Here is a 112,101-nt window from a genome sequence, read left to right as displayed (position 1 = left end):
AGCGCCGTAGGCTGAGCGCATGACCGAGGACGCGACCGGTATCGCCGTGCGGCAGTGGGGCGAGCTGGCCCCCGGTGCCGTGCTGCTCGACGGATTCCACGCCATCAAGCACGCCCTGCGCTTCGGGGCCCGCGTCGGCCCGGCGCTCACCTGCGACAAGGCCGGCGTCCTGGCGCTCGCCGACCGGCTGGCCGACGACGTGACCGACGCGCTGCGCGGCCTCCTGGTCGAGGTGGACCGGGCGGTCCTGCGCGGGCTGGTCCCCCGGGGCCACACCACCGAGGTCGCCGCGCTGGCCGCCCGGCCGGCCCGGGAGGACAACCTCGCCGCGCTGGCCCGCCTGCCCCGGCGCGCGCCCGTCGTCCTCCTCGACAACCCGCGCAACCTCGGGAACGTCGGCGCCGTGATCCGGCTGGCGGCCGGGTTCGGCGCGACCGGCGTGGTGACCACCGGTGACCTCGACCCGTGGCACCAGAACGCCGTCCGGGCGGGCGCGGGACTGCACTACGCCACGGCCGTCGAGCGGGTGGAGCCCGACGGCCTGCCGCGGGGGCCGCTGTTCGCGCTGGACCCGGAGGGCGAGGACATCCGGTCGGTCGTCCTGCCCGACGACGCGGTGCTCGCCTTCGGCTCCGAACGACACGGCATCTCGGACGAGGTCCGGTCGCGGGCGGACCGGCTGATCGCGCTGCCGATGCGCCCGCAGGTGTCGAGCTACAACCTCGCGACGAGCGTGGCGATGACGCTGTTCCACTGGGGCGGTCCAAAGGCGGGCTGACGGCCTGGGGCGCGCCTCATAAGAAGGCACGCCCTACGGCCTGCAAGGAGGCACGGCCTACCGGAAAGCCTGCCCCACCGGAAGCGTCACGCCTGCCGCCGCACCTCCACCGTCCGGAACCGGCTCGCCACGAACGCCCCGTCGCACAGCGCCGCGTTCGCCGCCGGGTTGCCGCCCGAGCCGTGGTAGTCGGAGAACGCGGCCGTCTGGTTGACGTACACCCCACCGGTGAGGTTCAGCGACAGCTGGGCGCTCTCCTCCAGGCACGCCTGCTCGATCAGCTGCTCCGCCTCGGCCGAGGTCGTGTAGGCGCCGACGGTCATCGCGCCCTTCTCCCGCACGGTGCGGCGCAGCAACTCCACCGCTTCCGCCGTGGAGTCCACGGCCACGGCGAACGACACCGGGCCGAAGCACTCGGAGAAGTACGCCGCCTCGGCGTCCGGCTTGGCGCCGTCGAGCTTGACGATCACCGGGGTGCGGACGGTCGCGTCGGGGAAGTCCGGGTTGGCCACCGTCCGGGAGGCGAGCGCCATTTCGCCGAGCCGGCCGGCCGCCTCGATGCGCTCCTTGACCTGGTCGTTGACGATGGCGCCGAGCAGGGCGTTGGCCCGTGCGTCGTCGCCGAGCAGCTGCTGGACGGCGTCCGCCAGGTCGGCCACCACCGCGTCGTACGTCTTGTGGCCGGCGTCGGTGCCGATGCCGCCGCGCGGGATCAGCAGGTTCTGCGGGGTGGTGCACATCTGGCCGCTGTAGAGGGAGAGCGAGAAGGCCAGGTTGGAGAGCATGCCCCGGTAGTTGTCGGTGGAGTCGACGATCACCGTGTTGACGCCGGCCTTCTCCGTGAAGACCTGGGCCTGGCGGGCGTTGGCCTCCAGCCAGTCGCCGAAGGCGGTGGAGCCGGTGTAGTCGATGATCCGGACGTCCGGGTGCACGGCCAGCGGCCTGGCGATGCCCTCGCCGTCGCGCTCGGCGGCCAGGGCGACGAGGTCGGGGGAGAAGCCGGCCTCGCGCAGCACCTCGCGCGCGATGCGCACGGTCAGCGCGAGCGGCAGGACCGCGCGCGGGTGGGGCTTGACCAGGACGGGGTTTCCGGTGGCGAGCGAGGCGAACAGGCCCGGGTAGCCGTTCCAGGTGGGGAAGGTGTTGCAGCCGATGACGAGGGCGATGCCCCGCGGCACCGCGGTGAACTGCTTGTCCAGCTTCAGCGGGTCGCGTTTGCCCTGGGGCTTGACCCACTCGGTGGTCCGCTCCACCTCGGCCTGCGCGGCGTAGGCGTAGGCGACGGCCTCCAGCCCGCGGTCCTGGGCGTGCGGGCCGCCGGCCTGGAACGCCATCATGAACGCCTGGCCGCTGGTGTGCATGACCGCGTGCGCCATCTCGTGCGTCCGGGCGCCGATCCGCTTGAGGATCTCCAGACACACGAGCGCCCGGTGGCGGGGGCCGGCCTCGCGCCACGGGCGCATGGCGGACCGCATGGCCGGGAGCAGCACGGCGAGGTCGGCGTGCGGGTACTCGATGCCGAGCCGCGGGCCGTAGGGCGAGACCTCGGAGCCGGTCCAGCCGTCCGTGCCGGGCTGGTCGAGCTCGAAGCGCCCGTCGCGCAGGGCCTCGAAGGCCGCCTGCCCGGCGGCGGCGTCCAGGCCGCCCTCCTGGTCGGACCCGTACGCCTTGGGGTGCTCGGGATGCGGGGACCAGTAGGCGCGGGTGCGGATGACGTCGAGGGCCGTATCGAGAGTGGCGGCGTGCTTCTCGGTCAACTGGTCGATGGTGAGTCCGGCAGTCACGGCTGACCAACTCCTCGTCGGGCGGGGCTCGGATGCGGTGGCGGTGAACGCGATGAACGCAGGGAACGCAGTGAAAGCAGTGGAACCAGGTGAAGCGGTGGTGACGGATGCGCACGGGCGGGTGCCGTTGTCGTACCCGCCAGATACATTAACCGAACGATCGGTCGGGACAAGGGGGCCCGGCGAATCCGGGACCACCTCATCGGGGAGGATCACTGCCATGACCGCAATCGAGCCGGAGCGCACCGTGGCCGTCGTGGGCACGGGCACCATGGGCCAGGGCATCGCCCAGGTCGCCCTGGCCGCGGGCCATCCCGTACGGCTGTACGACGCCCTGCCGGGCCGCGCCGAGGCCGCCGCGCGGGCCGTCGCCGCCCGCCTGGACCGCCTCGTCGCCAAGGGCAGGCTGGAGGCGGGGGCCCGGGACGCGGCCGTCGCCCGGCTGCGCCCCGCCGCGGAGCTCGACGGACTCGCCGGCTCCGCGCTCGTCGTCGAGGCCGTCGTCGAACAACTGGACGTCAAGCAAAAGCTGTTCGGCGATCTGGAGGCGATCGTCGACGACGACTGTCTGCTCGCCACCAACACGTCGTCCCTCTCCGTGACGGCCGTCGCCGGACCGCTGCGCCGCCCCGGCCGCCTCGTCGGCCTGCACTTCTTCAACCCCGCGCCGCTGCTGCCGCTGGTCGAGGTCGTCCGGGGGCACGCCACCGAACCGGCCGCCGCCGACCGCGCGTACGCCACCGCCGCCGCCTGGGGGAAGACGCCCGTGCGCTGCGCGGACACCCCCGGCTTCATCGTCAACCGGGTGGCCCGGCCGTTCTACGCCGAGGCATTCCGGCTGCTGGAGGAGCGGGCAGCGGACCCCGCCACCATCGACGCCGTACTGCGCGGGAGCGGCGGGTTCGCCATGGGGCCGTTCGAGCTGACCGACCTCATCGGGCAGGACGTGAACGAAGCCGTCACCCGTTCGGTGTACGAGGCGTTCTTCCATCACCCGAAGTTCACGCCGTCCCTCGCCCAGCGGCGCCTGGTGGAGGCGGGGCTGCTGGGGCGCAAGAGCGGGCACGGCTGGTACGACCACGCGGAAGGCGCCGAACGGCCGGATCCGCACACCGCCGCTCCCGAGAAGGCGCCCGGGGCCGTCACTCTCCACGGCGAGCCGCCCCCCGCCGCGGCCGTTCTGCCGGAGCTGATCGAGGCGGCGGGCATCGCCCTGACACGGGAGGAGGCCCCTGGCGGGGGCGGCGGGTACTTCACGCTGCCCGGCGGGGCCCGGCTGGCCCTGACGGACGGCCGTTCCACCGTCTCCGGGGCCGGGGCGCCCGCCGTCCGCTTCGACCTCGCCCTCGACTACCGGTCCTGCGACCGCGTGGCCCTCGCCGGCTCCGCCTCCGCCTCCCCGGCCGACGTCCGGGCCGCCACCGGCCTGTTCCAGGCGCTCGGCAAGGAGGTCAGCGTCGTGGACGACGTGCCCGGCCTGATCGTCGCGCGGACGGTCGCCCTGCTCGTCGACCTCGCCGAGGACGCCGCCGGCCGCGGCGTCGCCACCCCGGAGGACATCGACACCGCCATGCGGCTCGGCGTGAACTACCCGCGCGGGCCCCTGGAGTGGGGCCGGGAGCTGGGCGCGGAGTGGGTCGGCCGCTTCCTGCGCAACATGGAGTCCGAGTACCCGGGCGGCCGCTACGCCCCGTCCCAGCCGCTCCGCCGCCGTGCGGCCGTCAAGGAGAGCCTGCTTCAATCATGACCATGGCCAAGCGTGACACCTACACGCCAGAATCGCTGCTCGCGGTCGCCGTCGCGGTGTTCAACGAGCGTGGCTACGACGGCACCTCCATGGAGCACCTGTCGCGGGCCGCGGGGATCTCCAAGTCCTCGATCTACCACCATGTGAGGAGCAAGGAGGAGCTGCTGCGGCGGGCCATAAGCCGTGCGCTCGACGGGCTCTTCGCCGTGCTGGACGAGCCCGGAGCCACCGCGGGCCCGGCGGTCGACCGGCTGGAATACGTCACCCGGCGCACCGTCGAGGTGCTGATCTCCGAACTGCCCTACGTGACGCTCCTGCTGCGTGTCCGCGGCAACACGGACACCGAGCGGTGGGCCATGGAACGCCGCCGCGAGTTCGACCACCGGGTCGCGGCCCTGCTCAAGCAGGCCGCGGCCGACGGCGACCTGCGGGCCGACGTGGACGTCCGGCTGGCCACCCGGCTGCTCTTCGGCATGATCAACTCGGTGGTGGAGTGGTACCGGCCGCAGCGGGGCAACGCCGCGACCAGCGAAGAGGTGGCAGACGCGGTGATCCGTACGGCGTTCGCGGGGCTGCGGGCCCACTGATCCCGGGCGGTCCGGACCGGTTCGGTTCGGTCCGGTCCGGTTCAGGCCGGTTCGGGCCGGGTCGGGCGGCCGCCCCTCACTCGCCCAGGCCCTCCTTGAGATCCTGCTCCTCGAAGACCAGCAGGGTGCGCGTGCTCAGCACCTCGTCGATGGCCTGGATCCGGGTGAGCACGAGCTCGCGCAGGGCCCGGTTGTCCTTGGTGTGGACGAGCAGCAGGACGTCGAAGTCCCCGCTGACCAGGGCGATATGGGCGGCCCCCGGCAGCACCCGGAGCTTTTCGCGGACAGCGCGCCAGGTGTTCTGGACGATCTTCAGCGTGATGTAGGCCGACGCGCCCTGCCCCGCCCGCTCCTGGTCGATGCGGGCCCCGAACCCCCGGATGACCCCGTCGTCGATGAGCCGGTTGATCCGCGCGTAGGCGTTGGCGCGCGAGACGTGCACCCGCTCGGCCACGGAGCGTATCGACGCCCTGCCGTCGGTCTGGAGCATGTACAGGATCGAGCGGTCGATCTCGTCGAGCGGTCGGGTGGGCGTTCTGGGGCCCGAATTGGCCATCTGTTCGTCCGGCATACCGCCATGCCTCCCCTTCATGGACGCGCTGTTCATATCTCAGGCTGTGGAGAACCGTTTGTCCACAGGCGCGGGCCGCCTGTAGCCAAAATGCACCGGCAACCGAACAATCGGTAGGGAGAGCGCAGGGCGCTTTCCGGTCACGCCTGCCCCCCGAGGAGGTGCTCGTCATGACGGTCCTGGAGCAGCCCGGTGCCTACCGGCCGACCCCGCCCCCCGCCTGGCAGCCCCGCACCGACCCCGCGCCACTGCTGCCCGACGCCGAGCCGTACCGGCTGCTGGGCACCCCCGCCGCGGACTCGCTCGACCCGGAGCTGCTCCGGCTGCTCCACGGCCACCTGGTGCGCGGCCGCCGCTACAACACCCAGGCCACCGCGCTGACCCGGCAGGGCCGGCTGGCGGTCTACCCCTCCTCCGCGGGCCAGGAGGCGTGCGAGGTCGCCGCCGCCCTCGCCCTGGAGGACCGCGACTGGCTCTTCCCCAGCTACCGCGACACCCTCGCCGCCGTCGCCCGCGGCCTCGACCCCGTTCAGGCCCTCACCCTGCTGCGCGGCGACTGGCACACGGGCTACGACCCGCACGAGCACCGCGTAGCCCCGCTGGCCACCCCGCTGGCGACCCAACTCCCGCACGCCGTCGGGCTGGCGCACGCCGCCCGGCTCAAGGGGGACGACGTCGTCGCGCTCGCCATGGTCGGCGACGGCGGCACCAGCGAGGGCGACTTCCACGAGGCGCTGAACTTCGCCGCCGTCTGGCGGGCGCCGGTCGTCTTCCTCGTGCAGAACAACGGCTTCGCCATCTCCGTCCCGCTCTCCAAACAGACCGCCGCGCCCTCCCTCGCCCACAAGGCCGTCGGCTACGGCGTGCCCGGCCGCCTGGTCGACGGCAACGACGCGCCCGCCGTGTACCAGGTGCTCACCGAGGCCGTCCGCAGAGCTCGCGCCGGCGGCGGGCCGACGCTCGTCGAGGCGATCACGTACCGCGTCGACGCCCACACCAACGCGGACGACGCCACCCGCTACCGCAGCGACGCCGAGGTCACCGCCTGGCGCTCGCACGACCCGGTCGAGCTGGTGGAACGGGAGCTGACCCGGCGCGGGCTGCTGGACGACGACGGGTTCGCCGCCGTCCGGGAGGCCGCCGAGCGGATGGCCGCCGACCTGCGGGAACAGATGAACCAGGACCCCGCCCTGGATCCGATGGAGCTCTTCGACCACGTCTACGTCCGGCGGACGGCCCAACTCCGCGAGCAGGCCGAGCAGCTGCGCGCCGAGCTCGTGGCGGCCGGTGCGGCCGGCGCGGCCCACGGCGGGGCCCACCACGGGGAAGGAACGGACCGATGACCACCGCGGTCGCCGCGACGGGCCGCAAGCCCGCGACGATGAGCCAGGCCCTCAACCGGGCGCTGCGCGACGCCATGGCCGACGACCCGACGGTGCACGTCCTCGGGGAGGACGTCGGCACCCTGGGCGGCGTCTTCCGGATCACCGACGGGCTGACGAAGGAGTTCGGCGAGGACCGCTGTACGGACACGCCGCTGGCCGAGGCGGGCATCCTGGGCACGGCGGTCGGCATGGCGATGTACGGTCTGCGGCCGGTCGTCGAGATGCAGTTCGACGCGTTCGCCTACCCGGCGCTGGAACAGCTCATCAGCCACGTCTCCCGGATGCGCAACCGCACCCGCGGCGCCCTGCCCATGCCGATCACCGTCCGCATCCCCTACGGGGGCGGCATCGGGGGCGTCGAGCACCACAGCGACTCCTCCGAGGCGCTGTACATGGCCACCCCCGGGCTGCACGTCGTCACCCCGGCCACCGTGGCCGACGCGTACGGGCTGCTGCGCGCGTCCATCGCCTCCGACGACCCGGTCATCTTCCTGGAGCCCAAGCGGCTGTACTGGTCCAAGGCCGACTGGGAGCCGGACCGGCCCGAGGAGGTGCCCGGCATCGGCACCGCCGTCGTCCGCCGGCGCGGCACCTCGGCGACGCTGGTCACCTACGGGCCGTCCCTGCCGGTCTGCCTGGAGGCGGCCGAGGCCGCCACGGCGGAGGGCTGGGACCTGGAGGTCGTCGACCTGCGCTCGCTGGTGCCGCTCGACGAGGAGACCGTCTGCGCGTCCGTCCGCCGCACCGGCCGTGCCGTGGTCGTCCACGAGGCGACCGGCTTCGGCGGCCCCGGCGGGGAGCTCGCCGCCCGGATCACCGAGCGCTGCTTCCACCACCTGGAGGCGCCCGTGCTGCGGGTGACCGGCTTCGACATCCCGTACCCGCCGCCGATGCTGGAGAAGCACCATCTGCCCGGGGTGGACCGGGTGCTGGACGCGGTCGCCCGGCTGCAGTGGGAGTCGGAGTGGACGCCGCAGGGGGCGTCGGGGACGCAGGGGGGTGCGCGCTGATGGCCGTCGTACGGGAATTCGCGCTGCCGGACCTCGGGGAAGGGCTCACCGAGGCGCAGGTGGTCCGCTGGCTCGTCGATGTCGGTGACGTGGTCGCCGTCGACCAGCCGGTCGTGGAGGTCGAGACGGCCAAGGCGATGGTGGAGGTGCCGTGCCCCTACGGGGGCGTCGTCACGGCGCGCTTCGGCGAGGAGGGTACGGAACTTCCCGTAGGGGCCCCGCTGTTGACGGTGGCGGTCGGGGAGCCGGCCCCTGCCGGTGCCCCGGAGGCGGATCAGGGGGACGACGGGGGATCGGGCAACGTCCTCGTCGGCTACGGCACCCAGGCGCCCGCCGCCCGCCGGGCGCGCGTCCGGCGGCCGGACGCCTTCTCGCCGGGCGGGACCACCGGAAAGGCCATGAGCGGGACCACCGGGACGGCCACGGGCGGGACGGTCGGACAGGCCGGCGTCGGGGCGGCCGACGGTGTCGAACGTCCGCGCCCGTCCACGGCCGTCGCCGTGATCTCCCCGCTCGTCCGGCGGCTGGCCAGGGAGCGCGGGGTGGACCTCGCGCGGCTGCGCGGTACCGGGCCCGACGGGCTCATCCTGCGCGCGGACGTCGAACGCGCCACCGCACCGGCGCCCGCGCCGGAGCGCGCGACGGGCGAGCGCGTCCCCCTGCGCGGGCTGCGCGGGACCGTCGCCGAGAAGCTCAGCCGCAGCCGGCGCGAGATCCCGGACGCCACCTGCTGGGTGGACGCCGACGCGACGGAGCTGCTGGCCGCCCGCCGGGCCATGAACGAGGGTCCGGGCCGCACGAAGGTCTCCCTGCTCGCACTCCTGGCCCGCATCTGCACCGCCGCGCTCGCCGAGTACCCCGAGCTCAACGCGACGGTCGACACCGAGGCGCGGGAGATCGTCCGGCTGCCCGCCGTCCACCTGGGATTCGCGGCCCAGACCGGGCGCGGCCTGGTCGTACCCGTCGTCCGGGACGCGCACACGCGCGGCGCGGCCTCCCTCTCGGCGGAGATCGCCCGGCTCACCGAGGCCGCCCGCGAGGGCCGGCTGAGCCCGGCCGAGCTGACCGGCGGCACATTCACCCTCAACAACTACGGGGTCTTCGGGGTGGACGGCTCCACGCCGATCATCAACCACCCCGAGGCGGCGATGCTCGGGGTCGGCCGGATCGTCCCCAAACCCTGGGTCCACCAAGGCGAGTTGGCCGTACGGCATGTCGTACAGCTGTCCTTCACCTTCGACCACCGCGTGTGCGACGGAGGAACGGCCGGCGGATTCCTCCGCTACGTGGCGGACTGCGTCGAGCAGCCGGCCGTACTGCTCAGGACGGTCTGAGGCGGGCCCGCCGGGGCCGGGCGGAACGTAGCCTTCCCGGCGGGCGCATACTTCGGGGGTGACGGACACGGATTTCGACGCGGTCGTACTCGCCGGAGGATCCGCCCGGCGGCTGGGCGGTGCGGACAAACCCGCGCTGCGGGTCGGCGGGCGCTCACTGCTCGACCGCGTGCTCGGCGCGTGCGCCGGCGCCCGCACCACCGTGGTCGTCGGACCGCGCAGGCCCACGGCCCGGCCCGTCACCTGGACATGTGAACAGCCGCCCGGCGGCGGCCCGCTGGCCGCCCTCTCGGCCGGGCTGCGCCACACCTCGGCGGAGGTCGTCCTCGCCCTCTCGGCGGACCTCCCCTTCCTCGACGCCGGGACGGTACGCGCCCTGCTGGACGCCGTCCGAGACGCCGAGGGCGCGGTCCTCACCGACCCCGACGGACGCGACCAGCCGCTCGTCGCCGCGTACCGCGCGGAGCCGGTCCGCCGTGAACTGGCCCTGCTCGCGACCGAACACGGCACCCTTACGGGTCTCCCCGTGCGCCTCCTCGCCCACGGGCTCTCCCTCGAACGCCTCCCCCACCACGAAGCATCGTTCGACTGCGACACCTGGGAGGACATCGGGGCGGCCCGCGCCCGTATCAGGGACGATAGGACGGTGCTGGATGAATGGATCGCCGCGGTCAAGGCCGAACTCGGCATGGAACTCGAGGTCGACAGAACAGCCCTTCTCGATCTGGCCCGTGACGCCGCCCACGGCGTGGCCCGCCCCGCCGCTCCCCTGACCACCTTCCTCGTCGGCTACGCCGCCGCCCAGCGCGGCGGCGGCCCGGAAGCGGTGGCCGAGGCGGCCCGTGAGGCGGCAGCGCTGGCCGCGCGGTGGGCGGCCGAGACGGGCGGGACGGGCCGGACGGGCCGGACGGGCGGCTCATCGCCGGACGCCCCCGCAGAGTCCCCGTCATGAGCGACCGCGACGCGGACGCCGCCGCGCTCGACCGCGCCACGGACGAGGCCCTGGCCATCCTCGCGGCGGACCAGGGCGGGCCCGAGCTGTCGGTGACCCCCGTAGGGGGCGGTTTTCTGCCGTTCGAGGATCCCCTCGGGGATCCGTTCGAGGACGGGGACGGGCGCCCGGGGAGGGGCCCCGAGTCCAGTGCCCGGACGCCCGCGGCGCCACCGGCGGCATCGCCGGGAGTGCCACCGTCGCGGACGGCGGGCCGCGCGGGCTCCGGGCCCGGTGCGTCCGTCAACGGTCCCGCCACTCTCGTCGGGTCCGTCGAGCTCCCGGAGCCGGTCGCCGGAGCGGCAGCCGGAGGTGGCAACACGACCAGTGGGAAAGGGTTCACCGGGATTTGGCGCACGGTCCGGGACGTCGCCGGTCGCAGCACCCCCGCGCCGTCCCCGGATGCGGAGGCGGATCCGGACGAGGCGGCTCCCGCCCGGGGGTTGCGCCGGGGCAGGGGCCGGAACAAGCGTCGGCAGGACGCGTCGCAGGAGAACGCCCCGTCCCGCGAGGCCACCGAGGCCACCGAGGCCGCTGAGGCAGTTGAGGGCATTGAGGGCGGCGGGGCTGCCAAGGTTTCCGGGGCTGCCGAGGCCGCATACCGTCCGGACGACCGTTCCGTGCATCGGCCCGACGTCGGGTACGGAATGTGGAACGGGGCGGCGGCCGACCCCGACCCCTGGGCCCGCGACGACGCGCTGAGCGCCGTGTGGCGGTCCGCCCGCGAGGTGGCCGGTGCCGGGGGCGGAGCCGTCCGGGCCGGAGGGGAGGGTTCTCCCACCGATGCGCGGCCCTCCGCGGGTGAAGTGGTGGCCACGGGCGACAGCGGCCGTTCCGGGACGCGGCGGGGCGGCGCGGCCGAAACCGGCGCACGGGGTGGTGATGACGCACTCACCGATGTGTGGCGGTCGGTCCGTGAGGTGGCCGAGGCCGGTGGGGCGTCCCGGGCCCGGGTGATCCGAACGAAAGCCGGCGGTTCCAAGCCGCCGGCGGCCACCGGGCGGGCCCCCAGGGACATGGCCGCCCCCGCCGGGCCGACCAGGAGCGGCCGGGGCGAGGCGCTGACGGACGCTTGGCGCTCCGCCCGTGACGTAGCGGCCTCCACTGCCGAGTCCCGGAACCGGGACGCCCGCCGCGGTGGCCGACCCCTGCCGACTGGCAGTCACCTGCCGCCCACCGGTAAGCGATCCGGTGATCGTGAACGCGAAGGCGAAGGCGCGGACGAGGCGTTGACGGGTATCTGGCAGTCGATCCGCGACGCGACGGATGATGCGGCAGCGGCCGATGCGGCAGCCGGTGTGACGGCCGGTGTCGTAGCCGACGCGACAACTGACGAGCACGGCGGGGAGCCCACCCCCGAGTCTTCCCCCGCCCGCGCGACACCAGGCGGCGCCCCGGACGCTCCGGGGAACCCCGACACGCCCCCCAGCCCACCCGGAGGCGGAAGCGCGGGCGCGGGCGGCGGCGCCCAGGGCCCGGACTCCGCCGGGCCCGTGCCGGAGGCGCCCCGCCGTCCCATGGCCTGGGCCACGGCGGGCGGCGTCGCGGCAGGGGCGGCCGAACCGCTGCCCGCGCTGGCCCGCCCCCTGGCGGAGGCGATCGGACAGACGCTCGCCGTGCCGCTGACGGCGCTCACGGACCTCCCGTCGTTCGACACCTCGGCCATGGACGGCTGGGCCGTCGCCGGACCCGGCCCCTGGCGGCTGCCGGAGGGACCGGGCGCGGAAGAAGGCATCGTGGCGGGCCGGACGGCCGACGAACCGCTGCGCGACGGGCACGCCGTGCCGATCGCGACGGGCGCCCGCATACCGGCGGGTGCCACGGCCGTGCTGCGTTCCGAGCACGGGAGGGCGACCGCGCAGGGCGAACTGCACGCGACCCGCAGGACCGCCCAGGGCCAGGACATCCGCCCCCGCGGCCAGGAGTGCGGCCGGGACGACGAACTGCTGCCCGCCGGAACGCTGATCACCCCCGCCGTCCTCGGTCTCGCCGCCGCCGCGGGGCACGACGAGCTGTCGGTGTCCGTACGCCCGCGCGTTCAAGTCGTCGTCCTCGGCGACGAGCTCGTCCACGAGGGCCTGCCGTACGACGGACGCATCCGGGACGCGCTCGGCCCGATGCTCGGCCCCTGGCTGCGGGCCCTCGGCGCGGAGGCGATGGCGACGCTGCGCCTGGGCGACGACGCCGAGGCGCTGCACGACGCGCTCGCCGCGTCCGACGCCGACCTGGTGATCACCACCGGCGGCACGGCGTCAGGCCCGCGCGACCACCTCCACCCCACCCTGCGCCGCCTGGGCGCGGAACTGCTCGTCGACGGTGTCGCCGTCCGCCCCGGGCACCCCATGCTGCTCGCCCGCCTCACGCCGGAACGCCACCTCGTCGGCCTCCCCGGCAATCCGCTCGCGGCGGTCGCGGGCCTGATCACGCTCGCCGAGCCCCTGCTGCGCACGCTCTCCGGCTGTACGGCCCCCTCCCTCCGCCGGGCCGTGCTCACCGGACCCGTCCCGAGCCACCCGTCCGACACCCGCCTGGTGCCGGTCGTGCTCCGCGGCGGCGACGGTGCGCGGCCGCTGCGCTTCCACGGTCCGGCGATGCTGCGCGGGCTGGCCTCCGCCGACGCGATCGCGGTGATCCCGCCGGGAGGCAGCACGGCCCGGGGCCGGGTGGCCCTCCTCGACCTGCCGTGGACGGCGACGGGGGGCGGCGTCGGGTAGGCGGACCCGGCCCCGCGCCCCGGCCCCGCGCGCCGGGGCGGTTACCGTGCGGTCGTGACAGGTTCCGCGCTGCCCCTCCTCTTCCTCGACGTCGACGGCCCCCTCATCCCCTTCGGGGCGACGCCCCAACAGCTCCCGAACGGCTACCCCACCTACCGCACCCCCCGGATCGGACGGGACCGGCAGGCAGCAGCGGACGGGAACCCGCTGATCACCCGGATCGACCCCGCCCTCGGGCCGCGACTCGCCGCCCTGCCGTGCACGTTGGTGTGGGCGACGACGTGGATGTCCGACGCGAACGAGTGCGTCGCGCCGTGGCTCGGCCTGCCGGACCTGCCCGTGGTGCCCTGGCCCGAACCGTCGGAGTCGGACGAGGTGGATGCCTACGAGCGGGGCGGGCTCCACTGGAAGACCCGCGTCCTCGTCGCGTGGGCGGACGGGCGTCCGTTCGCGTGGGTGGACGACGAGATCGGCGAGGCCGACCGGGCGTGGGTGGCGGCGCACCATTCGGGACGGGCGCTCCTGCACCGCGTCGATCCCCGACGGGGGCTCGGGGACGGGGACTTCGCCGTGCTCGGAGCGTGGCTGGGGGAGTGCGCGGGATAGGGGGCACCCCGGAGCTCGAACCCCGGGTTCCGAGGCCCGAGTCCCGAGCCTCGGGCTCCGAGCTCCATGTCAGGGGCAGGCGTTTACCCCTGGGGCTTGAGCTCCGGGATCCGAGGGCCGAGACCCGAGCGCTCTATCCAAGGAATGGTGGGTTAGTTAAATCCCACCCACCCACCCGTCGCGTGTGCGCGGCGCACGCCGCGTGGCGCGTGGCGCGTGGCGCGTGGCGCGTGGCGCGCTCAAGCGCGCGTATACCACGGTAAGTTCACTTTCCGTGTTCGGGTTGCGACGACCTGTCGCGGGGCTCTAGCGTGCGGAATGAAAACGACCCCGGTCGGTGCTGGAACACCGGATCCGGGGTCTGACCATCAAGATCGACAACCTAGAAAAGCGACCGCAATGGCTGATGCCTACCCTAGCGCCGCCCTGCGCTCCATGCAGGCGCATCCCATGGCCCGCCCCGGCTACGGCAAGCGCGTGGCGCCCGACCAAGCCCGGCGCCACAAGGACGACTTCACCCACCTCCCGCCCCGTGAGGCGTCGATCGCGACGTTCATCGACCGCCTGCCCGAAGGCGCCGCGATGGACGCCAAGACGCTGGCCGCCCGCCACCCCGGCTACGGCCAGGCCGCCTGCCTCACCGCACTCCGCCACCTCTCGGAAGCGGGTCACCTGCGCCGGGGCAGGGAACACCTCAAGGGTGACGACGGCGGCTCGCGCTGGGTGACGCGAACGTTCTTCTCCCGCACGCCTCGCGACGACGCCTGGTGGGACGCGGTGGAGGCGGCCGGCCTGCTGGGAACCACCACGGCCGCCGGGCAGGCGGGCGCGCCCCAGGAAACCCGTACGGACCCGCAGGAGCCCGAGCCCGACTTCGCACCGGAGCCCGCCCCGGAGTTCGCCCCTGAGCCGGACCCTGACCCGGAGCCAGACCCCGAGCCCGTGCCTGAGCGGGACCCCGAGCCCGTGCCTGAGCGGGACCCCGAGCCCGCGCTTGAGCGGGACCCCGAGCCCTCACCTGAGCCGGGCCCTGAGCCCGCCCCCGACCCCGAGCCCTCACCTGAGCCCGCCCCCGCACCCCGTCCCGCCCCCAGGCCCGGACAGCCCGCGCCCCTTCGCTCCCTCGCCCACCGCGCACTCGTGGCCGTCGGCCGCGCCGACCCCCGCATGACCCTGTCCGCCGCCGACTGCGCCGACCTCGCCCCGCTCGCCGAGCCATGGCTGGAACGCGGCGCCACCGAAGCGGACATCGTGCGGGCCGTGACGTCGGGACCGCCGCCCGAGGTCCACCATGCGGCAGGATTCGCCCGCCGCCGTCTCATCACCAAACTGCCGCCGGAAGAACAGAAACCGGAAAGGCGCCCACTGGTCCTCCTGGAGTGCACCGTCTGCCGCGCGCCCGGCCCCCCGGCCGCGCTCCCCGGCGGACTCTGCAAGACATGCAGGGGAGAGACACCGCGCCCCGACCCGTGCAGGCCCTCGGCGGACACGGTGCACGCCAAGGTCGAGCACCTGCGCGGGCTTCATCGTCGAAGTGAGAGGAATGCCCACACGTGACAGCCATACACGACGTGCAGCCCCCTGCCGGGGCACCATGGAGGCGAGGAGGCGATCACATGACCCCCAGCACCGCCGACCGGCCTCAAATGAGTGTCGAAGAGTTCGAGCAGTTGGCGCGAAATGCTCCCGAGGCAGTCCGCCTGGAGTTCATCAAGGGGAAGGTCGGGGTAAAGCCGGTGCCGAACGGTAACCACGGCGAGATCATCAGGTGGCTTCAGGAGCAGTGCATGCAGCACGTCCCGGAAGCGTGGCTCTACCCGGAGCAAGGCCTGAAGGTCGAGCAGTACCGCAAGGGCAGGGCACGGCCCGATGGATCGCTCGCCCCCAGGAAGTACTTCCTGGGGCAGGACGAGTGGGCAGAGGCCAAGGGCGTACTGATGACCGTGGAGGTCACGTCCAGCGATTCGGACGCCAACTCCCGGGACCGTGTCGACAAACCCGACGGCTACGCCGCCGCGGGAATCCCCGTGTACCTGCTCATCGACCGGGACGATCACACTGTGTACGTCCACTCGGAGCCGGAAGGCGGCAAGTACCGCAATGTCGTCAATCAGCCCTTCGGAGGCAGGGTCGAACTCCCTGCTCCCCTCGGGTTCACCTTGGAGACGGAGGAGCTGAAGGACTTCGCTGACTGAATCGCCCTACTCGCGCGCGCCCTCGCCGGGCGCCTGGCGGATGGTGATGACGCGGTCGGTGAGCTGGAGGGGCGTCGCCTCGGGGTCCGTGAAGTTCAGGAGGCGGTGGCCGCGGACGACGGCGACGACGAGGTCGGCGCACTCGCGGGGGGAGTGGCCCGCCTCCGCGCGGGTGACCGGGCGTTCGACCACGTCCAGGCCGGTGCCGTAGGTGAGCAGGTCCTCAAGGACGGTGCCGACGTAGGGGCTCACCATCGACATGCCGAGCATGCGACCGGCCGAACTGGAGCTGGTGACGACCGTGTTGGCGCCGCTCTGCCGTAGGAGCGGGACGTTCTCGTCCTCGCGGACCGCGACGACGATCGTGGCGTGCTTGTTGAGCTGACGGGCCGTCAGAGTGACGAGCGCGGCGGTGTCGTCGCGCTCGGTGGTGATCACGACCTGGGAGGCGTTCTGGAGCTCGGCGCGGAGGAGGGTGTCCGAGCGGGTTCCGTCGCCGACCACGCCCACGAGGCCGTCGCAGGCGGCGGCGTCCACCGCCTTCTTCTGTGGATCGACGACGACGATCTTTTCCTTGGGGCGGCCCTGGCCGACGAGGGTCTCGATCGTGTGCCTGCCCTTGGTGCCGTAGCCGATGACGACGGTGTGGTCCCGCATCCGTGATCTCCAACGGTGTATGCGGACTTGATGGCGCGTCCGCTCGGTCAGCACTTCCAGCGTCGTGCCGACCAGAATGATCAGGAAGAGCACGCGCAGCGGGGTGACGACGAAGATGTTCGTCAGCCGTGCCGCGTCGCTCACCGGCGTGATGTCGCCGTAGCCGGTGGTGGAGAGGGTGACGGTCGCGTAGTACGCGGCGTCGACGAAGCCGACGGAGTCGTCGGCGTTGTCGTGGTAGCCGTCGCCGTCCAGCCACACCACGAGCGTCGTCACCACCAGCACCAGCAGCGCCATCACCAGCCGCCGCAGGACCTGCTGGAGCGGTGCGGTGACCCGCTGGACCGGCATGACGATCGACCGCCCGGCCTCCGCGTCCTCGGCCTCCGCACGGGTGCGGCGCCAGAGCGACTGGAGGAGCAGCTTGCCGCCCCGGTGGTGGTCGGTCGGGTCGTCGCCGGCGGTCATCCGGTTCCGGGGGGCGGAAGGTGGTGATTTCGGCACCGGTCCATGATCCCTGATGTGACCTCGGGGGGTGACGCAGGCGCGGTCGCCGGGGCGTCGGACGGGCGCTCGGACGGTGGCCGGGGCAGCCCGTAGGAGGGGGCCCGTAGGGGGCCGGGGAGTAGCCTCGCGCCATGTATGCGATCACCGTTCCCACTCCCGGCGGACCCGACGCACTCGTCTGGACCGAGGTACCCGACCCCGTGCCCGGCGACGGAGAGGTGCTGGTCGAGGTCGTCGCGACCGCCGTCAACCGCGCGGACCTGATGCAGCGGCAGGGCCTCTACGACCCGCCGCCCGGCGCCTCCCCGTACCCCGGGCTGGAGTGCTCCGGCCGGATCGCGGCCCTCGGGCCCGGCGTGAGCGGCTGGGCGGTCGGTGACGAGGTCTGCGCCCTGCTGTCCGGCGGGGGGTACGCGGAGAAGGTGGCCGTGCCCGTCGGCCAGGTGCTGCCCGTGCCCGACGGCCTGGACGTCGTCACCGCCGCCGCCCTGCCCGAGGTCACCGCCACGGTCTGGTCGAACGTGTTCATGCTCGCGCACCTGCGGCCCGGCGAGACGCTGCTCGTGCACGGCGGCGGCAGCGGCATCGGCACCATGGCCGTCCAGCTGGCCAAGGCGGTCGGCGCGCGCGTCGCGGTGACGGCGGGGAGCCGGGACAAGCTGGAGCGCTGCCGCGAACTCGGTGCGGACATCCTCATCGACTACCGCGAACAGGACTTCGTCGAGGAGCTCCGCAAGGTGACCGGCGGTGCGGGAGCCGACGTCATCCTCGACATCATGGGCGCCAAGTATCTCGAACGGAACGTGAACGCCCTGGCCGTCAACGGCCGTCTCGCGATCATCGGCCTCCAGGGCGGCCGTAAGGCCGAACTCGACCTCGGCAAGCTGCTCACCAAGCGCGCGGCCGTCATGGGGACCACGCTGCGCGCACGTCCGCTGGCCGAGAAGGCGACGATCACGGCGGCGGTGCGCGAACACGTCTGGCCCCTCGTCTCGGGCGGCCGGGTCCGGCCCGTGGTGGACCGGACGATGCCGCTGCGCGACGCCGCCGAGGCGCACCGGGTCGTGGAGGGCAGCTCCCACGTGGGCAAGGTGCTGCTGACCACAGCCTGATCCGGGAGCTTTGCTTCGCCGTCACCCGTACGGCCGTCCGGCGTGCCCCGGTGTGGTGCCCGTGTGACGGTTGAGGGGTGTTCGCTGTGATCGCCCGAGCCCGCCCGGCGGCGCCGACACCGGCCGGTCCGTCCTCACGGCCCGCACGGGCCGGACGGACCGGAGAACCCGCCCCGCCCGGACGACCCGCATGGGCCGCACGGCCCGGACGACCCGCGCGGACCGGGCCGGCCGTGCCGACAGGGCTGGTCGCCCTGGCCCTGACGGTCGTCCTCGCCTGCGCACCGGGCGTGGCGCGGGCCGAGGCCGGACCGACCTCGTCGCCCGGGCCGTCCGCGCAGTCCGGGCCGGGCGCGCAGCCCTCGCCGCCCGGTCCTGCCAAGCCTCCCGCGAGCGCGCCCGCCACCGACGCCGGGCGCCTCGCGGGAACCGTGGCGGGTCAGGGGCGCACACACCCCGGACGCGCCCCCGAGCCCCCGGAGAACCCGGAGAACCCTTCCGGGGCGGAGGAGGCCGGAGCCGACGCAGGAGCCGACGCCGACGCCGACGTCCCCGTGACCGACCCGTACGGGTCCCCGGCCCCGGCCCCCGACGACAGCTCCGAACCGGAACCCGCCTGGACGCCGGCCCAGCTCGTCCCCGAGGAACCCCCGAAGCAGGCCCCGGCCCGGGCGGACGGCCGGAACGGGCGGTCCGCCCAGCCCCAGGAGCCCATGATGCGGGTCCTGCCGCTCGGCACGGGGATGACCCTCACCGGGCTCGGTCTGGGCTTCCTGGCCCTGCGCCTGCGGCGCCGGTGACGCCCGCCGGCGGTGCCCGCCGGTGACGAGCACCGGCGACGAGCACCGGCGGCCGGGGCGCGCCCCCGGCCGCCGGCCCGGTGAAGTCACGCCGGCGCACCCCGGTGGATCAGGCGTGTACGGGGGCATCACCAGGGGGAAATCATCTGTGCGAGAGAATGGCGGCATGGATATGCCGAGGAACGAACGGTCGCAGGAGAGCCCGCACATCCTGGTCGTAGGCCCGGATGGCATGGCTCTCGGCAGCACCAGCCCCGGCGGTGGGGCAGGTGACGACGAGTCGCGCGAGGTCCCCGTGACGGAGCAGGTCGAACAGCCCGCGAAGGTCATGCGCATCGGAAGCATGATCAAGCAGCTGCTGGAGGAAGTACGCGCCGCGCCTCTGGACGAGGCGAGCCGGGTGCGGCTCAAGGAGATCCACCACAGCTCCGTCAAGGAGCTGGAGGACGGGCTCGCCCCCGAGCTCGTGGAGGAACTGGAGCGCCTGTCGCTCCCGTTCACCGACGACACCATCCCCACCGAGGCCGAGCTGCGCATCGCGCAGGCGCAGCTGGTCGGCTGGCTTGAGGGGCTGTTCCACGGCATCCAGACGGCCCTGTTCGCCCAGCAGATGGCGGCCCGCGCCCAGCTGGAGCAGATGCGCCGCGCCCTCCCGGCCGGTGTGACCGACGACGAGGGTGAGGACGGACGCCCGCAGGGGGCGCGCTCGGGCCCGTACCTGTAGACCCGGAAGTTCCTGACGGGACGTCAGCTGCCCCGCCACCAGGGCCGGTTGCCGTACGGCGACCGGCCCTTCGCACGCCTCGGCGTCAGGGCGGCAGGGGCAGGGCTGCAGGGCAGGACGGCAGGGTCAGGACGGCAGGGTCAGGACGCGTCGGACACGTCAGGACGCGGGGTCGCCCGTCGAGACCGTGACGACGATCGTCGTGGTCTTCGGGTCGAACGGATCACCCTTCTGAGGGTTCTGCATCAGGACGATGCCCTTCCCCCAGATGTTCTCGTCCTGCTTGTCCTCGCGGTACTTCCAGTGGGCGGCCTGGAAGCACGCCTTCACCGAGTCGATGTGGACGTACTGGACCTCGGGCATGCTCGTCTTGGTCTTGTCCAAGTAGCTGGCTCGCGCGTCCGTGCACCGCGCGGGGTCGATCACCTTGGACTTCTCGCCGTCCCTGTGCTGGTTCCGGGTGCCCCCGGTGCCGCCGTTACCGCCGGTGGAGGCGCCGTTGTTCCCCCCTGCCGACCCGGCGGAGGACCCGCCCACCGGAGCCGCGGACCGGCTGGTCTGCACAGTCGGCTGGTCGGCCCGGGTCTGTTCGTCGTCCCCGTCGCCCTTGAGGGAGACGACGGTGACCACGGCGATGACCGCGAGGGCCGCGACGATCGCCGAGCCGATGATGACCGGCTTGTTGCTCCTGCCGCCCGACGCGGGCACCGGCGCGGGGGAGGGCGCCGGAGGAGCGTGGTACGGCGGGGGCGTCCGGTACGCGGGAGCGGGGGCCGGGGTCGGCGCCGGGGTCGGGTATCCGGAGTTGTACGCCCCGTAAGGGTTGGGCTGCCCGTGCTGGGCCGGCTGGTAGGGGGTCTGGACCGACTGGAGGCCGGGGCCCGGCACCGCCTGCTGGTCCACCGGCGGGAAGACCGCGGAGGAGACCCCCGCGCCGCTGCCGGGGGCGGGCGCGTTGCCGGCGATCACCGGGGAGCCCGCGGTGTGCGCCGTCCCGGCCACCCGCGCGCACTCGTCCCGCATGGCCGCGGCGCTCGGGAAGCGCTCGTTCGGGTTCTTCTTCAGCGCCCGGGCCACCAGCGCGTCCACCGCGGGCGGGATCGAGCGGTTGATCGTGGAGGGCGCGACCGGCTCCTCCTGGACGTGCGCGTAGGCGATCGCCAGCGGCGAGTCCGCGTCGAAGGGCAGGCGGCCGGTCAGCAGCTCGAAGAGCATGATGCCGACCGAATACAGGTCGGAGCGCGCGTCCACCCCGCGCCCCAGCGCCTGCTCGGGCGACAGGTACTGCGGGGTGCCGACGACCATGCCCGTCTGCGTCATCGAGGTGACCCCGGACTGCATGGCGCGGGCGATGCCGAAGTCCATGACCTTGACCACATCACGCTTGGTCATCATCACGTTGCCCGGCTTGATGTCCCGGTGGACCAGACCCATCTCATGGCTGACCTCAAGGGCCGCCAGTACATCGGCCGTGATCTTGAGCGCCTTGGCGGTGGGCATCGCGCCGTACTGCGCCACGTCCGCGTCGAGGACGGAACGCAACGGTTTGCCCTCGATGTACTCCATGACGATGTACGGCATCGTCGTGCCGTCCAGCGCGTCCTCGCCCGTGTCGAAGACCGAGACGATGTTGGTGTGCGTGAGCTTGGCCACGGCCTGGGCCTCGCGCCGGAACCGCTCGCGGAACGAGGACTCGCGCCCCAGCTCCGTATGGAGGGTCTTGACGGCGACCTGCCGGTCGAGCACCGAGTCGTACGCGAGGTGCACGGAGGCCATGCCGCCCTCGCCGAGCAGGTCGCGCAGCTGGTAGCGGCCGCCGCCGACGGCCCGTCCCGCGTAGCGGCCCTGTGCGCCGTCCTGGCTCATGCTCTTGCTTCCCCCTCGACGCCGGCCCGGCGCCGAGTCGGAGACGCGACACCGGTCCGAGTCCGGCTCATAGGTCTGATCCAGCCGAATCCCATCCGACCGGACACGTATCCCGGCCAAGTGTGCCGCAGGCCAGGGGCACGTCAAGCCGCGTGCCCGTTCCGTGACCGGATGCGCGACAAGCCGTCACGGAATTTGCCTTGCCCGGGCCGCTGAGGGTTTGATTGCCCGTCCATCCCCGACCGGCGCGCGTCGCGGAACCTGTAGCGTGCCTTATCGGAAGACTGCATTGCTCCGCGTACGGCTCAGCAGCGTGAGCACTGCCCCAAGGCTTGGCCCCCGCGAGCGGCCAGACACGACGGCGAGGACTGATGGCACAGACGCAGAGCGCCCAGGGTCCGTCCGACCCTGACGCCAACGGGGGCGGAATGCCCGATGTGCCGGAAATGTGGGGTAACGGCGGCATGGTCGGCGACGGCCGCTACCGCCTCACCCACCGGCTGGGCCGCGGCGGCATGGCCGAGGTCTTCGCCGCCGAGGACGTGCGCCTCGGCCGCACCGTGGCGGTCAAGCTGCTCCGCGCCGACCTGGCCGAGGACCCGGTCTCCAAGGCCCGCTTCACCCGCGAGGCACAGTCCGTCGCCGGGCTGAACCACCACGCCGTCGTGGCCGTGTACGACTCCGGCGAGGACATCGTCGGCCGCCAGACCGTGCCGTACATCGTCATGGAGTTGGTCGAAGGCCGCACCATCCGGGACCTGTTGCTCAACGCCGAGGCCCCGCCGCCCGAGCAGGCGCTGATCATCGTCTCCGGCGTGCTGGAAGCGCTGGCCTACAGCCACCAGCACGGCATCGTGCACCGCGACATCAAGCCCGCCAACGTCATCATCACCAACAACGGCGCCGTCAAGGTGATGGACTTCGGCATCGCCCGCGCCCTGCACGGCGCCGCGTCCACCATGACCCAGACCGGCATGGTCATGGGCACCCCGCAGTACCTGTCGCCCGAGCAGGCCCTCGGCAAGACCGTCGACGCCCGCTCCGACCTCTACGCCACCGGCTGTCTGCTGTACGAACTGCTCGCGCTGCGCCCGCCGTTCACCGGCGAGACCCCGCTTTCGGTCGTCTACCAGCACGTTCAGGACAATCCGATCCCGCCGTCCCAGGTGCTGGACGCCGTTCCGCCGGAGCTCGACGGGCTCGTCATGCGCTCCCTCGCCAAGGACCCGGACGACCGGTTCCAGAGCGCCGAGGAGATGCGCGGGCTGGTTCAGTACAGCCTCCAGATGCTCCACGAGGCCGGCGGCCACACCGGCGCCTGGGACACCGGCCAGGTGCCCGCCGCCGCGGCCACCCAGGTCATGGGCGGCGCCGGCCTGGGCCAGACCACCGCCATGCCGCACCCGCAGCACGGCAACACCTCGCCGCAGCGGATCCTGCCGCAGGGCATGGGCGGCGGCGGGGACGACGACTACGCGCCGGCCGGGCACGGGCGGGGCGGCGGGGGCAACCGCGGCAAGCTGGTGCTGATCGTCGCGCTGATCGCGGTGGTCCTGGTGAGCGTGGTCGCTTACCAAAAGATGAACGGCAAGGGTGACGCCAAGGAGGACAGCGACACCAAGAAGCCGACCCACAGCACGTCCCAGAGCTCCGACCCCTCGAAGTCCTCCTCGCCCAAGCAGAACGAGAAGAGCTCCTCCCCCGAGAAGAACACCTCGACGGGCGGCGTCTACGAGGACGACGACGACAGCAGCTCCACCTCCACCGGCGGGACGCGAGACCGCTACACGAAGCCGCCCACCGACGACAAGTCGAAGGAACCCACCACCGATCCGACGGACGACAAGACGCCGGACGATCCCAAGCCGGGCAACAACACGTCCACGGGCACGAACAGCAACGGCACCCCGGGTACGAGCAACAACTCGAACACCGCCACCAATGGCACGCCGGGGACCAGCAGCGACAACAACGCGGCCAACAACCCGGCTACTACGAACAACCCGAACGGGAGCGTCGCCGGGAACTCCAACACCACCGGCACGACCCCTTGAGGTCACGAGGCCATGAGGCGGGGCCCCGGCCCCGCCTCAGTCCGTGAACGCGTCCCGCACGTCCTCGTACGCCCTCGTCCACCACACCGCCAGCGCCGCCGACGCCGGGAAACCGGGGTCGGCGCGGTGGTCCCCGAGCTGGTAGCGCCAGCGGAGCATCCAGAAGTCGTTGAGGCGTTCCCACCACACCCGGTGCACGGCCGCCGCGAGTTCGGCCGGGCCCGCGCCCGTGGTGTGGCGGTAGGCACGGGCGTACGGCCGTATCTTCGCGAAGTCGAGGGTGCCGTCGGGGCGCAGGAAGAAGATCACGGCGGCCCGGACGGCCTCCTCGGCGCGCGGCCGGACGCCGAGCCGGTCCCAGTCGACGATCGCGGCGGGTTCGGCGTCCCGGTAGAGCAGGTTGAGCGGGTGGAAGTCGCCGTGCACCCAGCCCCTGGCCGGGGTGGCGGCCGGCGGCGGGCGGCGGTGGGCGTGCCGTTCCAGCAGGTCGCGGCGTTCGACGAGACGGTGTTCCGCCAGCTCGTCGAAGGAGTCGCGGGGGCGGCGGCGCACCAGGGCCAGGAGCTCCTCGATGAGGGCGTAGGTGTCCTCGGGGTCGGCCGCCGCGTCGAGGGCGTCAGGGGCGTGCGAGGTGCCCGTAAGGGTGCACCGAAGCCCTTCAGGGGCGCTCTCGGGGCTTCGCAGCGCCGTTCCGGCCCCGGCGCCCCTTCCGCCTGTGCCGACGCCCCTTCCGCCCATGGAAAGCGTCCCGAGGCCCGTAGCGCCCCCAAGGGCGCCGACAGCACCGATGGCCCCGGCGCCACCGACAGCACCGACGGCCCCACGGGCCCCGACAACTCCGACAGGCTCGAAGACCTCTCCCCTCCCCGCCACCTCCTTCATCACCGTCTCCAGGCTCACGTGCACGGTGCCGAGCAGCGCCCCCAGCCGCCGCGACTGGGCGGCCGTGAGCTCGCCGCCGTCCCGGTGCCGCCCCTCGACCCACGGGTGGAGGGCGTAGCAGCGGCCGCCCAGGACGGCGACGGTCGAGCCGTCGTCCGCCTCGACGGGCGGGGCGACCGGCAGACCGAGGGCGCCCAGCCGGAGGGTCGCGGCGTGCTGCCGGACGATGGCGGCGCGGTCGCCGTCGAGGTGGTGCTTGAGGAAGAAGCGCCCCCGGCTGGTGGAGAGCCGGTACCCGTGGTTGAGCAGGCCCTCGGTGAGGGGCTCGCAGGTGAGGGGTTCGCCGGCGTGCCGGTAGCGGCGTAGGAGGGTGCGCAGGGTGCCGCCGTCGGGAGGTGCGACAGGGGGGACAAGTGAGCGCGGCACGCCCCAAATGTTAGTTCACGACGAGTGCGCGGCCTGTCGCGCGGGTACGCCTTCGAGGTGGTGCAGGGTGATGAACTGCGGTTCTATGCACAGGTATTCGGGCAGGAAGGGCACGTTGTCCGCCACCCGGGGGGCCGGGCCGAAGCTCAGCAGCTCGGCGGGGCCGGGGGTGAACCGCCGTGCGGTGCCCACGAATTGCACGTGCCAGACGTCCTCGTCGCCCTCCTCCCGGCCGCCGAAGTTGTCGGCGTTGTAGGCGATCACGCTGCCGTCACAGGCCCTGCTGTACCCGTAGCCGCCGTGCAGCCGCACCAGCACCCGCCCGTCGGAGACGATGTGCCGGGTGGTGATGACGAACGGGAGCGCGCGCAGGGTCACCGAGAGGTGCCCGTAAGGGGCGTGCGCGAGCAGTTCGAGCGCTCGGTGGTCGTCCGAGGGCGCTCGGTGTTCGTCCGAGGGTGAGGCCGGAGGCTCCGGGATGGGCATGGGGAACACTCTGCACGGTCACGTCCGGTGCACGTAGAGCCACCCGCCCCCTCGCGGCCGGGACGTTGGTCCCTAAACGGGCAGCCCGGGCGGGTGACCCGTACGGCCTCGCCGGCCCGGCTCCCCTCAGCGCCTCTCCGCCTGGAGACGCGCGACGTAGGCCGCGGCCTGGGAACGTCGTTCCATGCCCAGCTTGGAAAGCAGACTGGAAACGTAATTCTTGATGGTCTTCTCCGCCAGGTGCAGCCGCTCGCCGATCACGCGATTCGTCAGCCCCTCCCCGATCAGGTCGAGGATGCGCCGTTCCTGTTCGGTCAGCGAGGCCAGCCGGTTGTCGCCCCGGGGGTTCTTGCCGTCGCGCAGCCGTTCCAGGACCCGGGCGGTCGCCACCGGGTCGAGCAGGGACTTCCCGGCCGCCACGTCGCGCACGGCGGAGAGCAGTTCATTGCCGCGGATCGCCTTCAGTACATATCCCGAGGCCCCGGCCATGATCGCGTCGAAAAGGGCCTCGTCGTCGGCGAACGAGGTGAGCATCAGGCATTGGATGCCGGCGTCGAGCGAACGGATCTCACGGCATACTTCGACCCCGCTGCCATCCGGGAGGCGGACGTCCAGAACAGCGACATCGGGCCGGGTGGCGGGAATGCGCACCAGTGCGTCGGCCGCGGTACCGGCCTCGCCCACGACCTCGATGTCGTCCTCGACGGAGAGCATCTCGTGAACGCCGCGCCGCACGACTTCATGGTCGTCGAGCAGAAATACCGTGATTTTTCCTTGTTCGCGCACAGTGTCAGTCTCACACATCGAGTCTTCCCCTGCTCTTGTCCTCCGGGATAACGTGCGGTCGTTCCGGCGGTAACCCTGCCTCGGCGGGGGCGGCTCGCAAGGCTGTGACCAGTACATTGGCGGCCCTTTCTCGATTTACTTGGAAATCCAAGCAAAATCGCAGGTCAGAGAGGGTTTCGCAGGAATGCGGAGTACTGGGTAACGTGCTTATTGCAGGCCATTCGGCGGGACACCTGTCACGCCCGGTTCGGCCTCGGCACACCCACCCCGTGTGCCGTCGGGAAGCGGGCGAGCATCCCCCAGCCCCACGGCGGGGGGACCCCCTACGGCCACCGGCGACCCCGGGGGCCGGACAGACGGAGGAGCACACGTGACCGTGGACAGCACCGCCGCGCGCAAGCCGCGGGGCGGCAAACGCGCCGGAGCGAAGAAGCCGGCCGCCGGGGCGGGCGAGCCGGAGCTCGTACAGCTGCTGACGCCCGAGGGCGAGCGGGTCGAACACCCCGACTACGCCATCGACGTGACGCCCGAGGAACTGCGCGGCCTGTACCGCGACATGGTCCTGACCCGCCGTTTCGACGGAGAGGCCACCACCCTCCAGCGCCAGGGCGAACTGGGCCTGTGGGCCTCCCTGCTCGGCCAGGAGGCCGCCCAGATCGGCTCCGGGCGTGCCACCCGCGACGACGACTACGTCTTCCCGACCTACCGCGAGCACGGCGTCGCCTGGTGCCGGGGCGTGGACCCGACCAACCTCCTCGGAATGTTCCGCGGCGTCAACAACGGTGGCTGGGACCCCAACGAGAACAACTTCCACCTGTACACGATCGTCATCGGCTCGCAGGCGCTGCACGCCACCGGCTATGCGATGGGCGTCGCCAAGGACGGCGCGGACTCCGCCGTCATCGCCTACTTCGGCGACGGCGCGACCAGCCAGGGCGACGTGGCCGAGTCGTTCACCTTCGCCGCCGTCTACAACGCCCCCGTGGTGTTCTTCTGCCAGAACAACCAGTGGGCCATCTCCGAGCCCACCGAGAAGCAGACCCGCGTCCCGCTGTACCGCCGCGCCCAGGGCTACGGCTTCCCGGGCGTCCGCGTGGACGGCAACGACGTCCTGGCCTGCCTCGCCGTCACCCGCGCCGCGCTGGAGCGCGCCCGCACCGGCCAGGGGCCCACCTTCGTCGAGGCGTTCACCTACCGGATGGGCGCCCACACCACCTCCGACGATCCCACCCGCTACCGGCGGGACGAGGAGCGGGAGCTGTGGGAGGCCAAGGACCCGATCCTGCGGCTCCGCCGCCACCTGGAGCGCGAGGGCCTGGCCGACGAGGCGTTCTTCGCCGGCCTGGAGACCGAGAGCGACGCCCTGGCCAAGCGGGTCCGCGACACCGTGCGCACCATGCCGGACCCGGAGAGCACCGCCATCTTCGAGAACATCTACGCGGACGGCCACGCGCTGGTCGACGAGGAACGCGAACAATTCATCGCCTACCAGGCTTCGTTCGCCGACGAGGAGAGCAAGTAATGGCCACCGAGAAGCTCTCGATCGTCAAGGCGATCAACGCCTCCCTCCGCACCGCCCTGGAGAGCGACCCGAAGGTCCTGGTCATGGGCGAGGACGTGGGCAAGCTCGGCGGCGTCTTCCGTGTCACCGACGGGCTCCAGAAGGACTTCGGCGAGGAGCGGGTCATCGACACCCCGCTGGCCGAGTCCGGCATCGTCGGCACCGCCATCGGCCTGGCCCTGCGCGGCTACCGGCCGGTCGTGGAGATCCAGTTCGACGGGTTCGTCTTCCCGGCGTACGACCAGATCGTCACCCAGCTCGCCAAGATGCACGCCCGCGCGCTCGGCAAGATCAAGCTGCCGGTCGTCGTACGGATCCCCTACGGGGGCGCCATCGGGGCCGTCGAGCACCACAGCGAGTCGCCCGAGTCGCTGTTCGCGCACGTCGCGGGCCTGAAGATCGTGTCGCCGTCGAACGCGTCCGACGCGTACTGGATGCTCCAGCAGGCCATCCGGAGCGACGACCCGGTGATCTACTTCGAGCCCAAGCGGCGGTACCACGACCGGTCCGAGGTCGACACGGAGGCGATCCCGGGCCCGCTGCACACCGCCCACACGGCACGCCCCGGCACGGATCTGACGCTGGTCGCTTACGGCCCGATGGTCAAGACCTGTCTGGAGGCGGCCCAGGCGGCCGCCGAGGAGGGCAAGAACCTGGAGGTGCTCGACCTGCGGTCGATCTCCCCGATCGACTTCGACGCGATCCAGGAGTCCGTGGAGCGCACCCGCCGGCTCGTGGTCGTCCACGAGGCCCCGGTCTTCTTCGGCTCGGGTGCCGAGATCGCGGCGCGGATCACCGAGCGCTGCTTCTACCACCTGGAGGCCCCCGTCCTGCGGGTCGGCGGCTACCACGCCCCCTACCCCCCGTCGCGGCTGGAGGACGAGTACCTTCCGGGACTGGACCGGGTACTCGACGCCGTAGACCGCGCGCTTGCGTACTGAGGGCTGAGGAGAGTCGTGACGATGACTGCGAGCACAGCGAGCGACCAGCGCTTCCGCGAGTTCAAGATGCCCGACGTGGGCGAGGGCCTCACCGAGGCGGAGATCCTCAAGTGGTACGTGGCCGTGGGGGACACCGTCTCCGACGGCCAGGTGGTCTGCGAGGTCGAGACCGCCAAGGCGGCCGTGGAACTGCCCATCCCCTTCGACGGCGTGGTGCACGAGCTGCGCTTCGAGGAGGGCGTGACGGTCGACGTCGGCACTGCGATCATTTCGGTCGACACCCAGCCGGGTGCCGGGCCCGTCGCCCCGGTCACCCCTGTTGACGCGACCGCCGCCGGCTCCCCGGCCGAGCCCGCCGCGCACGCCGAGACGGCTGCCGCGCCGGAGGGCGAGGGCCAGGGGCAGGGCCGGCAGGCCGTCCTCGTGGGGTACGGCGCGGCGCCGTCGTCCACCAAGCGGCGCCCGCGCAAGGCGCGTCCGGAGGCGTCGGCCGTCGGCGCCGCGGTCCAGGCGGAGCTGAACGGACACCGGGCGGCCGAGGTGCCTGCCGCTCCCGCACCGGTACCGGCGCAGGCCCCGGCCGCTCCCGCCGCCGCCCGCCCCCTGGCCAAGCCGCCCGTGCGCAAGCTGGCCAAGGACCTGGGCATCGACCTCGCGGCCGTCAGCCCGACCGGCCCGGACGGGATCGTCACCCGCGAGGACGTGCACGCCGCCGCCCGCGCGACGGCCGCCCCCGAGGTACAGGCCGCACCCGCCACGCCCGAGGCGCCCGTCACCGCGTGGGGCGCACGGGAGACCCGCATCCCGATCAAGGGAGTCCGCAAGGCGACCGCGCAGGCCATGGTGGCCAGCGCCTTCACCGCGCCGCACGTCACGGAGTTCGTCACCGTCGACGTCACCCGCACGATGAAGCTCGTCCAGCAGCTGAAGGACGACCCGGACATGGCCGGGCTGCGCGTCAACCCGCTGCTGCTGGTGGCCAAGGCCCTGCTGGTGGCGATCCGGCGGAACCCGGACGTCAACGCGGCCTGGGACGAGGAGAACCAGGAGATCGTCCGCAAGGACTACGTCAACCTGGGCATCGCCGCCGCGACGCCGCGCGGCCTGATCGTTCCCAACATCAAGGAGGCGCAGGCCAAGACGCTCCCCGAGCTGTCGCAGGCGCTGTCCGACCTGGTGGGCACCGCGCGCGAGGGGAAGACGAGCCCGGCGGACATGTCCGGCGGCACGGTCACCATCACCAACGTCGGCGTCTTCGGCGTGGACACCGGTACGCCCATCCTCAACCCGGGCGAGTCGGCGATCCTGGCGTTCGGCGCGATCAAGCTCCAGCCCTGGGTCCACAAGGGCAAGGTCAAGCCCCGGCACGTGACCACGCTGGCGCTCTCCTTCGACCACCGCCTGGTGGACGGGGAGCTCGGCTCCCGGGTGCTGGCCGACGTCGCGGCGGTTCTGGAGCACCCGAAGCGGCTGCTGACCTGGGGCTGACGCCCCGGGGCCGGACTCGCGCAGGGCCCGGACGCCTCCACTCCTCACCCCCCTCCGGTGAGGAGTCGGAAGCGTCCGGGCCCTCCGTTTACATGGCAGAGCGGCCTGGAGCCATTCCAATGGCAGGGTGGAATGGCCCGTGTGGGGCAATTTACTTAAGATTGACCGACACTTGCAGTGTCGGAATCGGAGGCTCCACTTGGCCGGCGCGAAGGCGGGCGCGGGCGACCGGGACCCGGCGCGGGACCCTGCGCGAGACCCCGCGGACGACGGCGAATCCATCAGCCGGCTGCTCCGTGCCTGGCGGGCGCGGATCGACGCACGGACCGTGCCCGGACTGCGCGGACTCCACCCCGGTCGGGGCCGTCTGCTGTCGCAGCGCCACGTCGCCCGGCTCACCGGGGTGAGCGAGGGCTGGTACCGCGCCCTGGAGGCCGGACGCCGCCAGGACTTCTCCGAGAGCTTCCTGCTCCGCGTCGCCGACGCCCTGCGACTCAGCGAGGCCGAGACGCTGACCCTGTTCCTGGCCGTCTGCGGCCGGCGCCCGCCCGGCTCCCCGGGCCCGGCCGGCGAGCTGCCCGAGCTGCCCCAGGGCGTCAAGGACCTGCTCGTCCAGCAGACGACCTATCCCGCCTACCTCTCCGACAACGCCTGGAACATCGTCGCCTCCAACCGCCTGATGGGCGAGTGGTTCCCCTGGGTGCTGCGCCCGGGGGCCAACCTCATGCGATGGGCCCTGCTGCACCCCGAGGCCCGCGAGCAGATGCTCGACTGGGAGGACAGCTGCGCCCGCGCCTACCTCGCCATGCTCCGCGTCGCCGCCAACAGCGACCCCGGCGACGCCGCACTGCGCTCGCTCGTCCGGGAGGTCCTGGACTCCGACGCCGACTGCCGTCGCATCTGGGCCGAGGAGCACGACGTCGTCGAGCACCGGGACGGGGACGTCTTCCGGCTGAGGCTGCCGTACCACGGACACCGCGAGGTCCGGGTGACCAGCCACGTCCTGCTGCCCATCCAGCGCCAGGACCTGCGCTTCGTCTTCATCACCCCATTGGCGGACTGAGCGTCCGCCGGGTGTGCCGCCCGCGCGCCCCTGACGGGCTCACGTGCGCCCCCCGAGGTCCGTACCGGGCACCGTCCGGATCGTGGACATGCTCTCATCAAGGCATCTGTCTTGTATCTATGCTGTGCGCATGCCTTCGTCGTCCGCCGTGACCCCCTCTCCCGCGCCCGCGTCCCCGCCCGCGTCCACCGTCAGACAGCCCCCCGCCGCCGAGCGCGTCTACGCACACGTCAAGGACGGCGTCCTGCACCGGCGGTACGCCGGGGGGACGCTGCTCACGGAGGGCGGACTCGCCGAGGCCGTAGGGGTCTCCCGGACGCCCGTCCGGGAGGCGCTGCTGCGGCTGGAGGGCGAGGGACTGCTCAAGCTCTACCCGAAGAAGGGAGCGCTCGTGCTGGCCGTCTCCGCACAGGAGATCGCGGACGTGGTGGAGACCCGGCTGCTGGTGGAGAAGCACGCGGCGGCCAAGGCCGTGCCCGCCCCGCCCGCGCTGATCACCCGGCTGGAGGAACTGCTGGCGGACATGCGGCGCCAGGCCGACGCAGGGGACCTCGCCGCCGTCTCGGTCAGCGACCGCGCCTTCCACGCCGAGATCGTGCGCAACGCCGGCAACCAGATCCTCTCCCGCCTCTACGACCAGCTGCGCGACCGCCAGCTGCGGATGGGCGTCGCGGCCATGCACGCCCACCCGGACCGCATCGCCAAGAACATCGCCGAGCACGCCGAGATCCTCGAAGCGCTCCGGGCCGGGGACGCGGCGGCGGCCATCTCCGTCGTCGACCGGCACGTGAGCTGGGTGCGCAACCTCGCCCAGGGGAACGTCCGATGAGCTCGTCGTCCCCGGCCCTGCCGGGGGACCCGCCCGGCGGCCGGCGGGCCATGGCGGTCTGGGCGGTCGGCGTCGGCGTCTACTTCGTCGCCATCGTCTTCCGCACCAGCCTCGGCGTGGCCGGCATCGACGCCGCCGAGCGGTTCCACATCAACGCGTCCGCCCTGTCCACCTTCTCCATACTCCAGCTGCTCGTCTACGCCGGGATGCAGATACCCGTCGGCCTGATGGTCGACCGGATGGGCACCAAGAAGGTACTGGCCCTCGGCGTCGTCCTGTTCACCGCCGGACAGCTCTGCTTCGCCCTCTCCCACTCCTACGGGACGGCCCTCGCCGCCCGCGCCCTCCTCGGCTGCGGCGACGCGATGACGTTCATCAGCGTCCTGCGGCTCGGCGCCCGCTGGTTCCCCGCCCGGCACGGACCGATGGTCGCCCAGGTGGCGGCGCTGTTCGGGATGGCGGGCAACCTGATCTCGACCCTGGTCCTCGCCCCGCTGCTGCACCTCCACGGCTGGACCGCGACCTTCGCCGGCAGCGCCTCCGCCGGCGTCGTCGTCCTCGTCCTCCTCCTGGCCTTCCTCCGGGACCACCCGGAGGGGTACGAACCGGCGCCCGCCCCTCGCGCCGGTGCCGGCTACATCCGGCAGCAGATCGCCCGCGCCTGGCGCGAACCCGGCACCCGGCTGGGCCTGTGGGTGCACTTCACCACCCAGTTCCCCGCCATCGTCTTCCTGCTGCTGTGGGGCATGCCGTTCCTCGTCGAGGCCGAGGGGCTCGGCCGGGAGGGCGCGGGCCGGCTGCTCACCCTCGTCGTCCTGGTCAACATGGCCGTCGGCCTGGTCTACGGGCAGATCGTCGCCCGCCACCACGCCGCCCGGCTGCCGCTCGTCCTCGGCACGATCGGCGCGACCGCGCTGCTCTGGGCGGCCGTCCTGGCCTGGCCCGGGACGCACGCGCCGATGTGGCTGCTGATCGCCCTCTGCGCGGTGCTCGGTGCCTGCGGCCCGGCCTCGATGATCGGCTTCGACTTCGCCCGGCCTGCCAACCCGCCGGAGCGGCAGGGCACGGCGTCCGGCATCGTCAACATGGGCGGCTTCACCGCCTCCATCACCACCCTGCTCGCCATCGGCGTCGTCCTCGACGCGACCGGGGACGACTACCGGGCCGCCTTCTCCGCGTTCTTCGTGGTCCAGGCGGTGGGCCTGGCCCAGATACTGCGCCTGCGCGACCGGGTCAGGCGGCGGGAGCGGGAGCGGGTGGTGGCGTCCCGGGTGGAGACGGTGCACGTGCCCGCGTGAGCGGCTCCTGAGGGTGCCCCCTGAGGGGCACCCCCCCCGCAGGGCCTCAGGAAGTGACCGCGAAATTCCGCAGGATCGCCTCCGCCAGCCGCGGATCGCCCTCCGCCTTCACCCGGTCCGCCACCGCGTCCGGCCGTACCCGCCCGCAGGCCAGCCGGACGTACGTCTCCCAGTCCATGGCGAGCGTCACCGCGGGGCCGAGCGACACGCTGGAGTCGATCGTGCCCCGCCCCGCCGCGTCGACCCGCACGGTCCGCAGGAACTCCACCGGCCCGTGGACGTCCACGACCACCGCGGTGCCGGGCGGGGCACCCGCGTCCTTGGCCACCACCTTGGGCAGCGCGGCGAGCAGCATGTCCCGCACCACGAACGCGCCCGGCGCGTCCAGGTTCCCCGGCACCCCGAGCGCCCGCCGCAGATCCTGCTCGTGCACCCATACGTCGAAGGCCCGGACGTGCAGCTGGCGTTCGAGCGTCTGCTCCGGACCGCTGCCCAGCGGCCAGCGCACCCGGGCCTGCGGCGACCGCGTCTCGTTCCGCAGCTGCCGCGACCGCCGGATGATCGTCAGGTCCAGCTCGGACGTCATCTCCAGGGCGGTGTGACAGCGCCGGACGTCGACCTGGACCTCGACGTACCGCGAGAACTCGTCGGTGACGTGGTAGAGGTCGCGGGGCAGTGTGTGGATCGGCCGTGGCTCGCCCAGCATCTCGCACTCCACCCCGATGACGTGCGAGACGACGTCCCGCACCGACCACCCCGGGCACTCCGTGCGCCGGTTCCAGTCGCCCTCGGCGAGTGGTCTCACCAACTCGTTGATCGCTTCGATGGAATGGGTCCAGGCGTCGATGGCGGGCTGCAGGCTGGGGTGGACGGTCACGTGATCCCTCGTGCGGTGCGTGCGTTCGGGCTGCATGGGTACGGGGCAAGTGCTGTCTGGGTCTCAGCAGTTAAGTTACGCTGCGCACGGGCAGCACGGCAGAGGTTTCCCGGGCCGAGAGTGGTGGTACTGTGCGCGTCTCCCTGATCCAGCTCGCCGTGGACCCGGCGGAGCCCCGGGACGACCGGCGCGAACGCGCGGCCCGCCTCGTCCGCGCACAGCACGGCCGCGATCTCGTGGTCCTCCCCGAACTCTGGCCCGTCGGCGCCTTCGCGTTCGACTCCTTCGCCACCGGATCCGAGCCGCTGGACGGCCCCACGGCGCGGACGATGTCCGCCGCCGCGCGCGACGCGGGCGTCTGGCTGCACGCGGGCTCGATCGTCGAACGGGACGCGGACGGCGCCCTGTTCAACACCTCCCTGCTCTTCGCACCGGACGGCACGCTCGCCCGCACCTACCGCAAGATCCACCTCTTCGGCTTCGACCAGGGCGAGGCCGTCCTGCTCAGTGCCGGCCGCGACATCGTCACCGCGCCGCTGCCGGAGACCGTGCTGGGCCTCGCGACCTGCTACGACCTCCGCTTCCCCGAACTCTTCCGTGCCCTGGTGGACGCCGGCGCCCAGACCCTCGTCGTCCCGGCCGGCTGGCCCGAGCGCCGCCGCGCCCACTGGGCCCTGCTCGCCCGCGCACGGGCGGTCGAGGACCAGGCGTACGTCCTGGCCTGCGGCACGGCGGGTACGCACGCGGGGGTGCCCCAGGCCGGGCACAGCATCGTGATCGACCCCTGGGGCGAGGTGCTCGCCGAGGCGGGGGCGGAGGAGCAGGTGCTCACCGCGGAGCTGGACATGGACCGGGTGGCGAAGACGCGCGAGGAGTTCCCCGCGCTGCGGAACCGGGTGCTGGGGCGGTAGCGAGCGGCCTCTCGCAGGAAGCAGACGTTCCGGTCGGCCGCCCGACTGACCGTGTACGTTCACGCCATGAACGACCAGCACCAGCACGCCCCGAACGAGCCGTCCCCCTCGGCGCCCCCTCCGCTCCCCCCGGTCCCTCCTGCCCCTCCCGTGTCGAACAGAGCCGGGACGGCGGGGAAACGGTTCTGGATACCGGCCGTGGCCGGCGCGGTGGCCGCCTCGGTCGTCTGGGGCGCCGCCGTGGCACTGACCGGCGGCTTCGGCGGCTCCGACGACGGAGCCCCCGACGCCCGCGGCTACCGGTCCGGCATGAACCTCTGCGAGGAACAGTCCACCAAGGCCCTCGAACGCCTCTACTCGCTCAAGAGCCCCGACTCGGCCGTGCTCCGGCACCCGAACATGGACCGCAGCGAATGTCACCGGGACCTGGAGGGCAAGGGGGCGGACGGCGACGGCTCCACGATGGTCAGCACCACCTTCACCCTCCACAAGAAGGGCGACCCGGCACCCGCCTACATCGCCGAGTCGGAGGGCGCCGACTACCTCCCGAAGTCCAAGACCTCCGTCAAGAAGATCTCCGGCCTGGGCGAGCGGGCCTATTTCGTGCAGTCGGACATGGAGTACGGCCACTTCCTCACCCTCAGCGTCCTGGACGGCGGAGCCGTGTACGCCGTGCGGGTCACCAGCCCGAGGAAGGGTGAAGGTCCCGGCGTGGACAAGGTGGAGCGCGCCCTCGTCGAGGACGCCAGGGCGACGCTTGCCGCGCTCAAGCGCTCCTGAATGCCCCCGGTGGATCCCGGGGATCCGGTCTCTGTCCGCACCGTAGTGACATACGGGCAACAATCTCCTACCAGGCCGGCGAGTCCATGTGCCGGCTCCCGCGTCGGTAGCAGGGCTGCTGCCCGGAGGGTTCAGAGCAGCGCACCTCAGAGACCGGCAATGCCGTTGACGGACTGGCCGAGGGGCGCAGTGACCTCGGACAGCCCACTGACGACCTCACCCAACAGGGCGTCATCGCCTGGAGCCACCGATCCCAGGGGGCCCGCAAGATTGTCAACAGGTCCGGCCAGTGACGAGGATGATTCACCGGTTGCTCCGTTGAGTGCTCCGCCGGGTGCTCCGCTGGTTCCTCGGACTGCACCTGTGAGTGCGGACAGGAGACCGCTGGACCCATTGGGCGCCCCACCGCTCGCCCCGCCGGGTGCTCCCGAGCCTTGACCATCAAGTGCGGCCAATAGGTTAGGCGTTAACCCGGCTGCTGACGCACCGAGTGCACTCAGGGAATCGTCTGCTGGTGCGGCGCATGCGGGAGCGGCCAAGAGTCCAACGAGCGTTCGGAGGTACCTCCATGCCCCGCGGACCCCGCCCTCCCCGCAGGACTGTTTTCGCGGGCGTTGCACACTGTGACGATCGGCGAGTCAGGAGTTATCGGCTTCACGGCGCCTGACGGTCGCAGAATCGCTTCCCATGTTCGGGACCGCTCCCTCTGCGTACTCTGCGGGTACAGGCAAGGCTGTGGCTGTCAAGGGAGCGTGCATCATGACTGATCTTCCCGCAGAGCTGACGACCGGTGAGCGCATCCGCATCCTTCGCGAACGCCGGGGGCTGAGTCGCCCCGTACTGGCCGGATTGGTCGGCCGGTCGTCCGACTGGTTGAAGAAGATCGAGAACGGCGAGCGGGAGCTGCGTTCGATCACTCACCTTGTCCGACTGGCTCAAGCACTGCACGTCTCGGACGTGGCCACGCTGACAGGTGATGAGTTGGCGATCCCCGCCGATGCGGTGGGCAAGCTTTCGCACGCTTCCGTCACGCCCATCAGGGCGGCCCTGCATGGCGTCTCGTTCGCCGGCGCGCCGACCGTGGACCCCGTGTCCCCCGAGGCTCTGAAAGGCCGCGTGGACGGCGCGTGGCGGCTCTGGCACAGCAGCACTCACCAGCGGACTGAAGTCGGCGCGCTGCTACCGGACTTGATCAGGGACGCTCACGCCTCCATCAGGGCTCACCAGGGCGACGAACGGCGGACCGCTCACGCTGCTACCGCTGACCTGTACCGGCTTGTTCAACGGCTACTGGCCCACATCTGTGAGCCCGAACTGTACTGGCTCGCGCTCGACCGTGGACGGGCGCACAGCGAAGAGTCGGACAATCCCGTGGCCCTCGCACTGGCAGCGTGGTCCACAGCTATCGGGCAGCGGGCGGCCGGCTTCTCGGAAGAGGCCGTGCAGACCGATGAGGCCGGTATGGCACTGTTGCGTGATCAGCTGGATGGAGGGGCGCCCGAAGTTATTGCGGTGTACGGGGCGTTGAACCTTCAGGCGTCGATCTCATGCGGGCTCGACGGCCGGTCCGGTGACGCTGAGCGGTACCTGACGGAGGCAGATCGTACGGCGTCCCGCCTACCCGCCGGCTACTCGCACACCCCGTCAGCGTTCGACTCGTCCAACGTCGCCATCCATGGCGTCAGCGTTGGCGTGGGACTGCTGACCCCCGGTGAGGCACTGCGCCGCGCCGAGTCGATCACGCCGGAACGCGTCAGCTCGCTGGAACGGCGCTCCCGCCTGCTGCTCGACATCGCGGCGGGTCACCACCAGAGGCACGAGACAGCGGCAGGTCTGCACTACCTCTCAGCGGCACACAAGGTGAGTCCGGAAGGTGTGCGGTACGTGCCGTTCGCGCGGAGCCTGGCGCGGGACCTGGCCAAGGCTGCATCCGGCCCGCTGAAGGCTGATGCTGTCGCGCTTGCTGAGGCGGTAGGGGTGACTGCTGCCTAACCCGTTCGAGTAGAGGGACAGTTTGGGTCCGCCGTCGCCTCCCCTTCCGCCTACCGTCCTCCGCTGTCTACGCGAGAGGACAGCGACGATGGCGGGAACACCCGAGACTCGGCACCCGTACGGGTACGTGACCTACGCCCCGGCGGGGCAGACGTGCGGGAAGTGCCGGAAACCCATCCCCACTGATACCCCCTGTCGACGTGGGGACATCGAACGGGCTTCCTCGTCCCCTGTCGCCCTCTACTGGCACCGGGAGTGCGTCATGGGCGGTGCCGCGTGATGCACGCAGGCTACGGGCCCGTACTGGTGCCCAACCCGAACGTGCCGTGTGCCGAGTGCACCCGGCTCACGAACGCCCGGCACACCGCTGAACGCGCCGGCGACTGGGCCCTTGCGGAGCGGCTGCGCCGGGCGACCTGGGAGCACTGGGAGGGGGCGCACCGTGGGTGAGCGCCGGCACTTCGCCGTCAACGGGTCCGGTGGCGTTCGCTGGGTGCCGCTGTCCGGTGACCTCGTGCTGGATGTGAAGGCGGACCGGCTGGGCAAGGCGGTCGGCTGGGACGGCGACACGGGGGCGGTGACGCTGTACCCGCTGTACGGCATCGACGGCCAGTGGGAGACGACCGACTACCGCCCGGCCGACCGCGGCGACAGGCTGCGCGCCCGCGTGATCAAGCTGAACCGGGAGCGCCGATGGTGAGCCGGCGGCACTGCGAGGCGTGCCAGTGGTGGGACGGCGTGATCGCAAAGGCCGTGGAGCGGCTGCACCTGGCCGAGTCCGGATGGGAGCGCGCCCGCGCCGTGCGTGAGCTGGCTTTCTACAAGGTCAGCCGAGAGGGCCACGTCCAACAGGCCCACGGGGCCCGGGGCGCACACCCCCCTTACCCCCGCAGCCCCGACCGCGCGTCCCTGCCGTGGCGTCCGGGCGGGCCGTCCGCTCACCCTGTTCCAGCACCTGTGATCCCGCGTTCACGGGCGGATGGCACCCTGGAGGGCATGAACGCAGCCTCCCCCGCGCCCCGCCGTGCCCGTGTCCGTGCCCCCGAGCTGGTCGGCAAGGGGGGCTGGATCAATACCGGCGGGAAGGACCTGAAGCTCGCCGACTTCCGAGGTCGCATATTGATCTTGGATTTTTGGACGTTCTGCTGTGTGAACTGCCTGCACGTCCTGGACGAGCTGCGGGAGCTGGAGGAGAAGCACCGGGACACGACGGTGATCATCGGGGTGCACTCGCCGAAGTTCGTGCACGAGGCGGAGCACCAGGCGGTCGTGGACGCCGTGGAGCGGTATGGGGTGCACCACCCCGTACTGGACGACCCTGAGCTCGCGACGTGGAAGCAGTACGCCGTCCGGGCGTGGCCGACGCTGGTCGTCATCGACCCGGAGGGGTATGTGGTGGCGCAGCACGCGGGCGAGGGGCACGCGCATGCGCTGGAGACGCTGGTCGGTGAGCTGGAGGAGGAGCACGGGGCGAAGGGGACGCTGCGGCGGGGGGACGGGCCGTACGTCGCTCCGGAGCCGGTGGCGACCGATCTGCGGTTCCCGGGGAAGGCCGTGGCGCTGCCCGGCGGTACCTTCCTGGTCTCGGACACGACCCGGCACCAGCTCGTCGAGCTGGCCGAGGACGGGGAGACCGTCGTCCGGCGCATCGGCACCGGGGAGCGCGGGTTCGGCGACAGCCCGGCGCGGTTCAGCGAGCCGCAGGGGCTCGCGCTGCTGCCGGACGGGCGGGTGATCGTCGCGGACACCGTCAACCACGCGCTGCGCGTGTACGACCCGGAGACGCACGAGGTCAGCACGGTCGCGGGGACAGGACGTCAGTGGTGGCAGGGGTCGCCGGCCGCGGGCCCGGCCCGGGAGGTGGACCTGTCGTCGCCGTGGGACGTGGCCTGGTTCGCGGACCGGGTCTGGATCGCCATGGCCGGCGTCCACCAGCTGTGGACGTACGACCCGGCGACGGGGACCGTGGCGGCGGCCGCCGGTACGACCAACGAGGGCCTGGTCGACGGGCCCGCGGCCGAGGCGTGGTTCGCCCAGCCGTCCGGGCTGGCCGCCGCGGGGGACCGGCTGTGGGTCGCGGACTCGGAGACGTCCGCGCTGCGGTACGTCGAGCGCGACGACCGCGGGGAGTTCACCGTCCGTACCGCCGTCGGCGCCGGTCTCTTCGACTTCGGGCACCGGGACGGGGACGCCCAGCAGGCCCTCCTCCAGCACCCGCTCGGCGTCACGGCGCTGCCCGACGGCTCGGTCGCCGTCGCGGACACCTACAACCACGCGCTCCGCCGCTACGACCCGGCGACCGGGCAGGTCACCACGGTGGCGACGGACCTGCGCGAGCCGTCCGGCGCGGTCCTCGCCGGAGAGGACGTCCTCGTCGTCGAGTCGGCCCGGCACCGGCTGACGCGGCTGCGGCTGCCCGAGGAGGCGCTGCGGGTCGAGTCGGTGGCCCACCGCACCCGGCGCGAGGCGACGGAGATCGCCCCCGGCGAGCTGCTGCTGGACGTCGTCTTCCAGGCGCCCGCCGGGCAGAAGCTGGACACCCGGTATGGGCCGTCCACCCGTCTGCTCGTCAGCTCCACGCCGCCCGAACTCCTCGCGGAGGGCTCCGGCGCGGGTACGGACCTCAGCCGTCGGGTCGTCCTGGCGGACGGGGTGACCGAGGGCGTGCTGCACATCTCGGCGATGGCCGCCTCCTGCGACGACGATCCCGCCAACGAGTACCCCGCCTGCCATGTCCATCAGCAGGACTGGGGTGTTCCCGTGCGGGTCGCCGCCGGGGGCGCCGGGCGGCTGCCGCTGGTTCTGGCCGGGTTCGACCCGGACGCCCGGCCCTGATCACGGTGCTGCTCAGCGGACGAACCGGTGGTCCTCCTCGACCACGGGGGCCGCGGGGGGCGGGGGTTGCGTGCGGCGGCGCTTGAAGACTGCTACGTAGGCGTTGAGCCCGATCAGGCCTGCGGCCATCAGGATCAGGCCTGCCAGGGTGAGGTTGACTCCTTCGAGGTGCCAGTCGACCGCGAAGGTCAGGATTGCTCCTGTCGCGATCAGGCCGATGCACCATCCCATGCCCATGGCATGACTCCTTCCGGGTGTTTTCGGCCGGTCATTACCGCGCCTACCCGGGAGGCGGGTGGGGATGTGCCCCGGGCCCGCCCTTTCACCGTTTCTTGCGGGGGCGGGTCCCCGCACCCCCAGAAGCGCGCTGCGCGCGCTGTCCTCAAACGCCGGACGGGCTGAAGTGTGCGCCCGGGCGCGAATTCCAGCCCGTCCGGCGTTTGAGGACGCGCGCCGCAGGCGCGCTCACCCGGGGGCGCGGGGCCCTTCCCCGCAGAAATGGTGAAAGGGCGGGACCGGGGCCCCCTCACCCGCCCAGCGCGGCACCCTCACTGCTGACCCAATACGTCGTCCGCACCGAATCATCGATCCGCAACTTCCCACCCGGCAGAGCCGTCCGCACCTCGCCGCCTTCCACCGGATCGCCGTTCGCAGCCTGAAGGGAAACCGACAGCTCCTTGGCCTCCCGAGGCGTCCCGCCGTCCGACGACGTCGGCCGGACGCCCGCGTAAGCGGCCTTCCCGGCCCCCAGCCGCACCGGCTGCTCCGGCTTGCTGGCGGCGTCCATGTCCGCGGAGGCCTGGTCCTTGTCGAAGCGGAGGAAGGGGAAGCCGTAGGCGGTGCACGCCTTCTTGGCGGTGGCGACGAGGAGGAGGGAGCCGGCGGGCTTCTTGGCGGGGCGGGCCTCGATGGTCAGGTCGGAGGGGGCGCAGGCGTCGCCCTTCTTCACGCCCTGGGTGGCGCTGTCCTCCCCCGCGGCACCGGGCGCACCGGGCGCGTCGGACGCGGTCGCCGCGGCCTTGTCGCTCTTGCCCTCCCCGTCGCCCTTGCCGTCCCCACCGCCGCCGCAGGCGGTCAGGGTCAGCGTCAGGGCGGCCGCGGCGGTGAACGCGACGGCGGTGGACCGCAGGAGGCGGTGGGTCATGGGTTCCCCCGGTGGGATGTCGGTGGATCGGAGGTGCGTCGTGCTCATCCCGGGCCCGAGGGTCATCCGGGCCAGCGGGTCGTCCGGGCCCGCGGGAACCGCAGGTTCGTCCCTGACGGGGGATCAGCCCGCCAGGAAGGCGGCCAGCACCGAGGCGAGCAGATGCGGGTCGTCCGCGCCGCAGAGTTCACGGGCGGAGTGCATGGAGAGGATAGCGATGCCTACGTCGACGGTGGTGATGCCGTGCCGGGCCGCCGTGATCGGACCGATCGTGGTGCCGCAGGGAACGGAATTGTTCGAGACGAAGTGCTGCCAGGGCACTCCGGCCCGCTCGCAGGCCGCCGTGAACGCGGCCCGGCCGCTGCCGTCGGTCGCGTACCGCTGGTTGACGTTGGTCTTGAGGATCGGGCCGCCGTTGGCCACGGGGTGGTGGCCGGGCTCGTGCCGCTCCGCGTAGTTGGGGTGGACCGCGTGCCCGGTGTCGGAGGAGAAGCAGATGGTGCCCGCGAAGGCCCGCGCCCGGTCCTCGTACGTCCCGCCGCGGGCGAACACCGAGCGCTCCAGCACGTTTCCGAGCAGCGGGCCCTCGGCGCCGGTGTCGGACTGGCTGCCGTTCTCCTCGTGGTCGAAGGCGGCGAGGACGGGGATGTACGCGGGTTCGTCACCGGTCGCGGCGGCGGCGAGGGCGGAGGTGCCGGCGTGCACGGAGACGAGGTTGTCCATCCGCGGCCCGGCGAGGAGTTCGCGGTCGCGGCCGAGGTAGGACGGGGCCTCGACGCTGTGCGTCATCAGGTCCCAGCCGGTGATCTCGTCGGCGGCGACCCCCGTCTCGTCGGCGACGAAGCGGATGAGGTCGCCCTCGCGGACGCCGCCGAGGCCCCAGACGGGCGTCATGTGGCGCTGCCGGTCCAGCGTCAGACCGTCGTTGACGCCGCGGTCCAGGTGGATGGCGAGCTGCGGGACGCGCAGCAGGGCGCGGTCGACGTGGACGAGCCGGTGCTCGCCGCCGCGCAGGGTGATCCGGCCCGCGAGGCCGAGGTCGCGGTCGAGCCAGCTGTTGAGCAGCGGTCCGCCGTAGATCTCCACGGCGACCTGGCGCCAGCCGTGCGCGCCGCTGTCGGGCAGCGGCTTGACGCGCAGGTTGGGGGAGTCGGTGTGCGCACCGATGATGCGGAAGGGGGTGGCGGCCGTCGCGCCCTCGGGCACGTACCAGGCGATGACCGCGCCGCCGCGCAGGACGTACTTCCCACCGGACGACGCGTCCCACGCGTCGGTCTCCGCGAGCTGCCGGAACCCCGCCTTCTCCAGCCGGGCCGCCGCGTTGGCCACCGCGTGGTAGGGCGAGGGGCTGGCCGCGAGGAAGGACATGAGGTCGTCGGTATGGCCGCGGTCGAAGCGGTGCGCAGTGCTCATGGCCTCAGGATAAGGAGCCGGGCAAGGGGCGCGCGGGCGCCCGGCGGAACGCGCGGAGGCCCTCCCCCGGCGAGGGGGAGGGCCTGACGCACAGGAACGCTCAGCACGCTCGGAACGCTGAGAACGCTCAGAAGGCGGCCTCGTCCAGCTCCATCAGCGACTGGTCCACGGACTCGGCGAGCTTGCGCTCGACGGAGACGGCGGGCAGGACGTTCGCGGCGAAGAACTTCGCGGCGGCGATCTTGCCCTCGTAGAACGCCTTGTCCTTGGCGGAGGCGGCCGGCAGCTTCTCGGCCGCCACGGCCGCGCCCCGGAGGAGCAGATAGCCGACGACGACGTCCCCGGAGGCCATCAGCAGGCGGGTGGTGTTGAGGCCGACCTTGTAGATGGACTTGACGTCCTTCTCGGTGGCGGCGAGGTCGGTCAGCATGGTGCCGACGATCGCCTCCAGCTCCCCGGCGGCCTTGGCCAGCCGGTCGCGGGCGGGGGCCAGGTCCTCGCCGCCGGCGGCCTCGGCGAGGAACTTCTTGATCTCCTCGGAGAGCAGGGTCAGCGCCTGGCCCTGGTCGCGGACGATCTTCCGGAAGAAGAAGTCCTGGCCCTGGATGGCGGTGGTGCCCTCGTAGAGGGTGTCGATCTTGGCGTCGCGGATGTACTGCTCGATCGGGTACTCCTGGAGGTACCCGGAGCCACCGAAGGTCTGGAGCGACTGGGCCAGCTGCTCGTACGACTTCTCCGAGCCGTAGCCCTTGACGATCGGCAGCAGCAGGTCGTTGAGACCGTGCAGCGCCTTGGCGTCCTCGCCCGCGGCCTCCTTGACGAGGATGTCGTCCTGGACGGCGGCCGTGTGGAGGACGAGGGCGCGCATGCCCTCCGCGTACGCCTTCTGCGTCATCAGCGAGCGGCGCACGTCCGGGTGGTGCGTGATGGTGACCTTGGGGGCCTTCTTGTCGGTGAAGTTGGCCAGGTCCGGGCCCTGCACGCGCTCCTTGGCGTACTCCAGGGCGTTGAGGTAGCCCGTGGAGAGGGTGGCGATGGCCTTTGTGCCGACCATCATCCGCGCGAACTCGATGATCATGAACATCTGGCGGATGCCGTCGTGCTTCTCGCCGATGAGCCAGCCCTTGGCGGGGTGCTTGTCGCCGAAGGTCATCTCACACGTGTTGGACGCCTTCAGGCCCATCTTGTGCTCGACGTTGGTGGCGTAGACGCCGTTGCGGGCGCCGAGTTCACCGGTCTCGAAGTCGAACTCGTACTTCGGCACGAGGAAGAGGGACAGGCCCTTGGTGCCCGGTCCCGCGCCCTCGGGTCGGGCCAGCACGTAGTGGAGGATGTTGTCGGTCATGTCGTGCTCACCCGAGGTGATGAACCGCTTCACACCCTCGATGTGCCACGAGCCGTCCTCCTGCCGGACGGCCTTGGTGCGGCCCGCGCCCACGTCCGAGCCGGCGTCCGGCTCGGTCAGGACCATGGTCGAGCCCCACTGCTTCTCCACCGCGATCTTCGCGATGTGCTTCTGCTGCTCGGTGCCCTCGGCGAACAGCACCCCGGCGAAGGCGGGGCCGGACGTGTACATCCAGACGGCCGGGTTGGCGCCGAGGATCGTCTCCGCGAAGCCCCAGAGGAGGCTGCGCGGCGCGACCGTGCCGCCGATCTCCTCCGGGATGCCCAGGCGCCACCACTCGGCGTCCATGTACGCCTGGTAGCTCTTCTTGAAGCTGTCCGGGATCGGGGCGGTGTTCGTCTCCGGGTCGAAGACCGGCGGGTTGCGGTCGGTGTCGGCGTAGGAGGCGGCCAGCTCGTTCTCCGAGAGGCGCGCGATCTCCGACAGGATGTCCTTGGCGGTCTCGACGTCCATCTCCGCGAACGGGCCGGTGCCGTACAGCTTGTCGCGGCCGAGCACCTCGAAGAGGTTGAACTCGATGTCGCGGAGATTCGACTTGTAGTGGCCCATGACAACGGCTCCGTAAGGGGTGACGGGAGGGGCGTTCCTCGTGCGTACCGATCGGTAATCTGCATGATGCTACCCGTCGGTAATAAGAAGCAACCCCTGTTGGGCCAACTGTGACTGGTTACGCTTTGGCCCATGTACGGCTACGACCAGAACGTGGGACAACAGGGCTACGCCCCGCCGCAGCAGCCCGGCGGCTACGGCGAGCAGCCGCTCTACCCCGAGCCGTCGCCGCCGTCGCTGGCCGACGCGGTCCGGGCCTTCACCACCGGCTCCATGTCCGCCGAGGACTTCCAGGTGATCTTCTCCGGCTCGAAGGTGTACTGCCCCCGCGGTGACAACCCCGGGTTCCTGGCGCTGCACAACACGCAGCATCCGGTGATCCCGATGTTCACCTCGCTGAAGGAGCTGCGGCGTTACGCCGGCAAGGAGTCGAAGTACTTCGTCATCACCGGGGCCGAGGTGATCGATCTGCTGCCTACGGGGTACGGGTTCGTGCTGGACATGGAGGGGGATCACCGGATGGTGTTCGACGCGAAGGCGGTCGAGCAGATGGTGGACTTCGCGATGCGGCGGATGTACGGCTGAGGGGGGTTCGCCCCGGGCCCGCCCTTTCACCGTTTCTTGCGGGGGCAAGCCCCCGCACCCCCGAAACCGCGCTCCGCGCGGTTGTCCTCAAACGTCGGACGGGCTGAAGTGTGCGCCCGGGCGCGAATCCAGCCCGTCCGGCGTTTGAGGACGCGCGCCGCAGGCGCGCTCACCGGGGGCCCGGGGCACACCCCCCTACCTCACCGCCCGCCGGTACAGCCGCTCGATCGCCTCGCCGAAATACGAACTGTACGACGTCACATCGTCTCCACCCTCATCCCGGCCCCCAAGCACCCCGACGACCGTCCCCAGCCCCGTCCCCGCATCGACATCCGTCAGCAGCGGACTCCCGCTCGTCCCCCCAGGCATCCCCTCACAGTCAAAACGAAGCTGCCCGGCGCCCTCGCGCCGAACCGTGTTCTGGCAGCCGAGGGGCCGCTCGCCGTCCCCCGGGTAGCCGATGACCCGCGCAGGACGGTCCGCCGTCGGGCGGAAGGCGATCCGTTCCGCTCCGGTGACGGCCTCCAGGGGGGCGTCCGTGCCGACCTGGCGGACGCGGAGGAAGGCGACGTCGTGGTCCTCGTCCCGGTCGGACATCCACTCGGGGGTGACGTCGATGGAGGTGGGCACCCAGATCCCGTAGGGCGCCTCGCCGTCGTGGTAGCCGGGGGCGAAGGCGAGGTCGGTGTGGAAGCCGTCGGTGTAGACGCAGTGCGCGGCGGTGACGAGCAGATCGCCGGTGCCGCTGTGGACGACGCTCGCGGTGCAGCCGTGCGCGGGCTCGTCCTGGTCGGTGTAGAAGAGCGGGCCGACCGCGGGCGACGGGTCGCGGGGGGACGCCGTCAGCGGCTCGGAGCGCGGCAGGGGATCGGTGCGCGTCCCGCGGTCCGCCGCGTGCTCGGCCGCCGCCCGGCGGGGGGTGCCGGGCTCGGCGCGCACGGCGGAGGCCATGGCGTCGGCAGCCCGGTCCCCGACGTCCTCGGGCTCCGTGTAGTGGCCGGAGGACTCGCCCTCCGCCAGGGAGCCGCCGAGGGCCAGTCCCCTGGTCGCCACGAGCAGGCCGAGGAGGGCCAGGGCCAGCACGGTGGCGAAGAGGACGGTGTAACCGGCCTTGCCGGGGCCGGCGGATCTGGCGCGCATTGATCAAGTGTCCACCCTTGGTGGGGTAACCGCCGAATGTCCGGGAGGAACGGCCGGGAATGCATCAGCCTTGCAGGTTGTTAAGCCTTCAACTAACTTGGGGGCTGAACCGTCCGAGGAGGGCGACATGCCTGCTGTAACTGCGGAGAATCCGCTGAGCCTGCCCCGTGTGACGGCACCGGTGGGCCCCGCGGCCCGCCCGGTGCTCGCGGTGTCCACCGCGCCCGCCGGCTTCGAGGGCGAGGGTTTCCCGGTCCGCCGGGCCTTCGCCGGGATCGACCACCGGCACCTCGACCCGTTCATCATGATGGATCAGATGGGCGAGGTGGACTACGGAGCCGGGGAGCCGAAGGGGACCCCGTGGCACCCGCACCGCGGCTTCGAGACCGTCACCTACATCATCGACGGCACCTTCGTGCACCAGGACTCGCACGGCGGCGGCGGGGTCATCACCGACGGCGACACCCAGTGGATGACCGCCGGCTCCGGCCTGCTGCACATCGAGACGCCGCCCGAGGAACTGGTCGTCAGCGGCGGCCTCTTCCACGGCCTCCAGCTGTGGGTGAACCTGCCGCGCAAGGACAAGATGATCGCCCCGAAGTACCAGGACATCCGGGGCGGCCACATACGGCTGCTCGCCTCGGAGGACGGCGGGGCGCTCATCCGGCTGATCGCCGGTGACGTCGCGGGCCACGCCGGCCCGGGCACCACGCACACCCCGATCACCATGATCCACGCCTCCGTGAGCCCGGGGGCCCGGCTCGTGCTGCCCTGGCGGCGCGACTTCAACGCCCTGGCCTACGGGCTCGCGGGCCACGGCTCGGCCGGTGCCGAGGAGCGCCCGTTCGGCAGCGGACAGGCGGTCGTGTTCGGGCAGGGCGACTCGCTGGTGGTCCGTGCGGACGCCGCCCAGGAGTCCCGCTCCGAGAACTTCGAGGTGGTGCTGCTCGGCGGGCTGCCGATCCGGGAGCCGATGATGCACTACGGGCCGTTCGTGATGAACACCCACGCCGAACTCGCCCAGGCCTTCGACGACTTCAAGGCGGGACGGCTGGGAACGGTCCCCGCGGAGCCCGCTCTGTCGATTCATCGGGAAACTCACCCCAACGAGTGAGGGGCTCCGGCGTTCCCGCGGCACGGGGCACGGGAAGAAATGAGGCCCGCCCCCCGGCAGGAGGGGCGCTCCGCGAGTGAGTGGTCACCAGCCCGGTGGGGGCTCGCCCGGTTCAGGGGGCGAGCCCCCACCGCCCTCGCGCGGAAGCTCTCAGAAGCTCCAAGAGAAGCACTCACGTGATCGCCGCCAGGTCGTCCGGCGACGGCCGGTCCGCCTCGTACAGCTCGAACCAGATGTTCTTGCCCTCGCCCTGCGGCTCCACGCCCCAGGCCCCGGCCAGGATCTCCATCAGCACCAGGCCGCGGCCGGAGGAGGCCATCTCGCCGGGGTGCCGCCGGTGCGGCAGCTCGTCGCTGGTGTCCGCGACGTCGACGCGCAGGCAGCGGTGGCCCCGTTCCCCGGATATGGACGCCATGAGCAGCGCGTCCCCGTCCGTGTGGACCAGCACGTTGGTGACCATCTCGGAGACCATGAGCACCGCCGAGTCGGTCTGGTCCCCGTCCGGCCAGTCGTGCATCAGGTCCCGCACCTGCTGGCGGGCCTCCGCGATGCGCTCGGGCTCGGCCTGGGCGATGGTCATGACCGCCCGGCGCAGCGGCGGCGCGGCGCGCGCGGCGGCCGGGGCCGGCGGCTCGCGGCGGAGCAGGAGCAGCGCGATGTCGTCCTCGCGCCGGTCCACCAGCGGTCCTGTGGTGTAGTGCGAGGACGGACCGTGCACGGCCTGCACGAGCGCGTCCGCCAGCGTCTCCAGGAACGCGGGGTCGTCCGCCGCGTGCTCGCCCTCGATGACCCCCCGCAGCCGCTTCCAGCCGGTCTCCAGGTCGTGGCCGCCGGTCTCGATCAGGCCGTCGGTGCACACCAGCATCGTCTCGCCGGGCTCCAGGACCAGGCGGGTGGTGGGGTAGTCGGTGTCCGGGTCGATGCCCAGCGGCAGGCCGCCCGCGGTGGAGCGGACGAGCATCGTGCCGTCACTCAGCCGGATCGCCGGGTCGGGATGGCCCGCCCGGGCGATGACCAGCAGCCCGGTGGCCGGGTCCACCTCGATGTACAGGCAGGTCGCGAAGCGCGGGTCCTGCGGGCCGCTGCCGTTGATGCCGGCCAGGAAGCGGGAGGCCCGGGAGAGGACGGCGTCCGCGTGGTGCCCCTCCGACGCGTAGGCGCGCAGCGCGATCCGCAGCTGGCCCATCAGCCCGGCGGCCCGTACGTCGTGCCCCTGGACGTCCCCGATGACCAGCGCCAGCCGGCCCGAGGGCAGCGGGATCATGTCGTACCAGTCGCCGCCCACCTCCAGGCCGCCGCCGGTCGGCACATAGCGGGCCGCCACCGTCATCCCGGGGATGTCCGGCTGGACGGTCGGCATCATCGAGCGCTGCAGGCCGACCGACAGCTCCTTCTCCGACTCGTGGACGCTCGCCCGGCTCAGCGCCTGCGCCAGCATCCGGGCGACCGTGGTGAGCACCGACCGTTCGTCCGGGGTGAAGGCCACCGGGACGCTGAAACCGGCCATCCAGGCGCCGATCGACCGTCCGGCGTTGATCAGCGGCAGGAACGCCCACGACCTGCGGCCGAACCGCTCGACGAGCGGCCAGACGGCGGGGAAGCGGCGCGCGTAGTCGTCGGCGGAGGGGATGTAGATCGCCCGGCCGGTGCGGATGACCTCGGCGGCCGGGTGGTTGCCGTCCAGCGGGATGTCGAGGAACGCCTCCACGTCGTCCGGCCCGTAGCCGTGGTGGCCGATCATCGTCACCCGGCCGCCGTCCGCCCCGAAGACCGCCAGCGCCGACGGCTCGAACCCGGGCATCGACAGGCCCGCGGCCACCCGCATCACCTCGGAGGTCGACCGGGCCTCGGCCAGCGCCCGCCCGGCGTCCAGCAGGAACGCCTCGCGGTTGCGGCGCCAGTCGCCGGTGACGGTCGTCCGTGCGGGTGAGGTGCCGGGGTGCGGCGCGGGTACCTCCTCCAGGGTGCCGACGAGCGCCTGGGAGCTCTCGTGGTCCGTCTGCCGGGCCCGCGCCCTGACGGTCCTGGCGACCGCGCCCGCCTCGTCCACCACCCGGATCCGGGCCTCGGCGAGGGTGTCCTCGGCCACGGCCAGGCCGATCACGCCCTGGAACTCCACCCAGTCCACCGCGTGGAAACGGGCGCGCGCGGCCGACTCCGGGAGCTCCGCCGGTTCGGGCGGCAGGCCCAGCAGCCGGGCCGCCTCGGCGTCGAAGGTGACGGTTCCCGTGGCCCGGTCCCAGTGCCACAGGCCGGTCGCGACGGCGGCCAGGACGTCCTCGGTGCGCATTGCCCCACTTTATGTGGGTTCGCTCCGTGCAGACCACCGATGGCGGGTGGGGCAGTACCCTTGCTCAGTGCTGTATGCACGCTAACCCAGTGCGGCGGGCCAGTGCCGCGCACCCTCGAACCACGCCTTCGACCACGACTTGGATGAACGATGCATCGTTACCGGTCCCACACCTGCGGCGAGCTCCGTGCGGCTGACGTCGACACCGACGTGCGGCTGAGTGGCTGGCTGCACAATCGGCGCGACCTGGGCGGCATCCTCTTCATCGATCTCCGGGACCACCACGGTCTCGTGCAGCTCGTCGCCCGTCCCGGCACCCCGGCCAACGAGGCGCTCGGCCGGCTCACCAAGGAGACCGTCGTCCGTATCGACGGCAAGGTCATGAGCCGCGGCGCCGAGAACGTTAACCCCGATCTGCCCACCGGCGAGATCGAGGTCGAGGTCACCGCGGTCGAGGTGCTCGGCGCCGCCGAGCCGCTGCCGTTCACGATCAACACCGAGGACGGGGTGAACGAGGAGCGCCGCCTGGAGTACCGCTTCCTGGACCTGCGCCGCGAGCGCATGCACCGCAACATCATGCTGCGCGGCGCCGTCATCCGCTCCATCCGCGAGAAGATGACCGCGCTCGGCTTCAACGAGCTGGCCACCCCGATCCTGTCCGCCACCTCCCCCGAGGGCGCGCGCGACTTCCTGGTGCCGTCCCGGCTGCACGCCGGCAAGTTCTACGCCCTGCCGCAGGCGCCGCAGCAGTTCAAGCAGCTGCTGATGATCGCGGGCTTCGACCGCTACTTCCAGATCGCGCCCTGCTTCCGCGACGAGGACGCCCGCGCCGACCGCTCGCCGGGCGAGTTCTACCAGCTCGACATGGAGATGTCCTTCGTCGAGCAGGAGGACGTCTTCCAGGTCATCGAGAAGGTCATGACCGACCTCTTCGAGGAGTTCGGCGACGGCCGCCACGTCACCTCGCCGTTCCCGCGGATCCCGTTCCGCGAGGCGATGCTCAAGTACGGCTCGGACAAGCCGGACCTGCGCGCCGAGCTGGAGCTGGTGGACGTCTCCGACGTCTTCGACGGCTCGGAGTTCAAGGCGTTCGCCGGCAAGCACGTGCGCGCCCTCGCGGTGCCGTCCGTGCAGGACCAGCCGCGCAAGTTCTTCGACGGCCTCGGCGAGTACGCCGTCGAGCAGGGCGCCAAGGGCCTGGCCTGGGTCCGTGTCGGCGAGGGGAACACCCTCACCGGCCCGATCGCCAAGTTCCTCACCGAGGAGAACGTCAAGGCCCTCACCGAGCGCCTCGGTCTGGAGCCCGGCCACGCGATCTTCTTCGGCGCCGGCGAGTTCGACGAGGTCTCCAAGATCATGGGCGCGGTCCGCGTCGAGGCCGCCAAGCGCGCCGGCCAGTTCGAGGAGAACGTCTTCCGGTTCTGCTGGATCGTCGACTTCCCGATGTTCGAGAAGGACGAGGAGACCGGGAAGATCGAGTTCTCCCACAACCCGTTCTCCATGCCCCAGGGCGGCCTTGAGGCCCTGGAGACGATGGACCCGCTGGACATCCTCGCCTGGCAGTACGACATCGTCTGCAACGGCGTCGAGCTGTCCTCCGGCGCCATCCGGAACCACGAGCCCGAGGTCATGTACAAGGCGTTCGGGATCGCCGGCTACTCGCAGGAGGAGGTCGAGCGCGAGTTCGGCGGCATGCTCCGCGCGTTCAAGTTCGGCGCCCCGCCGCACGGCGGCATCGCCCCGGGCGTCGACCGCATCGTGATGCTGCTGGCCGACGAGCCGAACATCCGCGAGACCATCGCCTTCCCGCTCAACGGCAACGCCCAGGACCTGCTGATGGGCGCCCCGAGCGAGGTCGACGAGGCCCGCCTGAAGGAGCTGCACCTGTCGCTGCGCAAGCCGCCGACGGTGAAGTAGCACCCCGGCAACGCTGTCGACGAGGGGCCCGGCGCCGATGTGCCGGGCCCTTCCCCGTGCTACGGGCGCCGGCCGCGCGGCGGCGACCCCTGATCGCCACCACGCGGTCGGCGCCCCCGGCGGGCGTCCCCCGACGCCGCCGTACGGCCGCCGCCGTACAGCCGCCGCCCTCCGTGGCCGGCGTCCCCCCGGACACCGCTCCACGTCGTCGCGTCATCCGCGAGGTCTCACACCAGCGCCCGCAGCTCCGGCAGCGGTTCCGGCGGGCAGCAGCCGGCGGCGGCGGCGTGCACGGCGCGTCCGAGGCGCCGCGGGGTGAGCCGGTGCGCCAGGAGCACGTTCCGTACGCCGTACTCGCGCACCGCCATCAGCTCCGTCTCGCCCAGCTCCTCGGCCACCACCACCAGCGGTGCCCAGCTCTCCCGGGACCGCCGGCGCAGTTCCCCCGGGGCGTCGTGGTCGTGGCGCCCCAGCAGCAGGATCTCCACCGCCGCCCCGTCCTTCACCACCCGGATCCCGGGCAGGGTCCGCAGGCCGCGGACGATCCGGGCCCGGCCGACCTCGTCGGCGGCACGCACGCTCACGGTGATTCGGTCATCCAACACTGGTCCGGTCTTCCTTCGGTCTCCCCCCATGCCAACACCGGAGAGCCTGCCGCGCCGCGCTCAACGAACGATTGCCGAACGATCAACGAGGAAACGGGAAGGGCCCGGAACCAGAGGTTCCGGGCCCTTCCGAGGCGGTGCGGGGGCGGTCAGGCCGCCTCCTCGCCCCCGCCGAAGCGCTCGCGGTAGGACTCCAGGTCCTCCTCGGTGATCTTCGCGAAGAGCACCGGCGGGACGGTGAACGGCGTGCCCTCCGGGACCAGCGACAGCGACTGCGCCTCGTCCCGCGTCACCCAGGTGCGGTCGTCGTCCGCCAGCGCGAACGCCGACCGCATGGCCGCCGCCGTCGCCGGGATGAACGGCTCGGAGACCACCGCGTAGAGGTGGATGAGGTTCATCGCCGTGCGCAGCGTCAGGGCGGCGCCGTCCGGGTCGGTCTTGATCTCCAGCCAGGGCGCCTTGGTCTCCAGGTAGGAGTTGCCCGCGCTCCACAGGGCGCGCAGCGCCTGCGCCGCCTTGCGGAACTGGAGCTCCTCCATGTGCTCCTCGTACTCGGCGAGCAGCCGCGCGACCTCGCGGCCGAGCTCCGTCTCGGCGGCGCCCGCCTCGCTGCCACCCGGGACCGCGTCGCCGAACCGCTTGCGGGAGAAGGACAGGACGCGGTTGACGAAGTTGCCGAGGACGTCGGCGAGGTCCTTGTTGACCGTGGCGGAGAACAGCTCCCAGGTGAACGAGGTGTCGTCCGACTCGGGGGCGTTGGCCATCATGAAGTAGCGCCAGTAGTCGGCGGGCAGGATCTCCAGCGCGTCGTGCGTGAAGACGCCGCGCCGCTGCGAGGTGGAGAACTTGCCGCCGTAGTAGTTGAGCCAGTTGAAGGCCTTGACGTAGTCGACCCGCTTCCACGGCTCACGGGTGCCGAGCTGCGTCGCCGGGAACATCACCGTGTGGAACGGGACGTTGTCCTTGCCCATGAACTGGGTGTAGCGGACGTCCGTCGCCTCGTACCACCACGACTTCCAGTCGCGCTCCTCCGGCCGCCGGTCCGCCCACTCCTTGGTGGCGCCGATGTACTCGACGGGAGCGTCGAACCAGACGTAGAAGACCTTGCCCTCGGCCGCCAGCTCCGGCCAGGTGTCCGCGGGGACCGGGACGCCCCAGTCCAGGTCACGGGTGATGGCCCGGTCGTGCAGGCCCTCGGTCAGCCACTTGCGGGCGATCGACGAGGCCAGCACCGGCCAGTCCTTGCCCTGCTCGTCGATCCAGGCCTCGACCTCGCCCTGGAGCTTCGACTGGAGCAGGAACAGGTGCTTGGTCTCCCGCACCTCCAGGTCACGGCTGCCGCTGATCGCGGAGCGGGCGTCGATGAGGTCCGTGGGGTCCAGCACGCGCGTGCAGTTCTCGCACTGGTCGCCGCGCGCCTTGTCGTAGCCGCAGTGCGGACAGGTGCCCACGATGTAGCGGTCGGGCAGGAAGCGCTCGTCCGCCAGCGAGTAGACCTGGCGGATCGCCCGCTCCTCGATGAAGCCGTTCTCCTTCAGCCTCCGCGCGAAGTGCTGGGTGATCTCGCGGTTCTCCGCGGAGGAGCTGCGGCCGAAGTAGTCGAAGGAGAGGGCGAACCCCTCGTAGATCGCCTTCTGCGCGTCGTGCTGCTGGGCGCAGTACGCGTCCACCGGCAGCCCGGCCTCCTTGGCGGCCAGTTCGGCCGGGGTGCCGTGTTCGTCGGTGGCGCAGATGTAGAGCGTCTCGCGGCCGGTCTGGCGCAGGAACCGCGCGTACACGTCCGCCGGGAGCATGGACCCCACCATGTTGCCCAGGTGCTTGATCCCGTTGATGTACGGAAGGGCGCTGGTGATGAGGTGTCGAGCCATGCCGGCTGCTCCCTGGTCGGTGCTCGGGTGACGGAGCCTGTGACCTGTTTCCACAGACACCTTTAGCGTATCCGAGTACCGGGGGGCAGCCGCTCGGCGTTTATGACGGCCCTGTGTCGGCCGGGACCGGGCGGCGGCCCTGCGGACGGTCCATCCAGGCCCGCCACGGCCGCATGATCAACTCCCGGTAGGTGTGGTGCGAGGGATTGCGGCCCGCGTGCCGGAACGTCCAGTGCTGGGCGTCCAGGAAGTCCTCCGCGGCGTCCGACTCCGCCCCGCACACCACGCACCGCATCGCGTACGTCACCGGCTCCGCGTCCGGCTCCCGGTCGGGCTGCAACGTCCAGGTCCGGAACAGGAAGACGCTGCGCGGACTCACCGACTCCACCCGCTCTCCCCGGCGTTGCCGCCGCCCCCGTCCGCCGCGCCCCCGCCCGCGGATCCGGCCTCGGCCTCGGCCTCGGACGGGAAGCGGATGGCCGACGGAGGGCAGGACCACTCGATCCCGCCCCGCGGCGGCCGTAGCTGAACGTAACCGGCGTGGGTGTCCATGACCTGTCCGAGCCGGCCGGTGCGGGTGTCGACGACAAAGCTGCCGAGGGGGAATTCATCGTTCACATCCCTACGATGCCCACTTCAGCGGCTTCTGATCAGTGACAGGTGGAGCACGGAGGGTGATGTATCGAGGCGTCATGCTTACGCGGTGCGATCGGCGGAACGGTCACTCTCCGTCGCCTCAATTGCCGCATTTCCGACGTACCGTCCTGAGCCCTCCATGGATCACGCCAGCAGGTCCACCCGCAGCCCGGTGTCCCGCCGTTCCGCCTCCCGGTGCGCGTACGCGGCGAGGGCGAGGTCCTGCCACAGCAGTCCGACGGGCGCGTGGACGGTGACCTCGTCCGGTGCCGTCCGGCCGGGGTGCTCGCCGCGCAGGACCTCGCCGAGCGTGGCCGCCGCCGCGCCCTCCGGCAGCCCGGCGGCGGCCAGGGCGCCCATGGACGCGGCGAGCGGCCGGTCGTCGACCACCACCAGCGCCGCCGTGAGCAGGCCGGCCGCCAGCTCCCGCTTGCCGGGCTCGTCCGCGCCCAGCGCCGTCATATGCAGCCCGGGCCGGAGGTCGGCCGCGCCGAGCAGCGGGGTACGGGACCAGGTCGCGGTCAGCACGGTGTCCGCCGCCGCGGCGACGGCGGAGGCGCCGTCCACGACGGTGCCGCCGTGCCGGGCGGCGAACCGGGCGGCCGCCGCCGGGTCGGCGTCGTGCACGACGAGCCCGCCCCATGACCGCAGCCGCCGCAGCCCGCCGACCGTCAACTCCGCCTGCGCGCCCGCCCCGACGACCCCGAGCACCGCGCGCCCCTCCGGGTCGGGGGCCGCAAGCAGATGTGTCCCGAGCGCGGCGGCCAGTCCCGTCCGCCACGCCGTGACGGTCGCCGAGTCCAGCAGCGCCAGCAGCTCGCCGTCCCGCCCGTCGTGCAGACAGAGGACGCCGCGCAGGGCCGGACGGGCGCCCGGGAACTTGGCGTTGACCTTCACGGTGTACGCGTCCACGCCGGGCAGCAGCCCGGGGGGCAGCGCCGTGGCCGTCCCGGAGAAGGGCAGATCGGTGCGGACGCGCAGGCCGGGGACGGCCGTTCCGCCGCCGTCCCCGTCGTCACCGGCTTCCCCGGCCCGGAGGAAGCCCTCGCGCAGGGCGTCGAGGCAGGGGCCGGGGTCGAGGAGGGAGAGCAGATCGCGCGGGTGAGTATCCGGGTCATGAGGTGATCGTGCCCCGCGTCCCCGCCCGGCGGTCCGCCGCCGGACGGGGACGCGGGCGGACAGGGACGCGGCCGGGCTCAGGGCTTCCGCTGCCGGATGACCCGCGCCGTGCGGGCCTCCTCCAGCCAGGCCGGGAACTCGGCCATGAGCTCCTCGTAGAGCCGGTCGTCGGACAGGCTCCGCGGGTCGCGGCCCGCGTGGAAGAAGCCCGCGTTGTCCACCACGCGCCGCTCCGGCACGGGCAGCGTCTCCAGCTTGCGGAGGAAGTCGAAGCCCTTGCCCTCGGGGTCGCCGAAGGCGATGAACTGCCAGAAGATCGGCAGCTCGGCGGCGTCGCACAGGGCCTTCTCCGCCGCGGACTTGCTGTAGGGGCCACCGTCCGTCTGGAAGACCACGAACGCCGGGTCGGTGGCGCCGGACTTCTTGTAGTGCTTGATCACGGCCTGCATGGCCAGGTGGTAGTTGGTGCGGCCCATGTGCCCGTAGGAGGCGTGCAACTCCTCGATACGGCCCGCGTACTCGGTGAGGTCGATCTCGGCCACGCCGTCGACGTCGGTGGAGAAGAAGACGACGGGGACGGTCCCGTCGTCGTCGAGGTGCGCGGAGAGGCCGAGCACCTGCTCGGCGAGGTGCTGGACGCTGCCGTTCCTGTAGTACTCCCGCATGGACCCGGAGCGGTCGAGGACCAGGTAGACGGCGGCCCGCCGACCGGCGAGGCCGCGCTTGCGCAGCGAGATCCCGGCCGACTTGTAGAGGCTGACCAGGCCGGGCGCGGTGCGCTGCACCTTTTCCAGGCTGATGGCGGACCCGGGTCCGTCCGCCGGCTCCGCGTCCGCCGTGGCCGTGCTCATGGCCGTGCTCGTGTCCTTGCCCGTGGCCGTGCTCATGGCGGGCGAGGGCTCCGGCTCGGGCCCTGGCGCCGGCTCGGGGACCGGGTTCGGGTCCGGCGTGGGGACGGGCTCCGGCTGCGGTACGGGCTTGGGCGCGGGCATCGGCGTCGGCGCGGGCTCCGGCTCCGGGACCGGCTCGGGGCGGGGGCCCGGGGTGGGCGGGCCCGGTACGGGGTGGAGTGGCCCGGGGTCGGGCACCCGGTCGGCGGTGACCTGCGCGGGGACGGGAGCGGACGGGGCGACCGCCGGTGCGGGGGCGGTGCTCTGCTGGGGAACGCCGGGGTCGGCGTCCCCGGCCGTCCTGGACCGGCCGAACGCGTTCCGCAGCAGGCTGCGAATTCCCATGAGGAGAAATCCTTACCTTTGTCTGGAATGTACCTACTGTGCGACTCCGGTAAGGCTAGCTCTAACGCCTCGTCAGTAACGTGCTCCTCGCTGGTCCCGATTGCCCCGGGTCCGGGCTCCCTCCACCGGAGCGCTCTCCTCGCCTACCCCAGATCCGGGATCCAATTGCCGTGCGCGCCCACCGGGACCCGTACCGGCAGATGCACCCGGGCCACCGGCCCCGCCGCCAGGTCCCGCGCCGCCAGCACCAGCAGATCGGTGGCCCCGCGCTCCGGGTCGAAGGCGTAGGCCAGCACCCAGCCGTCGTCCTCCGCGGCCTCCGGGGCGGCCGGTACGAACACGCCCTCGCCGACGTCACCGCCCGGCGGCACCGGCCACTCGTCGCACGTGCCGCGCTCCAGGTCGTACTTGAGCAGCCCGACGCCGAACCCGCCGCGGTCCTCGCCCAGCGGCTCGTGCACCGCGTAGCCGTAGCGGTGCTCCGCGGTCAGCCGGCGCGGGTCGACGCGCGGGAACTCCACCGCGCGGTCGTCCAGCCGGGACCGCAGGACGGTCCCCGCGGTGGGGTCCACGGTCCAGCGCTCCAGGTGGGCGGGCTGCTTGTCGCGGCCCTTGCGGGTGCCGTCGAACAGCCGCTCGTAGCGGGCCAGATGGACGGTGATCAGCCCGTCCCGCTCATGGGCGTTCATGGCGTGGTGGACGAAGCAGGGATCGATCTCCAGCCAGCGCACGTCCCGGGCGTCCCCCTCGCGCGGCAGGACGCCGAGCCGGGCCGGGCGGTCCGGGTCCCAGCCGAAGCGGGGCGCCGAGGGGTCGACGCGGTCGAGGGCGAAGGCGACCGGGAGGTCGTAGAGCAGCACGTGGTGCGCGGTGAGCGAGAAGTCGTGCATCATCGGCCGTCCCGTGACCGGGACGTCGACGTGCCGGCGGACGCAGCCGTCCGTCCCGGCGACCAGGTACTGCACATACGGCCAGGCCGGGCAGTAGGCGACGGCGTGCAGCTCGCCCGTGGCCGGGTCGATCACGGTGTGCGCGGCCAGGCCGCCGGGCAGCGTCCCGTGGAAGTCGTACGGGCCGACGGTGTCGAGCTGGGAGTCCAGCTCGTAGGGGAGCGCGCCGCCCTCGACCAGGGTGAGCAGGTGCCCCGCGAACTGCTGGACGTGGGTGTTGGGCGCGAAGTCCACCAGGTGCCGGGGGCCGTGCAGCACCTTCTCCCCCAACTGGCGCGCGACGGCGTCCGAGCGCACCCAGCGGTTGCGGTACCAGGTGGCCCGCCCGTCCCGCAGCCGGACGCCGTGCACCATGCCCTCGCCGGAGAACCAGACGTACGCGGCCGGGTCCTCCACGTGGACCGGGTTGGGCCCGTTCCGCAGGTAGCGGCCGCGCAGCGCGTCCGGTACGCGGCCGGTCACCGGGAGGTCGACGGCGGTGATCTCCTCGCGCACCGGCGCGAAGAGGCCGCCGAGCCAGGGGTTCGCGTCCCCGGTGCCCGCCCTGACGGCGTCGTCCGCCATGCCACCCACCTCCACCGGTGTCCCGGCCCGCCCCCGCGAAGCCTTTCTCCACCATCGGCCGGAAGGCGCCGTTCGGCCAGACCGCGCCGGATGTTCGAGATTGTTCGGAAGGCGCTCCCCGTACGGGAACCCCCGGAGAAGGCCGGGAGTCGGACAGGGGACGGGGAGGGCAAGCGCACAGGAAGAAATGGGGTCAGGGCAACCCTGCCGGGCCTTTCTGGCCTCTTATCCGTTGAGCACAACAGAACCGAACATGAGTACCCACGGAATCGGGGGCAGGGAGTGAGAACCTCATGGGCCTGACCAGCAGGTCACTGATGTACACGGTGGCGTTCGCCGCCGTGTTGTGCGTGGGGCTCATGATCTGGATCTGGCCGCGGCTCTCCGGGCGGGGCCCCCTGCCCGTGCTCGGCCGGCTCGGGGCGATCCTGCTCACGCAGTTGTCGATCATGGCCGCTGTGCTGCTGGTGGTCAACTCCAGCGTGGGCTTCTTCGGCACCTGGAACCAGCTGATCGGCCGGGTCGACAAGGCACCGGTCAACATCACCCAGATGAACACGAGCGGTCCCAGGGCCGCGCTCGACGAGACCAGGAACGGCCTGGTCCAGCCCACCGGGGCCGAGCACCTGGAGAAGTGGGCCGGGTATCCGAAGGGCCCCGAGGACAAGGCCGGGGCCATCCGCTCGGTCCGCATCCTCGGGAAGCGGACCATGGCCGTCAACCCGGCCTATATCTACCTGCCCCCGGAGTACTTCCAGAAGCAGTACGAGCGCGCCCGCTTCCCCGTGATGGTCGTCGTGAGCGGCTACCCCGGCGGCCGGGACAGCCTCGCCCGGAACCTCCAGGTGCCGCTGAACGCGACCCGGCTGCTGGCCGAGAAGAAGATGAGCCCGACCATCATCGTGATGATCGGCCCCACGATCGCGCCGCCGCGCGACACGGAGTGCGTGGACGTCCCCAACGGTCCGCAGGCCGAGACCTTCCTCACCAAGGACCTGCCCGACGCCCTCCGCAGCACCTACCGCGTCGGCCGGGACGCCACGGCCTGGGGCATCCTCGGCTACTCCACCGGCGGCACCTGCGCCCTCCAGCTCGCCATGCGGGCACCGGAGGTCTACCCGGTGGCCGCCTCCCTCTCCGGCGACCTCCAGATCAAGACCGACCTCTCCACGGGCGACCTCTTCGGCAGCGGCGAGAAGGGCGAGCAGAACAAGCGCGAGCACGACCTGGTCTGGCGCCTCAAGAACCTCCCGACCCCGAAGATCTCCCTGCTCCTCGCCACCAGCGTGAAGGGCGAGAAGAACTACCGGGCCACGGAGGAGTTCCTGAGCCTCGCCGCCGAGAAGAAGCTGCGGACGGCCGCCCTCGTCCTGCCCGAGGGGAGCCACCAGTTCGTCACGTGGCGGCGGGAGATCGGCCCGGCGATGGAGTGGATGAGCAAGGAGCTCACGTTCCCGCAGGACACGGAGGACGGGAACAAGAAGAAGGAAGAGGGAAAGAAGGAAGAGGGGAAGAAGGAAGAAGAGCGGAAGGAAGCGGAGAAGAAGCAGGCGGAGGACGAGAAAAAGAAGGGCGACGGGGAAGGCGCCGGAGAAGAGGAGGGCGAGGCGAAGGAGGACGGCTGACGCCCCCTAGTCCCGCGGCCCGCCCGGCAGTTGCTGCGCCAGCCAGGTGAACGCCTCCGGGTAGAGCGCCGACCAGGTGCGGTAGTTGTGACCGCCCTTGTCGAGCAGCATCGTCTTCAGCCGCACCCGGCTGCCCGCCGCCTCCCGCTGGAACTCCTCGATGTAGGAGGGCGGGCTGTCGCGGTCCTGGCGGGACGTCGCGAGGAAGAGGGCGACATCGGTCTTGGTGTGACCGACGAGCCAGGTGGGACTGTTGCGCCGGCGCACCGAGGGGTCGGTGAGGGCCCCGCCGTCCCCGTTGAGCGGATCGGGGTCGAGGGCGGCCCCGGCCGAGAAGACCCGCGGGAACTGCAACGGCAGCTTCGCCGCGCAGAACCCGCCCGTGGAGATCCCCAGCAGCCCCCAGGACTTCGGCTGGGGCGCGGTCCTGAAGTGCCGCCGCACGAGCTCGGGAACGTCCCGGGCGAGCCAGGTCGCGACCTTGCGGCCGCCCACGTCGGAGCAGTCGGTGTCCCGGCCGCCGGGGTTGATGACCGGCACGGCGAGGATGAACGGGCGGGTGCTCCCCTGGGCGAGCAGCTTCCGGTAGGACTTGGGCATCCTGCCCTGCTCCATCCACGACTGGGGCGTCCCCGGAACGCCGTGCAACAGCATGACCACGGGGAACGCCGTGCGGCGGTAGCGCGGGTCGTCGTACTGCGGCGGCGTCCACACCAGGACCTGCCCGGACAGGGCGGACCGGGTGCCGTGGAAGTACGTCTCCCGCATGCCGTGGTCGTCCTCGGTGAACTTCGCGTGCTGGGCGGGCGGGCCCTGCATGGCGACGGGCCCGGCCCCGTCGGTCCGGCCCAGCAGGTCGTCCCAGGAGGCGTAGAGCCCGTAACTGGTGTTGATCCAGGTGGCCACCACACAGATCGCGGTGATCTGGCAGAGGACGATCAGCAGCACACGGGCCGCCCAGCGCACCGGCCCCGGGCCCGGGATCCTCGCCCACAGCAGCAGCGTGGCCAGCACGGTCAGCGCGGTGAAGGTGACGAGCAGCGCGAAGAAGGCGGTTCCGGTGAGGCTGAGAGTCATCCCGCTGCGATCTCCCTCGGTTCGGCCGCCGGCAGGGGACGGCACGGCAGACCATAACGACAGAGCGTGCGGGTGTCGGCCGTTACGGAGGACGAGAACCCGGATGGGTTCGATGAGGAAAACGGTCATATGTCCGGCGCGCGGGCAAGCGGAGGGGCAACCTCAAGTCCAGCTCAGACTTTCGATCCATCCGTAGTGTCGCCCTCCCATCACGAGTAGTTTCCTGATCAGGGCGGTCCGAATCACCGGATGGTTGTCTGGGAGGCGTGATGGAATCCATGACGCGCAAGGAAAGAAAGACCGTTGTCGTTCTGGCCCTCATTGTGATCGCGATCGTTTGCTACATGATCGGCAACATTCAGCCCTGATCAGCCCGGCCCTACTGCCGATTGAGGCCCGACACGGACCTCGACCCGGGCGTCCGACCCCTCTTCTCCGGCTCTCTCCCGCACCGTCGCGGTGCGGTGACGGGTACGACACGACGCGGCTGCCGACCGGCCCCCGAGCGGCCGCGTCCCGTCATGTCCGGGCCCGGATCCGGACGGCCCGTCCCGTCGCCCCCGTGTGCCCCGCGTCCGACCCTGCCCGTCAGGCAAATATACGTACCGCCCGGTTTGCTGACGGAGTCTCTTCTCCCCTCCTCCGACAGGCGACTTCCGGCCGGGCGGAAGTCATCGCCCCGCCGGTGCCGGAGGTCCCTCCGGAGGCCTCCCTCCCCACGGTTCCCGAGAGGGCCCGCACCTGCGACGGGGCGCCGTACATGGCCGGTTCGCCGTCCTCCGCGGGGGCGCCTCCGCTGCGTAGGCTCGTCCGACGAGGCGCCGGCCCGTCCCGGACGGTGGCCCCCGCAGGCCGCGGACCCCCTCCGGACGACGTCGGTGCCCCCCGCCGCCCGCGTGAACGGGACGGCTAGGATACGTACGCGTCGGTTTGATTCGGGACGTGCGTAGGGGTGTTGGGCGATACGGCCGCGCGCGCCGCCCGCCGCCGACGGCACCGTGGGGTCGGGCTATCGATTCGGAGGCAGACCGTGGCAAAGCAGGACCGCGCGATACGGACGCGCAGGACCATCCTGGAAGCGGCCGCGGCGGTGTTCGACGAACGGGGTTACGACGCGGCGACCATCACCGAGATCCTGGCCCGGGCCGAAGTGACCAAGGGCGCGCTCTACTTCCACTTCGCCTCCAAGGAAGAGCTCGCCCTGGCGGTGATCGACGCCCAGTTGACCGACGCGCCGCAGGACTTCGAGCTGCCCATGACGTCCAAGATGCAGCAACTCGTCGACATGGGACTGGTCTTCGCCCACCGGCTGCGGACCGACCCGCTGCTGCGCGGCAGCGTCCGGCTGACCCTGGACCAGGGCTCCACCGCCCTGAACCGCAGCGGCCCGTTCCACGGCTGGACCCAGGTGCACGCGCGCGTCCTCACCCTGGGCAAGGAACGCGGCGAGGTGCTGCCGCACGTGGTGCCGTCCGACACCGCGGAACTGATCGTCGGCGCGTACGCCGGCATCAACACCATGTCCCAGGTCGTCACCGGCCGCGCCGATCTGGAGCGCCGGGCGATCTCGCTGTACGAGCACGTGATGCCGAGCGTCGCCGTGCCCTCCGTGCTGGCCCGCCTCGACATGGCCCCCGGCCGCGGCGCCCGGGCCCTCGCCGAGGCCGAGCAGCTGCGCGAGGCGCAGGAGACCGCCGGGCCGTCACCGACCCCTGCCCCCGTCGGGGTCGGCTGAACCGGGCCCGGCTTCCCGGATCCCCGGGCACCCGCCCGGGGATCCCCCGCACCCCGTACGGCCTGTGCCACCAACAGGCCGTACGGGGCGCGGCCGCGGTCAGGCCGTGGCGCCGGCGGCCGTGGTGTCCAGGATCTCCAGGGCCACGGACAGCGCCGCGAGGCGCTTGTCCTCCGGGTCGCCCGCCAGCTCGTCCAGGGCCAGGGCCCCGAAGTGGACGGTGAGCAGGGCGCTGGAACAGCGCACCCGCGTGCCCAGGTCGTCGGCGCCCGTGTGGATCAGCCGGGAGAGCCGGGTGACCCGGTCCCTGAGCCGGGCGCCGATGTCGAGCCCCCGCAGCGACGCCTGGTTCTCCTGGAGGATGCGGAAGACCGGCACCGCCTCCCGCAGCTTCTCGCTGTAGCGGCACAGCAGTTCGCGCTTGGTCTCCAGCGTGGGCGGCCTGCTCTCGCCCCACGCGATCAGTTCGTCGACGGGCCCTCCGACCTGGTCGGAGATGGCGACGAGGATGTCCTCCTTCGTCTTGAAGTGGTAGTACAGCGCCGCCTTGGTGACCCCGAGCTGCTCGGCGATCTCCCGCAGAGAGGTTTTCTCATAGCCCCGGGTGACGAAGAGATCGAGCGCGGTCCGCTGGATGCGCTCACGGGTGTCGCTCCTGCGCGTGTGGGGGGTACTGCCCATGTGGTCCCTGCTCTCCTTCGTTCCGCTGTGCCCGTCGTGCCGTCGTCGGAGCGTCTCCCCACGGCCCGGCCCGCACGCCGTCACCGGCCGGAACCGCCGCCTCCGGGAGAGAGATCATGGCCCAGAAAACCACCGGCCCCGGGCCCTTCCCGCGCGCTCGCGCTGCTCCACGGATGCCCCGGAGGCGCGGCCCCCACGGGTGCGGACGGTCCCCGTCCGGTCCGGTGCCGCGGACGGCGGAAGCACCGGCCCGCGGGGAGGGCCGGAGGGGAGGCCGCGGCACGCCGCGGCGCCCGCCCGGCCCGGGCGGACGGGTGTCGGAGCCGCCAAGTCACCCGGCACGCAGCGGAGATGACGTCCCCTCCGCCGCCCCCGGCGGCAGCGCTCCGCCGGCCGTCGCGGTCCCCGGCGCCACCCGACTCCGCCGGGCGGACCGACGGCCCGGCCGCCCCTGCCGCCCCCGCCGCCGCCACCCCCGGGCGGAACGGTTCATCCGGATGCGCGAACCTCTCGTCGCACCGGCCGTCACCCGTTCGGAGGTATCAGGGTTCCTCCCGGCAGCCGTCCGGAGCACGGTGGAAGGGCCGGACCGCCGCGGCGCCGCCGCACGGGCGTCCGGCGCGCCGAGAGAGTGGAACGGCTATGACCGACATGTTCGTGAGGGTCGAGAAGGGCGTGGCGGGCGAGGAGGAACTCGCCGCCGTGACCACCGTGCTCCTCGCCTGCGCCGCCACGGGCTGCGACGCCGGGCCCGGCCCGGAGGTCTCCGAGTACGGGCTGTCGTGCACCCCCGCCCGCTGGCGTCCGACGGGCTTCAGAGCCCCCACCAGCTGGCAGGGCTGAGCACCGGCCGCGCCGGGCACCGGCCGCATTTCCCGGAAAACCGTATTTCCGTCCGTGACGCGCCCCCGCACGCCGCCATGAAAATCACCCCGGAAATACGTGCGCGCTTGGTGAATTTCCATGGAGACCAGTCTTTTGTCGTACCACCGAACCGCCGCTCCCTACCCATCCGACGCCGCGTACGCACTGGCTCGAATGAGTGAAAGCCCGGAACCTCTCCTCCGGGGCGAAGTTATTCAGAACGCTTTCTCAGTGGGGGCGCTACACGATCGAAAGGCTATAGACGTGCTCAAGAAGGTACTCGCCACGACCGCCATGACGGTCTCCACGGTCGGCGCCGTCAGCGGCCCCGCGATGGCCCTGGGTCACGACTCGCAGGACGTCGCCAACGCGAACGGCGCGAAGACCGGTTACGGCAACACCAAGACCGGGGGCAAGGAAAGCCCGCAGATGAGCCTGATCCAGGGCACGCTGAACAAGCCGTGCATCGCGATCGGCAAGCTGGGCATCCAGTCCGTCCTGGCCCTCATCAACATCGGCGTCCAGGACGTGCCGATCCTCACGTCGCAGCAGCAGCAGCAGTGCACCGACAACTCGACGATCAACGACGGCGACGACCAGCTGTCGCACCTGCTCGACGACATCCCGATCATCTCGGGCAACGGTTCGGCCAACGACTGATCCCGAAGCGAGCACGGGAATCCCCCTGCGGTGGGTGTGCGGGCCCCGCGGCAGGGGGATCTCGTTTTCCCGGACGGAATTCCCGGTCCGGACGCGGAACGGTCCCCGGCATAAAAATCACCGGCCCTGGACCGAATGAATGAAGCTCGATAACTTCCCCCACGGTGCCGAGTTAGGCAAGTAGCGCTCGTAATCCGACCAGAGCGAAGGAACCATCGTGATCAAGAAGGTAGTGGCCACGGCGGCGCTTACGGCGTCCGCAGTCGGCGGATCCGTCGGCCCCGCGCTGGCATCCGGGCACGACAGCCAGGACGTCGCCAACGGCAATCAGGCAGTCCAGATGTACGGGAACACCTACACCGGCGGTTATATGAGCCCCCAGATGGGTCTCATCAACGGTTCGTTCAACAAGCCGTGCATCGCCATCGGAAAGCTGGGCCTCCAGTCCGTCCTCGGCCTGGTGAACATCGGCCTTCAGGACATTCCGATCCTGTCCTCGCAGCAGCAGCAGATGTGCACCGAGAACTCGACGATCAACGACGGCGACGACGCGCTGTCGCACATTCTCGACGACATTCCGATTCTGTCGGGCAACGGCACCGAGAACGGGCGCTGACGGCCCGCCGGCCACAGGAAACGAGCCGCCTCCGGGGCCGTCCCGGGGGCGGCTCCGTGCGCTCCGGAGCCGTCCGCGTGCGCTCCGGAGCCATCTGACGGACTATCCCGGCCCGGCTGGAAGCCCGGCGGCCGTCCGCCCGACAGTTCTCGCATGACCCCCGCCACAGCACGTGCCGCCGGTCCGCCCCGTGCCACCGCCCCCGGGTTCGCCCTGCTGGGTGCCGTGCAGGTGGTCCTGATCCTCGCCATCACGATGCTCTCCCCGGCCCTGCCGGCGATCCAGCGCGACCTGGACCTCTCCGGGGCCGGACTGACGCTGGTCAGCGCCGCCTACGGGCTGTCCTTCAGCGGACTGCTGCTGCTCGGCGGCCGGCTGGCCGACCTGTACGGCCGCCGGCGGCTGCTGGTCGTCGGCGTCGCCGTCTTCGGTGCCGCCTCCGCGGCCTCGGGGTTCGCGCCCGACTTCGGCACCCTCCTGACGACCCGGTTCGCCCAGGGCGCCGGTGCGGCCCTGGCCGCACCCTCGGCCATGACCCTGGTCCGCTCCCTCCACCCGGACGGGGCCCGGCGCGCCCGGGCCCTGGCGATCTGGGGCGGGCTGGGCGGCTTCGGGGCGACGGCGGGCATGCTGCTCTCCGGCGCCGTGACGACGTGGGCGTCCTGGCGGTGGACGTTCCTGGCCCCCGCCGCCGTCTCCCTGATCGTCGTCCTCGCCGCGCCCCGGCTGCTGCCCACCGGCCCGGCACCGGTCCGCGTCCGGCTGGACGTGCCGGGGGCCGTCCTGGTGACGGCGGGGCTGTCGGTGCTCAGCTACGGCCTGGTCGAGGCCGGCGAACGGCCGTGGTCCGCGCCGTCGGTATGGGCGCCCGTGGCCGGAGGCGTCCTCCTGCTCGTGGCCTTCGCCGTGACCGAACTGCGGGTCACCGAACCGCTGATGCCCCTGGGGTTCCTGGTGCCCCGCCGCCGTGCCGCGGCGCTGGGGGCGATCCTCATCGGTTCGGCCGGGATGTCCACGGTCTTCTTCTTCCTCTCCCTGTACTTCCAAGAGGTGCGCGACGCCTCGCCGTTGCTGACCTCGGCGGCCTTCCTGCCCTTCGGTGCCGTGCAGTTCGCGGCCGGCCTGCTCACCGCGAGGGCCGTCCGGCGCCTGGGCGCCCGCACGGTCACGGCCGGCGGGCTCCTGCTCTGCGCGGCCGGGCTGCTGCTGCTCGGCCTGCTCGACGCGCACTCCGCGTACGCCGGGACCACCCTGGCCGGCCTGGTGCTCTTCGCCGCCGGTGTCGCCTGTGTCTTCTCCGGGGCGACGGTCGCCGCCCTGGACGACGTGGACGACGACCGCGCCGGGCTCGCCGGCGGAGTCGTCAACACGGCCATGGAGGTCGGGCCGACGGTCGGCCTGGCCGTCATGGTCTCCCTGGCGTCCTCCCGCACCTCCGGCCTGCGCGACGGCGGCACCGGCGCGGCCGAGGCCGTGTCCGGGGGCTTCGCCTTCGCGCTGACCGCGGCCGCCGCGGCGTTCGCGGTCGGCGCGGCACTCGTCGCGTACGCCCTCCGGCGCGGTACCGCCGACCCGTCGGCGACCACCACGACCCCCTCCCACCCGCAACCCAAGGAGTTCTCCTCATGACCGACACGACCGCTCGTTTCGCCGGCAAGGTGGCCCTCGTGACCGGCGGGGGGAGGAACATCGGCCGGCAGGCCGCGCTGACCTTCGCCCGCGGCGGCGCCACCGTGGTCGTCGCGGGGCCCGACCTCACCGACCTGGAGGAGACCGTCGCGCTGATCGAGGCCGAGGGCGGCAAGGGCTCCTCCGTCGTCGCGGACGTCACCCGCTCCGCCGACGTCGCGGCCATGGTGGCCACGATCGTGGAGCGCCACGGCGGCCTGCACATCGCCTTCAACAACGCCGGGATCTTCGGCAAGCCCGGTCCCGTCGCCGAGCTGGACGAGGACGTGTGGTCGGCCGTCCTCGCGGTCAACACCACCGGAATCTGGCTGTCGATGAAGTACGAGATCGAGCACATGCGCGCCAACGGCGGCGGCGTCATCGTCAACTCCGCCTCCAACATCGGCTTCCACAGCCGCCGCCCGGGCCTCGGCGCCTACGCCGCGTCCAAGGGCGCGGTGTCGGTCCTCACCCGGACCGCCGCCCGCGAGTACATAGGCGAGGGGGTGCGGATCAACGCGGTGAGCCCGGGCGGTACGGACACGCCGATGTCCTTCCGGCCCGGCGAGACGGTCGAGGACCGTGACGCCCGGGTGCGGTCCGTGGTGCCGATCGGGCGGGTCGCGCAGACCCGGGAGATCGCCGACGCGGTGGCGTGGCTGGCGTCGGACGACGCGAGCTTCGTGGTCGGCCACGACCTGGTGGTGGACGGGGGAGCGACGGCGTAGGGCCACGAACCGGTGGCGGACGGGGGGCGACGGCGCACGGCCGCGTTCTCCGTACCCGCCCACCGCCTTCCCCCGGCCGTGCCCGGGGAGCACTCGCGGCCCCGGCCGCCCGGCCGGATAATGACAGGCATGCCGCTCACGCCGTCCTCCCGGGCGGAAGCCGCCCGCCTCTCCGGGACGCAGCGACGGCTGCTCGCCGACCTGTCCGACGTGGGCGCCGGGTACCCGCTCGTCCTGGCCGGCGGCCACGCCGTACAGCTCCACGGCCTGGTGGACCGGGCGAGCCGGGACCTCGACCTCGCCACCGACGCGCAGGCGCCGATGGCCGAGGTCATGGCCGGGGTGCGGGCCGGGCTGGAGGCGCGGGGCTGGCGGGTGCGGGACGCGGTGACGGAGCCGCTCGCCGCGCGGTTCACCGCCGGTGACCCCATGACCGGCGACGACTGCGAGGTCACCATCGCCAAGGAGACGCTGTGGCGCCCGCCGGTCAGGACCGGGCACGGGCTCGTCCTCGCGGTCGAGGACCTCGTCGGGACCAAGGTCAGGGCGCTGGCCGACCGCGGCCTGGCCCGCGACCTCATCGACGTCCACGCCGCCGCGGACCGCTGGTCCCGCGCCGAACTGGAGGAACTCGGCCGCCGGCACGCCCCGGAGACCTTCGACCCCGCCGACCTCAAGGCGCGGCTGGAGGGTACGGACTGGCTCGGCGAGGCCGACTTCGCCGCCTGCGGACTGGACGAGGCGGCCACGGCCGCGGTCCGGCGCTGGGCGCAGCTGTGGGCGGACGACATCGGTGAGCGGCTCGCGGAGGAGGCGCCGTACGAGGACGACACCGGGCCGGGGGACTGACGGGCAGTCAACTGCTGACCCGCGGAGGTGCTATCTCCGCGCGTAGTCCTCGACTTCCTCCCAGACCTTGGTGTCCGCCCGGTACAGGTACTGCGGCCGCTGCTTGATGGAGCTGGTCCGGAACGGCTGCCCCCCGTCGTCGATCCGCAGCATCCCGTGCCGGTCGCCGCTGCTCCACTCCAGCTCCAGGTACCACTTCACGTCGTGGGCGCTGGTCCGGGCGACGATGTCGAGGACCTGGGGGTCGGTGGCGGACGCCTTGTAGGGGAAGTCCGTCGCCGGGATCGTGATGTCCCCCTGCTGTCCTGCCACGGGACGGGCCGCGGGACGGTCCCGGTCCAGGTCGATGTCGAGGAAGGCCGGGGAGACCCCGCTGCCGCAGCCGTCCGCCATCACGTACGCCGACCAGTCGAGCGGCGCCGCCCGGCCGACCACGCGGACGTGCAGCGCCTGCAGGACGACGGCCTGCCGCTCCTTGCCCTGGACGGTCACCTGCATGCGCATCGGCCCGCCCGGCACCGCCCGCAGCGCGTTCGCCCAGCTCCGCGCGTCCTGTTCGACCGGGGGCCGGGGCACCTCGGCGGGCTTCCGGCCCGAGAGGAACGTCTGGTCGCACTCGTCGATGAAGGTGTACGGGCGGACGGTGAGGGCCAGGGGGACGGCGGTGGTGTCCGTGCCGCCGGCCCGCTTTCCCGGAGGGGCGGACGTGCCCGCGGGGGGAGCCGGTACGCGGGCCGGAGGTGTGGAGGGGGAGGACGGGGAAGGACGGGCGCTCGGAGTGGCGGTTCCGGACGCGCCCGGGGACTCCGGCGTGGAGAGGGGCGACGGACGGGAGCCCGGGCCGGACCGGGCGCCGGTGGCCGGCCTCCCCTGTTCGCCGGCCGCTCGCGACTGGGCTGCGGTGACGCCCGTGCGGTCGGGGCGGGACGAGGTGGCGGCCTGACTGCCGACGACGGCGGCCGGGACGGCGACGGCCACGACGGCGGCGGCGATGAGCGAACGGCGGCGGCGGAGCCGGAGCCGGGGGCGGCGGGGGCGGGAGTGGGGGCCGGGGGCCGAATGTGAGGGGTCGGGAGTGACTGCTTCCGGAGTGGCTGATTCCGGGGTGGTCTCCGTCTCTGGAGCCGTCGGTTCTGGAGTGGCCGACCGGTGCTCCCCGGATATGACGGCTTCGGACGTGTCGGATGTGTTGGCCGTGCCGGATGTGCCGGATGTACCGGCGTCGGAGGGCGCGTCGTGAACGACCGGTCCCGCCGCGCTCCCGGGCCGCGCCGACTCGCCGGTCTCCGCGTCCTCGGCGGCCGACGCCACGTCACCGTCCGCGCCCGCCGGGCGCGTCGGCTGCGCCTTGCGCCGCCGGGCGTCGTCGGCGACGATCCACCGGCGGTGCAGCTCGACGAGTTCCTCCGGCCGCGCGCCGCACAGCCGGCCGAAACGTTCGACCGGGGCGTACTCGGTGGGTACGGCGGCGCCGTTGCAGTACCGGTGCAGCGTGGACGTGCTCATGTGGAGCCGCTTGGCCAGGACTCCGTAGCTGTGTCCCGACCGCTCCTTCAGTTCGCTGAGCTGAGCTGCGAATATGTCGATTTCCTCGGCCATACCGGCACTTCCCGTCCCAGATCCGCGTTCCAGGGCGCGGCATTTCCCCAGGTCGGACTATATGCAGGCGTTCCGGCTTCCCCAAGGACGCGACACGCCTTGCCGCCGGATCACGCCACGCCCCAGGCTGGGACCACAGAGCACGGCCCGGCGGGCAACAGCCGGGCGGTGACCGGGGACAGGAGCTGCCGTGCGGACCAGGTTCCGTGACGCGAGGACCCGCCTCGACGTCGTCGACACCGTGGCTCTGGGGGTGCTCGCCGCTTCCGTGGCGACGGTCGTGGCGCTCCTGCACCACCTCTGAGCCGGCATCGGACGACGCGCGGAAGCGCGTCCGGCGGTGCCACACGTACTCACCCGATCCTCTGGATCGGTATCGCGCACACCACTGAGGAGTTCACCATGCGCATCATGCGCCCAGCCGCTTCCGCCGCTCTCGCCGTGGCCGCCCTCGCCATGACGGCCGGTCAGGGCCAGGCCGCCGAGCGGGCGGGCGGAGCGTCCACCGCGGCGCAGGCCGCCGCGTGCTCCACGGCCACGACGAAGGTGACCGTGCAGAACGTGAGCCGGCCCGTCAACCACCAGCTGCTCACCCTCACCAACACCGGCAGGACCGCCTGCTACGCCTACTCCCACCCGTACCTCCGCTTCGACGAGGCCCACTCCGTGACCGGCGTGGTCGAGGACAGCAAGCCGCAGTCGGTGGTCACCCTCGCGCCGGGCGAGTCCGCGTACGCGGGCATCGGCCTCTCCGCCGCCGACAGCAGCGGCGACAACGGCCGGACGGCCCGTACCCTCACCGTCTTCCTCGACAACGGTTCCGGCCCGGCCGGCACGTCCGCGAAGGTCACGCTCCCCAAGGGCACCTGGATCGACGACTCGGCCTTCGTCACGTACTGGCAGGCGGACCCGAACGACGCCATCTCCTGGTGACGCGGACCGGTCAGGCGGCCAACTCCCCCCGGAGGAACCCACCTTGTCGGAAAAATCCGGTGTGGCCGCCGTCCGGACAGGGCTAGCGTGCCGCCATGGACGAGACAGCACTGCTCAAACGCTCCGACGGCCCGGTCACACGGAGCCGGCTGGTCCGGGAACTGCGGGCGCTCGGCCTCGCCAAGGGCGACACCGTCATGTTCCACACCAGCCTCTCCGCGCTCGGTTACGTACCGGGCGGCAGCCGGACGGTCATCGAGGCGCTGACGGAGGCCGTGGGCGCGAGCGGGACGCTGATGGCGTCCTGCGGCTGGAACGACGCTCCTCCGTACGAGTTCACGTCCTGGCCCGAGGAGTGGGTGGCGGCGATCCGGGCCGAGTGTCCGGCCTACGACCCGCTGCTGAGCGAGGCCGACCACAACAACGGCCGCCTCCCGGAGGCCCTGCGCCACTGGCCCGGGGCCGTGCGCAGCCGGCATCCCGACGCCAGTTTCGTGGCCGTCGGCGCGGCGGCGGAGAGCCTGGTCGCGGATCAGCCCTGGGACCACCCCCACGGCCCCAGGTCCCCGCTGGCCCGGCTCACCGAGGCGGGCGGTCGCGTCCTGCTGCTGGGCGCGCCGCTGGACTCCATCACCCTCCTGCACCACGCGGAGGCCCTGGCGGAGGCGCCCGGCAAGCGGTTCGTCACGTACGAGCAGCCCGTCCTCGTGGACGGCGTGCGCACTTGGCGGCGCTTCCGGGACATCGACTCGGAGGAGGGGGCCTTCGACTACACCTCCGTGGTGCCGGAGGGGGAGCCGTTCGAGGTCATCGCCCGTGAGATGCTCGCCGCCGGCCTCGGTGTCCGGGGGACCGTCGGAGCCGCCGAATGTCACCTCTTCGAGGCGCCTGACGTCGTCCGCTTCGGGGTCCGGTGGATGGAGGAGAAGCTGGGCGGGGACGGCCGGCGGGCATGAGCCGGTCCGATGGCCCCGAGGGGTTCCGTCAGCGACCGCCGGGCCTTTCCGGCCGGCCCTCGCCCCGGCGCAGCTCCTCGTTGAGCCGCAGGGCCTCCTCCAGCTGGTCCTCCAGGATGATGATGCGGCAGGCGGCCTCGATCGGGGTCCCCTGGTCGACGAGCTCGCGGGCGCGGGCGGCGATACGCAGCTGGTAGCGGGAGTAGCGGCGGTGGCCGCCGCCCGATCTCAGCGGTGTGATGAGCCGCGCCTCGCCGAGGGCGCGCAGGAAGGCGGGGGTGGTACCGATCATCTCCGCGGCACGCCCCATGGTGTAGGCGGGGTAGTCGTCGTCGTCGAGGTTGTCGGCGGCGTTCGAGCGGGCCTCCGGAGCCATGCACACCCTTCGTCCGGGCATCGGAGGGGCGCCGGGCCTGTGCGTGCCCGGGCCCCACGGGTCGGTCTTCGCCTGTCCGCCCGGCGCGCCGGGTCCCAGGATCGCGGACGCGCCGCGCGGTCCCGCCGCCGGCCGGTCCTCCGGCGGACGGGCCTTCGGCTGCCGTCTTCTCGGCGGTCCGCCCTGGCGGGCGGCTTCGCGCCACGCGCGGACCTTATCGGCGGGCCGGGAGGCATGTCTATCGCGGCCACCATAGCTTTCGCCGGGCGAGGGGCCGCGCTCCCGCGCTCGGCGAGGGGGGACGGGTCCCCGGCGGAAGGCGCGCGGGAAGGACTGCGAAACGCATATCTCATCCCGCGACAACAGAAAGAGCGGAAGCGTCGGCCATGGTTTTTCCGGGAACTCGACCGCAGGGAGAATTCTCTAGGCGGGGCTCGATGAGTCGTGCTACGGTTATTACCAGTTGCAGTTGTGGTTCCCAAAACCTTCGAGTGCTTCCCCGGCTTTCGGCCGGTGAGGCGCTTTGCGTTACCGGGTCTCTCCGGGCGGGGCAATCATCGCGGCGACGCGAGGCTCGCGCAGTGCGGGTCCAAGGCATTCCCCAGAGGGAGAAAAAATTATGGCTACCGGTATCGTGAAGTGGTTCAACGCGGAAAAGGGCTTCGGCTTCATCGAGCAGGACGGTGGCGGCGCTGACGTGTTCGCCCACTACTCGAACATCTCCGCCACGGGCTTCCGTGAGCTGCAGGAGGGCCAGAAGGTCTCCTTCGACGTCACCCAGGGCCAGAAGGGCCCGCAGGCGGAGAACATCGTTCCCGCCTGAAGCTGAACCCGTGAACGCCGGGTCCCGCACCTTGAGTACGGGGCCCGGCGTTCGTGTTTCCGCCCCCGGTCGCGGTGGGTGACCTGTCGGCTCCGGTCCGCCAGGGCGGGTTCCGGGGGCGTCGTCGCCCCGGTCGCCTTCCCCGGAAAGACCACCCATCGAATATCCGTCGGATTTTTAGTGGGAATTCATCGGAAGTTCTGTGCGGGTGCGCCGGAACTCCCGCGGCGGTCGGTCCGCCCGGCGTTATTCCATCCGTTCTTGCGATTTCTTCCCGCGGTCCGGTGGCGTCGGTCCGGTGGCGTCGAGGATTCCTCGTACGTAGTGACGGTCCTCCCTTCAACCCTGCCGAGGCACCATGCGATGCGTCATCGCCAACTTCCCCTTCGACTTCATCAAGAGCGAGGTGCAGAGAATGATGGCCGGCATCCAGCCGGAGGAGGCCGTCGGTCCCTGCGTGCTCATCGATGACCGCACGTACCCCGTCAAGCAGGTCGGCGAAGTGATCACGAAGCAGGACCGGCGGGACTTCACGGCGGGCGAGGTGACCAGGGCGCTGACGAAGCTCGGTTTCACATGTGTCAACCGGCCGGCGGCCGGTGCGCTGGAGACCAGCGCGTGGCCCGGCATGGAGCTCTGAGCCCCCGAGGCGCCTCCGGTCCGAGCGAGGGCACGCCTTGACTTAGGTATGAAGCCATACCTATATTCGCGGTATGCCCGCCTCCAGCGCGTCCGCACAGGACCTCCGTCGCCTCGCCTCCGGGCTCGCGACCGTCCTGCCCGCGCTGCACCGGGCGCTCGACCGCCGCCTCGCCCAGGACTTCCCGCACCCCAAGCTGCCCGAGGGGCAGCGGGCGCTGCTGCGCCTGGTGGGGGAGCGCGACGGCATCACCGTGCGCGCGGCCGCCGAGGCGCTGCTGATGAAGCCGAACAACGTGAGTGCCTCGGTCTCCCAACTGGCGGACCAGGGGCTGCTGGAACGCAGGGGCGACCCGGCGGACCGCCGTGTGGCACACCTGCACCTGACGGCCGAGGCCCGGCACCGGCTCGACCTGGTCGGGGACCTGATGAACGGCTACCTCACCGAGGCGCTGCGCGTCCTCTCCGACGGGGACCTCGACGCCCTCGGGTCCGCGCTGGGCGCTCTGAACGCGGTGACGCACCGGGTCCACCCCGCCGCCGGCTGACGGCGGCCCGGTGGGCCCGACACGCGTCCGGAGCCGCCCACCCCCGCACCCGAAGGCAAGCCACTTCCATGTCCTCCACCACCGTGGACCACTCGTCCCTGCCCGCGCACTCCCCGCCGGAGCGCTCCCCGTCCGGGACACCGCCCGAGTCGCCGTCCGGCCGCCGGGCGAACCCCTGGCTGACCCTGATCGCCGTGGCCTTCGGCCTGTTCATGGTCGGTCTCGACGGTTCCGTCGTCTCCATCGCCAACCCGGAGATCGGCCGGGACCTCCACGCGTCCACCGCCGACCTCCAATGGGTCACCAACTCCTACCTCCTGGCGCTCGCCGCCGCGCTGATCCTCGGCGGCAAGCTGGGTGACCGCTTCGGCCGGCGGACCTTCTACCTGGTCGGCGTCGCGGGCTTCACCCTCGCCTCCGTGGCCATCGGCCTGGCCGGTTCCATCGAGGGCGTCATCGCCTTCCGCGCCGTCCAGGGCTTCTTCGGCGCCCTGTTGATGCCCAACACGCTCGGGCTGCTGCGCGCCGCCTTCCCGCCGAGGAAGTTCGGCATGGCGGTCGGCGTCTGGGCCATGGTCTCGTCGGTGTCCACCGCGCTCGGCCCGATCGTCGGCGGACTGCTCGTCGAGCACGTGAACTGGGAATCCGTCTTCTACGTCAACGCCCCCATCGGCGTCCTGGCCCTCGTCTTCAGCGCCCTGGTCCTGCCGCGGAGCAGGAACACCGCCGCCGCCCGTGAGCGCTTCGACCTCGCCGGCGTCGTGCTCCTGGCGCTCGGACTGCTCGTCGTCGTCTTCGGTGTGGTCAAGGGCGAGGCGTGGGGCTGGACGTCGGGCGGCACGCTGGGTGCCATCGGTGCGGGGCTGGTGATCCTGCTGGTGTTCGCCCGGTACGAGACGCGCGTGGCACACCCGTTGCTGCCGATGCGGCTGTTCCGCAACCCGGCGCTGGCCATCGGCACGGTCATCACCGCCCTCAACTTCTTCGTTCTGCTCGGCGTGATCTTCTTCGTCATGCTCTACCTGCAGAACGTCCGTGGCTTCACCCCTGTCCAGGCCGGCGTGCGCACCCTGCCGCTGAGCCTCGCCTCAGTCGTCGCCTCCCCGCTGGGCGCCAAGCTCACCGAGCGGTTCGGCGCCCGGCTGTCCATGCCGCTCGGCATGGCCCTGCAGGCCGCCGCCTCCTTCGGGATGCTCGGCTGGGGCGTCCACTCCTCGTACGCCGCCCTGTGGCCGCCGTTCGTCGCCCTCGGCCTCGGCGTGGGCATGGTCATGGCGGCCTCCTCCGACGCGATCGTCGGCAACGCTCCCGTCGGGGACGCCGGGGTGGCGGGCGGGCTCCAGGCCACCGCACTGCAGATCGGCGGCGCCCTGGGCACATCGGTCCTCGTCTCACTGATCAGCGGACGGGTCGGCGCGACGCTGCCCGGGGAGCTCACGTCGGCCGGGGTCCCCGCGACCGTGGCCGACGGGCTGTCCCGCGCCAAGGACGCGGTGGCCATGGGGATGTCGCCCGTCGACGACGGCATGCCCGCCCGGCTGCGTTCGGCCGTCACCGAGGGCAGCGGCCAGGCGTTCGTCAACGGTGTCCACACCGCCGCGCTCGTCACCGGCGTCCTCTGCGTGCTCGGCGCCGCCCTCGCGGCGGCCGGCGTACGGCGGCCGGCGGGGAGCCGGGACCGGCACTGAGACGGGGGTGCGGCCGGTCGAGGTGACCGGACTCTCCTCGGTGCGCTCCGTCTTGACCCAGCCGGTGCGGAGGGTGGCGATCCGCCAGAGTGCCCGCCAGCCGGCGATGAACCCGACGTAGATCCACAGCAGTTGGGCGCAGGAGCAGACGACGGCCTTCCAGGCCGGCAGGTCGTCGGTGCGCCGCCAGTACAGCAGGGCCCAGGTGAGGAAGTTGGCGGCGGAGAGCGCGTACCAGCCGGTCTCGCTCGGGGCACCCGCCCGCACGACGGAGACGAGCGTGTACTGCTGCAGGACGGACCAGGGCAGGGTGATGACGTAGGGGATGAGGAGGTAACCCGTGAGTTCGAGGCGGGTCATGGCCCCGACGGACGGACTGGCCCACAGCTCGGGCAGGCGGGTGATGGCGCTCATGTGCCCCTGGTACCAGCGGGTGCGCTGTCTCAGGAGACGTCGCGGGTCGGTCAGGCCCTGCTGCGAGACGAAGGCACCGGTCGTGGAGGTGACCGACCAGCCGTGCACGGCCAGGCTGATGCCCAGGTCCAGGTCCTCGGTCAGCGAGTCCGACCACGGCCGCGCGCCTACGGTGTCCAGGGTGGACAGGCGGGTGAACTGGCCGTTGCCGCCCAGGCTCACCGACCCGGTGGCCACTCTCCCGAACTGGCTCAACGCGCTCAGCCCCCAGAACTCCAGGTCCTGGAGCCGCAGCGCCCAGTGACCCCGGTCGCGGACGCGCACCGCCAACTGGGCGCCCCCGACACCGGGATCCTCGAACAGCGGAGCCACCCGGGCCGCGGCCCCCGGCGTCATCCTGCCGTCACCGTCCAGCACACACACCAGCACCCGGGAACGCTCCAGCCCCTCCTCCTCGACCCGGCGGCGCACCTCCCGCAGCCCGTCGTTCAGCGCCGCCCCCTTGCCCCTGCGGGCTTCGGGCAGCGTCCTGCGCACGATCGTGATCCCGTCGCCGCCCGCGGCCGCGGCGCGCTCGGCCGTGGCGTCGTCGCTCCCGTCGTCGATCACGACCACCCCGACCCCTGGCTGGGAGTCCAGCAGGCACCGCACCGTGGTGGCGACCACCCGTTCCTCGTTCAGACAGGGCACCAGGACGAACACACGCCACCCGGCGGGCGGGACGGCGGGCGGCCCGCCCTCCGACGCCAACTGGCCGCGTAACGAAAGGCCGGTGCGGCGGGCGAAGAGGACGCCGAGGGTGATGAGCGGCACGGTGTAGATCACCGAGAGCACGACCACGGCGAGCGAGGCGTTCCGGAAGATCGTCTCCAAGGAGGTGCCCCCTGCCCCCTGCGCCCTGCTGCCGGTGCGCCCGGCGAGCGCGGGCGGTCCATCGTATTCATCCGCGCCGGATCAGTGACGGATGTGCGGGGTCTTCACCCTTACAGGGCGCCCCGCTTCCCTCTCGGGGCAGGCCGCCGACAACGGCAGGTCCGCATATGGCGGGCGCGCTCCGGACACGGTATGGCTGGAGGAGGCGGGTTGGAGCCGGGCGGGTTGGAGCCGGCTCGGTCCGCGCCCGCTGTCCACCGCGAGAACCCACCTGCCGCCAGGCTCTGGTGTGGCTGTACCGGGAAAGGACATCTCTGAGATATGAGGATCGTATTTCTTGGCTACGGGGAAATCGGTGCCACGGTGCTGGCGGGGATCACCGCCGTGCACGAGACGGCCTTGGTCGTCACCCACCCGACCCGCTTCAGCCGTCTGAACGAACCGCATGTGGGCATAGTCGCCGCCGACTTGGAGCTACCTGTCCTGGAGGCCCGCCACGCGCGCGAGGAGCACGTGGTCGAGGCGGTACGCGCCGCACGCCCCGACGTTCTCGTGTCCGCGAACTGGCGCACCATCATCCCGCAGCACGTACTGGAGATACCCGCACTGCTTCCGCTCAACGTCCACGACGCGCTGCTCCCCGGCTACGCGGGCTTCGGCGCGGTCAACTGGGCCATCCGCAACGGCGAGAGCCGCACCGGTCTGACGGTGCACGTCATGGACCCGGAGCTGGACACCGGCCCTGTGCTCTGGCAGGTCACCGTGCCCATCGACGACGACGACACCGCGACCACCGTGCAGCAGCGGCTGTTGAAGGAGTACCCGGGCGCCGTGCTGGCCGCACTGGAACGGGCCGAGTCCGGGGTGCTCCCGGTACCCCAGACCGCGGAAGGACCCTCGTTCTACCACCGCATCACCGAGGCGGACACCCGCATCGACTGGGCCCTGCCCACCAGGCGCCTTCTCGATCTCGTACGGGCCCACAGCGACCCCTTCGTCAACGCCTGGTGCCTCTCCGCCGGCCGCAAGCTCTACATCAAGCGAGCCGCCCGCCCCGCCCGCCCCCACCGCGGAACCCCCGGCCTGGTGGTACGCCACACGGACGGCGGCGCCACCGTGACCTGCGGCCACAGCTGGGAACCCGGCGCCGACGGCATCGTCCTCCTCGAAGTCCGCCCTGAGGACGGCCCCCCGGTGAGCGCCACCGAGCTCCTCCGCCCGGGACACCGGCTGGAGTGAGCCCCGCGTCGGGGCGCCGGACCGGGCCGTCCGGTGCGGATCTGGCACGCGGCGGCTGAACCGGTCCGGACAACGAAGAAGGCCCAGGTCGCTGACCTGGGCCTTCGTGCAAGAGCGGGCGACGAGAATCGAACTCGCGCTCTGAGCTTGGGAAGCTCATGTTCTACCATTAAACTACGCCCGCGAGGACGCCCCTCAAGGCGTCGCATCGTCGCACACTGTACCCCATCCGAGGCCCCCGGCGCACATGCCGCAGGGGTCTTTTCCGTATGCGCGGGTGGTGTGGGAGGAGTGGGGACGCGGGCGTGGGGTGCGGGAGTTGGGGCGTACCGTGTGGCGCGGGGAGCCGGTCCGGGGGTGGTGGGAGTGCCGCGTGCGAGTGCGTCCTATACATCCCCTAATGTGGCTTTTGTCTTTCACGTTCATGGGGAAAGGGACTCGATGGAGCGCACCGTCGTCCGTTGTGCCGAAGGGCACGTGTTCAGCACCGCTTCGTTCCCGATGCAGAACCTCGGCCCCGGCCGCATCGGCCCCGGCCGGCTGCTGCGCTGTCCGCGCTGCGCCCGGCTGCGGCATTCGGTGCCGGTGGGGCAGCAGAAGCGTTGATCACCGCGCGGTGAGCGGCAACGCGGGCCCGGTCCGGTCAGGACCGGGCCCGCGTCGTTCTTCTTCTCCGCGTATCCTCGACCCGTGCTTCTCTCAGACAAGGACATCCGGACCGAGATCGACGCCGGCCGGGTGCGGATCGACCCGTACGACGCATCGATGGTGCAGCCGTCGAGCATCGACGTGCGCCTCGACCGCTACTTCCGGGTGTTCGAGAACCACCGGTACCCGCACATCGACCCCGCCGTGGAGCAGGCCGATCTCACCCGTGAGGTGGTGCCGGAGGGGGACGAGGCGTTCATCCTGCACCCGGGCGAGTTCGTGCTCGCGTCGACGTACGAGGTCATCACGCTCCCCGACGACGTCGCGTCGCGGCTGGAGGGCAAGTCCAGCCTCGGCCGGCTCGGGCTGCTGACGCACTCGACGGCCGGCTTCATCGACCCGGGGTTCTCCGGTCATGTGACGCTGGAGCTGTCGAACATGGCGACGCTCCCGATCAAGCTGTGGCCGGGCATGAAGATCGGGCAGCTGTGCATGTTCCGGCTGACGTCGCCGGTCGAGCACCCGTACGGGTCCGCGAAGCACGGTTCCCGCTACCAGGGCCAGCGCGGGCCGACGCCGTCGCGGTCCTTCCAGAATTTCCATCGCACGCAGGTCTGACCGCGCAGGTCCGACGACCAGGGAACAGGGCGAAGAGCAAGTGAGTGACATCCGCGAGAACCTGACCTACCCGATCTTCGGGCAGGCCATCCGGGAGCTGGCCCAGACCGTCGCGGACGACGGCTACGAGCCCGACATCATCCTGTCCATCGCGCGCGGCGGCGTCTTCGTCGCCGGTGGCCTCGCCTACGCGCTGGACTGCAAGAACATCCACCTGGTGAACGTGGAGTTCTACACCGGTGTGGGCGCGACCCTGGAGATGCCGGTCATGCTGGCGCCCGTCCCGAACGCGATCGACTTCTCCAACAAGAAGGTCCTGATCGCCGACGACGTCGCGGACACCGGCAAGACGCTCAAGCTCGTCCACGACTTCTGCCTCGACCACGTCGCCGAGGTCCGCAGCGCGGTGATCTACGAGAAGTCGCACTCCCTGGTGAAGTGCGAGTACGTCTGGAAGCGCACCGACGAGTGGATCAACTTCCCGTGGAGCGTCGAGCCGCCGGTGGTGCGGCGCGAGGGCCAGGTCCTCGACGCGTAGCAGCTGTCGTTTCGGAGGCCCCGGTCCATGGGTACGGACCGGGGCCTTCGCGTGGGACGGCTACAGCGTGCCCAGCTTGATGATCGACAGCAGCGCGATCAGCTGGATCGCCGACGCCCCCAGCGCCTTGGGCCAGGGCAGGTCGTGCGACTTGCTGACCATCGAGGTGAACAGCACGCCCGCCAGCAGCCAGGTCACCCAGCCGAGCAGCTGCACGACCGGGTTGTCGCCGCCGAGGAAGACCGCGATGACCAGCCGCGGGGCGTCCGTGATCGACATGATGAGCATCGACAGACCGATGGTCGGCTGCCAGAGGCCGTCACCGCCCAGCTGACGGGCGAGGGTGTGGGTGACCGCGCCCAGGATCAGCCCGGAGATCAGGACGATCACTCCGGCGACCAGCACCAGCGGGATGCTGTTGGCGAACGTCGCGTTGAGGACGTCCTCGCGGGCCTTGTCGAAGCCGAAGACGGCGAGCAGGCCGTAGATGAACGTCACCAGGACGGCCGGGACCCACATCGCGTGGTCGCGCATCTGCCAGAAGGTGGCGGACGGGCGCAGTACGAGGCCCTTCAGCAGGTCCTTCCAGTGCAGCTTGGGGCCGGGGGGCGGGGCCGGGGGGCCGTTGTAGGTGTGCGCGTCGCCGTACGCGTCGTCGTCACCGTGGCCCTGGCCGTAGCCGTCGTCGTAGGAGTCGTCTCCGTACCGGGGGCCGCCGTGGGTGGGGTACGCGTCGGGGGCCTCCCCGATGCCGAACTGCTGGGTGCCTCCGGGGCCCGGGCCCTGGCCGGGGCTCCGGCCCTGGCCTGGGCCCTGACCTGGGCCCTGGCCCTGACCGGGGTGTCCGTAGGGGTCGTACGACGGGCCGGGCTGCCCGTGGCCGCCCTGCGGGTACGGCTGCGCCGGGCTCTGGCCCGGGTACGGCTGACCCGGGTGGGGCCTGCCCTGTCCCTGACCCGGGTAGGGCCGGCCCTGTCCCTGCGGCGGATGGCCGCCGAGGTACTCCGGCTCGTCCGTCCCCCCGGGGCCGCCCTGACTGCCCTGCCCGCCCTGCCACTGCCGGCCGTCCCAGCCGCCGCCGTATCCGCCCTGCCCGCCGGGGCCGTGGCCGGGCGTGCCTCCGTGCCCCCCGGCCGGGCCCGCGCCGTACGGGCCGCCCCCGTACGGGGTCTGCTGCCCGGTGTGTTGTCCTTGCCGAGCGGCGTTCCCGTCGTCCGAGTCCCTGCCGCGTCCCATCCTGAATCCAGCCACGCCTTCGAACGTACCCCGTCCCGGAGGACGGTGGTGCAGAGCGGGGGTGGCAGGGGCCGCTTGCTGCGGAGCTGTGACATCCCCTAGGGGAAAGCTCCGGGAAAAGGGCGACCCGCCAGGGGTTTTCGCTCGCTCTCCCCGTGCGTCCGATGGGTCGTCAGTGACCCCCGCGCGGCTCCGTGCAGCCGTTCCCGCCGCCCTCCATGTACTGGCCGTGGATCACCACCCGCACCTTCAGGGCGTCGACCGTCCCCCTCATGCAGAGGTCCGGGAGGGCGAGTCGGTACGACGTTCCGTTGCCGTTGGGATTGACCGTCACCGCGTCCTTTCCGTAGCCGAGACGCCGCAGCGCCGGGCCGACGGTCCGCGGTTCGGTGGTCTTCGCGGTCCGCAGCCTCTCCAGGGCGGTCCACACCCGGGCGGCCTCGGCGTCCCCCTTGCGCTGCTGGTCCGCGGTGAGCGGGACGGTGCCGCGGTACGCGTGGTTCTCGGCGTGGTGCGGCGCCCCGTCGCCGGGCTCGGCGTGGGGCGGGACGCCCCCGGCCGGGGAGGAGGACGCGGAAGGGGCGGACGAGCCCGGTGCGTCCGACGATCCTGGTGCGCCCGACGCGGCCGCCGCGCCGGGAGTGCCCGCTGCCCCGTCCGTGCCTGTCGTGCCGTTCGCGCCTTCCGTGCCGCACGCGGTGAGGGCGCCCGCGGCGCAGAGCAGGGCGGCGAGCTGCGGGACGAGGCGACGGTGGCGCGGACGAACGATCATAGGAACGAGTGTTCGTTCCTGGGGTGGCCGTGTCCTGAGTACGCGTACTCAGTTCGGCCCGCTATCGCGCTCCGCCCGCCGCCTCGACGTTGCTGATCATGCGCCGGAGCACCCGCAGCGCCGCCACGTACTCCTCGTCCGTGATCCCCTCGTGGATCTCCGCCCGCATCCGGTCGACCAGCTTCTTGGTGCGGGCCTTGGCCTCGCGCCCGGCGTCCGTCAGCAGGAGCGAACCCTGCCCGTCGGCGGACAGCCAGCCGCGCGCGAGCAGGCTGTCGGCCGCCCGGACGATCTCGTCCGCCGAGACCCCGATCGTGCCGCCCAGCCGCGTGACGATCTCCTCGCGGCTCCGGCCGGCGGGGCCGGCGCCGGCGACCTGGTTGAGGATCCACCACTGTGGCTGGGTGATGTCGACCCCGGCCATGCCGTTCCGGATGTGCCGGATGACGGCGTCGTGGGCCACACCGCTCCAGTAGCCGATGGGCTGCGCGGCGAGGGCGGCGAAGTCGTCGGGGGTGGCGGGGTCGGCGGGGCGCGGGCTGATGGGCTGTGTCGTCGTCATGGGTGCGACGCTACGACCTCAACCTTGGTTGAGATCAAGCGCGCCCGGTTGCCGGCTCAGTCGGGGTACCGGCGGAACTCGGAGCTGTCGACGGTCCAGGGACCCACGGGGACCTTGTCGCCGAAGATGTAGTCGGCCCGTTGGCGGTAGCTCCGCCGGCCTTCGTCATCCGTGCCGTGCGGGTCCGACATCACGGAGAGCGTGCCCTTCCGCGGGTCGATCAGCAGGTAGAGCGGGATCCCCATGAGCGGGTAGTCACGCATTTTGTCGACGTAGTCATTGCCGTGGTTGGTCGGTGACACGATCTCGACGACCAGGGACAGGTCCCGAGGGTGGAACGGGTCCATGGTGTCCTCCGCGAAGATCTCCTCGGGCACGACGATCAGGTCCGGGCGGCGCAGCTTGCCGATGGCGGCGTCCTCCACCTCGCCTCCGGGGTGTGCCACCAGCCCTTCGGCGAGCTGGCTGTCCAGCTGGCGGCGCAGACGCATCGCGATGAGCTCGTGCGGGCGGGACGGCGACATCATCATGAAGATGCCGTCACCGGTGATCTCGACTCCCACGATCGGGTCGGGAGCGTGCTCCAGCAACTCCTCCGCAATGGCGCGCATACGTGCGTAATCCATGACCGGGCTCCTGCCGAGTGCGTGCTGCGAGCGCTGACGATTTCATCGTCCCACGCACCTCTGACAACGGCCGGACCCCGTGAACGCGACGGCCGGACCCCGGGAACGGCGACGGCCGGGCCCCGGGAACGGCGACGGCCGGGCCCCGGGAACGGCGACGGCCGGGCCCCGCGAAACCATCGCGGGACCCGGCCGTACGGAAGGGCGCGGAGCGGCTACTTCACCGGCTCGGGGTCCGGCTCCGGCGCGTCCGCCGTCTCGCCGTCGCCCTCCGGCTCCACCGGCGTCTTCACCGACTCCAGCAGCAGCTGGGCGACGTCCACGACCTGGATCGACTCCTTCGCCTTGCCGTCGTTCTTCTTGCCGTTGACCGAGTCGGTCAGCATGACGAGGCAGAAGGGGCAGGCGGTGGAGACGATGTCCGGGTTGAGGGACAGCGCCTCGTCCACGCGCTCGTTGTTGATGCGCTTGCCGATGCGCTCCTCCATCCACATGCGCGCGCCGCCGGCGCCGCAGCAGAAGCCGCGCTCCTTGTGGCGGTGCATCTCCTCGTTCCGCAGGCCCGGCACCTTGGCGATGATCTCGCGCGGCGGGGTGTAGACCTTGTTGTGGCGGCCCAGGTAGCAGGGGTCGTGGTACGTGATCAGGCCCTCGACCGGGGTGACGGGGACCAGCTTGCCCTCGTCGACGAGGTGCTGGAGCAGCTGCGTGTGGTGGATGACCTCGTACTCGCCGCCGAGCTGCGGGTACTCGTTGGCGATGGTGTTGAAGCAGTGCGGGCAGGTCGCGACGATCTTCTTCTTCGCCTTCTCGACCTTGACGCCCTCCTCCGCATCCTCGCCGAACGCCATGTTCAGCATCTCGACGTTCTGCTGCCCGAGCTGCTGGAAGAGGAACTCGTTGCCCAGGCGGCGCGCGGAGTCACCGGTGCACGCCTCGTCGCCGCCCATGATCGCGAACTTCACGCCGGCCATGTGCAGCAGTTCCGCGAACGCCTTTGTGGTCTTCTTGGCGCGGTCCTCCAGGGCGCCGGCGCAGCCGACCCAGTAGAGGTAGTCGACCTCGGTGAGGTCCTCGATGTCCTTGCCGACGACCGGGACCTCGAAGTCGACCTCCTTGGTCCACGCCAGGCGCTGCTTCTTGGCGAGGCCCCAGGGGTTGCCCTTCTTCTCCAGGTTCTTGAGCATCGTGCCCGCCTCGGACGGGAACGACGACTCGATCATCACCTGGTAGCGGCGCATGTCGACGATGTGGTCGACGTGCTCGATGTCCACCGGGCACTGCTCGACGCAGGCGCCGCACGTGGTGCAGGACCACAGCACGTCCGGGTCGATGACGCCGTTCTCCTCGAGCGTCCCGATCAGCGGGCGCCCGGCCTCCGCCAGGGCCGTCGCCGGGACGTCCTTCAGCTGCTCCTCACCGGCCTTCTCCTCGCCCTCGGCGGTCTTGCCGCCGCCCGCGAGCAGGTACGGCGCCTTGGCGTGCGCGTGGTCGCGCAGCGCCATGATGAGGAGCTTCGGGGACAGCGGCTTGCCGGTGTTCCAGGCGGGGCACTGCGACTGGCAGCGGCCGCACTCGGTGCAGGTGGAGAAGTCGAGCAGGCCCTTCCAGGAGAAGTGCTCGATCTGTGAGACGCCGAACTGGTCGTCCTCGCCCGGGTCCTCGAAGTCGATCGGCTTGCCGGCGCTCGTCATCGGCTGGAGCGCGCCGAGGGCGACGTCGCCGCTCTCCTCGCGCTTGAACCAGATGTTGGGGAAGGCGAGGAAGCGGTGCCAGGCGACACCCATGTCCGTCTTCAGCGAGACCGTGATCATCCAGATGAAGGACGTCGCGATCTTCAGGCCCGCGAAGAAGTAGGTGAGGTTCTGGAGCGTGGAGACGTCCATCCCCTCCAGCCACGAGACGACCGGGTACGAGATGAAGAACGAGGCCTCGTAGCCGTCCACGTGGTGCTGGGCGCCCTCGAGCGCGTGCAGCATAAAGATGCAGACGCCGACGATGAGGATGACGGACTCGACGAAGTACGCCTGGCCGGTGTTGGAGCCGGCGAAGCGGGACTTGCGGCCCGGCTTGTCCGGCCGGTTCAGCTGCCTGATGACGATCAGGGTCAGGATGCCGAGCGCGGTCATCGTGCCGAGGAACTCGACGAAGACGTTGTACGGGGCCCAGTCGCCGATGACCGGCAGCATCCAGTCGGCCTCGAAGAGCTGCCCGATGGCGTTGACGATCGTCAGCAGCAGGGAGAAGAAGCCCACCGCCACGAACCAGTGCGCCACTCCGACGATGCCCCAGCGGTTCATCCGGGTGTGGCCGAGGAACTCCTTGACCACGGTGACGGTGCGCTGCGTGGGGTCGCCGGTCCGGGTGCCGGCGGGGACGGGCTGGCCGAGCCGCATGAAGCGGTAGATCTGGAGGAGGGCACGGCCGAACAGCGCGACGCCGACCGCGATGAGGACCAGCGACACAATGATCGCGGCGAGTTGCATGGAGGGGCTCCTCGGACCTGCGAGAGCGGGATTACTACTCGGTAACTTATCCAGTCCGTACGAGACTACTCACTCTCGCGCGTGCGATATACCCGCATCGCCGGTGATCTGCGTCGCGCAGGCGACCCTCAGTCGCGCGGGCGCCCCTCGAAGGGCCTGTGAACGCTTCGGTCGCGGACGGGTCTGCGAATAAGGGCCGCATAAGAGTTGAGTCCACCAGGCTCACCTCCGTTGACAGTCCGCCGTCCGTGTTGCACCCTTGAGCCTGTTCCACTCAAGTCAGCTGGAGGAATCGAAATGGCACGTGCGGTCGGCATCGACCTGGGTACGACGAACTCCGTCGTCAGTGTTCTCGAAGGCGGTGAGCCCACCGTCATCACCAACGCCGAGGGCGCCAGGACCACGCCGTCCGTCGTCGCCTTCGCGAAGAACGGCGAGGTCCTGGTCGGTGAGGTCGCCAAGCGCCAGGCCGTGACCAACGTCGACAGGACCGTCCGGTCGGTCAAGCGCCACATGGGCACCGACTGGAAGATCAACCTGGACGGCAAGGACTTCAACCCGCAGCAGATGAGCGCCTTCATCCTGCAGAAGCTGAAGCGGGACGCCGAGGCGTACCTGGGCGAGAAGGTCACGGACGCGGTCATCACTGTCCCGGCGTACTTCAACGACTCCGAGCGTCAGGCCACCAAGGAGGCCGGCGAGATCGCGGGCCTCAACGTCCTGCGCATCGTCAACGAGCCGACGGCCGCCGCGCTGGCCTACGGCCTCGACAAGGACGACCAGACCATTCTCGTCTTCGACCTCGGTGGCGGCACCTTCGACGTCTCGCTGCTGGAGATCGGCGACGGCGTCGTCGAGGTGAAGGCCACCAACGGTGACAACCACCTCGGTGGTGACGACTGGGACCAGCGCGTCGTCGACTACCTGGTCAAGCAGTTCGCCAACGGCCACGGCGTCGACCTGTCCAAGGACAAGATGGCCCTCCAGCGCCTCCGCGAGGCCGCAGAGAAGGCCAAGATCGAGCTGTCGTCGTCCACCGAGACCACGATCAACCTGCCCTACATCACGGCCTCCGCCGAGGGCCCGCTGCACCTGGACGAGAAGCTCACGCGCGCCCAGTTCCAGCAGCTCACCGCGGACCTGCTGGAGCGCTGCAAGACCCCGTTCCACAACGTCATCAAGGACGCCGGCATCCAGCTGTCCGAGATCGACCACGTGGTCCTGGTCGGCGGCTCCACCCGTATGCCCGCCGTCGCCGAGCTCGTCAAGGAGCTGACCGGCGGCCGCGAGGCCAACAAGGGCGTCAACCCGGACGAGGTCGTCGCCATCGGCGCCTCGCTCCAGGCCGGTGTCCTCAAGGGCGAGGTCAAGGACGTCCTGCTGCTCGACGTCACCCCGCTGTCCCTCGGCATCGAGACCAAGGGCGGCATCATGACCAAGCTGATCGAGCGCAACACCACGATCCCCACCAAGCGCTCCGAGATCTTCACGACGGCCGAGGACAACCAGCCGTCCGTGCAGATCCAGGTCTACCAGGGCGAGCGCGAGATCGCGGCGTACAACAAGAAGCTCGGCATGTTCGAGCTGACCGGTCTGCCCCCGGCCCCCCGCGGCGTCCCGCAGATCGAGGTCACCTTCGACATCGACGCCAACGGCATCATGCACGTGGCCGCGAAGGACCTCGGCACGGGCAAGGAGCAGAAGATGACAGTCACCGGCGGCTCCTCGCTGCCGAAGGACGAGGTCGACCGGATGCGCGAGGAGGCCGAGAAGTACGCGGAGGAGGACCACAAGCGCCGCGAGGCCGCCGAGACCCGCAACCAGGCCGAGCAGCTCGTCTACCAGACGGAGAAGTTCCTCAAGGACAACGAGGACAAGGTCCCCGGCGAGGTCAAGACCGAGGTGGAGACCGCCGTCACCGAGCTGAAGGACAAGCTCAAGGGCGAGGACACCGCCGAGATCCGCACCGCGTCCGAGAAGGTCGCCGCGGTCAGCCAGAAGCTCGGCCAGGCCATGTACGCCGACGCGCAGGCCGCCCAGGGTGCCGCGGGCGCCGAGGGTGCCGCGGGCGCCGGTGCGGGCCAGCAGGCCAAGGCCGACGACGACGTCGTCGACGCCGAGATCGTCGACGAGGACAAGCCGAAGGGCGGTGCGTCGGCGTGACGGAGGAGACCCCGGGCTTCGACGAAAAGCCTGAAGGCACTCCCTCCGACAAGCCGGCCGACGAGAAGGGGACGGGTCCCGCCGACAAGGCGGGCCCGGCCCCGGCCGGGGAGGAGCTCGTCGAGGTAGGCCTCCAGGCACAGCTGGACCAGGCCCAGGCCGCGCTCAACGAGCGCACCGCGGACCTCCAGCGGCTCCAGGCCGAGTACCAGAACTACCGCCGGCGCGTCGAGCGCGACCGGGTGCAGGTCAAGGAGGTCGCCGTGGCGAACCTCCTGTCCGAGCTGCTCCCCACGCTCGACGACATCGGCCGCGCCCGTGACCACGGCGAGCTCGTCGGCGGCTTCAAGTCCGTCGCCGAGTCGCTGGAGACGGTCGCGGCGAAGATGGGCCTCCAGCAGTTCGGCAAGGAGGGCGAGCCCTTCGACCCGCTGATCCACGAAGCCCTGATGCACAGCTACGCGCCGGACGTCACCGAGACGACGTGCGTGCAGATCCTGCAGCCGGGGTATCGCATCGGCGAGCGTACGATCCGCCCCGCGCGGGTCGCGGTGGCCGAACCGCAGCCGGGCGCCCAGGCCAAGGGCGAGGGCGAGTCGGACGAGGAGAGCGGTGGCCCGGAAGAGGGCTGACGCGATGAGGCACGGCACTGACCGCACGGACCGGGAGGAGGGACGCCGGGGATGAGCACGAAGGACTTCGTCGAGAAGGACTACTACAAGGTCCTCGGCGTGCCCAAGGACGCGGCCGAGGCCGATATCAAGAAGGCGTACCGGAAGCTCGCCCGCGAGTTCCACCCGGACGCCAACAAGGGTGACGCCTCCGCCGAGGAGCGCTTCAAGGAGATCTCCGAGGCGTACGACGTCCTCGCCGACCCCAAGCGCCGCAAGGAGTACGACGAGGCGCGGGCGCTGTTCGGCAACGGCGCCGTCTTCGGTCAGGGGGGCCGGCCCGGTCCGGGCGGTGGCGGCTCCTTCAACTTCGACCTGGGCGACCTCTTCGGGGGCGCCCAGGGCGGAGCGGGGGCCGGCGGCTTCGGCGGCGGGATCGGCGACGTCTTCGGCGGCCTCTTCAACCGCGGCGGCACCACCCGTACCCAGCCGCGCCGGGGCCAGGACATCGAGTCCGAGGTGACGCTCAGCTTCACCGAGGCCGTGGACGGGGCGACGGTCCCGCTGCGGATGTCCTCCTCGGCGGCCTGCAAGGCGTGCTCCGGCACCGGTGACAAGGCCGGCACCCCGAGGGTCTGCCCGACCTGCGTCGGCACCGGCCAGGTGTCGCGCGGCACGGGCGGCGGCTTTTCGCTGACCGACCCCTGCCCCGACTGCAAGGGCCGCGGGCTGATCCCCGAGAACCCCTGCGACGTCTGCAAGGGCAGCGGCCGGGCCACCTCCTCCCGGACCATGCAGGTCCGGATCCCCGCGGGCGTCTCCGACGGCCAGCGGATCCGGCTGCGCGGCAAGGGAGCGCCGGGCGAACGCGGCGGCCCCAACGGCGACCTGTACGTCGTCGTCCACGTCGGCGCCCACCCGGTCTTCGGACGCAAGGGCGACAACCTCACCGTCACCGTGCCCGTCACCTTCCCGGAGGCGGCGCTGGGCGGCGAGGTCAAGGTACCCACCCTCGGCGGACCCCCCGTCACCCTGCGGATCCCGCCGGGCACGCCCAACGGGCGCACCATGCGGGCCCGCGGCAAGGGGGCCGTGCGCAAGGACGGCACCCGCGGCGACCTGCTGGTCACCGTGGAGGTGGTGGTCCCCAAGGACCTCGACGACAAGGCCAGGGACGCCCTGGAGGCCTTCCGCGACGCCATGGCGGGTGAGGACCCGCGCGCGGAGCTGTTCCGGGCGGCGAAGGGAGAGTGACCGCGATGAACGGCGACGGCCGCACCCGTCGGCGCTTCGAACCCGCTCAGCCGTACGAGCTGACCGATGAGTCGCCCGTGTACGTCATCTCGGTCGCGGCTCAGCTCTCGGGGCTGCATCCGCAGACCCTGCGGCAGTACGACCGGCTCGGCCTGGTCTCGCCGGACCGCACGGCCGGGCGCGGCCGCCGCTACTCGGCCCGTGACATCGAACTGCTCCGTCAGGTGCAGCAGTTGTCGCAGGACGAGGGCATCAACCTCGCCGGCATCAAGCGCATCATCGAGCTGGAGAACCAGGTCGCGGCGCTGTCGGCGCGCGTGGCCGAGCTCCAGGCGGTCGTCGACGGCGCCTCCGCGGCGATGCAGCAGCGCGAGGCGGCGGTGCACGCCTCGTACCGGCGTGACCTGGTGCCTTACCAGGAGGTGCAGCAGACGAGTGCGCTGGTCGTCTGGCGGCCGCCGAAGCGGGACCGCTGAACCGTTCGTTCACGGTGCGCCGGCGTCACCGCTGAACCGTTCGTTCATGAGGGGCCCATCACCCGCGAGGGTGGTGGGCCCCTCTGTTGTGTGGACGGGTGGGGTGCGGAACCGGTGGATCGGGGCGGCCTTCCGGCCTCATCAGGCCCTCCACGCGCCCCCGTTCACCCAGAACCGTTTTTCCACAGGCGTGGCGGCCCGGGACGGAAGCCGTCACACTCAGTGAACATGAAGGCATACGGAGAGTCACGGGAACTGGCGGCGCTGGCGGGCTCGCAGGGAGGTGTCGTGGTGCTGTCCCAGGCGGAGCTGCTGGGCTGGTCGCGGTACAAGCTGCGCCGCCGGCTGCGGAAGGAGGGGTGGCGGGCCGTGCGCCCGGGGGCGTTCGCCGAACCCGGGCGGCCGGCCGGGGCCGCGGAGCACCTGTGGGCGCACCAGCTGGCCCATCCGGAGCTCGTGGTCAGCCACTGGTCGGCGGCGCTGGTGCACGGCATCGAACGGCGCGTGGACCGGCTCGACTTCATCGGGCCGACGAGCGGCCGCCCGGCCGTCGGGGACGGGGTGCTGCACCGGATCCGGCTGCGGCCGGACGAGGTGACCGTCTGCGCGGGTCTGGCGGTGACGACCGTCCCCCGCACCCTGGCCGACCTCTTACGGGCGGGGCCGCGGGACGACGCGCTGGTGGCGGTCGACTCCGCGGTGAGCCGCCGGCCCGCCGGCGAGCGGGGCCCGCGCGCACCGCTGACCCTGCTCGACGCCGTCCGGGACGCGGTGCGGGACGGGAAGGGGATGCGGGGGTGGAAACGGGCGCTGGGCTGGCTGTCCCTCGCCGACGAGAGAGCGGGGTCCCCGGCCGAGACCATCGCCCGGCTGCGGATGCACGACGCGGGGCTGTACCCGGAGACACAGGCCGAGTTGGTGCTCCCGGGCGGACGCAGGGTGTACCCGGACTTCTTCTTCCGGGCCCAGGGGCTGGTGGTGGAGATCGAGGGGTACGCCTGGCACGGGAGCAGGGCACAGCACCAGTGGGACACCGCCCGCCACAACGAGTTGACGGAGTGCTCCGAGGTGCGGCGCGTGCTGCGGTTCACGGCGGCCGACGTGTTCCACCGGCCGGTGTCGCTCGTGCGGACGGTCCGCCGGGCACTGGAGGGCAGCCCGGCGGAGTGGGGGCTCGCTTCGTAGCCGGGCCGCCGCTGCCTGGGCAGGGTGCGTCCGGGCGCGGCTAGGGGACGAGGACGGTGCGGCGGGCGCTGCCCGCGGTCTTCCAGGCGTGTTCGACCTCGGAGAGGGGGAGCTGCTCGATCGCGAGGCGGATGCCGCCGTCGGCGCAGCCGCGCAGGAGCTCGTCATAGGCGGTGAGGGCCTGCGCGGGGGAGGGGCTCGCGCCGGAGCCGGAGCCGACTATTTCCAGGGCGGTGCTGCGGAGGGCGTTGCCGGAGAGGGAGACGTGTTCGCCCGCCGTCTGTCCGACCTGGACATGCAGGACGCGGGAGGTTTCCTGGAGGGGGGTGAGGCCGGGGCGGGTGAGAGCGGTGAACAGCGCCTGGGCGGGGGATCCCCAGACGTAGTCGACGACGAGGTCGAAGGGGGTGCGGGCGGCCTCCTCGGCGAAGGCGTCGACGAGTTCGTCGGCGGGCCGGTCGAGGCGGAGGGTGGCGTCCGCGCCCAGGGTGCGCAGTTCGTCGAGGACCCGCTGGTCGCGGCCGGCGGCGACGACGCGGGCCGCGCCGTACCGCTTGGCCAGTTGGACGGCGATCCGGCCCGAGGTGCCGGTGGCCCCGAGGACGAGCACGGTCTGGCCGGGCCGGAGCCGGCCGCGCCAGATGATGGCCTTCCAGGCGGCCAGTCCGGGGTTGGTCACGGCCGCGACCGTGACGTCGTCCACGGCGATGTCGTCGGGGAGGGGGAACCAGGTCCCGTCCGGGGCCACCGTGCGCCGGGCCATGCCGCCGTGCGGGCGGCGGGTGCCGAGGAAGACGACACGTCTCCCGTCGTCGAGCCGCCCGACGCCGTCGGTCCCCACGACGGTGGGGAACTCGCGGTGGTGGGCGTAGTGCGACCCGTCCGCCATCCAGCGGTCGACCGGCTTGAGAGCGGCGGCGGTGACGTGGACGAGCGTCTCGCCCTCACCCGCGACGGGCTCGGGGAAGCGCTCGCAGCGGGGGGTTCGGCCGAGGGCGTGCAGGACGGCGGCGCTCATGGTGCCGGGGGTGGTCGTCACGGTGCTCTCTCCTCACATGGGCGATGACGGAACGCAAGGGAACGAGAGGGGTGTTCACTCAACGTAGAAATGCGTTCACTATGCACGCGATGAAGGTAGCACGGTCATACGGCGGGGCGACGACGCCTGCCGCGGGGCCGTCCGAAGACGGCCCCGCAGGCCCGACTCCCGCCTCAGAACATGGTGTTGTCGTTCGCGGCCTTGTCCGGGATCGGCTGGACGACGTCCCAGTGCTCGACGATCCGGCCGTTCTCGATGCGGACGATGTCCATGACGGCGCTGCCGAGGTCCTCCGGCGAGGTCCGCATGTGGCTGTGCAGGACGACGAGGTCACCTTCGGCGACCACGCGCTTGAACTCCATGCTCAGCTCCGGGTGCTGCTTGCCAAAGTGGGTGATGAAGCTGACGAACGCTTCGGGCCCGTCGGGGGCTCCGGGGTTGTGCTGGATGTAGACGGGGCCGAGGTACCGGGCCGCCGCCTCGTCCGGGCGCTTGTCATTGAAGCCGAGGGAGAAGAACTCCTGGGCGATGCGCTTGTTCTGCTCGGTGGTGGAGGTGGCGTCGGAGCCGGAGGAGGTCATGAGGTCGCTCATTTCGAATCGAGGGGTGGGTGGGGTGGGTGGGGAGGGGGAGGGGGGAGGCCCCCCGGGGATCCGGGGATCCGGGGATCCGGGGATCCGGGGATCCGGGGATCCGGGGATTTGGTGGTCCGGTGGTTCGGCAGAGATCCGGTGGTCCGGAGGGGGCGCCGGGCCGGGTCACCAGGGCACGGTCTCCTCCGCCGAAGTGCCGTCGCCGCCCCGGAAGGTGCCGGTGGGGCCGTCGGGGCCCAGCAGGGCCAGGGCGACCGGGACCTCCGCCCCGTCCGCGGGGGTCCGGTTGCCGCGGCTCCGCGGGGAGTCGATGTTGAGGTCGGTGGCGACGAGGCCGGGGTTGGCCGAGTTGACGCGGATGCCCGTGGCCCGGAGGTGGTTGGCGTACAGCAGGGTGACCGCGTTGAGAGCGGCCTTGGACGCGCTGTACGCGACCAGGCCGGCGCCGGCGATGGGGTGGGTCGGATCGCTCAGCACGGTCAGCGAACCCAGGGGGCTGGAGAGGTTCACGATCCGCCCCGCCGGGGAACGGAGGAGGAGAGGGATGCACGCCTGGGTCACGGTGATCACCCCGAGGACGTTCACGTCGAAGACGCCCCGGACGTCGTCGCCGGTGACATCCTCGACGGTGAGGCCCCAACTGCCCACGATGCCCGCATTGTTGACGAGCACGTCCAGCCGTCCGTGCTCCTCCTCGATCGTGCGCGCCGCGGCCCGCGCCTGCCGCTCGTCGGTCACGTCGAGCTGGACGAAACGTACGTCCGCGTTCTCGGCCTTCAGCTCGGCCACGGCCTGTGCGCCGCGCTCCGGGTCGCGGGAGCCGACGTACACGGTCATTCCCTCGGCCGCCAGCCGACGGGCGATCTCGCGCCCGATCCCCTTGTTCGCACCGGTCACCAGCGCGACTTCGCCGCTGTGCTCCATGAGCGGCCCCCTTCTCCGTACGACGATCAATGCGTCAACTTCAGCAGGGAGACGACCGGTTGGGGAAAGACCGCTTCGGCCTCGTGCTATACCCTGCGGGTATGGTCGACATCGAGGTGCGGGAGCTGCGGTACTTCCGGGCCGTTGCCCAGGAGCTCAATTTCTCGCGGGCGGCGCAGCGCCTGGGGATGTCGCAGCCCCCGCTCTCCCGCGCCATCGCGCAGCTGGAACGGCGGCTGGGTGTACGGCTCTTCGACCGCGCCGACCGGAGGGTGGAGCTCACGCCCGCCGGCATCGCCCTGGTGGAGGAAGCGGACCGCGTCCTCGACGCGGTCTCGGCGGCCGGCCGCCGGACGCGCCGGGCCGGTGCGGAAGTGCCGTCGCTGGTCCTCACGGCCAAGGCGAGCGTGGCGACGGACCTGCTCCGCCGCGTGGTCACCGCCTACGGCGCCCTGCCCGGCGCCCCGGAGGTGCAGATCGCCATCAGCGGCTTCGGCGAGCAGGCGGCGATGATCCGGGACGGACGTGCGGACGTGGCCCTGATCGGCACCCCCTTCGACCGGCACGGGGTCGAGTACGAGCCCCTGTTCTCCGAGCCCCGGGTGGCCGCGCTCCCCGCGGGCCACCCGCTGACCGGGCGCGCCGCGCTGAGCCGCGCCGACCTGGAGGGCCTGCCCATGCCCTACTGCCCGGGTCTGAGCAGCAAGGAACTGGCCTACTGGTCGGAACCGGGCATCCCCGGCCCGGTCATCCGCGACAGCTCACAGCTCATGGAGACCGTGGCGCTGGGCCAGGCGGTAGGCCTGATCCCGGTGTCCCTGGCGGAGCGGAACCCCCGCAGCGACGTGGTCTACCGCCCCGTCCCCGACGCCCGGCCCTACGAGACGGTCGTCGCCTGGCGCGAAGGGATCCACCAGGGGTGGGTGGGGCGCTTGGTGCGGACGGTGGTGGAGCTGGCGGGGCAGGAAGCGCGACGGGCCGCATGAAGAGGTGCGCCGTCCGGCGGCTCGCCCCGATCCCGGAGCGCCCCCGGTGTCTGTGACCGAGGGTTCGCCTGGCCGGACCCTCGGTGGGTGGGAGGCCGTTCCCGTCTCTCCACGGTGGCGACGAGGACTTTCGTCCTCCAGACGGGCCTGGTTCGTGGCAGCGTGTCGGGACCGTCCTGGGCTGCCGTGAGCTCGACGGCTACCTCTTGCGCACCCAGACGTCAGCGTCCGCCGAGGCTGCTTCTTCCGTCGACGTCGAGGGCGTGGCCGGTGACGAACCCTGCGTCGTCGGAGAGCAGGAACGCGACGGCCGCGGCGACGTCGTCGGGAGTACCCAGGCGCCCCATCGGGATCGAGTCGATCGTCTTGCGTTCGTCTTCGCTGCCGACGGGCCGCGCCCGGCGGAACAGCTCGGTCGCGGTGGGGCCGGGCGACACCGCGTTGGAAGTGATGCCGTCCGAGGCGAGTTCCAGCGCCCAGGACCGGGCGCAGCCCACGAGCGCGCTCTTGGCCGCCTCGTAGGACGTACGGTCCTTGGCGCCGTACGTCGCCCGCGAGGTGATGTTGACGATCCGGCCGAATCGCTCGGCGCGCATGCCCGGCGCGAGGGCCTGGACGATCTGGACCGAGGCGCGCAGGTTCAAATCCATCACCTGATGCAGGGCCGCGAGATCGAGATCCTTGATGGGCTGGGGCTGCGTGATGCCCGCGTCGTTGACGACCCGGCAGGACCGTGTGGCTTCGGGTGGCTTCTTCAAGCATGCGTGCGGTGTCCGCGACGTCGGCGAGATCACCGCCCTCGGGGAACATCGGTACAGCGGCTATCGGTGAGAACGATCATGGTCAGGGTGTGAGGGTGCTGACCCGGTTCTCGTACTCGCGCCGGGCGAGATGGTGCGCTGATCACTTGAGGGTGCCAAGTTTTCCGACAGGCGCAAGCTGGCCGGTAAGCAGCATGAGGGGATCGGGGTGTGGGCCCCACTGACTGTGGAGCCGGGCCGATGAGTGGCCGCCGCCGTGGAGCACTGGTCCTCGCCGACGGGCCCCGGGGTTGCGCCTGCCGGAGGAGCTGTCACCTCCACTACTCGGTGCTACCGTATAGTGGTACTCGGTATCACGCAGTACCGAAAGGGTTGAGGAGCATCCGCGATGGACGACCTGACGGAGATGTTGAAAGGCACGCTCGAAGGGTGCGTGCTCGAAATCATCGGCAGCGAGGAAACCTACGGGTACGCCATCACCCGCCAACTGAACGAGCTCGGCTTCGCCGACGTCATCGAGGGGACGGTGTACACCATCTTGCTGCGGCTGGAGAGGAACGGGCTCGTTCAGGTGACGAAACGACCCTCCGGGGTCGGTCCGCCGCGCAAGTTCTACGCCCTCAACGACGCCGGACGCGAGGAACTCGCGAAGTTCTGGGCGAAATGGCAGTACCTCTCATCACGCATCGACAGACTCAAGGAGGGCGGGAGATGAACTTCTGGGAGAAGGTCACAGGCAGCGATCTCACCAGGGAATGGAAGGCGTTCGAAGCCCGGGCCGATGTCCTGCCGGACGACTACCGGGCGGCGTGGGGCCAGATCATCGCCCACCTTTTCCCCTACGGGGACTTCACCGGTCGCAACCTGATGCCGATCCTCGACTCCGCCCTGGGGCTGCTCGAAGTAGCAGCGGCGGACGGCCAGAGCGTCCACGAGGTGCTCGGCGCGGACATCCAAGGCTTCTGCACCGCGCTGGCCGGCGGAGCAGGGGCCCGGACTTATCGCGAACGGTGGCGCGAGCAGTTGAACAGGAACGTCGCGAGGAAACTGAGCCGGCTGGGAGGCTGACGTGAGCATCCAGGACATCATCGAAGGCAAGAAAGAGTGGCGGGCGCACGTGGCTCGGGTCAAGGCACTCCCGCCGGACTACCAGATCGTCTACAAGGAGATGCAGAAGTACCTGTTCAAGGTCGGACCGATCAGCCTGCCTGACGGGCCCCTGCTCCCCGGGATCGTCGACTTCTTCGAGGAGGGCGTCGCCGCGGGCAAGGGGGTTGTGGAACTCATCGGCACCGACGTCGCCGCGTTCTGCGACGACCTGGTCAAGGACTCCCCTACCTACGCGGATGTCTACCAGGCATCCATCAGCGCGGAACCCGGCGCGGACGAGAAGTGACGCCCGCCGCCCGGGTGCGGGCCGAAATCGAGGGCACTGCGTAACCGTCGAGCAGTACCCTCGCACTCACTCCTCGCCCTCTTCGTCCTCATCCAGCTCCGGCGCGTCCGGGTCGCGCAACGGGCGTAGGACACCGGCGGCCGGGACGCTGGGGGTGAGGCTGTAGCGGCCGAGTAGGTTCAGGTTGCGGTGCTGTACCTGGGCGACGGCGGCGTCGATGTAGCGGGTGGTCCGGAGCACGATGGCGTTGAGGACCAGGCCGAGCGCGCCGAGCTGGTCCTCCATGCCGTCGCGGTACGCCTGGTGGATGGTGCCGCGCTTGCCGTGGCATACGTCGCGGGCCGGCTTGTGGCGGGACTCCTGCACGGTGAGCTGCCGGTTCATCTGACGGCGGTAGGTGTCGTCGACCGGGTCGACCACGCGCAGCAGGTCGTAGGCGCGGACCTGGTTGGTGACCAGGGAGCCGGCGACCTTCAGTATGTCCAGCCAGTGCGTGATCACCTTGTTCAGGTTCACGCGGTTGCGTGCCAGGTCCTCCACCGCGCCGTAGGTGCCGGTCTCGATGCCGGGCATCGTGGCCCGCCAGAACCGCTGGTCGTCCAGGTCGCGGAACCGGGGGCTGAAGTTGTAGCCGAGGATCTTGAACAGGCCGAACCCTATGTCGGAGCAAGAGGCATTGTCGGTCGCCACCATCTCCGGCTTCACGCTGCCGTCGAGGTTCAGCAGCGCGTCCAGGATGTGCAGGGAGTCACGCGGGGTGCCGGGCACGACCATCTGTCCGATGCCCGCGACCTGGTCGTTGACGGCGTTGAGCCAGGTGATGCCGCGCTTGAACCCGAAGTACCTCGGCGACGGGGCGGCGTTGATGGTGCGCACCGGTACCTGGAAGCGCAGCCCGTCCACGGAGGCGAGCAGCCCGTCGCCCCAGTAGCGCACGATCGGGATGCCGGCCTGGGCGGAGATGGGCCGCGCGTTCGCCGCGGCGATGGTGTCGGCGCGCAGGTAGTACTGGTCGACGTGCACGAGCCGGGCTCGGGTCAGCGCTTTGTAGCCGGGGTTGACCACCGGGGCCAGGCCGATGTTGCACGCCTCCGAGGCCAGCAGCGCGACCACCGAGGTGGGCAGGTCCTTCATCCGGGTGGTGCCGTCCCCGAGGTGCACGAACGCGTCCAGGAAGCCGGTCCAGGCGTTCACCTCGAACAGCAGGTCCGGCAGGTCGGTCTTCGGGAGCATCTTCTCGACCCGCTTGCGCAGCCAGGTCAGGGATTTCGGCTCGCCGGGCGCGCCGAGCTTGTCGACGTTCAGCTTCACCCGCCCGTCGTCCTGCACCGCAATGGAGACCTTCGCCGCCGGCCCCGCCTCCTGAAGGCGTTCGGCGAGCTGCTTCCATCCGGCGTCCAGGCCGCGCACCAGCTTCGCCAGGTGCTCCTGGACGGGCGTGTCCAGGCTCAGGGCCGCCAGGCCGTCCTCCTCGACCGCGTCCCAGTCGGGCCCGCCCGGCAGGCGGGCCCGCGGGGTGGACCAGCGGTGCGACGGGGCGGCGAACACGTCGCGGTTGTTCAGGGCCCGGTGCAGCTGCTCCAGCACGCACACAGCGTAGGCGTCCCGATCCGGCGCCCTGCGGCAGATCGGGGTTGGCGTACACCGCCTTGCGCCACGCGGGCGGCACGAGCTTGTCGTCCACCTCGCACGACAGCAGCGGATCTCCACCAAGTCACACGAGACGGTGGTCAGAGCCTTGCGGGACGCCAACCGCAAACTCAGCGAGGAGAACGAACGGCTCCGCAACGGACTCGCCGTCGCCCTTGGCCAGCTCCGCGACCTGCATCCGTTGACTGAGCGCGTCAGCCTCGCGACCGAGCTTCAAGGCGCAATTTCCCTCCTGAGATGAGGAGTTGGCAGCAACTGCCGACTGGGCCACTGACCATCACAGGTCCGAGGCATCGATCCAGCAAATCGTTGCCACCAAATCTGGAGCCTTGTCGGTTGCTTCGGCTGCCAGCAAGGCCCAGTCCCGGCAGTCGGCCACAATCCGATCCCAGGGCAACCGGCGGTCAATCTCCCAGTCGATGCCCGGACCATGGCTTCCGAAGGTCCCACCACCGGGCTTGACCTGCCATACCTGGAAATAGAGCACTGCCTGACCGTGAGCGGCAAGCTGCTCAATGACTTCGGCGAGGTGAACTGTCGGCCATGCCGGATCCAAGTTCTCCAGCGAGCGCCGCAACGCGGCGGCCCGGGGCGGGAGCACGACTTCACAGGCACCGAGATCACACAGTGCCCCGCGAAGTGCCACTCCTTCGCTGTCGTCGGGGGCTTCACCTCGCTGCCGAAAGGCTTCATAGGCTCGCTGAAGTCCCGGCACGGCACGCTGGATCTCCAGGTCCGCCAGGGCTTCGGCCGCCCATTGGCGAACGGTGGAGCTCTCGCTGTCCAGCAGGTCGATCAGCACGTCTCCCGGCCGTGGATCCTGCAGCGCAGTGAAGACCTCAATGGCACACAGCTGTCCAAACCGTCCCAGGCCAGGTACTGCTGCGATCAGCTCGTCCAGCGCGTCTGACCCCATAGCGATCAGCGCATGCTGGGCGTCCTCCGCCACTTCGCTCGAATCCGCATCCAGTTCGCCAACCAGCTGGGCAATCATGCCGTCCATAACCCTGAGTCTGGCTCGGCGGCACCCACCACGACCACTCGATAAACCACTCGTCCCACGCCCACGACGACGCTGGTGTCCACGGCCCCCGGACGACCGGACGCTCACCCACAGCACGTCGGGAGGGCGCGTAGCTGACACTGTCAGCAACACAAAACAGCAGCTCCCACCGACCAGTGAGAGTGGAAGATCCAGATAACGGCCTGCTCATCACTCAGAAATTCCACCGGCACGAGCCGGACCGTAGCCAGCCCCGGACCAGGTCCGGAGGCGTTTCACCGAACCCCAGCGGCGAAGAGGATCACTGTGCTGGACGACCGTGATCATCCTCACCGATAACCGCTGTACCGATGGCCCCGAGGTCGATCACACCGCAGGAACGTGCCGGGGAACTCCTCGTCGGGTGCGCTTCGAGCGGCGCCGATGACTCCGTACCCTGCTTTCGCGAGCCGCCGGGAAATCGCCAGACCGATGCCCTTGCCGGCGCCGGTGACCAGTACGTCCTTCATTCGCTCCTCAACCTCCCGCCGTTCTCGCGCCGTTGACCGCCGCAGTCGTCCTCGGGCGCGGCCGGCCGCGTCGGCAGGGATGTCATCTACACGTATCAAATGCACGGCAGTGCCGTGGCCGCGCCGACCGGACAGTCGGACGGACTCCGAGCGGACCGAACTCGACGAAGGAGAAGGAGAAGGAAGGCGTGTTCCGGCTGTTGGTGGATGCGGATCAGTTACGCGATGCGGTCACAGCACTGGCACCTCATCCCGGAAGCACCGCCGATACCGCTTCGAGGGTGAGCATCCACATCGGCTGCGCACCCGTACCGAACGCCGCGGCGAGGGCGTAGCCGACGGCCGCGTCGAGCGGGCGGGCGTCCGCACCTTCGATCCACTCCGCCACCGGGACCGTTCCGTCCCCCGCCGAAGTGAACGTGCCGATGCGACGCCGGCCCCTGAGGAGGCGGCTGCCGTCCAGCGAGTCGGGCACGAGGCGGTAGGCCGTGCCCGCGTACGAGACGTCCACCGCGAACGAGCGCCTGGTCAGCCGCCCCTTGCTCGGCTTGATCGTGCCCACCGCCCCGTCCACCGTCACCGTGAGCTCGTCCGCGCCACGCGTCCCGATCGGTATGTACGCCTCGGTCGCCGCTCCGGGCCGTCGGCTCACGACGACCTCCGGCACGTTCGGGCCGGAGACGGTCAGGGTGCCGTGCTCCGTGTCCAATACCGTTGTGATCGCACCGAATAGGGCATCATCCGTCATGCCCCCATCGTCTCAGATCCGGGCAGAACCGACCTGTCTTCCGATTTCACACCAGACGGCCTTCGCGGCCGTCCGCCCCCAGCCCTCCCGGTCCCGCGTGATGAACCCCCACCGGTCCGACAGCAGCCGCAGCAGCCGGAGCCCACGGCCGCTCTCGCCGTAGAGGTCGTACGGGCGGAGGTCCGGCGGCTTCGGGTTGCTGTCCCACACGGTCATCCGCAGCGTCTGCCACGCCCAGCGGAGGTGGAGTTCCGTCTCCCCGTACGAGTGCAGGATCGCGTTCGTCAGCATCTCGCTGGCCAGCAGCTCCGACACCCCGGCCAGCTCCGGCAGTTCGTGCGTCATGAGCGCCGAGCGGATCGAGGCCCGGGCGACTCTGACGGCACGCGGATCGTGGGGGATGTTCAACGTGTACGAGAAGGGCGCGACATCGGGCACGGCGGGTCGGGGCAGCATGGCGCCTCCGGCGGGGGTGGTGGGTGGGAGCGGTCCGGTTCCCGGTGTCATTGCCGTTGCCCCGGCGTGTGGGCAGGGGGCTTCGGTGCGCTTCCGGAGCGGGCCGGCGCGGCGCGGTGTGAGCGGCGCGGCACTCAACGTAGGGGCTATTTATAGCCCCTCGCAAGCGGGTGAGCGGAAGTTCGCCCGGGAGGGCACCGGCATGGCACAGTGGCGCGGCAGACCGGCCGAGGAAGAGGAGTTCATGCCCCGTAGAGCGAACCCCACCGCCCGTCAGCAGCGGTTGGGCGCAGAGCTGCGGAAGATGCGCGAGCGGGCAGGCGTCGCCGCAGGAGCAGCTGCCCGAGCAGTCGGCCTTGACCAGGGAAAGCTTTCCTACATCGAAGCCGGCCGGGCGGCGGTGAGTGGTGATCGTCTGCGGAGCCTCGCCGCTCACTACGGGGAGTCGGACGACGCGTTCGTGGAGGCCTTGGTCGCCATGGCCAGGGATCGTGGACGGGGATGGTGGGACGAGTACAAGGATGCGCTCGGCCGCCTGTCCCTGGATATCGCCGAGCTTGAGCACCATGCCACGGCGCTCCGGGCATTGCAGGTCGTGCACATTCCCGGGTTGTTGCAGAGCAAGGACCACGTTCGGAGCCTTTACGCGAACACGATGCCCGAACTGTCGTCGGAGGCCCTTGAGGCCGTGGCCGAGTTCCGGGTGAGGCGCAGGTCGGTTCTCGAACGGGAGAAGCCGCCGGAGCTGGACGCGCTCCTTCACGAGGCCGCGTTGCGCATCCGAGTGGGCGACCGCAGGGTGGCGGCGCAGCAGCTTGCTCTGCTGCTTGACCTTTCCGAGCACCCGGCGGTGACCTTGCGGGTCGTTCCCTTCGACACCGATGGCTTCACTGAAGCCTCATTCCCCATGTTGTATGCCTCGGGCCACGTTGAGAGGCTGGACACTGCGCAGTTCGACACCATCGACGGTTGTTCCTTCGTCGATGCGGACGAACAGCTCGGCGCCTACCGGAAGGTCCTCGACGCGGTGGGGCGGGTGGCTCTTTCCCCAGCTGCTTCACGGGATCTGATCAGGCGTGTGGCTCGGGAATTGTGAGGAGTGACATCGTGAATCGACCGCTGTGGCAGAAGAGTTCCTACTCGGCCAGTACCAAGGACAATGAGTGCGTGGAAATCGCCGGTGGAGCGGGGATCGTCCGCATCAGAGAGAGCCAGGAGCCCGGCGAGGTGCTCAGCAGCGATGCCGCCACGCTCGCCGGGCTCATACGTGCCGTGAAATCCGGTGCGATGGACCGCACTTCGTAATGCCGAAGTCGGACGAAGCGCCCTAACCCTTCACAAGTTCCCGCTGGTTGGCGAGGAGTCACCCCCGACCGGAGGCCGGCCGTCTTCTCGTCAGGGCGAGGGGGTGGCCGGTGCGAGGTCGCGGGCGAGGACGATTTCCCCGTCCTCCAGGTCGCCCGTCTCCTCAAAGCCGGCCGCCCGGTAGAGGCGGAAGGCGACGTGGTTGCCCGGGACCACGCTGAGCCGGACGCGGGTGTGGCCCGCCGAGCGGGCGTGGTCGAGGACGGCGGCCAGGCCGGCGTGGCCCAGCCGCTGCCCCTGGAAGCGGTGGTCGATCATGTAGCGGGTGAGGGAGACGGTCCCCGGGGCGTCCCCCACCGGGTACAGCAGGGCGAAACCGATCAGCTCCGGCCCATGGCGGAGGGCGAGCGGGTCCGCCGCCGGATACGCCCACGCGTCGGCCAGTGAGCGGACGTTCGGGGCGACGTAGTCGCGCTGGCCGGGCAGGACGTCGAGGGCGATCACCGCCTCGTAGGTGTCGGCGGTGACGGGTTCGCAGTGCACGGGGACCATGCGCGGCATCCTAGGCAGCGGAGTCGGGAGCGTCACTCGGGTTCCGGTCGTCAGCCCTTGGTGCGGTATGCCTTGAGGGTGTCCGTCCGGCGGTCCAGCGCCACGGCCGTGTAGCCGTTCACGAGCACCGGGGCCACGCCCAACGGGCTCTTGGTGTCCACGTCCTTGCCCGTCAGGGCATCCACGAGCACCGGGCCGTTCGCGGTCCTGCCGTAGACCAGCCCGTGGTGAACGGCCGTCACGGTGGGGGCCACACGGTTGGCGCCCTGGTCGGGGAGCCGCCACAGTTCCTTCGCGGTCCGCGCGTCGAGGGCGACGACCGGGCCCTGTCCGCGGGAGCCGGCGCAGACCGTGACCGACCGGCCGTCGTACGAGCAGTCGGGGCCCGGGGCGTCGTCCTTCGGCTCGTTCCTGACGTCGCCCGACGCGGCGTCGAGGAAGCGGAGGAAGCCGTGCCCGGAACCGTAGTCCCGTCCCGAGAACGCGAGGAGCGTCGGGGAGGCGGCGCGGACCGAGGACTCGTAACTGTCGTCCTTCGTCGACCACTTCTCCTCACCGGTCGCGAGGTCCAGTGCCTTCAGCCGCTGCTTCTCGCCGATGCCCCGCGGATCCGGACCGGCGACCACGCCACCGGCCACGGCGACACCCGCGAACTCCTTCTGCCACATGGGTTTTTTGGTGTCGATGCTCAGGGCGAAGGTGAGGGCGTGGTCGCCGGTGGTAGCGGTGACGACCGCTACGCCCTTGTCCACGCCGGCGACGGCGACTTCCGGCGTGCTGTAGTCCTCCCAGCGCGGCAGCGGCACCTCCGTCCGCCACTTCAGCTCTCCGGTGACGGCGTCCGCGACGACGACCTCCACCGCCTGGCCGGCGGCGGTCGTGCCCTTGCCGGGGATCTTGACCAGGAAGGGCTGCACGACCACGGGGACCGCCGCGGTCTCGACGACCGCCGGGGGCTGCACCGGACTCGCTTCGAACATCGAGGACGCCGGCTTCAGGGCCTCCCGCGCGGGGCCGACCCGGGAGACGACCCGGCCCGTGGAGGCGTCCACGGTCTGGAGAGCGTCGGCGGACGCGATGTGCGCGAGGGTCCGGTGGAGGACGACCGGTGGCCGGCCGGCCAGGGCGCCACCTATGGTCACCTTGCCGGTGTACGACTCCTTGGGCAGATCCACGGCGCTCGCGGTGTCGAACGCGCGGGGCGGGTCGAAGCTCCGTCGGGGCGCGGGGACGGAGCGGGCGTCGGAACGTGGTCCTCCGTCGCCGTCGTCCTTCCCCGGGCCGTCGCCGTCCTTGCCGCCACAGGCCGTGAGCAGGGTGAGGGCGGCGGTGGCCGCACAGGCCGTCGCGAGCGCGCGTATGCCCGATCTCCTCATGCGGGCCGTACCGATCCCATCGCCCGGGTCACCGTGATCTCGATCAGGACCCGCTCCGGGTTGGGTTCGGGCGTCCGCTCGTACCGCTCCGCGTAGCGGGCGACCGCGTCGGCGATCGCCTCCGGTTCCGTGCGGACGACGGCGGTGCCCTCCAGCGTGGCCCAGGATCCGCCGGGTGCGACCTGGCAGACCGCGACGCGGGCGCCGTCGGAGCCGGCGGCGAGGACGTTGGCGACCTTGGTGCTGTGCTTGCGCGTGATCACCCGGGCCGTGGACGTCTCCGGGTCGAAGGTCACGCCCACCGGCACGACGTGCGGACTGCCGTCCCGGCGAAGGGTGGTGAGGGTGGGGAAGTGGCGCTCGCGCCAGAACGCGACGTAGTCGTCCGGCAGGTTGCGGAGGTCGTGGGCCATGCGCGCCAGGGTAATGGCCCGGCGCTCAGAGGAAGTCGGTGGTGTCCAGGTCGAAGTCGAAGGGGGCGGGGAGGGGGAGGGGCTTGCCGAAGGGGACGCTGTGCATCTCGGTGTAGTCGTCCTTCGCCGGTTCGGCGAAGAGCGTCACCGTGCTGTCGCCGCGGTCGACGAGGAGGTAGAGGGGGATGCCCGCGCGGGCGTAGCAGTGGCGCTTGGCGATTCGGTCCCGTTCCGGCTTGCTGCTGGTCACCTCGGCGACCAGGGTGACTCCCTCCGGGGGCATCCACGTCGGTGCGCCTCGGAAGAGACGCCGTTCGCGCGGTGCGAAGGTGGCGTCCGGGATGGCGTAGTTCTTCGTGCACAGCCCCCCTCGCGGCAGTTTCAGGCCCTTGTTGCCCGAGCACTGCATGCGTACCTTCGCGTGGTCGTACATCTGCGCGACGATCAGCTCGATGGCGTCCTCGTGATCGCCATCCGGCGCCGGTGACACGATGATCTCCCCCTCGATGAACTCCGCCCGGAACCCCTCAGGGGTCTCCAGGGTCAGGAAGTAGTCCAGGAGGGTCTCTTCCGGCGTCATAAGCCTTGGCTCTTGTGCCATAGCCGTCATGCTGCACCCCCTTGTGGTCGAACGCCAGCATCGCCGACCGCCCCCGGTGGCGTCCCGTTCGTCGTACCGGTTCACTCGCAGGAGGGAGCGCGAGAGGCCGGAGAGCATCCCAGCGGACTACCGGAGTCAAGGTTGAGTGGAATAGACTCAACTTATCGCACGTTGCTCAAGGCAGGACGAAGAGCGAGCCAGTCGTAGAGCGAGTCATAGGAGGAGTCCCCCCGCCGTGGATGCCGAGCTGACCAACAAGAGCCGTGAGGCGCTGAGCGCCGCCCATGAGCGGGCCGTGTCGGCCGGGCATGCCGATATGACCCCCGCCCATCTGCTGCTGGCGCTGCTCGCCGGGCAGGAGAACGAGAACCTGCTGGATCTGCTGGCCGCCGTCGAGGCGGACGCCGCGGTGCTGCGCGGCGGGGCCGAGCGGGTGCTGGCGGGGCTGCCGAGTGTGCAGGGGTCGACGGTGGCGCCGCCGCAGCCCACCCGGGAGCTCCAGGCCGTGCTGGTCGACGCGGGGGAGCGGGCCCGGGACCTGGGCGACGAGTACGTCTCCACCGAGCACCTGCTCATCGGGCTCGCCGCCAGGGGCGGGCGGGTCGCCGAGCTGCTGGAGCAGCAGGGGGCCTCGGCCAAGCGGCTGCTGGACGCGTTCGAGAAGGCGCGCGGCGGGCAGCGGGTGACGACGGCGGACCCCGAGGGCACGTACAAGGCGCTGGAGAAGTTCGGTACGGACTTCACGGCCGCCGCCCGTGAGGGCAAGCTCGACCCGGTCATCGGCCGGGACCACGAGATCCGCCGCGTCGTCCAGGTGCTGTCGCGCCGCACCAAGAACAACCCGGTGCTCATCGGCGAGCCCGGCGTCGGCAAGACGGCCGTCGTCGAGGGGCTCGCGCAGCGGATGGTGAAGGGCGACGTCCCCGAGTCGCTGAAGAACAAGCGGCTCGTCTCCCTCGACCTCGGCGCGATGGTGGCCGGTGCCAAGTACCGCGGTGAGTTCGAGGAGCGGCTGAAGACCGTCCTCGCGGAGATCAAGGCCAGCGAGGGCCGGATCATCACGTTCATCGACGAGCTGCACACCGTCGTCGGCGCGGGCGCCGGCGGGGACTCGGCGATGGACGCGGGCAACATGCTCAAGCCGATGCTCGCCCGCGGCGAGCTGCGGATGGTCGGCGCGACGACGCTCGACGAGTACCGCGAGCGGATCGAGAAGGACCCGGCCCTGGAGCGCCGCTTCCAGCAGGTGCTGGTCGCCGAGCCGTCCGTGGAGGACTCGATCGCGATCCTGCGCGGGCTCAAGGGGCGCTATGAGGCGCACCACAAGGTGCAGATCGCGGACTCGGCGCTGGTCGCCGCCGCCACGCTCTCCGACCGGTACATCACCTCCCGGTTCCTGCCGGACAAGGCGATCGACCTGGTCGACGAGGCCGCCTCCCGGCTGCGGATGGAGATCGACTCCTCGCCGATGGAGATCGACGAGCTCCAGCGGGCCGTGGACCGGCTGAAGATGGAGGAACTGGCCCTCCGCAACGAGACGGACGAGCCGAGCAAGGAGCGGCTGGCGAAGCTGCGCCGCGACCTCGCCGACAAGGAGGAGGAGCTGCGCGGGCTGACCGCGCGCTGGGAGAAGGAGAAGCAGTCCCTCAACCGGGTCGGTGAGCTGAAGGAACGCCTGGACGATCTGCGCGGTCAGGCCGAACGGGCCCAGCGGGACGGCGACTTCGACACCGCGTCCAAGCTGCTCTACGGGGAGATCCCGGCCGTCGAGCGGGAGTTGGAGGAGGCCGCGGAGGCCGAGGCCGAGCAGGAGGCGTCCGCCCGGGACCTCATGGTCAAGGAGGAGGTCGGCCCCGACGACATCGCCGAGGTGGTGGCGGCCTGGACCGGCATCCCGGCCGGCCGGCTGCTGGAGGGCGAGACGCAGAAGCTGCTGCGCATGGAGGACGAGCTCGGGAAGCGGCTGATCGGGCAGGAGGAGGCCGTCCGGGCCGTGTCCGACGCGGTGCGCCGCTCGCGCGCCGGGATCGCCGACCCCGACCGGCCCACCGGCTCGTTCCTCTTCCTCGGCCCGACCGGCGTCGGCAAGACGGAACTGGCGAAGGCGCTCGCGGAGTTCCTGTTCGACGACGAGCGGGCCATGGTCCGGATCGACATGAGCGAGTACGGCGAGAAGCACTCGGTCGCCCGGCTGGTCGGCGCGCCCCCCGGCTACGTCGGCTACGAGGAGGGCGGCCAGCTCACCGAGGCGGTGCGGCGGCGGCCGTACACCGTCGTGCTGCTGGACGAGGTGGAGAAGGCCCACCACGAGGTCTTCGACATCCTGCTCCAGGTGCTGGACGACGGACGGCTCACCGACGGCCAGGGGCGGACGGTCGACTTCCGCAACACCATCCTCATCCTGACCTCCAACCTCGGCTCGACCTTCCTGGTCGACCCGCTGCTCAAGGAGGAGCAGAAGAGGGAGAAGGTGCTGGAGACGGTACGGACCGCCTTCCGCCCCGAGTTCCTCAACCGGCTCGACGACATCGTGGTGTTCCACCCGCTGGGCACCGGCCAGCTGGAGCGGATCGCCCGGATCCAGCTCGACCAGCTGCAGCGGCGGCTCGCCGACCGGCGGCTCACGCTGGACGTCGACGAGAGCGCCCTGCGCTGGCTGGCCGCGCTGGGCCAGGAGGAGCCGGAGCAGGCGCCCGACCTCACGTACGGCGCCCGGCCGCTGCGCCGGCTGGTGCAGACCGCGATCGGCGACCAGCTGGCCCGCGCGATCCTCGCCGGGGACGTGCGGGACGGGGACACCGTCCGCGTGGAGCGGGATCCCGCCCGGGGCGAGGGTCTGTCGGTGACGGCCGCCGGGAGGTGACCCGAGGGGCCCGGGAGGCCCCGCGGGTGACCTGAGGGGCCCGGGAGGCCACGAGGCCCGCGAGGCCGGGGAGCCCGGGGAGCCCGGGGAGCCCGGGAGGCCGGGGAGCCCGGGAACAAAGAACCAGGCAGCCCCGGAAACAAGGCCCCCCGAGGCCCGGACGGCCCACTCCCGGCCTCCCCCGCCACCCCCCGCCGCGTGGTCGGCGGGCGACGCATGCGTCAGGGGTTGCGGGGCAGGGGCTGGTGTGGGGGAGGATGGCCGCAACCGTACGAAGGGAAATCCACGGTGAGCATCGACCCGTCCTCGATTCCGAATTTCGGGGGCCAGCCCGAGCCGCAGCCCGAAGAGACGGGCCCGGCCGGTCCCGTCATCCCCGACCAGGACCTGGTCAAGCAGCTCCTGGAGCAGATGGAGCTGAAGTACCTCGTGGACGACGAGGGTGACCTCGCGGCTCCGTGGGAGCAGTTCCGTACGTACTTCATGTTCCGCGGTGAGGAGGAGCAGCAGGTCTTCTCGGTGCGGACGTTCTACGACCGGCCGCACGGCATCGACGACAAGGCCAAGCTCCTGGAGGTCGTCGACGACTGGAACCGCCGCACCCTGTGGCCGAAGATCTACACGCACACCAACGACGACGGCACCGTCCGTCTCATCGGTGAGGCGCAGATGCTGATCGGCGTCGGGGTGTCCCTGGAGCACTTCGTGTCCAGCACCGTCAGCTGGGTCCGCGCCTCCGTCGAGTTCGACCGGTGGCTCGTGGAACAGCTGGGCCTGGAGGAGGACCTGGAGTCCGGCGACGGCGACGACAAGCCCGACGCCGACGCCTGACCTTCCGGGAAGCCCCGGGGGCAGGGCCTACATGGGCAGACGGGCCATCGTCACCAGGTAGGTCCCGTACACGAACGAGAGCCCGGCCAGCGCGCCGACCGTCACGACGACGGTGCGCGACCGGGCTCTCGTCATGCCCAGGGCCAGCGGGATCAGCAGGGGGAAGGCGGGGAGCAGGAAGCGCGGCTTGGACGCGAAGTAGCTGGACCCGCCGAGGGCGATGACGCAGAGGACGAGCGTGTAGGCCAGCAGCGGGGCGGGCGGCCGTTCGAGGACGAGGAAGACCAGCGCGACCAGGGCGACGACCAGGACGACCAGGGATCCGTAGTAGGCCATTCCGTCGCGGCCGGTGAACAGGTGGCGGACGAACCGGAACGCGTCCGCGCCGAAGTCGAACCGCGAGCCCCACCTCCGCTGGACGGTGAAGTAGCCGAGCGGGCCGAAGCCGGACCGGTACCCGGCCCACAGGACGTACCCGGCCCAGCCGAGCGGGGCGAGGGCGGCGCCGGCCCACAGCCGCCAGTCGGTGCGGGACCGCGGCTCGCGCCGCAGGAGGATCAGGGTGGCGCAGACGATGGCGGCGGGGACGGCGATGGCGTTGGGCCGGGACAGTCCGGCGGTGAGCGCGAGGGCGCCCGCCCAGACGTGCCGGTGGGTGACGGCGGCGTAGAGCGCCCAGGCGGCGAGGGCGGTCATCAGGGACTCGGTGTAGCCCATGGTCTGTACGACGGCGTGCGGCAGCAGGCCCCAGAGGAGCACCAGCCAGGTGGCGGCCGGGCGCCCGTACAGCCGCTCGCCGACGGCGTAGATGCCCCAGGCGGCGGCGCCCGCGGCGGCCCAGGCGACGAGGAGCTGGGCGGAGACGAGCGTGAACGGGGTCAGGACCGTCACCGTGTGGACGAGGCCGGGGAAGAGCGGGAAGAACGCCAGGTCGCTGTAGATGACCGAGTGGCTGGTGGGGGAGTGCACGACCAGCCCGTAGCCGTCCTCGGCGATGCCCGCGTACCAGACGGCGTCCCAGGAGTGGCCCAGCAGCGTCCGCGGGTGGCGGCCGGTGGACCAGGCCCAGGAGGCCACCGTGGCCAGGCCGGCCAGCCGGGCCGCGGCGTAGAGCCCGAGCGCGGGCAGGGCGCGGCGCAGGGCCGCGCGCACCCGGTCCACGCGACGGACCCGGCCGCTCGCGGGGGCGCGGCGCGGCTCCGGGGTGCGGACGGGCAC

103 protein-coding genes, 1 tRNA gene and 2 pseudogenes are annotated in these 112,101 nt (G+C 71.6%); 60 read left to right on the top strand and 46 right to left on the bottom strand.

The window, feature by feature from the left end:
* The first annotated feature begins 19 nt into the window (after positions 1-19).
* On the top strand, positions 20-778 hold the full coding sequence (locus HN013_RS08110) for an RNA methyltransferase (protein WP_171164591.1): 759 nt from the start codon (positions 20-22) through the stop codon (positions 776-778).
* A gap of 86 nt (positions 779-864) precedes the next feature.
* Here HN013_RS08110 and paaN read toward each other — a convergent pair whose 3' ends face one another.
* Positions 865-2,562: a phenylacetic acid degradation protein PaaN gene (gene paaN / locus HN013_RS08105; RefSeq protein ID WP_171164590.1), complete on the bottom strand. Its 1,698-nt coding sequence runs from the start codon at positions 2,560-2,562 to the stop codon at positions 865-867.
* A 220-nt stretch (positions 2,563-2,782) separates the two neighbouring features.
* Between paaN and HN013_RS08100 the strand changes: the two genes are divergently transcribed.
* Both HN013_RS08100 and HN013_RS08095 read left to right on the top strand, forming a co-directional pair.
* Positions 2,783-4,309 (top strand): 3-hydroxyacyl-CoA dehydrogenase, encoded by a 1,527-nt coding sequence (locus tag HN013_RS08100; protein WP_171164588.1) that lies wholly within the window; start codon positions 2,783-2,785, stop codon positions 4,307-4,309.
* Positions 4,306-4,896, top strand: coding sequence for a TetR/AcrR family transcriptional regulator (locus tag HN013_RS08095; RefSeq protein ID WP_171164586.1), 591 nt, complete (start codon positions 4,306-4,308; stop codon positions 4,894-4,896). The genes HN013_RS08100 and HN013_RS08095 overlap by 4 nt, the downstream gene beginning before the upstream one ends.
* A 76-nt stretch (positions 4,897-4,972) precedes the next feature.
* On the opposite strand, the gene HN013_RS08090 is transcribed toward HN013_RS08095, so the two are convergent.
* On the bottom strand, positions 4,973-5,467 hold the full coding sequence (locus HN013_RS08090; protein ID WP_171164584.1) for an Lrp/AsnC family transcriptional regulator: 495 nt from the start codon (positions 5,465-5,467) through the stop codon (positions 4,973-4,975).
* Positions 5,468-5,637: 170 nt separating this feature from the next.
* Here HN013_RS08090 and pdhA (HN013_RS08085) point away from each other — a divergent pair, with 170 nt between their 5' ends.
* From pdhA (HN013_RS08085) to HN013_RS08050, 8 genes are all read left to right on the top strand, one after another.
* Positions 5,638-6,810 carry a pyruvate dehydrogenase (acetyl-transferring) E1 component subunit alpha gene (pdhA, locus tag HN013_RS08085; RefSeq protein WP_171164582.1) on the top strand — a complete coding sequence of 391 codons (1,173 nt, stop codon included), beginning with the start codon at positions 5,638-5,640 and terminating at the stop codon, positions 6,808-6,810.
* Complete coding sequence (locus HN013_RS08080) at positions 6,807-7,862, top strand: alpha-ketoacid dehydrogenase subunit beta (protein ID WP_171164580.1); 1,056 nt, start codon at positions 6,807-6,809, stop codon at positions 7,860-7,862. The genes pdhA (HN013_RS08085) and HN013_RS08080 overlap by 4 nt, the downstream gene beginning before the upstream one ends.
* Positions 7,862-9,196 (top strand): dihydrolipoamide acetyltransferase family protein, encoded by a 1,335-nt coding sequence (locus HN013_RS08075; protein WP_171164578.1) that lies wholly within the window; start codon positions 7,862-7,864, stop codon positions 9,194-9,196. Before HN013_RS08080 ends, HN013_RS08075 begins: the two co-directional genes overlap by 1 nt.
* 58 nt (positions 9,197-9,254) lie before the next feature.
* A complete protein-coding gene (locus HN013_RS08070) occupies positions 9,255-10,148 on the top strand; it encodes an NTP transferase domain-containing protein (RefSeq protein ID WP_171164576.1) in 894 nt (297 codons plus the stop codon).
* Positions 10,149-11,485: 1,337 nt separating this feature from the next.
* Positions 11,486-12,901, top strand: a complete 1,416-nt coding sequence (locus HN013_RS08065; protein WP_398978925.1) for a molybdopterin molybdotransferase MoeA — start codon at positions 11,486-11,488, stop codon at positions 12,899-12,901.
* A 54-nt stretch (positions 12,902-12,955) separates the two neighbouring features.
* Positions 12,956-13,507, top strand: coding sequence for an HAD domain-containing protein (locus HN013_RS08060; protein WP_171164574.1), 552 nt, complete (start codon positions 12,956-12,958; stop codon positions 13,505-13,507).
* Between the two features lie 399 nt (positions 13,508-13,906).
* The gene (locus HN013_RS08055; RefSeq protein ID WP_171164573.1) at positions 13,907-15,064 is read left to right on the top strand and encodes a hypothetical protein; all 1,158 of its coding nucleotides are present in this window, start codon (positions 13,907-13,909) and stop codon (positions 15,062-15,064) included.
* A gap of 59 nt (positions 15,065-15,123) precedes the next feature.
* Complete coding sequence (locus HN013_RS08050; RefSeq protein WP_171164571.1) at positions 15,124-15,702, top strand: Uma2 family endonuclease; 579 nt, start codon at positions 15,124-15,126, stop codon at positions 15,700-15,702.
* A gap of 6 nt (positions 15,703-15,708) precedes the next feature.
* Here HN013_RS08050 and HN013_RS08045 read toward each other — a convergent pair whose 3' ends face one another.
* Positions 15,709-16,827 (bottom strand): TrkA family potassium uptake protein, encoded by a 1,119-nt coding sequence (locus HN013_RS08045; protein WP_171164569.1) that lies wholly within the window; start codon positions 16,825-16,827, stop codon positions 15,709-15,711.
* 170 nt (positions 16,828-16,997) lie between these two features.
* Between HN013_RS08045 and HN013_RS08040 the strand changes: the two genes are divergently transcribed.
* The 3 genes from HN013_RS08040 (at position 16,998) to HN013_RS08030 (ending at position 19,502) form a co-directional block, all read left to right on the top strand.
* Positions 16,998-17,978, top strand: a complete 981-nt coding sequence (locus tag HN013_RS08040) for an NAD(P)H-quinone oxidoreductase (protein WP_171164567.1) — start codon at positions 16,998-17,000, stop codon at positions 17,976-17,978.
* A gap of 233 nt (positions 17,979-18,211) precedes the next feature.
* Entirely contained in the window at positions 18,212-18,778 is a 567-nt protein-coding gene (locus tag HN013_RS08035; RefSeq protein ID WP_171164565.1) for a hypothetical protein, read from the top strand.
* Between the two features lie 166 nt (positions 18,779-18,944).
* Complete coding sequence (locus HN013_RS08030) at positions 18,945-19,502, top strand: bacterial proteasome activator family protein (protein ID WP_171164563.1); 558 nt, start codon at positions 18,945-18,947, stop codon at positions 19,500-19,502.
* A gap of 159 nt (positions 19,503-19,661) precedes the next feature.
* Here HN013_RS08030 and HN013_RS08025 read toward each other — a convergent pair whose 3' ends face one another.
* On the bottom strand, positions 19,662-21,368 hold the full coding sequence (locus HN013_RS08025) for a protein kinase domain-containing protein (protein WP_171164561.1): 1,707 nt from the start codon (positions 21,366-21,368) through the stop codon (positions 19,662-19,664).
* A 371-nt stretch (positions 21,369-21,739) separates the two neighbouring features.
* Between HN013_RS08025 and HN013_RS08020 the strand changes: the two genes are divergently transcribed.
* Entirely contained in the window at positions 21,740-23,422 is a 1,683-nt protein-coding gene (locus tag HN013_RS08020; RefSeq protein WP_171164559.1) for a protein kinase domain-containing protein, read from the top strand.
* Positions 23,423-23,458: 36 nt separating this feature from the next.
* On the opposite strand, the gene HN013_RS08015 is transcribed toward HN013_RS08020, so the two are convergent.
* The 3 genes from HN013_RS08015 to HN013_RS08005 all read right to left on the bottom strand — a co-directional run bounded on the left by HN013_RS08015 (position 23,459) and on the right by HN013_RS08005 (position 26,002).
* A complete protein-coding gene (locus tag HN013_RS08015; protein WP_171164557.1) occupies positions 23,459-24,730 on the bottom strand; it encodes a phosphotransferase in 1,272 nt (423 codons plus the stop codon).
* 15 nt (positions 24,731-24,745) lie between these two features.
* Positions 24,746-25,216, bottom strand: coding sequence for a pyridoxamine 5'-phosphate oxidase family protein (locus HN013_RS08010; RefSeq protein ID WP_171164555.1), 471 nt, complete (start codon positions 25,214-25,216; stop codon positions 24,746-24,748).
* 126 nt (positions 25,217-25,342) lie between these two features.
* Positions 25,343-26,002 (bottom strand): response regulator transcription factor, encoded by a 660-nt coding sequence (locus HN013_RS08005; protein ID WP_171164553.1) that lies wholly within the window; start codon positions 26,000-26,002, stop codon positions 25,343-25,345.
* 370 nt (positions 26,003-26,372) lie between these two features.
* Here HN013_RS08005 and pdhA (HN013_RS08000) point away from each other — a divergent pair, with 370 nt between their 5' ends.
* The 6 genes from pdhA (HN013_RS08000) to HN013_RS07975 all read left to right on the top strand — a co-directional run bounded on the left by pdhA (HN013_RS08000) (position 26,373) and on the right by HN013_RS07975 (position 33,182).
* The gene (pdhA, locus tag HN013_RS08000) at positions 26,373-27,524 is read left to right on the top strand and encodes a pyruvate dehydrogenase (acetyl-transferring) E1 component subunit alpha (RefSeq protein ID WP_171164551.1); all 1,152 of its coding nucleotides are present in this window, start codon (positions 26,373-26,375) and stop codon (positions 27,522-27,524) included.
* Complete coding sequence (locus tag HN013_RS07995) at positions 27,524-28,504, top strand: alpha-ketoacid dehydrogenase subunit beta (protein ID WP_171164549.1); 981 nt, start codon at positions 27,524-27,526, stop codon at positions 28,502-28,504. Before pdhA (HN013_RS08000) ends, HN013_RS07995 begins: the two co-directional genes overlap by 1 nt.
* Positions 28,505-28,525: 21 nt before the next feature.
* Positions 28,526-29,992 carry a dihydrolipoamide acetyltransferase family protein gene (locus HN013_RS07990; RefSeq protein ID WP_171164547.1) on the top strand — a complete coding sequence of 489 codons (1,467 nt, stop codon included), beginning with the start codon at positions 28,526-28,528 and terminating at the stop codon, positions 29,990-29,992.
* A 199-nt stretch (positions 29,993-30,191) separates the two neighbouring features.
* On the top strand, positions 30,192-31,055 hold the full coding sequence (locus HN013_RS07985; RefSeq protein ID WP_171164545.1) for a helix-turn-helix transcriptional regulator: 864 nt from the start codon (positions 30,192-30,194) through the stop codon (positions 31,053-31,055).
* A 130-nt stretch (positions 31,056-31,185) separates the two neighbouring features.
* Positions 31,186-31,884, top strand: a complete 699-nt coding sequence (locus HN013_RS07980) for a GntR family transcriptional regulator (protein ID WP_171164543.1) — start codon at positions 31,186-31,188, stop codon at positions 31,882-31,884.
* The gene (locus tag HN013_RS07975; RefSeq protein ID WP_171164541.1) at positions 31,881-33,182 is read left to right on the top strand and encodes a nitrate/nitrite transporter; all 1,302 of its coding nucleotides are present in this window, start codon (positions 31,881-31,883) and stop codon (positions 33,180-33,182) included. Before HN013_RS07980 ends, HN013_RS07975 begins: the two co-directional genes overlap by 4 nt.
* Before the next feature lie 46 nt (positions 33,183-33,228).
* Here the strand turns inward: HN013_RS07975 and HN013_RS07970 are convergent, their stop codons facing one another.
* Positions 33,229-34,059, bottom strand: a complete 831-nt coding sequence (locus HN013_RS07970; RefSeq protein ID WP_171164539.1) for a maleylpyruvate isomerase family mycothiol-dependent enzyme — start codon at positions 34,057-34,059, stop codon at positions 33,229-33,231.
* Positions 34,060-34,190: 131 nt separating this feature from the next.
* Between HN013_RS07970 and HN013_RS07965 the strand changes: the two genes are divergently transcribed.
* From HN013_RS07965 to HN013_RS07945, 5 genes are all read left to right on the top strand, one after another.
* A complete protein-coding gene (locus HN013_RS07965) occupies positions 34,191-34,970 on the top strand; it encodes a carbon-nitrogen family hydrolase (protein WP_171164537.1) in 780 nt (259 codons plus the stop codon).
* Positions 34,971-35,120: 150 nt separating this feature from the next.
* Entirely contained in the window at positions 35,121-35,750 is a 630-nt protein-coding gene (locus tag HN013_RS07960; RefSeq protein ID WP_171164536.1) for a hypothetical protein, read from the top strand.
* Positions 35,751-36,509: 759 nt separating this feature from the next.
* Positions 36,510-37,742: a helix-turn-helix domain-containing protein gene (locus HN013_RS07955; protein WP_171164534.1), complete on the top strand. Its 1,233-nt coding sequence runs from the start codon at positions 36,510-36,512 to the stop codon at positions 37,740-37,742.
* Positions 37,743-38,184: 442 nt separating this feature from the next.
* On the top strand, positions 38,185-38,442 hold the full coding sequence (locus HN013_RS07950; protein ID WP_171164532.1) for a hypothetical protein: 258 nt from the start codon (positions 38,185-38,187) through the stop codon (positions 38,440-38,442).
* A gap of 296 nt (positions 38,443-38,738) precedes the next feature.
* Positions 38,739-40,577, top strand: coding sequence for an NHL domain-containing thioredoxin family protein (locus HN013_RS07945; RefSeq protein WP_171164530.1), 1,839 nt, complete (start codon positions 38,739-38,741; stop codon positions 40,575-40,577).
* A gap of 12 nt (positions 40,578-40,589) precedes the next feature.
* On the opposite strand, the gene HN013_RS07940 is transcribed toward HN013_RS07945, so the two are convergent.
* From HN013_RS07940 to HN013_RS07925, 4 genes are all read right to left on the bottom strand, one after another.
* Positions 40,590-40,814: a DUF6458 family protein gene (locus HN013_RS07940; protein WP_171164528.1), complete on the bottom strand. Its 225-nt coding sequence runs from the start codon at positions 40,812-40,814 to the stop codon at positions 40,590-40,592.
* A 289-nt stretch (positions 40,815-41,103) separates the two neighbouring features.
* Positions 41,104-41,721 (bottom strand): DUF4232 domain-containing protein, encoded by a 618-nt coding sequence (locus HN013_RS07935; RefSeq protein WP_171164526.1) that lies wholly within the window; start codon positions 41,719-41,721, stop codon positions 41,104-41,106.
* A gap of 123 nt (positions 41,722-41,844) precedes the next feature.
* The gene (locus tag HN013_RS07930) at positions 41,845-43,134 is read right to left on the bottom strand and encodes a M18 family aminopeptidase (protein WP_171164524.1); all 1,290 of its coding nucleotides are present in this window, start codon (positions 43,132-43,134) and stop codon (positions 41,845-41,847) included.
* A 127-nt stretch (positions 43,135-43,261) separates the two neighbouring features.
* Positions 43,262-45,088 carry an acyl-CoA dehydrogenase gene (locus HN013_RS07925; RefSeq protein ID WP_171164522.1) on the bottom strand — a complete coding sequence of 609 codons (1,827 nt, stop codon included), beginning with the start codon at positions 45,086-45,088 and terminating at the stop codon, positions 43,262-43,264.
* Between the two features lie 132 nt (positions 45,089-45,220).
* On the opposite strand from HN013_RS07925, the gene HN013_RS07920 reads away from it, so the two are divergent.
* Entirely contained in the window at positions 45,221-45,673 is a 453-nt protein-coding gene (locus HN013_RS07920; RefSeq protein WP_171164520.1) for an SseB family protein, read from the top strand.
* 195 nt (positions 45,674-45,868) lie between these two features.
* Here HN013_RS07920 and HN013_RS07915 read toward each other — a convergent pair whose 3' ends face one another.
* Positions 45,869-46,813, bottom strand: coding sequence for a serine protease (locus HN013_RS07915; protein ID WP_171164518.1), 945 nt, complete (start codon positions 46,811-46,813; stop codon positions 45,869-45,871).
* 127 nt (positions 46,814-46,940) lie between these two features.
* On the opposite strand from HN013_RS07915, the gene HN013_RS07910 reads away from it, so the two are divergent.
* Positions 46,941-47,927: a pirin family protein gene (locus HN013_RS07910; protein WP_171164516.1), complete on the top strand. Its 987-nt coding sequence runs from the start codon at positions 46,941-46,943 to the stop codon at positions 47,925-47,927.
* Positions 47,928-48,099: 172 nt separating this feature from the next.
* On the opposite strand, the gene HN013_RS07905 is transcribed toward HN013_RS07910, so the two are convergent.
* Entirely contained in the window at positions 48,100-50,217 is a 2,118-nt protein-coding gene (locus HN013_RS07905; RefSeq protein WP_171164514.1) for a SpoIIE family protein phosphatase, read from the bottom strand.
* Between the two features lie 150 nt (positions 50,218-50,367).
* Between HN013_RS07905 and aspS the strand changes: the two genes are divergently transcribed.
* Complete coding sequence (gene aspS, locus HN013_RS07900) at positions 50,368-52,134, top strand: aspartate--tRNA ligase (protein WP_171164512.1); 1,767 nt, start codon at positions 50,368-50,370, stop codon at positions 52,132-52,134.
* Positions 52,135-52,361: 227 nt separating this feature from the next.
* Here the strand turns inward: aspS and HN013_RS07895 are convergent, their stop codons facing one another.
* From HN013_RS07895 to HN013_RS07865, 7 genes are all read right to left on the bottom strand, one after another.
* On the bottom strand, positions 52,362-52,739 hold the full coding sequence (locus HN013_RS07895; RefSeq protein ID WP_171164511.1) for a DNA-binding response regulator: 378 nt from the start codon (positions 52,737-52,739) through the stop codon (positions 52,362-52,364).
* A 149-nt stretch (positions 52,740-52,888) separates the two neighbouring features.
* Entirely contained in the window at positions 52,889-54,607 is a 1,719-nt protein-coding gene (gene metG / locus HN013_RS07890; RefSeq protein ID WP_171164509.1) for a methionine--tRNA ligase, read from the bottom strand.
* Between the two features lie 100 nt (positions 54,608-54,707).
* Complete coding sequence (locus HN013_RS07885) at positions 54,708-54,986, bottom strand: hypothetical protein (RefSeq protein ID WP_312018540.1); 279 nt, start codon at positions 54,984-54,986, stop codon at positions 54,708-54,710.
* Entirely contained in the window at positions 54,983-55,225 is a 243-nt protein-coding gene (locus HN013_RS07880; RefSeq protein ID WP_171164413.1) for a hypothetical protein, read from the bottom strand. Before HN013_RS07880 ends, HN013_RS07885 begins: the two co-directional genes overlap by 4 nt.
* 162 nt (positions 55,226-55,387) lie before the next feature.
* Positions 55,388-56,155 (bottom strand): ornithine cyclodeaminase family protein, encoded by a 768-nt coding sequence (locus tag HN013_RS07875; protein ID WP_312018539.1) that lies wholly within the window; start codon positions 56,153-56,155, stop codon positions 55,388-55,390.
* A gap of 284 nt (positions 56,156-56,439) precedes the next feature.
* Positions 56,440-57,597 carry a VWA domain-containing protein gene (locus tag HN013_RS07870; protein WP_171164505.1) on the bottom strand — a complete coding sequence of 386 codons (1,158 nt, stop codon included), beginning with the start codon at positions 57,595-57,597 and terminating at the stop codon, positions 56,440-56,442.
* Positions 57,598-57,740: 143 nt separating this feature from the next.
* Complete coding sequence (locus HN013_RS07865) at positions 57,741-59,111, bottom strand: carotenoid oxygenase family protein (protein WP_171164503.1); 1,371 nt, start codon at positions 59,109-59,111, stop codon at positions 57,741-57,743.
* A 293-nt stretch (positions 59,112-59,404) separates the two neighbouring features.
* Here HN013_RS07865 and HN013_RS07860 point away from each other — a divergent pair, with 293 nt between their 5' ends.
* A complete protein-coding gene (locus tag HN013_RS07860; protein ID WP_171164501.1) occupies positions 59,405-60,736 on the top strand; it encodes an esterase family protein in 1,332 nt (443 codons plus the stop codon).
* 6 nt (positions 60,737-60,742) lie between these two features.
* Here HN013_RS07860 and HN013_RS07855 read toward each other — a convergent pair whose 3' ends face one another.
* Positions 60,743-61,813, bottom strand: coding sequence for an esterase family protein (locus HN013_RS07855; protein ID WP_171164499.1), 1,071 nt, complete (start codon positions 61,811-61,813; stop codon positions 60,743-60,745).
* A gap of 1,030 nt (positions 61,814-62,843) precedes the next feature.
* Here HN013_RS07855 and HN013_RS07850 point away from each other — a divergent pair.
* On the top strand, positions 62,844-63,548 hold the full coding sequence (locus HN013_RS07850) for a ScbR family autoregulator-binding transcription factor (protein WP_171164497.1): 705 nt from the start codon (positions 62,844-62,846) through the stop codon (positions 63,546-63,548).
* Positions 63,549-63,647: 99 nt separating this feature from the next.
* Here the strand turns inward: HN013_RS07850 and HN013_RS07845 are convergent, their stop codons facing one another.
* On the bottom strand, positions 63,648-64,229 hold the full coding sequence (locus HN013_RS07845) for a TetR/AcrR family transcriptional regulator (RefSeq protein WP_171164495.1): 582 nt from the start codon (positions 64,227-64,229) through the stop codon (positions 63,648-63,650).
* A 642-nt stretch (positions 64,230-64,871) separates the two neighbouring features.
* On the opposite strand from HN013_RS07845, the gene HN013_RS07840 reads away from it, so the two are divergent.
* From HN013_RS07840 to HN013_RS07815, 6 genes are all read left to right on the top strand, one after another.
* On the top strand, positions 64,872-65,072 hold the full coding sequence (locus HN013_RS07840) for an acyl-CoA carboxylase subunit epsilon (RefSeq protein WP_171164493.1): 201 nt from the start codon (positions 64,872-64,874) through the stop codon (positions 65,070-65,072).
* A gap of 285 nt (positions 65,073-65,357) precedes the next feature.
* Entirely contained in the window at positions 65,358-65,753 is a 396-nt protein-coding gene (locus tag HN013_RS07835) for a rodlin (protein WP_171164491.1), read from the top strand.
* Between the two features lie 217 nt (positions 65,754-65,970).
* Positions 65,971-66,369 (top strand): rodlin, encoded by a 399-nt coding sequence (locus HN013_RS07830; protein ID WP_171164489.1) that lies wholly within the window; start codon positions 65,971-65,973, stop codon positions 66,367-66,369.
* Positions 66,370-66,522: 153 nt separating this feature from the next.
* Positions 66,523-67,998 carry an MFS transporter gene (locus HN013_RS07825; RefSeq protein WP_171164487.1) on the top strand — a complete coding sequence of 492 codons (1,476 nt, stop codon included), beginning with the start codon at positions 66,523-66,525 and terminating at the stop codon, positions 67,996-67,998.
* The gene (locus HN013_RS07820; RefSeq protein ID WP_171164485.1) at positions 67,995-68,765 is read left to right on the top strand and encodes an SDR family NAD(P)-dependent oxidoreductase; all 771 of its coding nucleotides are present in this window, start codon (positions 67,995-67,997) and stop codon (positions 68,763-68,765) included. The genes HN013_RS07825 and HN013_RS07820 overlap by 4 nt, the downstream gene beginning before the upstream one ends.
* A 129-nt stretch (positions 68,766-68,894) precedes the next feature.
* On the top strand, positions 68,895-69,614 hold the full coding sequence (locus HN013_RS07815; RefSeq protein ID WP_171164483.1) for a nucleotidyl transferase AbiEii/AbiGii toxin family protein: 720 nt from the start codon (positions 68,895-68,897) through the stop codon (positions 69,612-69,614).
* 30 nt (positions 69,615-69,644) lie between these two features.
* Here the strand turns inward: HN013_RS07815 and HN013_RS33625 are convergent, their stop codons facing one another.
* A complete protein-coding gene (locus tag HN013_RS33625; protein WP_171164481.1) occupies positions 69,645-71,213 on the bottom strand; it encodes a transcriptional regulator in 1,569 nt (522 codons plus the stop codon).
* Between the two features lie 411 nt (positions 71,214-71,624).
* On the opposite strand from HN013_RS33625, the gene HN013_RS07805 reads away from it, so the two are divergent.
* Entirely contained in the window at positions 71,625-72,146 is a 522-nt protein-coding gene (locus tag HN013_RS07805) for a DUF4232 domain-containing protein (protein WP_249374832.1), read from the top strand.
* Between the two features lie 95 nt (positions 72,147-72,241).
* On the top strand, positions 72,242-73,102 hold the full coding sequence (aac(3), locus tag HN013_RS07800; RefSeq protein ID WP_171164477.1) for an aminoglycoside 3-N-acetyltransferase: 861 nt from the start codon (positions 72,242-72,244) through the stop codon (positions 73,100-73,102).
* Positions 73,103-73,130: 28 nt separating this feature from the next.
* On the opposite strand, the gene HN013_RS07795 is transcribed toward aac(3), so the two are convergent.
* A complete protein-coding gene (locus HN013_RS07795) occupies positions 73,131-73,478 on the bottom strand; it encodes a MerR family transcriptional regulator (protein ID WP_171164475.1) in 348 nt (115 codons plus the stop codon).
* 619 nt (positions 73,479-74,097) lie between these two features.
* Between HN013_RS07795 and HN013_RS07790 the strand changes: the two genes are divergently transcribed.
* The 4 genes from HN013_RS07790 to HN013_RS07775 all read left to right on the top strand — a co-directional run bounded on the left by HN013_RS07790 (position 74,098) and on the right by HN013_RS07775 (position 77,176).
* Positions 74,098-74,301: a cold-shock protein gene (locus HN013_RS07790; RefSeq protein WP_171164473.1), complete on the top strand. Its 204-nt coding sequence runs from the start codon at positions 74,098-74,100 to the stop codon at positions 74,299-74,301.
* 358 nt (positions 74,302-74,659) lie between these two features.
* On the top strand, positions 74,660-74,941 hold the full coding sequence (locus tag HN013_RS07785) for an SCO5918 family protein (protein WP_171164471.1): 282 nt from the start codon (positions 74,660-74,662) through the stop codon (positions 74,939-74,941).
* Between the two features lie 73 nt (positions 74,942-75,014).
* Entirely contained in the window at positions 75,015-75,488 is a 474-nt protein-coding gene (locus HN013_RS07780; protein WP_171164469.1) for a MarR family winged helix-turn-helix transcriptional regulator, read from the top strand.
* 68 nt (positions 75,489-75,556) lie between these two features.
* Positions 75,557-77,176: an MFS transporter gene (locus HN013_RS07775; protein ID WP_171164467.1), complete on the top strand. Its 1,620-nt coding sequence runs from the start codon at positions 75,557-75,559 to the stop codon at positions 77,174-77,176.
* A 216-nt stretch (positions 77,177-77,392) separates the two neighbouring features.
* Here HN013_RS07775 and HN013_RS32815 read toward each other — a convergent pair.
* Positions 77,393-78,280, bottom strand: a pseudogene (locus HN013_RS32815) (glycosyltransferase); the annotation flags it as partial.
* Positions 78,281-78,784: 504 nt separating this feature from the next.
* Between HN013_RS32815 and HN013_RS07770 the strand changes: the two are divergent.
* Positions 78,785-79,702, top strand: a complete 918-nt coding sequence (locus HN013_RS07770; RefSeq protein WP_171164465.1) for a methionyl-tRNA formyltransferase — start codon at positions 78,785-78,787, stop codon at positions 79,700-79,702.
* Between the two features lie 113 nt (positions 79,703-79,815).
* Here the strand turns inward: HN013_RS07770 and HN013_RS07765 are convergent.
* Positions 79,816-79,886, bottom strand: a tRNA-Gly gene (locus tag HN013_RS07765).
* Between the two features lie 257 nt (positions 79,887-80,143).
* On the opposite strand from HN013_RS07765, the gene HN013_RS07760 reads away from it, so the two are divergent.
* The 3 genes from HN013_RS07760 to HN013_RS07750 all read left to right on the top strand — a co-directional run bounded on the left by HN013_RS07760 (position 80,144) and on the right by HN013_RS07750 (position 81,506).
* A complete protein-coding gene (locus HN013_RS07760) occupies positions 80,144-80,308 on the top strand; it encodes a hypothetical protein (RefSeq protein ID WP_004947509.1) in 165 nt (54 codons plus the stop codon).
* A gap of 84 nt (positions 80,309-80,392) precedes the next feature.
* Positions 80,393-80,968 carry a dCTP deaminase gene (gene dcd / locus HN013_RS07755; RefSeq protein ID WP_171164463.1) on the top strand — a complete coding sequence of 192 codons (576 nt, stop codon included), beginning with the start codon at positions 80,393-80,395 and terminating at the stop codon, positions 80,966-80,968.
* Positions 80,969-81,008: 40 nt separating this feature from the next.
* On the top strand, positions 81,009-81,506 hold the full coding sequence (locus HN013_RS07750) for a phosphoribosyltransferase (protein WP_171164461.1): 498 nt from the start codon (positions 81,009-81,011) through the stop codon (positions 81,504-81,506).
* Between the two features lie 60 nt (positions 81,507-81,566).
* On the opposite strand, the gene HN013_RS07745 is transcribed toward HN013_RS07750, so the two are convergent.
* The 5 genes from HN013_RS07745 to HN013_RS07725 form a co-directional block, all read right to left on the bottom strand.
* On the bottom strand, positions 81,567-82,757 hold the full coding sequence (locus HN013_RS07745) for a YIP1 family protein (protein ID WP_312018538.1): 1,191 nt from the start codon (positions 82,755-82,757) through the stop codon (positions 81,567-81,569).
* 157 nt (positions 82,758-82,914) lie between these two features.
* A complete protein-coding gene (locus tag HN013_RS07740) occupies positions 82,915-83,514 on the bottom strand; it encodes a hypothetical protein (protein ID WP_171164459.1) in 600 nt (199 codons plus the stop codon).
* Positions 83,515-83,575: 61 nt separating this feature from the next.
* Positions 83,576-84,076, bottom strand: coding sequence for a MarR family winged helix-turn-helix transcriptional regulator (locus HN013_RS07735; RefSeq protein WP_171164456.1), 501 nt, complete (start codon positions 84,074-84,076; stop codon positions 83,576-83,578).
* Between the two features lie 56 nt (positions 84,077-84,132).
* Complete coding sequence (locus tag HN013_RS07730) at positions 84,133-84,702, bottom strand: Uma2 family endonuclease (protein ID WP_171164454.1); 570 nt, start codon at positions 84,700-84,702, stop codon at positions 84,133-84,135.
* A 215-nt stretch (positions 84,703-84,917) separates the two neighbouring features.
* Positions 84,918-87,188, bottom strand: a complete 2,271-nt coding sequence (locus HN013_RS07725) for a (Fe-S)-binding protein (RefSeq protein WP_171164452.1) — start codon at positions 87,186-87,188, stop codon at positions 84,918-84,920.
* 297 nt (positions 87,189-87,485) lie between these two features.
* Here HN013_RS07725 and dnaK point away from each other — a divergent pair, with 297 nt between their 5' ends.
* The 5 genes from dnaK to HN013_RS07700 all read left to right on the top strand — a co-directional run bounded on the left by dnaK (position 87,486) and on the right by HN013_RS07700 (position 92,877).
* Entirely contained in the window at positions 87,486-89,351 is a 1,866-nt protein-coding gene (gene dnaK / locus HN013_RS07720) for a molecular chaperone DnaK (RefSeq protein ID WP_171164451.1), read from the top strand.
* Positions 89,348-89,983 carry a nucleotide exchange factor GrpE gene (gene grpE / locus HN013_RS07715; protein ID WP_171164449.1) on the top strand — a complete coding sequence of 212 codons (636 nt, stop codon included), beginning with the start codon at positions 89,348-89,350 and terminating at the stop codon, positions 89,981-89,983. Before dnaK ends, grpE begins: the two co-directional genes overlap by 4 nt.
* Before the next feature lie 51 nt (positions 89,984-90,034).
* Positions 90,035-91,216 carry a molecular chaperone DnaJ gene (gene dnaJ, locus HN013_RS07710; RefSeq protein ID WP_171164447.1) on the top strand — a complete coding sequence of 394 codons (1,182 nt, stop codon included), beginning with the start codon at positions 90,035-90,037 and terminating at the stop codon, positions 91,214-91,216.
* Positions 91,217-91,221: 5 nt separating this feature from the next.
* A complete protein-coding gene (locus HN013_RS07705) occupies positions 91,222-91,692 on the top strand; it encodes a heat shock protein transcriptional repressor HspR (protein WP_249374831.1) in 471 nt (156 codons plus the stop codon).
* Positions 91,693-91,920: 228 nt separating this feature from the next.
* On the top strand, positions 91,921-92,877 hold the full coding sequence (locus HN013_RS07700) for an endonuclease domain-containing protein (RefSeq protein ID WP_171164445.1): 957 nt from the start codon (positions 91,921-91,923) through the stop codon (positions 92,875-92,877).
* A 40-nt stretch (positions 92,878-92,917) separates the two neighbouring features.
* On the opposite strand, the gene HN013_RS07695 is transcribed toward HN013_RS07700, so the two are convergent.
* The 3 genes from HN013_RS07695 to HN013_RS07685 form a co-directional block, all read right to left on the bottom strand.
* Positions 92,918-93,916: a zinc-binding alcohol dehydrogenase family protein gene (locus HN013_RS07695; protein WP_312018537.1), complete on the bottom strand. Its 999-nt coding sequence runs from the start codon at positions 93,914-93,916 to the stop codon at positions 92,918-92,920.
* A 173-nt stretch (positions 93,917-94,089) separates the two neighbouring features.
* Entirely contained in the window at positions 94,090-94,497 is a 408-nt protein-coding gene (locus HN013_RS07690; RefSeq protein WP_171164443.1) for a nuclear transport factor 2 family protein, read from the bottom strand.
* A 177-nt stretch (positions 94,498-94,674) separates the two neighbouring features.
* Entirely contained in the window at positions 94,675-95,433 is a 759-nt protein-coding gene (locus HN013_RS07685) for an SDR family oxidoreductase (RefSeq protein ID WP_171164441.1), read from the bottom strand.
* A 101-nt stretch (positions 95,434-95,534) separates the two neighbouring features.
* Between HN013_RS07685 and HN013_RS07680 the strand changes: the two genes are divergently transcribed.
* On the top strand, positions 95,535-96,419 hold the full coding sequence (locus HN013_RS07680) for a LysR family transcriptional regulator (RefSeq protein ID WP_171164439.1): 885 nt from the start codon (positions 95,535-95,537) through the stop codon (positions 96,417-96,419).
* A gap of 221 nt (positions 96,420-96,640) precedes the next feature.
* Here HN013_RS07680 and HN013_RS07675 read toward each other — a convergent pair whose 3' ends face one another.
* Complete coding sequence (locus HN013_RS07675; protein ID WP_249374830.1) at positions 96,641-97,177, bottom strand: SDR family oxidoreductase; 537 nt, start codon at positions 97,175-97,177, stop codon at positions 96,641-96,643.
* Positions 97,178-97,568: 391 nt separating this feature from the next.
* Here HN013_RS07675 and HN013_RS07670 point away from each other — a divergent pair, with 391 nt between their 5' ends.
* Genes HN013_RS07670 through HN013_RS07660 form a run of 3 tightly spaced genes read left to right on the top strand, consistent with a single transcriptional unit; the run spans position 97,569 to position 98,576 of the window.
* The gene (locus HN013_RS07670; protein ID WP_171164436.1) at positions 97,569-97,895 is read left to right on the top strand and encodes a PadR family transcriptional regulator; all 327 of its coding nucleotides are present in this window, start codon (positions 97,569-97,571) and stop codon (positions 97,893-97,895) included.
* Positions 97,892-98,248 carry a DUF1048 domain-containing protein gene (locus HN013_RS07665; protein ID WP_171164434.1) on the top strand — a complete coding sequence of 119 codons (357 nt, stop codon included), beginning with the start codon at positions 97,892-97,894 and terminating at the stop codon, positions 98,246-98,248. Before HN013_RS07670 ends, HN013_RS07665 begins: the two co-directional genes overlap by 4 nt.
* A gap of 1 nt (position 98,249) precedes the next feature.
* On the top strand, positions 98,250-98,576 hold the full coding sequence (locus HN013_RS07660; RefSeq protein ID WP_171164433.1) for a DUF1048 domain-containing protein: 327 nt from the start codon (positions 98,250-98,252) through the stop codon (positions 98,574-98,576).
* Between the two features lie 66 nt (positions 98,577-98,642).
* Here the strand turns inward: HN013_RS07660 and HN013_RS07655 are convergent.
* The 5 genes and pseudogenes from HN013_RS07655 to HN013_RS07635 all read right to left on the bottom strand — a co-directional run.
* Positions 98,643-100,290: pseudogene (locus HN013_RS07655) on the bottom strand (Tn3 family transposase); the annotation flags it as partial.
* 213 nt (positions 100,291-100,503) lie between these two features.
* The gene (locus HN013_RS07650) at positions 100,504-101,229 is read right to left on the bottom strand and encodes a HEAT repeat domain-containing protein (protein ID WP_249374829.1); all 726 of its coding nucleotides are present in this window, start codon (positions 101,227-101,229) and stop codon (positions 100,504-100,506) included.
* A 329-nt stretch (positions 101,230-101,558) separates the two neighbouring features.
* Positions 101,559-101,738, bottom strand: coding sequence for an SDR family NAD(P)-dependent oxidoreductase (locus HN013_RS07645; RefSeq protein WP_283247526.1), 180 nt, complete (start codon positions 101,736-101,738; stop codon positions 101,559-101,561).
* 247 nt (positions 101,739-101,985) lie between these two features.
* Positions 101,986-102,486, bottom strand: a complete 501-nt coding sequence (locus HN013_RS07640; RefSeq protein ID WP_171164431.1) for a hypothetical protein — start codon at positions 102,484-102,486, stop codon at positions 101,986-101,988.
* Positions 102,487-102,498: 12 nt separating this feature from the next.
* The gene (locus tag HN013_RS07635; RefSeq protein ID WP_171164429.1) at positions 102,499-102,942 is read right to left on the bottom strand and encodes an ATP-binding protein; all 444 of its coding nucleotides are present in this window, start codon (positions 102,940-102,942) and stop codon (positions 102,499-102,501) included.
* Positions 102,943-103,144: 202 nt separating this feature from the next.
* On the opposite strand from HN013_RS07635, the gene HN013_RS07630 reads away from it, so the two are divergent.
* Together HN013_RS07630 and HN013_RS07625 are read left to right on the top strand one after the other, a co-directional pair.
* Entirely contained in the window at positions 103,145-104,038 is an 894-nt protein-coding gene (locus HN013_RS07630; RefSeq protein WP_249374828.1) for a DUF5753 domain-containing protein, read from the top strand.
* A gap of 11 nt (positions 104,039-104,049) precedes the next feature.
* The gene (locus HN013_RS07625) at positions 104,050-104,247 is read left to right on the top strand and encodes a DUF397 domain-containing protein (protein WP_312018536.1); all 198 of its coding nucleotides are present in this window, start codon (positions 104,050-104,052) and stop codon (positions 104,245-104,247) included.
* A gap of 90 nt (positions 104,248-104,337) precedes the next feature.
* Here the strand turns inward: HN013_RS07625 and HN013_RS07620 are convergent, their stop codons facing one another.
* From HN013_RS07620 to HN013_RS07605, 4 genes are read right to left on the bottom strand one after another with little or no spacing between them, the layout of a single operon-like run.
* Positions 104,338-104,799, bottom strand: a complete 462-nt coding sequence (locus HN013_RS07620; RefSeq protein ID WP_171164426.1) for an N-acetyltransferase — start codon at positions 104,797-104,799, stop codon at positions 104,338-104,340.
* A 50-nt stretch (positions 104,800-104,849) separates the two neighbouring features.
* Positions 104,850-106,175, bottom strand: a complete 1,326-nt coding sequence (locus HN013_RS07615; RefSeq protein ID WP_171164424.1) for a PQQ-binding-like beta-propeller repeat protein — start codon at positions 106,173-106,175, stop codon at positions 104,850-104,852.
* Positions 106,172-106,588: a pyridoxamine 5'-phosphate oxidase family protein gene (locus HN013_RS07610; RefSeq protein WP_171164422.1), complete on the bottom strand. Its 417-nt coding sequence runs from the start codon at positions 106,586-106,588 to the stop codon at positions 106,172-106,174. The genes HN013_RS07615 and HN013_RS07610 overlap by 4 nt, the downstream gene beginning before the upstream one ends.
* 25 nt (positions 106,589-106,613) lie before the next feature.
* Positions 106,614-107,198 carry a Uma2 family endonuclease gene (locus HN013_RS07605; RefSeq protein ID WP_171164419.1) on the bottom strand — a complete coding sequence of 195 codons (585 nt, stop codon included), beginning with the start codon at positions 107,196-107,198 and terminating at the stop codon, positions 106,614-106,616.
* A 226-nt stretch (positions 107,199-107,424) separates the two neighbouring features.
* Between HN013_RS07605 and clpB the strand changes: the two genes are divergently transcribed.
* Positions 107,425-110,052, top strand: a complete 2,628-nt coding sequence (gene clpB / locus HN013_RS07600) for an ATP-dependent chaperone ClpB (RefSeq protein ID WP_171164417.1) — start codon at positions 107,425-107,427, stop codon at positions 110,050-110,052.
* Between the two features lie 288 nt (positions 110,053-110,340).
* Complete coding sequence (locus HN013_RS07595) at positions 110,341-110,883, top strand: YbjN domain-containing protein (protein ID WP_171164415.1); 543 nt, start codon at positions 110,341-110,343, stop codon at positions 110,881-110,883.
* A 27-nt stretch (positions 110,884-110,910) separates the two neighbouring features.
* Here HN013_RS07595 and HN013_RS33620 read toward each other — a convergent pair.
* On the bottom strand, positions 110,911-112,101 hold a 1,191-nt coding region (locus HN013_RS33620), incomplete at its 5' end, for a hypothetical protein (RefSeq protein ID WP_283247525.1).

This window comes from Streptomyces sp. I05A-00742 (assembly GCF_013055795.1).
GTDB lineage: Bacteria > Actinomycetota > Actinomycetes > Streptomycetales > Streptomycetaceae > Streptomyces.
Note: the sequence above shows the minus strand (reverse complement) of the source record. Positions and strands in the feature narration are given on the sequence as shown.

What these genes read in the sequence shown, in the direction of transcription:
- HN013_RS08110 (WP_171164591.1), top strand. Translation starts at nt 20, where the DNA reads ATGACCGAGGACGCGACCGGTATCGCCGTGCGGCAGTGGGGCGAGCTG.
- HN013_RS08100 (WP_171164588.1), top strand. Translation starts at nt 2,783, where the DNA reads ATGACCGCAATCGAGCCGGAGCGCACCGTGGCCGTCGTGGGCACGGGC.
- HN013_RS08095 (WP_171164586.1), top strand. Translation starts at nt 4,306, where the DNA reads ATGACCATGGCCAAGCGTGACACCTACACGCCAGAATCGCTGCTCGCG.
- HN013_RS08090 (WP_171164584.1), bottom strand. Translation starts at nt 5,467, where the DNA reads ATGCCGGACGAACAGATGGCCAATTCGGGCCCCAGAACGCCCACCCGA.
- pdhA (WP_171164582.1), top strand. Translation starts at nt 5,638, where the DNA reads ATGACGGTCCTGGAGCAGCCCGGTGCCTACCGGCCGACCCCGCCCCCC.
- HN013_RS08080 (WP_171164580.1), top strand. Translation starts at nt 6,807, where the DNA reads ATGACCACCGCGGTCGCCGCGACGGGCCGCAAGCCCGCGACGATGAGC.
- HN013_RS08075 (WP_171164578.1), top strand. Translation starts at nt 7,862, where the DNA reads ATGGCCGTCGTACGGGAATTCGCGCTGCCGGACCTCGGGGAAGGGCTC.
- HN013_RS08055 (WP_171164573.1), top strand. Translation starts at nt 13,907, where the DNA reads ATGGCTGATGCCTACCCTAGCGCCGCCCTGCGCTCCATGCAGGCGCAT.
- HN013_RS08050 (WP_171164571.1), top strand. Translation starts at nt 15,124, where the DNA reads ATGACCCCCAGCACCGCCGACCGGCCTCAAATGAGTGTCGAAGAGTTC.
- HN013_RS08045 (WP_171164569.1), bottom strand. Translation starts at nt 16,827, where the DNA reads ATGACCGCCGGCGACGACCCGACCGACCACCACCGGGGCGGCAAGCTG.
- HN013_RS08040 (WP_171164567.1), top strand. Translation starts at nt 16,998, where the DNA reads ATGTATGCGATCACCGTTCCCACTCCCGGCGGACCCGACGCACTCGTC.
- HN013_RS08030 (WP_171164563.1), top strand. Translation starts at nt 18,945, where the DNA reads ATGGATATGCCGAGGAACGAACGGTCGCAGGAGAGCCCGCACATCCTG.
- HN013_RS08025 (WP_171164561.1), bottom strand. Translation starts at nt 21,368, where the DNA reads ATGAGCCAGGACGGCGCACAGGGCCGCTACGCGGGACGGGCCGTCGGC.
- HN013_RS08020 (WP_171164559.1), top strand. Translation starts at nt 21,740, where the DNA reads ATGGCACAGACGCAGAGCGCCCAGGGTCCGTCCGACCCTGACGCCAAC.
- HN013_RS08010 (WP_171164555.1), bottom strand. Translation starts at nt 25,216, where the DNA reads ATGCCCATCCCGGAGCCTCCGGCCTCACCCTCGGACGAACACCGAGCG.
- HN013_RS07995 (WP_171164549.1), top strand. Translation starts at nt 27,524, where the DNA reads ATGGCCACCGAGAAGCTCTCGATCGTCAAGGCGATCAACGCCTCCCTC.
- HN013_RS07990 (WP_171164547.1), top strand. Translation starts at nt 28,526, where the DNA reads ATGACTGCGAGCACAGCGAGCGACCAGCGCTTCCGCGAGTTCAAGATG.
- HN013_RS07980 (WP_171164543.1), top strand. Translation starts at nt 31,186, where the DNA reads ATGCCTTCGTCGTCCGCCGTGACCCCCTCTCCCGCGCCCGCGTCCCCG.
- HN013_RS07975 (WP_171164541.1), top strand. Translation starts at nt 31,881, where the DNA reads ATGAGCTCGTCGTCCCCGGCCCTGCCGGGGGACCCGCCCGGCGGCCGG.
- HN013_RS07955 (WP_171164534.1), top strand. Translation starts at nt 36,510, where the DNA reads ATGACTGATCTTCCCGCAGAGCTGACGACCGGTGAGCGCATCCGCATC.
- HN013_RS07945 (WP_171164530.1), top strand. Translation starts at nt 38,739, where the DNA reads ATGAACGCAGCCTCCCCCGCGCCCCGCCGTGCCCGTGTCCGTGCCCCC.
- HN013_RS07940 (WP_171164528.1), bottom strand. Translation starts at nt 40,814, where the DNA reads ATGGGCATGGGATGGTGCATCGGCCTGATCGCGACAGGAGCAATCCTG.
- HN013_RS07935 (WP_171164526.1), bottom strand. Translation starts at nt 41,721, where the DNA reads ATGACCCACCGCCTCCTGCGGTCCACCGCCGTCGCGTTCACCGCCGCG.
- HN013_RS07930 (WP_171164524.1), bottom strand. Translation starts at nt 43,134, where the DNA reads ATGAGCACTGCGCACCGCTTCGACCGCGGCCATACCGACGACCTCATG.
- HN013_RS07925 (WP_171164522.1), bottom strand. Translation starts at nt 45,088, where the DNA reads ATGGGCCACTACAAGTCGAATCTCCGCGACATCGAGTTCAACCTCTTC.
- HN013_RS07920 (WP_171164520.1), top strand. Translation starts at nt 45,221, where the DNA reads ATGTACGGCTACGACCAGAACGTGGGACAACAGGGCTACGCCCCGCCG.
- HN013_RS07915 (WP_171164518.1), bottom strand. Translation starts at nt 46,813, where the DNA reads ATGCGCGCCAGATCCGCCGGCCCCGGCAAGGCCGGTTACACCGTCCTC.
- HN013_RS07910 (WP_171164516.1), top strand. Translation starts at nt 46,941, where the DNA reads ATGCCTGCTGTAACTGCGGAGAATCCGCTGAGCCTGCCCCGTGTGACG.
- HN013_RS07905 (WP_171164514.1), bottom strand. Translation starts at nt 50,217, where the DNA reads ATGCGCACCGAGGACGTCCTGGCCGCCGTCGCGACCGGCCTGTGGCAC.
- aspS (WP_171164512.1), top strand. Translation starts at nt 50,368, where the DNA reads ATGCATCGTTACCGGTCCCACACCTGCGGCGAGCTCCGTGCGGCTGAC.
- metG (WP_171164509.1), bottom strand. Translation starts at nt 54,607, where the DNA reads ATGGCTCGACACCTCATCACCAGCGCCCTTCCGTACATCAACGGGATC.
- HN013_RS07870 (WP_171164505.1), bottom strand. Translation starts at nt 57,597, where the DNA reads ATGGGAATTCGCAGCCTGCTGCGGAACGCGTTCGGCCGGTCCAGGACG.
- HN013_RS07865 (WP_171164503.1), bottom strand. Translation starts at nt 59,111, where the DNA reads ATGGCGGACGACGCCGTCAGGGCGGGCACCGGGGACGCGAACCCCTGG.
- HN013_RS07860 (WP_171164501.1), top strand. Translation starts at nt 59,405, where the DNA reads ATGGGCCTGACCAGCAGGTCACTGATGTACACGGTGGCGTTCGCCGCC.
- HN013_RS07855 (WP_171164499.1), bottom strand. Translation starts at nt 61,813, where the DNA reads ATGACTCTCAGCCTCACCGGAACCGCCTTCTTCGCGCTGCTCGTCACC.
- HN013_RS07845 (WP_171164495.1), bottom strand. Translation starts at nt 64,229, where the DNA reads ATGGGCAGTACCCCCCACACGCGCAGGAGCGACACCCGTGAGCGCATC.
- HN013_RS07840 (WP_171164493.1), top strand. Translation starts at nt 64,872, where the DNA reads ATGACCGACATGTTCGTGAGGGTCGAGAAGGGCGTGGCGGGCGAGGAG.
- HN013_RS07825 (WP_171164487.1), top strand. Translation starts at nt 66,523, where the DNA reads ATGACCCCCGCCACAGCACGTGCCGCCGGTCCGCCCCGTGCCACCGCC.
- HN013_RS07820 (WP_171164485.1), top strand. Translation starts at nt 67,995, where the DNA reads ATGACCGACACGACCGCTCGTTTCGCCGGCAAGGTGGCCCTCGTGACC.
- HN013_RS07815 (WP_171164483.1), top strand. Translation starts at nt 68,895, where the DNA reads ATGCCGCTCACGCCGTCCTCCCGGGCGGAAGCCGCCCGCCTCTCCGGG.
- HN013_RS33625 (WP_171164481.1), bottom strand. Translation starts at nt 71,213, where the DNA reads ATGGCCGAGGAAATCGACATATTCGCAGCTCAGCTCAGCGAACTGAAG.
- HN013_RS07805 (WP_249374832.1), top strand. Translation starts at nt 71,625, where the DNA reads ATGCGCCCAGCCGCTTCCGCCGCTCTCGCCGTGGCCGCCCTCGCCATG.
- HN013_RS07795 (WP_171164475.1), bottom strand. Translation starts at nt 73,478, where the DNA reads ATGGCTCCGGAGGCCCGCTCGAACGCCGCCGACAACCTCGACGACGAC.
- HN013_RS07790 (WP_171164473.1), top strand. Translation starts at nt 74,098, where the DNA reads ATGGCTACCGGTATCGTGAAGTGGTTCAACGCGGAAAAGGGCTTCGGC.
- HN013_RS07785 (WP_171164471.1), top strand. Translation starts at nt 74,660, where the DNA reads ATGCGATGCGTCATCGCCAACTTCCCCTTCGACTTCATCAAGAGCGAG.
- HN013_RS07780 (WP_171164469.1), top strand. Translation starts at nt 75,015, where the DNA reads ATGCCCGCCTCCAGCGCGTCCGCACAGGACCTCCGTCGCCTCGCCTCC.
- HN013_RS07775 (WP_171164467.1), top strand. Translation starts at nt 75,557, where the DNA reads ATGTCCTCCACCACCGTGGACCACTCGTCCCTGCCCGCGCACTCCCCG.
- HN013_RS07770 (WP_171164465.1), top strand. Translation starts at nt 78,785, where the DNA reads ATGAGGATCGTATTTCTTGGCTACGGGGAAATCGGTGCCACGGTGCTG.
- HN013_RS07760 (WP_004947509.1), top strand. Translation starts at nt 80,144, where the DNA reads ATGGAGCGCACCGTCGTCCGTTGTGCCGAAGGGCACGTGTTCAGCACC.
- HN013_RS07740 (WP_171164459.1), bottom strand. Translation starts at nt 83,514, where the DNA reads ATGATCGTTCGTCCGCGCCACCGTCGCCTCGTCCCGCAGCTCGCCGCC.
- HN013_RS07735 (WP_171164456.1), bottom strand. Translation starts at nt 84,076, where the DNA reads ATGACGACGACACAGCCCATCAGCCCGCGCCCCGCCGACCCCGCCACC.
- HN013_RS07730 (WP_171164454.1), bottom strand. Translation starts at nt 84,702, where the DNA reads ATGGATTACGCACGTATGCGCGCCATTGCGGAGGAGTTGCTGGAGCAC.
- HN013_RS07725 (WP_171164452.1), bottom strand. Translation starts at nt 87,188, where the DNA reads ATGCAACTCGCCGCGATCATTGTGTCGCTGGTCCTCATCGCGGTCGGC.
- dnaK (WP_171164451.1), top strand. Translation starts at nt 87,486, where the DNA reads ATGGCACGTGCGGTCGGCATCGACCTGGGTACGACGAACTCCGTCGTC.
- dnaJ (WP_171164447.1), top strand. Translation starts at nt 90,035, where the DNA reads ATGAGCACGAAGGACTTCGTCGAGAAGGACTACTACAAGGTCCTCGGC.
- HN013_RS07705 (WP_249374831.1), top strand. Translation starts at nt 91,222, where the DNA reads ATGAACGGCGACGGCCGCACCCGTCGGCGCTTCGAACCCGCTCAGCCG.
- HN013_RS07700 (WP_171164445.1), top strand. Translation starts at nt 91,921, where the DNA reads ATGAAGGCATACGGAGAGTCACGGGAACTGGCGGCGCTGGCGGGCTCG.
- HN013_RS07690 (WP_171164443.1), bottom strand. Translation starts at nt 94,497, where the DNA reads ATGACCTCCTCCGGCTCCGACGCCACCTCCACCACCGAGCAGAACAAG.
- HN013_RS07685 (WP_171164441.1), bottom strand. Translation starts at nt 95,433, where the DNA reads ATGGAGCACAGCGGCGAAGTCGCGCTGGTGACCGGTGCGAACAAGGGG.
- HN013_RS07680 (WP_171164439.1), top strand. Translation starts at nt 95,535, where the DNA reads ATGGTCGACATCGAGGTGCGGGAGCTGCGGTACTTCCGGGCCGTTGCC.
- HN013_RS07670 (WP_171164436.1), top strand. Translation starts at nt 97,569, where the DNA reads ATGGACGACCTGACGGAGATGTTGAAAGGCACGCTCGAAGGGTGCGTG.
- HN013_RS07665 (WP_171164434.1), top strand. Translation starts at nt 97,892, where the DNA reads ATGAACTTCTGGGAGAAGGTCACAGGCAGCGATCTCACCAGGGAATGG.
- HN013_RS07650 (WP_249374829.1), bottom strand. Translation starts at nt 101,229, where the DNA reads ATGGACGGCATGATTGCCCAGCTGGTTGGCGAACTGGATGCGGATTCG.
- HN013_RS07645 (WP_283247526.1), bottom strand. Translation starts at nt 101,738, where the DNA reads ATGAAGGACGTACTGGTCACCGGCGCCGGCAAGGGCATCGGTCTGGCG.
- HN013_RS07640 (WP_171164431.1), bottom strand. Translation starts at nt 102,486, where the DNA reads ATGACGGATGATGCCCTATTCGGTGCGATCACAACGGTATTGGACACG.
- HN013_RS07635 (WP_171164429.1), bottom strand. Translation starts at nt 102,942, where the DNA reads ATGCTGCCCCGACCCGCCGTGCCCGATGTCGCGCCCTTCTCGTACACG.
- HN013_RS07630 (WP_249374828.1), top strand. Translation starts at nt 103,145, where the DNA reads ATGGCACAGTGGCGCGGCAGACCGGCCGAGGAAGAGGAGTTCATGCCC.
- HN013_RS07620 (WP_171164426.1), bottom strand. Translation starts at nt 104,799, where the DNA reads ATGGTCCCCGTGCACTGCGAACCCGTCACCGCCGACACCTACGAGGCG.
- HN013_RS07615 (WP_171164424.1), bottom strand. Translation starts at nt 106,175, where the DNA reads ATGAGGAGATCGGGCATACGCGCGCTCGCGACGGCCTGTGCGGCCACC.
- HN013_RS07610 (WP_171164422.1), bottom strand. Translation starts at nt 106,588, where the DNA reads ATGGCCCACGACCTCCGCAACCTGCCGGACGACTACGTCGCGTTCTGG.
- HN013_RS07605 (WP_171164419.1), bottom strand. Translation starts at nt 107,198, where the DNA reads ATGACGGCTATGGCACAAGAGCCAAGGCTTATGACGCCGGAAGAGACC.